Here is a 111,960-nt window from a genome sequence, read left to right as displayed (position 1 = left end):
GCTCAGCCACGCACCGCAGGCCACGCAGGCGACGACGCCGATGACGAGGCCCCAGTGCACGTCGCCCAACCACGACTCCATCGCCGCGTCGCCCATGATGGGACCGATGCGTAGCGCCTCGGCCAGCGGATGCGTGGACGGCTTGTTCAGGCTCGCTGGGTCGCGCATCGGGCCTTCGACGAAATGCTTGAACAGCGCGATGGCGATGTAGCTGAGCAGCAGGCTGGAGATCGTCTCGTTGACGCCGCGCCACTGCCGTAGCCAGCCGGCCAGCCACACCCACGCGCCGCCCATCAGTGCGCCCGCCCCCAGCACCATCGCGCTGCCCAGCGCGTTGCCTGGCGGTGCGAACAGATAGGGCAGCCCCGCACAGCCCAGCGCACCCAGCACCAGCGCCCCCTCGCCGCCGATCAGCGTCAGGCCCGCCTGCGCCGGCAGGGCCACGGCCAGCGCGGTCAGCATCAGCGGTGCGGCGCGCAGCAGCGTGTTCTGCCACGAGAACGCATCGCCGAAGGCGCCGAGGAACAGCAGCTTCCACGCCTCGACCGGGCTGGTGCCGCCCAGCCAGACGAAGACGCCGAACAGCAGCAGCGCTGCCGTCAGCGCGAAGACCGGCAGCAGCAGGGCTTCGGCGATTCCTTGAGCTCGTGACGCGGCCATGGCGGGCTCCCGGCGTGACGTTGAAGTGAAGTGGGGTCAGACCTTGCCGATGACGCCTTCGACGAGGTAGTTCATGCCTTCAAGCGCCATGTCGGTCTGCTTGAAGACCTGGCCCTTGGCGATGACGACCTTGCCGGTGTTGTCCTTCAGCTCGCCCTTGAAGATGTCGAAGCTGCCCTTGAGCATCTCGGCTCGCACCGCTTCAGCCTGCTTGCGCGCACCCTCGGGCACCGAGCTGCCATAGGGGCTGCTCTTGACGAAGCCGTCCTTCAGTCCGCCGCGCACGAAGTTCGGATGCGGCTTGCCGGTCTGCGCGGCCTCGACGATCTGCTTGTAAGCGGTGATCCAGTTCCACTCCGCGCCCGTCAGGTAGGCCTGCGGCGCCAGCTTGGCCTGGCTGGCGTGGTAGCCGCAGACGGACTTGCCGCGCTTGGCCGCCGTCTCGACGATGACCTTGGGGCCGTCCACGTGCATCGTGAACACGTCCACACCCTGGTCCGCCAGGCTGTTGGTGGCCTCGGCTTCCTTGACGGGCATGCTCCAGTCGCCGGTAAAGATGACCGTCGTCGTGATGGCCGGGTTCACGCTGCGCGCGCCCATCGTGAACGCGTTGATGTTGCGCAGCACCTGCGGGATGGGCTTGGCGGCGATGAAGCCGAGCTTCTTGCTCTTCGACACATGCGCCGCGACAACGCCGTTCAGGTACTGCGCCTCGTCGATGTAGCCGAAGAAGCTGCCGGCATTCTTCGGGTGCTTGGCCTCGTTCCACAGGCCGCCGCAGTGGGCAAAGCGCACGTTGGGGTACTTGGGCGCCAACGCCAGGATGTGCGGGTCGAAGTAGCCGAACGACGTCGGAAACAGCAGCGACGCGCCGTCCTGGGCAATCATGCCCTGCATCGTCTTCTGCACGGCGTTCGTCTCGGGGACGTTCTCCTCCTCGACGACCTTGATGCCGGGCATCTTCTTCAGCAGCGCGGCGGACTCCGCATGAGCCTGGTTGTAGCCGTAGTCGTCACGCGGGCCGACGTAGATGAAGCCCACGGTCAGCGGCTTCTGGGCCAGCGCCAGGCCGCTCCAGCCGGCGGTCATCAGCCCGGCGCCTGCGGCCCCCACATTGCCCAGCCAGTCCCGGCGGTTCCATTGCGATCGCGTCATCTCGGCACTCCTGAAGTAGTTCGACCCGACAAGATGCCCGGTTGCGTTCCGGGCGGTGTTCGAGCCTGTATACAAGCAGGCGCCATGCCAGCCCAGTCATCCCGGGAAGGGCGAGGGTGCGGCGCTCAGCCGCGCACGGCGGCGGTGCGCAATGGGCGCCGACGAGGCGCGAATTGGGGGCGTGCAGGCACGCAGATGGCGTGCGACAGGCGAGTCAGGCGCCGCGCGGCGTCAGGCCGTCAAAGGTCGTGGATGTGACCCAGTCGAGGATCTGCGCGTGCGTGTACTGGCCGGAGTCCTTCAGCAGCGCGACCACCGGGTCGCAGGCGCGCGCGAACAGCGTGTAGAGCACCAGTTCAGGCGGCAGCGCCGTGCTGAGCTGGCCGCTGGTCTGCGCCTCGGTGATCCAGATGCCCAGTCGGTTGCTGAGCGAGATCAGCCGGTCCATGTAGGCATCGTTGGACTGCAGGCAGGCGCTCAGGCTGGAGTTGTGCGCCGGCAGCGTCGGCATCTCGCCTTCCAGCTGTGTCTGCATGGCCCAGCGGGTGACAGCCTTCAGCTGGTCCAGCGCCCTCACGGGCTCGCTGCTGTCCACCCGCTGCTCCGCCTGGGTCCGCAGTTCGTCGACAAAGGCGAGCGCCCGATCCAGCACGCCCACCATCGCGGCGCCCGCCAGTTCTTCCTTGGACGTGAACAGCTTGTAGAGGCTGGCCTTGGCCAGGCCGGCCTCTGCGGCCACCTCGTCCACGGTCATCGCGTCGTAGCCCTTGGTGGCGAGCAGCCGGTTGACGGCGCCGACGATGGCGTCCTGACGAACACGCTGCAACTGATCCCGAATCGACGCACGAGCACCCATGCCGGAATTCTAGACCGTCCAGGCTGTCGTGAAAACGAGGTAGTGCAAAAGTTGAACTGATGGGTTATTGTGTGAACTCATTAGTTCACGAATTGCTCTTTGCAGTTCAAGCCGAGGAATTCCATGGGTCGCATCGCCGTCGTCGGGTCAGGAATCGCAGGTCTTGCGGCGGCGCACCGACTCGCCGCGGCGCCCGGCGACCATCACGTCACGCTGTTCGAGGCCGGCGCGCATTTCGGCGGCCATGCCAACACGGTCGACCTGACGCTGGAAGGTGTCATGCATGGCGTGGACACCGGCTTCCTTGTCTACAACGAGCGCACCTACCCGCGGCTGATCCAGCTGTTTTCGGAGCTGGACGTGGAGACAGTGGCATCGGACATGTCGTTCTCAGTGCAGGTGCCGCGGCCCGACGGGCGCGCGGGGCTCGAGTGGAGCGGCAGTTCGCTGAACACCGTGTTCGCGCAGCGCCGCAACCTGCTGCGGCCGGGCTTCTGGCGCATGCTGGCCGAGATCCTGCGCTTCAACCGCCTCACCACCGCACTGGCCGAACGGGGTGACGACGCCGCGCTGCAGGGCGCCATCGGCGACTTCCTCGACGCGCACCGCTTCACCCGGCGCTTCCGCGAGCACTACCTGCTGCCGATGATCGGCTGCATCTGGTCCTGCCCGACAGACCAGATGCTGCGCTTCCCGATCGGCACACTGATCCGCTTCTGCCACAACCACGGTCTCATCCAGGTGACGGACCGGCCGCAGTGGTACACGGTCAAGGGCGGCTCGCGCGAGTACGTGCGCCGCGTCGTCTCCGGTCTGCCGGACGCGCGGCTGAATGCGCCCGTGCTGGGGCTGCAGCGCGCCGAGCACCATGTGCGCGTGCTGACGGCGCGCGGCAGCGAATCCTTCGATGCCGTCGTGATGGCCTGCCACAGCGACCAGGCGCTGGCCCTGCTGGGCGGCGAGGCCAGCGCCGACGAGCGCGCCGTGTTGGGCGCCATTCGCTACCAGCCCAACACGGCGGTACTGCATGGCGACACCGCCGTGCTGCCGCAGCGCCGTGCCGCCTGGGCGGCATGGAACTACGAACGTGCCATCGACGCCGGCCGGGAGCAGGCGCAGGTCTGCCTGCACTACCTCATCAACCGGCTGCAGCCGCTGCCGTGGCAGCAGCCGGTCATTGTGTCGCTCAACCCCACCCGCGCCATCGATGAGCGCCACGTGCATCAGCGCATCGAGTACGCGCATCCGGTGTTCGACCTGGCCGCGCTGCAGGCGCAGCGCCGCGTGGATGAACTGCAGGGCCGGCAGCGCACCTGGTTCTGCGGTGCATGGTGCGGCTATGGCTTCCACGAGGACGGCCTGCGTGCCGGCCAGCAGGCGGCCGACGGCGTGCTGCAGGCACTGCGCGACGCGGCGGCACGGAGCGCGGCATGAGCGGTGCGAGCGAAGAAGGCGGGCCGCAGATCGCCGTCGGTACCGTGTGGCACCGCCGCCTGCGGCCGGTGGCACACGAGTTCCGCTACCCGACCTGCTTCCTGCAGTTGCCGCTGCGCCGGCTGCGCCGCGAGCCCTGCGCCGCGTTGAACCGCAACGGCCGCGGCTGGCTCAGCTTCCACGACCGCGACCATGGCGATGGCGGCCCTGACGCGCTGGCCTGGTTCGAGCGGCTGCTAGCGCAGGAGGGCATCACCGATGCTGACGGCGAGGTCTGGCTGCAGACCTTTCCCCGCATGCTGGGCTATGTCTTCAAGCCGGTGAGCTTCTGGTACGCACACCGCGCCGACGGCTCGCTGGCCGCGGTGCTGGCCGAAGTCAACAACACCTTCGGCGAACGTCACGGCTATCTGCTCGACGCGCCGGCCTGGGGCCAGGAGCGCAGCGCGCGCAAGGTCTTCCACGTGTCGCCGTTCTGCGCGGTCGACGGCGAGTACCGCTTCCGCTTCGAGCGAGCAGGCGACCGGGCGGTGGCCCGTGTGGACCTGCACGACGCCGAAGGCCCGCTGCTGCAGACCAGCGTGTCGGGCGCGCTGTCGGCGCTCACGCCGGCGCGGGTGCGCCGTGCCGTCCTTGCCATGCCCTTCCTGACCCTGGGCGTCGTCCTGCGCATCCACTGGCAGGCCGCGCGACTGTGGGTCAAGCGCGTCCCTTTCTTCACCAAGCCCCAGCCGCCTCAGCACTTCGTGAGCCGATAAGCATGAGCACGCCTTCCACTCTCACCGCCTCCGCCACTCCCGCCCGCGCGCCCTGGGCCGCCCGCCGCCTGCTGCGGCTGCTGGAGCGCCTGCCGCACGGCCAGCTGGAGCTGCGCCTGCCTGATGGCAGCGTGCAGCGCCTGCCATCGACCGCCAGCGCGGAGCCCCGCGCCACCGTGCTGCTGCGCGACTGGGCGATGGCCGAGCGCACGCTGCAGTCCGGCGACATAGGCTTTGCCGAGAGCTACATCGACGGCCAGTGGGACAGCCCCGACCTCACCGCGCTGCTGCGCCTGGCCCTCGTCAACCGCGAGCACATCGAGGGCCTCATTTACGGCCGCTGGTGGGGGCGCCTGGCCTACCGCCTGCGCCACTTGCTGCGGCGCAATTCCCGGGCCGGCAGCGCGCGCAACATCCATGCGCACTACGACCTCGGCAACGAGTTCTACCGCCTGTGGCTGGACCCGGGCATGAGCTACAGCGCCGCCTGGTTCGAGGGCCGCGACCCGCGAGGCGTGGACTTGCTCTCCGCGCAGCAGGCCAAGTCGCGCCGCGCGCTGCGCGAGGCGCGCGTGGAGGCCGGCTCGCGGGTGCTGGAGATCGGTTGCGGCTGGGGCGGCCTCGCGGAGCTGGCGGCAGCCGAGTTCGGTGCGCAGGTCACCGGCATCACGCTGTCGGCCGAGCAGTTGCGCTGGGGCCGGGAACGCATTCAGGATGCGGGCCTGGACGCGCAGGTGCAGCTGCTGCACATGGACTATCGCGATCTCGCCGCCCGCCATGCAGGCCACCCGTTCGACGCGGTCGTCTCCATAGAGATGTTCGAGGCCGTGGGCCACGAGTACTGGCGCAGCTACTTCCAGGCGCTCAACGCGTGCCTGAAGCCCGGCGGCCATGCCTGTATCCAGACCATCACGATTCGCGACGACTTGTTCCCCCGCTACCTGAAGTCCACCGACTTCATCCAGCAGTACATCTTCCCGGGCGGCCTGCTACCCAGCCCGTCGGCTTTCGAGGCCGAGGCGCGCCGCGCCGGCTTCGTCGTCGAGAACCGCCTGGCCTTCGGTGCCGACTACGCCGAGACGCTGCGGCGATGGCGCGCCGACTTCGAGGCCAAGCTCGATCGCGTGCAGCGTCAGGGCTTCGACCGCCGCTTCCAGCGCATCTGGGCGTTCTACCTCGCCTACTGCGAGGCCGCCTTCGACACCGGCAGCACCGATGTCGTCCAGTTCACGCTCCGCAAGCCCGCGCCATGAAGCGGCGCCAACTCCTTGCCGCCACGCCTGGCCTCTGCACCATGACCGTTGCCACCGCCCAAGCCACTCCGCCCGCAGAATTGCGCGCCGCGCTGCCGCAGGCCCGCCTGCAGGGCAGCGGCGTGCTGCGCTTCTTCGGCCTGCGCGTCTATGAGGCGCGGCTGTGGGTGGAGCCTGGCTTCGAGCCCGACACCTACGCCCGCCAGCCGTTCGCGCTCGAGCTGGTCTATGACCGGCGGCTGGAAGGCCAGGCCATCGCCGAGCGCTCCGTCGCCGAGATGCGCCGCGTCGGCCCCTTCGATGACACGCAGGCCAAGCGCTGGCTCGCGTTGATGAGGCAGGCCTTCCCCGACGTCGCGGCCGGTGACCGCCTGCTGGGCCTGCATGAGGGCGAGGGCCAGGTGCGCTTCTTCCACAACGGCCGGCAGACGGCCGAGGTGCTGGACGCCGACTACGCCCGGCTCTTCTTCGGCATCTGGCTGGCGCGCCAGACCTCGGCGCCCGCGCTGCGCGATTCGCTGCTGGGCGGCTCCCGCTGACACGCCACGCCATGTCCGCCGCGTCCGCCACCGTGCTCCCCGCACCGCCGCCCACGCTGGGCTGGCGGCCGGGGTGCGCGTATGCGGCGCTGGCACTGCCGCTGGCCTTCGTGTCGCTGCCGCTTTACGTGCAGTTGCCGTTTCACTACGCGTCGGTGCTGGGGTTGCCGCTGTCAGCCATCGGCGCCGTCATGCTGGGCGTGCGACTGCTGGACGCCGTCGTGGACCCGGCGTTGGGCCGGCTCGCCGACCGGTGTTTTGATGCCGGTGCCACCGTGGCTTGGCGGGCGGCGGGCCTGTGCGCCATCGTGCTGGCGCTGGCCTTCGCGGCGCTGTGGCAACCGCCGGCTGGGGCGCCTTCCCTCGTGATCGGCTGGCTGGCCGGCGCGCTGCTCCTGTGCACGCTGGCCTACAGCGCCGCGACCATCCTGCACCAGAGCTGGGGCACACGCTGGGGCGGCGGCCCGGCGCTGCGCGCCCGCGTCACTGGCTGGCGTGAGGGCGGCACGCTTGTGGGTGTGCTGCTGGCCAGCGCCTTGCCCGCCTGGCTGGGCTGGCCGGCCACCAGCCTCGCGCTGGCGGCGCTCCTCGGGCTGGGGCTGGCGGGCCTGCGGCGTGTGCCGCCGCCCGCGGCTGCGGCGCCGGCCGGTCCGGGCGTGGCAGCAGCGCCGGCGTCGCCGTGGCGTGTGCCAGCGTTCCGCCAGTTGCTGGCCGTCTTCGTGCTCAATGGCATCGCTGCCGCTATCCCGGCGACTCTGCTGCCCTTCTTCGTGGCCGACCGGCTCCAGTTGCCGCAGTGGCAGCCGGTGCTGCTGCTGGCCTACTTCGCCTCCGCCGTGGCCGGGCTGCCGTTGTGGGTGCGCGCAGCGGCGCGCTGGGGTGCGGCGCCCGTCTGGCGGGCGGGCATGGTGGCTACCGTGGTGGCCTTTGCGGCGACGCCGTGGATCGGCGCCGGCGACGGCCTGGCGTTTGCAGCCATCTGCGTGGCCAGTGGGCTGGCACTGGGCGCCGACCTGGCGCTGCCCGGCGCGCTGCTGACCGGCGTCATCCAACAGGGCGGCGGCGCCGGCCGCGACGAGGGCCGCTACCTCGGCTGGTGGGCTTTCGCCACCAAGCTCAACCTGGCTCTGGCCGCCGGGCTGGTGCTGCCGCTGCTGGGCTTTGCCGGCTACCGCACCGGCAGTGCCGACGCCGCCGGTCTGCAGGCCCTGGCCTGGGCCTATGGCGGGCTGCCCTGTGTGCTCAAGCTCGCCGCCGCCGCCGCACTGTGGCGGGCCGAGCGCCTCAACCCCCGCTGGAAGGAACGCGAATGAACCTATTGCGCCGCAGCCTCCTTGTCGCGGCTCTCGCACTCGCCGGCTGCGCCGGCCCCACCGTGCAGGACTACGCCCGCGAGCAACCGACCTTCGACCTGCGCCGCTTCTTCGACGGAGAGCTGACCGCCCAGGGCCTGTTCACTGACCGCGCCGGCCGCGTCGTCAAGCGCTTCAGTGTCCGCATGACCGGGCATTGGGAGGGCGACCGCGGTACGCTGGACGAGCACTTCACCTACAGCGACGGCAGCACGCAGCGCCGCATCTGGCGGCTGCAGGCACTGAGCGGAGGTCGCTTCACGGGCACGGCCGACGACATCGTCGGCACGGCCAGCGGCGAGAGCGCCGGCAATGCGCTGCGCTGGGCCTACACGCTGGCCCTGCCGGTGGACGGCCGCGTCTGGGATGTGGCACTGGACGACTGGATGTTCCTCATGGACGAGCGCACGGTGCTCAACCGCTCCGTGATGAGCAAGCTGGGCCTGCACCTGGGCGACGTGACGCTGGTCATCACCAAGCACTGAGATGGCACTTAACCCTCCCTTGCGCGATTGGACCGGCCGGTGGGCCTGGGTTATCGGCGCGTCTTCCGGTATCGGCCGCGCGACGGCGGCTGCGCTGCACCGGCAGGGCGCGCGCGTTGTCGTGTCGGCCCGGCAGTCGGCGCCACTGGCCGCGTTCGCCAGCGAGCATCCGGGCAGCATCGCGCTGCCGCTCGACGTCACGCAGCACGACGCCGTCCAGGCCGCCACGCAAGCCGTGCTGCAGCACGCCGGCGGCGTGCCAGCGATGGTGCTGTACTGCGCCGGCCACTACCGCGCGCAACGCGCGACGGCGTTCGACCATGCGGAAATGGCGCGTCACTTGGCCGTCAACTACGAGGGTGTTCTGCACCTGCTGGACGCGCTGCTGCCGTCGCTGACCACCGCCCGCGGCGGCCACCTGAGCCTGGTCGGCAGCGTGGCGGGCTACCGTGGCCTGCCGATGTCGCTGGCCTACGGCCCCACCAAGGCCGCGTTGAACAACCTCGCCGAGAACCTGTACCTGGACCTGCACCCGCTCGGCATCGGCGTGTCCATCGTGAACCCCGGCTTCGTCGAGACACCGCTGACAGCGCAGAACGATTTCGCGATGCCGGCGCTGATCTCGCCGGACGAGGCGGCCGGGCACATGCTGCGCGGCTGGGCGCAGGGGCGCTTCGAGATGAACTTCCCGCGCCGCTTCACCACCTGGATGCGGCTGCTGCGCTGCCTGCCCGACCCACTGTACTTTGCCGCCGTCCGCCGCACTACGGGAGCCTGAACGTGCCTGACGCCCGCACCCGACGCCTCGTCGATGCCTATACGCGGCTGACCCGCGACAGTCTGCCGGCGCTGCTGGCGCTGTATGATGAGACCGCCGCGTTCAAGGATCCGTTCAACGACGTGCGCGGCCGGCGGGCCATCGGGCGCATCTTCGAGCAGATGTTCGATGAGCTGGTCGACCCGCGCTTCGTCGTGCAGGTGGCGGCGAGCGAAGGCGACGAGGCCTTCCTGACGTGGGAGCTGCACTTCGTGCGCGCGTGCGGCGACGTCTTGAAGATCCGCGGCGCCACGCACCTGCGCCACGGGCCGGGCGGCGTCGTGCTGCACCGCGACTACTGGGATGCGGCCGAGGAGCTGTATGCGCAGCTGCCCTTGCTGGGCGTGCTGATGCGGGCGCTGCGGCGCCGGTTGGCCACGCCGCAGCCGGCTTGACCGGCCGCAGCCGCCGGGCGTCCCGCAAAAACAAAGGCCACCGGGAGACGGTGGCCAGAGTGGGGGGGGCAGGCAGTGCCTGCCGGTGCCGGTGCTTACTTGCCGGCGGCGCCGAGGCGGCGGCCGAGCGTGTCGCCGAATTGACCCACGATGGCGATGGCACAGAAGGCGAGAGTGACGATCAGCAGTTCCATTTCTTTCCCTTTCTTTTGTTTGACGCCTGCATTCTAAGGGTTTTTCCTAGGGTTGCAAGGGTTAACCCTTGATTCTGGTGGGGTGCCTCGGCACCGTCATTTGGCTGCTATATGAACCCGGCATAGGAAGAGCGCGAGATTCGATAAATCAAACCTAGCTGCTTCTCCTAAGCTGCTCGGGTTTTGAACAGACCGGTCTCCCGCCTCATGCGAATCACCAAGCTCACGACGTACCGCGTTCCGCCGCGGTGGATGTTCCTGAAGATCGAGACCGACGAAGGCGTCGTCGGCTGGGGCGAGCCCGTCATCGAGGGGCGGGCGCGCACCGTCGAGGCGGCGGTGCACGAGCTGTCCGAGTACGTCGTCGGCCAGGACCCGGCGCGCATCAACGACTTGTGGCAGGTCATGTACCGCGCCGGCTTCTACCGCGGCGGCCCGATCATGATGAGCGCCATCGCCGGCATCGACCAGGCGCTGTGGGACATCAAGGGCAAGGTCATGGGCCAGCCCGTCTACGAGCTGCTGGGCGGTCTCGTGCGCGACAAGATGAAGGTCTACTCGTGGGTCGGCGGCGACCGCCCGGCGGACGTCATCCGCGACATCAAGCGGCTGCGTGAAGGCGGTTTCGACACCTTTAAGATGAATGGCACCGAGGAGCTGGCCATCGTCGACAGCTCGCGCAAGATCGACGAGGCGGTGGCCCGCATCGCCGAGATCCGTGAGGCATTCGGCTCGGACATCGAGTTCGGGATCGACTTCCACGGCCGCGTCGCCGCGCCGATGGCCAAGCCGCTGTTGAAGGCGCTGGAGCCTTACCGTCCGCTGTTCGTCGAGGAGCCGGTGCTGGCCGAGCAGGCCGAGCAGTACGCGCGGCTGGCCGAGTACACGGCCATTCCGCTGGCCGCGGGCGAGCGGATGTTCTCGCGCTTCGACTTCAAGCGCGTGTTCCAGGCCGGCGGCATCTCCATCGTGCAGCCCGACCTGTCGCATGCCGGTGGCATCACCGAGTGCTTCAAGATCGCCGGCATGGCCGAGGCGCACGATGTGGCCTTCGCGCCGCACTGCCCGCTGGGCCCCGTCGCGTTGGCGGCCTGCCTGGCGGTGGACTTCGTCTCGCACAACGCCGTGCTGCAGGAACAGAGCATGGGCATCCACTACAACAAGGGGGCCGAGCTGCTGGACTTCGTCAAGAACAAGGACGACTTCCGCATCGAGGACGGCTTCATCAACCCGCTGCGCAAGCCGGGCCTGGGCGTCGAGATCGACGAGGAGCGCGTCGTCGAGGCCAGCAAGCAGGCGCCCGACTGGCGCAACCCCGTCTGGCGCCATGCCGACGGCTCGGTGGCCGAGTGGTGATGTCGCAAGCCCGCCTGATCGCGCTGGACTGGGGCAGCACCCGGCTGCGCGCCTTCCTGATGGGCGAGGGCGGCGACGTACTGCAGACGCGCCAGTCCGACGATGGCGCTTCCACGCTGCACGGCGCCGAGGCGTTCGCGCGAGCGCTGGCCGGCCTCGTGGGCGGCTGGCGCGAGCAGCAGCCGCAGCTCCGGCTGCTGGCCTGCGGCATGGTGGGCAGCCAGCACGGCTGGCGCGAGGCGCCCTATGTTCGCTGCCCGGCCGATGCCGCGGCACTGGCCGGCCAGGCGCTGGCGATCGACGATGGCCTGCGCATCATTCCTGGCCTCGTCGACGACGCGGCCCAGCCCGACGTGATGCGCGGTGAGGAGACGCAGATCGTCGGCGCACTCGCGCTGCGGCCCGAGCTGGCGGAGGACGCCTGCCTCGTGCTGCCCGGCACGCATTCCAAGTGGGCGCGCGTCAAGGCCGGTCGCGTGACGGGTTTTGCCACGCACATGACCGGCGAGCTGTTCGCGCTGTTGCGCCAGCACTCGGTGCTGGCTCGGCTGATGCCCGCCGACGGCAGCTCGCCTGCGTCGCCCGAAGCCTTCCTGCAAGGCGTGGACGCCGCGCGGCAGGACGGCGGCCTGGGCCACCAGCTGTTCGCCGTGCGCACGCTGGGGCTGTTCAAGCAACTGGCTCCGGAGCAACTGCCCGACTACCTGTCCGGCCTGCTGATAGGCCACGAGATCGCGCACGGGCTGCACGACCGCGGCACGCGGCTGGCGCTGGTGGGCGACCCCGCACTGTGTGGCCGCTACGTGCAGGCGCTCGCGCGCTTCGACGCACCCGCGCCGCTGCTGCTGGACAACACCGCGCCGGCCGGCCTGTGGCAGCTGGCGCTAACCATGAAGTTGATCTGATGTTGAACGCTGCCCTGCAAGACCTGCCCCTCGTCGCCATCCTGCGCGGCGTCAAGCCCGACGAGGTCGAGGCCATCGCCGACAGCCTGCATGCTGAAGGCTTCCGCGTCATCGAGGTGCCGTTGAACTCGCCCGACGCGCTGGACTCCATCGCCCGCTTGGCGCGTCGCATGCCGGCAGACACCGTCGTCGGCGCCGGCACCGTGCTGAGCGTGCAGGCCGTGGCCGACGTTCAGGCCGCAGGCGGGCGGCTCATCGTCATGCCGCATAGCGACGTGGCCGTCATCGGCGCGGCCAAGGCGCGCGGCCTGTTCTGCGTGCCCGGCGCGGCCACGCCGACCGAGGCCTTCGCCGCGGTCCATGCCGGTGCCGATGCCGTCAAGCTCTTCCCGGCCGAGCTCGTCACGCCCACCATCGTCAAGGCGATGCGCGCCGTGCTGCCGCGCGAGCTGAAGCTGCTGCCCGTCGGCGGCATCACGCCCGACACGATGGCCCCGTTCGTGAAGGCCGGCGCCGCCGGCTTCGGCCTGGGCTCGGCGCTCTACAGCCCGGGGCTGGATGCCACGACCGTGGGGCAGCGCGCCCGCGCCTTCGCCGCCGCCTGGCGCGCGCTCTGACAGCCCAACGAACAAGCCCCAGACCCGATGAACCGCAAGCTCTGGCTGAGCGCTGCGCTGGTGCTGGCTGCCGCGGGCGCCGGTGCCGAGACGCTGCTGCGCGTTGACGCGCGCGCGGCCGTGCCGGAGCCGCACTCCGGCCAGCTGCAGCTGGGCGCCTCGCGGTCGCCGCAGGGCCATGTGCTGGCGGCCAACAACCAGTACCTCATGCAGGACGGCCGCCCCTGGCTGCCGGTCATGGGCGAATACCACTTCAGCCGCGCGCCGGCCTCGCAGTGGGAGGCGCAGTTGCGGCTGATGAAGGCGGCGGGCGTCGACATCGTCGCGAGCTACGTGTTCTGGAACCACCACCAGGAGCAGCCCGGGGCGTTCAACTGGCACGGCAACCGCGACCTGCGCCGCTTTGTGCAGCTGGCCCAGGCGGCGGGTCTGAAGGTCGTCATGCGGCTGGGTCCGTGGGCGCATGGCGAGGCGCGCTACGGCGGCATCCCGGACTGGGTCGTCGACGCGATGCCTACGCGCCGCAACGACCCGGTCTACCTGGCCCAGGTGGACAAGCTCTATGCCGAGATCGGCGCGCAGCTCAAGGGCCTGTTGTGGAAGGACGGCGGGCCGGTCGTCGGCGTGCAGATCGAGAACGAATACAACCTGCGGGGGCCGGGCCGCGGCGAGGAGCACATCCGCACGCTGAAGGCGCTGGCCCTGAAGGCGGGGCTGGATGTGCCGTTCTACACCGTCACCGGCTGGGATGGCACGGTCTATCCGTCCGGCGAGGTGCTGCCTGTGTTCGGCGGCTATGCCGACGAGCCCTGGGCAGCCAGCATGTCCGAGTTGCCGCCGAAGGAGACGCATGCCTTCCGCTTCGACACCCGCGTCAGCGGCGACCTTGGCGCGCAGACGAAGTCGCGCGGCGCCGGCACGGCCGAGACCGACAAGGACCACGTGCCCTTCCTCGGTGCCGAGTACGGCGCCGGCCTGCCGGCCATGTATCGCCGCCGCACGCTGGTCTCGCCTGATGACATCGCCGCCATGCTGCCGGTGCAGCTGGGCTCGGGCGTCAACCTGCTGGGCTACTACATGTTCCACGGCGGCCGCAACCCGGTTGGCGCGAGCGGCGCAGGCCTGGAGGAAAGCACGCTCAGCGGCGGCTACAACGACACGCCGCGCATCAGCTACGACTTCCAGGCGCCGCTGGGCCCGGACGGGCAGCAGCGCCCGGTGCTGACGAAGCTGCGGCCCATCCACTACTTGCTGCGCGAGCATGGCGAGCGGCTGGCGCCGATGGCGGTGCGCCGGCCCGAGCGCACGCCCGCCGGCCCGGCCGACCTGCAGACGCCGCGCTGGGCCGTGCGCAGCCGCGGCGACAGCGGCTTCCTGTTCTTCAACAACCATGTGCGCCAGCACCCGCTGCCGGCGCACGAGGGCGTGCGGTTCGAGGTGCAGTTGCCGGGCGGCACGGTCACGCTGCCCAGCCATCCGGTCGACATCCCGAGCGGCGCCTATTTCATCTGGCCGCTGAACCTGGACCTCGACGGCGTGATGCTGCGCTACGCGACGGCGCAGCCGGTCACTCGGCTGGACGCCGGCGCGCTCGGCATCATCCACGTCTTCGCGCCCACGCCGGGCGTGGCGGCCGAGTTTGCGCTGGCCGACGGCGTCAAGACGCTGTCCGACGCCGGTGCGCAGATGCTGGCCATCGGCCAGTCCAGGGGGCGGCCGGTCCATGTGCTGCTGCTGTCGGCCGAGGAGCTGGAGCAGCTCAATGTGCTGGAGCTGGCCGGCCAGCGCCGGCTCGTCTTCAGCCCGCAGCAGGCCTGGGTGGCCGAGGGCCGGCTGCAGCTGCGCGGCCCGGCCACGCAGCCGCTGCGCGCAGCGGTGTTCCCGCCGCTGTCCAGGCCGCGCGCGCCCGGTCTCGTCGTGCAGCAGGATGGCGCGCTGCAGCGCCTCGCGTTCAAGGCCGGCGCGAGCGAGCCGGCGCTGCAGGTCACCGCCACCCGGCCCGCCGGCCCGGCGCCGCGCGTCCTCAAGGGCGGGCACGCCAACGCAGCGCTTCAACCCGTTCCCGAGGCGTTCGCCAACGCCGCGACCTGGTCGTTGAAGCTGCCTGCCCCACTGCCGGCCGACGCCGAGGACCTGCTGCTGGAGGTGGACTTCGTCGGCGACATCGGCCGCGTCTTCGCCGGCACGAGGATGCTGGACGACTGGTACTACAACGGCCAGCCCTGGCAGATCGGCCTGCGCCAGTTCGGCCTGAAGCCCGGCGCCGAGCTGCAGCTCAGCGTGCTGCCGTTGCGCAGCGACGCGCCGATCTACATCGACGCGGCCCACCGCCCCGACTTTCCGGACGGCCAGACGCAGGTGGCCCAGCTGCGCAGTGCGCGGCTGCTGCCGATCCGCCACGCCGCCATCACGCCATGACCGCCATGGCCGGCTGCCCTTCGGGCCGGCACCCGTCGCGGTCACCGGCCTTCAACGACAACCCTTTCGAGGATGGAGACCCCTCATGAAGATGCAACGACGCGCCGTCCTGTCGCGCAGCCTGCTTGCCGTGCTTGCCGCCACGCCGCTGGCCCTGCAGGCGGCCGAGCCGGTCAAGATCGGCTTCCTGGTCAAGCAGGCAGAGGAGCCTTGGTTCCAGGATGAATGGCGCTTTGCCGAGCAGGCCGCCAAGGAGAAGGGCTTCACGCTCGTGAAGATCGGCATCCCCAACGGCGAAAAGACGATGGCCGCCATCGACAACCTGGCCGCGCAGAAGGCCGTGGGCTTCGTCATCTGCGCGCCGGACGTGAAGCTGGGCGTGGCCATCAACCGTGCGGCCAAGCGGCACAGCCTGAAGGTCATGTCCGTCGACGACCAGCTCGTCGACGGTGCCGGTAAGCCCATCGCCGACATCCCGCACATGGGCATTTCCGGCTACGAGATCGGCAAGCAGGTCGGCCAGGCGCTACTGGCCGAGATGAAGGTGCGCGGTTGGAAGCCAGAGGAGGTCGGCGTGCTGCGCGTCGCCTTCGACCAGCTGCCCACGGCCCGCGACCGCACGGGCGGCGCGGTGGACGCGTTGAAGGCCGGCGGCGTGCCAGTGGCCAACGTCGTCGACGCACCGCAGGCCAAGACCGACACCGAGAGCGCCTTCAACGCGGCCAACATCGCTTTCACGAAGAACGCGAAGTTCAAGCGCTGGGTCGCCTTCGGCCTCAACGACGAGGCAGCGCTGGGCGCGGTGCGCGCCGCCGAGGGGCGTGGCATCAAGCATGACGCGATGCTGGCCATCGGCATCGGCGGCAGCCAGACGGCCATGAACGAGTTCACCAAGCCCATGCCCACGGCGCTGTTCGGCACCGTGCTCATCAGCCCCAAGCGCCACGGCTACGAGACCGCGCTGGCGGTGTACGACTGGGCCACGGCTGGCAAGGCGCCGGCCCCGCTGACGCTGACCAGCGGCGTGCTGATGACGCGCCAGAACCAGGTCCAGCTGCGCCGCCAGATGGGCCTCTGACATGGCCGCACTGCAGTTCGACAACATCACCAAGACCTTCCCCGGCGTGAAGGCGCTGAGCGGGGTCAGCTTCGATGCGCGGCCCGGGCAGGTCATGGGCCTGCTGGGCGAGAACGGCGCGGGCAAGAGCACGCTGCTGAAGATCCTCGGCGGCCAGTACCGGCCCGATGGCGGCCGGCTGCTCATCGACGGCCAGGAGCGGCACTTCGCGTCCGCGGGGGACGCCATCGCCGCCGGCGTGGCCATCATCCACCAGGAGCTGCAGTACGTGGCCGAGCTGACGGTGGCCGAGAACGTGCTGCTGGGCCGGCTGCCGACGCGCCTGGGTTTTGTCGACCACCAGGCCGCGCGCCGCAAGGTGGCCGAGCAACTGGCCAACATCGGCGTGGAGCTGGACCCGGCAGCTCGGCTGTCGGACCTGTCCATCGCGCAGCGCCAGATGGTGGAGATCTGCAAGGCCGTCATGCAGGACGCCAAGGTCATCGCCTTCGACGAGCCCACCAGCAGCCTGTCGCACCGCGAGACCGAGATCTTGTTCAAGCTCGTCAAGCGCCTGCGCGCCGAGGGTCGCACGCTGATCTACATCTCGCACCGGCTGGAGGAACTGTACGAGCTGTGCGATGCCTGCACGATCTTTCGCGACGGTCGCCGCATCGTGACGCATGACGTGATGGCCGATGTGCCGCGCGAGCGGCTGATCGCCGACATGGTGGGCCGCGAGCTGCAGGACATCTACGACTACCGCGGACGGCCCCAGGGCCCCGTGCGGCTGGAGGCCCGCGGTCTGCACAGTGGTCGCCTGCCTGAGCCGCTGAGCTTCTCGGTGCGCGGCGGCGAGGTGCTGGGCTTCTTCGGGCTGGTGGGCGCCGGGCGCAGCGAGCTGATGCGGCTGCTCTACGGCGCCGACGCCCGGCGCGGCGGCGACGTGCTGCTGGACGGCCAGCCCGTGCTGGCCAGCACGCCGGCCGATGCGATCGCCGCGGGCATCGTGCTGTGCCCGGAAGACCGAAAGGAGCAGGGCATCCTGGCCCATGCGTCGGTGGCCGAAAACATCAACATCAGCTGCCGCCGCCATGGCCTGGCCGCGGGCGTGTTCCTGCGTCACCGTCAGGAAGCGCACCGGGCCGACGAATTCATCGCCAAGCTGCGCATCAAGACGCCGCACCGCGAGCAGGAGATCCGCCTGCTGTCCGGCGGCAACCAGCAGAAGGTCATCCTGGCCCGCTGGCTGGCCGAGCCGGGCCTGAAGGTGCTCATCCTCGACGAGCCCACCCGAGGCATCGACGTGGGCGCCAAGAACGAGATCTACCGGATCATCCACGACGTGGCGGCGTCAGGCTGCTGCGTCATCGTCATCTCCAGCGAGCTGCCCGAGGTGCTGGGCATCGCCGACCGCCTCATCGTCATGCGTGACGGCCGCATCAGCGGCGAGCTCCCGCGTGAACAGGCCAGCGAGACCGCCGCGCTCGCACTGGCCCTGCCCGACGCCACCACTGGGGCGCCCGCCCTGCATTGAACATGAACACCACCACCGCTCCCCAAGCCGCCTCGCGCGCTGCCGCCCCGTCTCCCGCCCGTGCCTTGCTCAAGGAGCACAGCATGACACTGGGCTATGCGGTGTTGTTCGTCGTGCTGGCCTTCACCGTCGAGAACTTCTTCTCCGGCGCCAACATCGTCGGCCTGCTGCTGTCCGTCGCGCAGATCGGCATGGTGGCCTGCACGATGATGCTGTGCTTGGCCTCGCGCGACTTCGACCTCTCCGTCGGCTCGACGATCGCCTTCGCCGGCGTGCTGGGCGCCATGGTGCTGGAGCGCACCGGCAGCGTGGCGGCCGCCATCGGCAGCGGGCTGCTGGCCGGCGCCTTGATCGGCGCGGGCAATGGCGTGCTGATCGCCTACCTGCGCGTCAACGCGCTGATCGCCACGCTGGCGACGATGCTGATGGTGCGCGGCCTGGCGTTCATCGCGTCCCAGGGCCAGGCGGTGGGTATCGCCGACGAGGGCTTCATCAGCTTCGGCGACACGCCGGTGCTGGGCCTGCCGCTGCCGATCTGGACGACGGCGATCTGCTTCGTCGTCTTCGGCGTGCTGCTGAACCACACTGTCTTCGGCCGCAACACGTTGGCCATCGGCGGCAATCCGGAGGCCGCGCGGCTGGCCGGCGTGCGCGTGGAGCGGCTGCGCGTGTGGATCTTCCTGCTGCAGGGCGTCGTCACGGCGCTGGCCGGTCTCATCCTGTCGGCCCGCATCACCAGCGGCCAGCCCAACGCGGCCACCGGCTTCGAGCTGGACGTCATCTCCGCCTGCGTGCTGGGCGGCGTGTCGCTGCAGGGCGGCAAGGCGCGCATCTTCGGTGTTGTCATCGGCGTGCTCATCATGGGTACCGTCGAGAACGTCATGAACCTGCTCAACGTCGACGCGTTCTACCAGTACCTCGTGCGCGGCCTCATTCTGCTGGCCGCCGTGCTGCTGGACCAGCTGAAGACGCGCGGCGAGCGCCGCCACTGAGCGGCGCCCTTACGATGCCCGTCTCGCCCGCCCCGCCCGTCCGCTCCACCTCGCGCCCCGCCATGCCGTCCGCCCCCCGCCTTGAAGGCAAGGTCGCCCTCGTCACCGGCTCAACGCTGGGCATCGGCAAGGCGATCGCACGGCTGTTCGCGGAGGAGGGCGCCCGCGTCTTGCTGAACGGCCTGGGCGCCGATGCCGATGGTCGTGCACTCGTCGAGGAGCTGGGGTCCGAACGCGCGATGTTCATCGCCGCCGACATCGCCGATGAGGCAGCGGTGCGCGCGATGGTGGCGGCCGGTACGGAGAGATTCGGCACCATCGACGTGCTCGTCAACAACGCCGGTATGAACGTCTTCGCCGAACCGCTGGCGATGACGATGGACCAGTGGCAGCGCTGCTTCGCGGTGGACCTCGAAGGCGCGCTGCACTGCAGCCGCGCGGTGCTGCCCGGCATGATGGCGGCGGGTGGCGGCAGCATCGTCAACATCGCGTCGGTGCACGGCCACCGCATCATCCCGGGCACGTTCCCCTACCCGGTCGCGAAGCACGCGCTGATCGGCATGAGCAAGGCGCTGGCCATCCAGTACGCCGCGCAGAACGTGCGGGTCAATTCGATTTCACCGGGCTTGATCCTGTCCGAGCGCATCGTCGACTGGCTGGCCACGCTGACGCCTGAGCAACGCCAGCAGCAGATCGACTTGCTGCCCTGCAAGCGCATCGGCGAGCCCATCGAGGTGGCCTACACCGCGCTGTTCCTTGCCAGCGACGAGGCGCGCTTCATCAATGCCACGGACATCCTCATCGATGGCGGCCGGTCGCAGCTGTATCACGAGTAGCTTTCTGACCCCATGACCGACCCGCGCTCGGACCGTTTCGTCCGCTCCCACCTGAAGACCCGGCAGCTTGTGCTGCTGGTGGAGCTCGGGCGGCACGGTTCGATCCTGCATGCGGCGCAGGCGGCGCACCTGACGCAACCGGCGGCGTCCAAGCTGCTGGCCGACCTGGAGCATGCGCTGGGCGTGAAGCTCTTCGACCGGCTGCCGCGCGGCGTGGCGCCAACCTGGTACGGCGAGGTCATGATCCGGCGCGCCGGGGCGGCCCTCGCCGAACTGGACGCCGGCCATCAGGAGGTCATGGAGCTGCTGTCCGGACTGTCGGGCCGCGTGGCGGTCGGCGCCGTGCTGACGCCGTCCACGACGCTGCTGCCGGCCGCCGTCGTCACGCTGAAGGCCCGCCAGCCGCGGGTCAACGTCGCCATCACGGTGGACACGAGCAAACCGTTGATCGAGCAGCTGCGCAACGGCGCGCTGGACATCGTTGTCGGCCGCGTGCTGGACAGCGAAGCCGCCACTCAGCTGAGCTTCGAGCCGCTGACCGACGAGCCGCACAGCCTCATCGTGCGGGCGGGCCACCCGCTGGCCGGCCGCAGCGGGCTGACGCTGCAGGAGCTGGCCGGCCAGAGCTGGATCCTGCCTCCCGGTGGCAGCATCTTGCGCGATCGGCTGACGGCGCTATTCCTGACGGCTGGGCTGGAGCAGCCCCAGCAAGCCGTCGAGACGATGGCCCTGCCGGCGGTGACCAGCCTGCTGCGGCAGTCCGACATGGTCGTCGCGCTGCCGCAGGAACTCGTCAAGCCCGACCTGGACGCCGGCATCCTGAAGGTGCTGGACATTGACCTGGGCCTGCGCATGGACGCTTACGGAATCGTCACGCGCCGCGGCCACCAGCTCTCACCCGGCGCCGAGCTGATGCTTGCCTGTCTGCGCGAGGAGGCGGGCCGCCGGGCCGGCAGAGGAGCGGCCTGACGCCGCTCAGGCGGCCTGGGCCGTGTCCTTGCTGATGCGCCAGATCAGCACGCAGACGGCCAGTGTCGTGCCGATCAGCACGTTGCCCAGCCACGGGAAGTGCGCCAGCTTGCCGTCCGCGCCGACATGCACGATGTGGCCAGCCACCAGTGCGGCCAGGCCACCCGCCACCTGCTGCAGCGCTGAATTGATCGCGGTGAACGCACCGCGCTGCTCGGGCGGCGGGATGCTGGCCACCACCGTCTGCCACGGCACCATGCGCGCGAAGATGCCGGCGAACATGACGACGTTGATGACGACCAGCGTCAGCAGCGACGAAGGGCCGAGCCGCGTGTAGATCGACACCATGACGATGGTGATCGCCGCGCCGGCATAGAAGACCGGCAGCGGGCCGAAGCGGTCGGTCAACCGACCCAGCAGCGGCGCGACGAACATCGTGCTGATGCCGGTGACGAGGTAGACGACCGGCAGGTGCTGCAGGTCGATGCCGACGTTGTTGACCGAGAAGGCGCTGGCGAACGGCATCAGCATGAAGCCGCCGGTGGTCAGCAGCGCCGTCGTCAGGAAGGCCAGGCCGTGGCGCGGCACGGCCACGGTGTGCAGCAGGTGGGCGAAGGCGCTGCGGTCCGTCTGGCGCGCCAGGTGAGCCGTGACCGGCTGCATACGCCAGGCGATCAGCGCGCCGCCCACGACGCCGAAGATGACCAGCGCCAGGAAAGGCGCATGCCAGTCCCACCGCGTGGCGAGAAACAGGCCGAACGGCAGGCCCAGCACCTGGCTGGCCGCGAAGCCACCCTGCAGAAGCCCCATGACGCGGCCGCGCAGCGCCGGCTCGAACAGGTCAGCTGCGATGGCCATGACGATGGAGCCGATGACGCCGCCGAACAGGCCCGTCACGATGCGCGCCGCCAGCAGCGATTCGAAGCTGCCCGCCAGGCCGCACCACAGCGTGCCGAGCAGGAAGCCGCCGTAGAAGAACAGCAGCAGCTTCTTGCGGTCGAAGCGGTCGGCGAAGCCGGCCGTCAGGAGGCCGGAAGCGCCGGCGCTGAAGGCATAGGCCGAGACGACCAGGCCGAACTGCTCGGCCGTCATGCCCATGGACGGCATGATCAGCGCGCCCAGTGGCGACATGATCATGAAGTCCAGGATGACGGCGAACTGCAGCAGCGTCAGCAGCGCGGTCGCAAAACGTTGATAAGGCGTGAAGGCGGGTGGCGTCGGTGCGGCGTCGGGCATGGCCGCGAGTGTCGTCGAGACCCGCGGCAAAACATGGCAGCAGCCGGCGTCGTCCTACGAAATGCCAGGTTAGGGGCTCACAGGGTCGGGCCGCTGCCGCGCCCACAGTGGAGCCATCGCTTCCCGCGGAGATTCCCATGTCTGCCACCGATTGCCCGCCGCGGCCGGCCGTCGACTCCAGCGCAGCGGCAGGGCTGCTGATCTGCGTCGTCGGCACGGCCGAAGCGCTGACCCGTCACGAACACGACCTGTCGGCGCTCGTCAGCGATGACATCAGCCGCATGGACTGGCGGCTGGACGACGATTTCGGCGAGCCGCCGCCCGCGGCGGACTGGGCCGATGGTCTGGTCGTGCTGAACTCCGATGTCTGGGCCGCGCCTACCGGCTGTGCGCGCCTGCAGGCGCTGCTGAAGATGGCCTGGCGCTGCGGCCGCACCGTGGCGCTTTGCGGCGATGCGGTGAACTCGGTGAGTGCGCTGGGCTTCCCGAGCGACGTGCCCGCTGAGGCCGAAGGATTGTTCCTGTGCCCTCAAGGGCCCTGCCACGAGACGCTCACGGAGTTCCTGGACGCCATGCACGACCAACCGCACAAAGGCCGCTGATTCAGGGACGCTGATCAGCGCTTGCCGGCGGCCGGCGCGGCCGCCCGGGGGCTCAGGCTGCAGTCCACCGGCGGCAGGTCCTCGCCAGGGTCCACAAATGCCAGCAGCGCCGCGGGCGTGGCCAGCGCACCCAGCGCCACCGCGGCCAGTGCCCGTCCGCCCAGCTTCCTGCCCTCCAACGCCACGCGAGGATCGGCCAGCGTGCCCTGCAGCCGCACCGGCGCACGCAGCGTCAGCGGCGAGAAGTCCTTGGGCTTGGCGACGAGTCGTAGGTCCAGGCGCTCGTCCTTGAGGCTCACGCGGCCGTCGAGGTCGATGCGGCTGTCGCGGTTGTCGATGAGCGCCGTGCGGGGGCGCAGCACGCCGTCCTGGAAGCGGCCGTCCACGCGCGCGCAGTTCAGCGCGAGGTGGTCGTCGCCCTTGATCAGCATGCCCAGGCCCTGCGCCACGTCCAGCCCCATCGCCTCGGTCAGCAGGTGGGACACACTGCCGTTCTCCAGCCGCAGCTGCACCGGCCCGCTCATGCTGCCCAACAGCTCGGCCGTGCTGCGGCCATGGCCTTGCACGTCCAGCTGCGCCTTCAGCTTGCCGGTGATGGGGTTGTCGGTCAGCGGCTTGACGGTCGGGTGCAGCCAGCGCTCGATGGCCAGGCCCTGCGCGTCGAGGCTGGCCTGCCAAAGCGGCGGCGACGGGCGCGTGTCAAGCGTGGCGGCGCCGGTGATCTCGCCGCCGGCCACGCCCGCGTTCAGGTGCTGCAGCTTCAGCACGCCGTCCTCCAGGATGACGCTGACGTTGACCGGCGCAAAGGGCTCCAGCTTTGCGGTGCCGAGGTCCAGCTCGTTCAGCGCCACGGCCACGCGGGCGTCCATCGCCTGCAGCGAGGGCAGGTCCAGCGGCCGGTCGGGTAGCACCCGGCCGCTGCGGCTGGGCGGCGTGTCAGTGCCGACGGCCGGACCCAGGTCGGCCAGGCGCAGCGGCCCGCCGCGCAGCAGGCCGCTGAGTTGGGGCCGCGGTCCACGGGTGTCGAACGCGAAGTCGCCGCCCAGCCGGCTGCCGCCGATGCGCGCCTTCACGCCGTCCAGCTGCCAGACGCCGGAGGCATGCTGCAGCCGGCCGGCGAGGTCGAAGTCCGGCGTGTTGGGCAGCGTCACGCCGAACGGCCGACCCACGGCGGCCAGCGAGCTGCCGCGCACCTGCAGCTGCCCGTCCAGCGCGCGCGCATCGAGCAATGAGGCAGCCGTGCCGGTGAAGGTCAGCCGCTGCGGGCCCTGGCTCATGGCTACCCGCAGCTGCACCGGCGGCGCGTCGCTGTCCGCCGACGACAGCAGTGCGAGGCCGGCACTGGCCTGTGCCTGCAGCTGGAGCTGCTGCTGGCGCAGCCGGCCCTTCACGTCGGCCTGCCAGTGGCCATCGGCCTCGGTCGAGAAGCGGGCGTCGGCCAGCAGCTGCAGCGGGGCGTCGTCGACATGCGCGCTGCCGTTGTGGATGACGAGTCGGTCGATCTGCGGCATCGGCGTGGGCTGCGCGCCGGCATCGCCGGCGCCGGGGTTCAGCGGCCATGGCGTGCGACCCTGGGCATCGCGTGTCCAGCCGAGCTGGAGCTGCTGCGCCTGCACGGCGCGCAGCCGCAGCGGCGCGCCGTGGCGCCAATTCCAGACATCCCGCCACTGCCAGGCCACGAGCACGTCGCGGGCATCGCCCAGTACGTCCCCGTTCGTGCCGACGACACGCAGCTGCGGCGCCTCGAGCCGGGGGCTCCAGATCAGGTGAAGGCGTGTCGCCGGGTCCACCTGCAGGCCGTAGCCGGCGCGTTGGGCCAGCCGTGGCGCGAGGCCGGGCCAGCCGGCCTGATCCAGTGCAACGAGCGTGGCCGCGGCCGCCACGGTGAGCGCGACGGCGATGACGGGGCCGGTCTTCTTCTTCATTCCGCGATGCTCGGCAGCGGCCCATGCCGCCCGCGTGGGACGGTGGCTGCGGTGGCTGTAGGACGTGACCGGGCGGCCGACGCGATCAGCGCGGGCGGGCCCAGACCAGCAGCTGGTTGTTGGCCGGCATTGCCACGCGCTCGCGCAGCTTCAGCCCGGCGGCCTCGGCCTGTTCGACCACGGCCGCCAGGCGGCGCAGGCCCCAGGCGGGATGGCGGGTGCGCAGGTCGGCGTCGAAGGCGAGGTTGCTGGCGGCGACCGGCTCGCCATCGACGAGGTAGGCGCCGTAGGTGAGCAGCAGGCCGTCGGGGGCGAGATGGCGGGCGGCGCCTTGCATGAGCCCGGCCGTCGTTGGCCACGGCGAGGCGTGGATCATGTTGGCGCAATAGATCGCGTCGACTTGCGCCGGCACGCCGGGCCAGGCATCGTCCAGCACGTTCAGGTGCAATGGTGGTCGAACGTTGGGCAGACCGTCGCACCAGGCGACGATGGAGGGCAGGGCGTCGGCGTCGACATCGCTGGGCTGCCACTGCCAGCCCGGCAACCCGGCGCTGCAGAAGGCCGCATGCTGGCCGCTGCCGCTGGCGATCTCCAGCAGCACGCCCGTCGGCGGCAGCAGGCGCTGCAGGGCCGTCAGGATGTGCGGGCCATTGCGTTCGGCGGCGGGACTGTGGCGGCGGTCGTCAGGCATGGCGGCGGATTGTGCAGCGCCACTTCCGCTGCCCGTGGAAACAATGACTTGCGGCGCACGGCGTTTTTCTTCGCGCTCAGTCCCGGCACATTGGGTTCCGACTTCAAGGAGACCCCGTGACCCTCAAGCTTTACCGCCACGCGCTGTCCGGCCATGCCCATCGCGCCGAACTCGCGCTGTCGCTGATGGACGTGCCGCATGAACTGATCGACGTGGACCTGGCCGCCCGTGCCCACAAGACGCCCGAGTTCCTCGTACGCCACCCGTTCGGCCAGCTGCCGCTGCTGGAGGACGACGGTCACTTCGTCTGGGACAGCACGGCCATTCTCGTCTACCTGGCTGGCAAGTACGACCCGGCCGGCCGCTGGCTGCCCGGCGACACGGCGGGTCGCGCCGCGGTGCAGGCCTGGCTGTCGGTCGCATCCGGATTGATCGCCTTTGGCCCGGCCGCAGCCCGCCTGGTCACGGTGTTTGGCGCGCGCTTCGACGTCGATGACGTCGTGGCCCGCGCCCATGCCCTGTTCAAGGTGATGGAAGGCGAGCTTTCGCGTCGGCCCTTCCTGGTCGGCGATACGGCGACGTTGGCCGATGTGGCGGGCTACAGCTACATCGCCAGCGCGCCAGAGGGCAACGTGGATTTGTTGCCATACCCAGCGCTGCGGGATTGGCTGATGCGCATCGAGGCGTTGCCGGGCTTCGTGCCGTTCCAGGTCACGCCAGTCGGCCTGCGCAGCGCTGGTTGAGTCGGCCATGGCTGCGACCCCCTTCCACGACGGCGAGATCGCCGTGCAGGCGCAGCTCGGCGTTGCCGAGCGCATGGCCGAGATCGGCGCGCATGTCGTGCGCGATCACCTGCCCGAGCAGCACCGGCGCTTCTACGAGCAGTTGCCGATGCTGCTGGCCGGCGCCGTTGATCCCACCGGCCGCCCCTGGGCCACGATGCTGGTGGGCTGGCCCGGCTTCGTCAGCGCGCCGGATGCCCGGCATCTCGACATTGCGGCGATGCCCATTCCCGGCGACCCGGCCGCGGCCGGCATGACCGTGGATGCGCCGCTGGGCCTGCTCGGCATCGAGCTGCACACGCGGCGGCGCAACCGCGTCAACGGCGAGTTGCTGGCTGCCGGCCCCGAAGGCCTGCGGTTGCATGTGCGGCAGTCTGTGGGCAACTGTCCGCAGTACATCCAGGGCCGCGACTTCGGCTGGGCACGGGATGCGCTCGACACACGGCCGCGAGCTGTCGAGCCGGTGCAGCAACTGGTGGGTGAGGCCGCCGCGCTGGTGGACGCGGCCGACACGCTGTTCGTCGCCACGCACGCGGCAGGCGCCGGCGCCGATGTCTCGCATCGTGGCGGGCCGGCCGGGTTTGTGCGCCGCCTCGGTGCCCACGAGCTGCTGGTGCCGGACTATTCGGGCAACCGCATGTTCATGACGTTGGGCAACCTGCAGGTGGACGGTCGCGCGGGACTGCTGTTCATCGACTTCGAGCGCGGCGACCTGCTGACGCTGACGGGCCGTGCCGCGATCGTCTGGGACGGCCCCGAGCTTGCCGCGCTCCCCCATGCAGAGCGCGCGTGGCGCTTCCAGCTCGACGAGGGGTGGTGGCTGCGCGAGGCGCTGCCGCTGCGCTGGCGGTTTCGCGACTGGGCGCCGCAGAACCGGCCCTAACGCAGCGCTGCGTGTCCTCTCAGCGAGTCCACGGCGAGGTCGACGAAGGCGCGAACCTTGCGCGTCATGTGCCGGGCCTCGTGATGGACGACATGGACCGGTAGGGGCGGTGTTTCGAAGGATTCCAGCAGCGGCAGCAATGCGCCGCTGGCCAGTGCGTCGGCCACCTGGTAGCTCAGCAACCGTGCGATCCCCAGGTCCGCCAGTGCAAACGAGCGCGCGGCGTCATTCGTCGTCGTCCTCACCCGGGGCCGTATGCGTTGCACGAGTGGCCGGCCGCGGTCGGCAAAGCGCCATTCCGGATAGGGTGTGACCTGCGTCGGATGGATCAGCGCATGGTCGGCCAGGTCCTCGGGCCGCCGGGGCAGGCCGTGCTCGGCGAGGTAGGCCGGCGTGGCCACCAGCAGGCGGCGCACGCGCCCGACCGAAACGGCCTTCAGCGCGGAGTCCGGCAGTTCGCCGATGCGTACCGCCACGTCCAGCCCCTCGTCGACGAGGTTGACGATGCGGTCCGCGAACACGCAGTGGGCGTCGACTTCCGGATAGCGCCGCAGGAAGTCGGCCACGATGGGGGCGACGTGCAGGTGTCCGAACAGCACCGGGGCCGTCACGCCCAGCCTGCCCTGGATCTGCTCGCGGCTGCCGCTGGTGGCTGCCTCGGAATCGCCCACGTCGGCCAAGATGCGCCGGCAGTCCTCCGCGTAGCGGGCGCCCGCTTCGGTCACGCGCACCTGGCGCGTCGTGCGCGTCAGCAGTTGCACGCCCAGCCGCGCTTCCAGCTCGGCCACGGCGCGTGTGACGACGGGCGCCGACAGGTCCAGCCGGCGCGCTGCCGCGGCGAAGCCGCCGTGGTCCACCACGGCGACAAACACCTCCATCGCCTGCAAGCGATCCATCCCAGTGCCTCCCGATGAGGCATGGTATTCGGGCCGAGAGGCGTCAGTGCGTCAGGCCAGACGGCCTGCCTGGAAGTCGCGCACCGCCTGCACCAGTTCGGCCTCGGTGTTCATGACGAACGGGCCGTACTGAGCGATGGGTTCGCCCAGCGGCTTGCCGGCGATGAGCAGCGCCCGTGCCGGAGCGTCGCCCGCCTGCAGCCGCACGCCGTCGCTGCTCGCCGTGTTGGCCAGGATGGCCATGCGACCGCTCTGCTGCAGGCAGCCGCTGTCGTACTTCAGCGCCCCTTCGTACACGTAGACGAAGGCGTTGAAACCGGCCGGCAGCGGCTGCTCGAAGCGGGCGCCGGGGGGCAGGTGCACGTCCAGGTACAGCGGTTGCGTCGCGTCGCGCTGCACCGCGCCGGCCACGCCATGGCTGGCCCCGGCGATGACCCGCACGGTCACGCCGTCGCGCTTGTACTCGGGCACCTCGGCGCTGGCGACGTCGCGGTACCAGGGCTCGCGCATCTTGTCCCGGCTGGGCAGATTCAGCCAGAGCTGGAAGCCGGCCATGCGGCCTTCGTTCTGCTCGGGCGTCTCGCTGTGGATGACGCCGCGGCCGGCGGTCATCCATTGCACGCCACCGTCGCTGACCAGGCCCTCGTGCCCCGCCGAGTCACGGTGGCGCATGCGGCCGGCCAGCATGTAGGTGACGGTCTCGAAGCCGCGGTGCGGGTGGTCCGGGAAGCCGGCGATGTAGTCGTCGGGGTTGTCTGTGCCGAAGTGGTCCAGCATCAGGAAAGGGTCCAGCCGGCGCTGCAGGTCGTGCGTCAGCACGCGGTTGAGCTTGACGCCGGCACCGTCGCTGGTCGGCTGACCAGCGACCAGGCGCTCGACCTCGCGGGGCTGGTTCAGCATGGAAGTGGCGGCGGTGTTCACGGTGATCCTTTCTGTGTGTGCGGGCCGGGCGCCGGGCCGATCCCGAGCAGCCGGCCCGCGTCAGGCGATGTGCTTGCCGGTCCAGCCGGCCGGCATCGCCGTCCCCGCGGGGGATCGGCCGGGACCCCCGCGTTCAGCAGGGCAGTCCTGGTCGAGAGGCCCTTGCTCAGGCGGCGAGCAGCTCGGAGATCTGCGCGCGGGCCTCGCTCAGGCCACGGTCCGCAGCTTCCGGGCCCATGTTCAGGCCTTCGGCGTAGATGAACTCCACGTCCGTCATGCCGAGGAAGGCCAGCACGGTGCGCAGATAGGGCACGACTTGGTCCGAGGCCTGGCCCCGGTGGATGCCGCCACGGCTGGTGACGACGTAGACCTTCTTGCCGGTCACGAGGCCGACCGGGCCCGTCGGGCCGTACTGGAAGGTCACGCCGGCGCGGGCGACGGCGTCGATCCAGTTCTTCAGCTGGGCGCTGATGTTGAAGTTGATCATCGGCGCGCCGATGACGACGACGTCGGCGGCCAGCAGCTCGGCGATCACCTGATCGTTCAGCGCGACGCGGGCGGCCTGCTCGGCCGTGCGGGCTTCGGCGGGCGTGAACAGCGCGCCGAGGGCGGCTTCGTCCAGCACGGGCAGGGGGCTGACGGCGAAGTCGCGCACCGTGAGGCTGGCGCTGGGGTTGGCTGCGCGCAGGCCGGCGGTCAGTTCGTTGGCCAGGCGGGTCGAGACCGAGCCTTGGTCGTCTTGCAGGCGGCGGGCGCTGGAGTTGATTTGCAGGATGTTCATACGGGCTCCGAAGGGAATGCGGTTGCGATGGCTGAACTGTGAGGTTGCGCGCATCGATCGAGAAGCCGCTGAACTGCATAAGATCGTTCCACCCATGGATCAATCGAGGCCGGAATGGAATCAGACGCCGACGACCTGCTGCTCTTTGCCCGCGTCATCGAGGCGGGCAGTTTCAGCCGCGCCGCCGAGCGGGTGCACTGGCCCAAAAGCACGGTGTCGCGGCGCATCGCGGCGCTGGAGGCCCGGCTTGGCGAGAAGCTGCTGCAGCGCAGTACCCGCAAGCTGACGCTGACCGACTTCGGCACCGGCGTGCTGGAGCATGCTCGCGTCGTCGCGTCGGAGGTGGACGGGGCGCTGGCGCTGGCGTTGCACCGGCAGCAGAAGCCCAGCGGCCGGCTGCGCGTGAGCATGCCGTCGGACTTCGCCGAGCAGGTGGTGGCCGGCATGCTGGCCGAGTTCGCGCGGGCGTATCCGGACGTGCAGCTGGAACTGGACCTGACGCCGCGGCGAGTGGACCTCATTGGCGAGGGCTTCGATCTGGCCATCCGTATGGGCATGCTGGACGAAGACAGTCAGCTCAGCGCCCGCAAGCTCACCGAGTCTCACTGGGGGCTCTACGCGTCACCGGAGTACCTGGCACGCGCCGGCGAGGCGCTGCTGCCGCAGGCGCTCGACGGCATGCACGGGCTGATGCTGCTGGGGCGGCAGGGCGAGCCCGTGCCGTGGCGGCTCGAGCGGGAGGGCGCGGCGCCCTATGTGGCGCGGCCGGCGCAGCGCACGCTGGCCAACTCGCCCAGCCTGCTCGCAGGGCTGGCGCTGAGGGGCGTGGGCATCGCCGGAATCGACCGGCTGCTGGTGCGCCATGCCGTGGGGCTGGAGCGGCTGGAGCGCGTGCTGCCGGACTGGCGGCTGCCGGGCTTCAGCTGCTGGGCGGTCTTCCCGGAACGGCGGCTGATGCCGCTGAAGACGCGCGTCTTCCTGGAGGCGATCTCGGCGCTGCTCAACGCCTGTCCGGAGGCGCCGGCCTGAGCGGCCCGCCGCTCGGCGCCGTCACTCGTCGACGTTGCTGAACGCGAACTCGATGCCGGCCTCGCGCGCCTCCGGGATCGGGGCGAAGCGCCACTGCTTGACGGCTTCGATGGCGGCGGTGGCGAGCCGGCCGTTGGTGGCCTTGATGGACTCGACCTTGCTGACCGAGCCGTCGGGCGACACGGTGAACTTCACGCGGGCGAAGGCATTGCGAAAGGTCTGGCCCAGCAGCTGACGCGGGATCGTCGGATTGACCCGGTTCAGCAACTGCAGCGGCACCTCGGCCTCTTCTTCCTGCTGGGCCGGCGGCTCGGCAGCCTGGGCGGCGGCGGCCATCGGTGCGGCGGGGCTGGGCGTGGGCGCGGCGGCGGCCATCAGCACTGGCGCAGCCTGTGGCTCGGGTGTCGCGGCGGCGGTCGTCGGCGCCGGTGCGGGGGCCAACGCGGGAGCCGGCGCGGGCGCAGCGCTGGCGGTCACGGGCGCCGGCGCCGGTTCAGCGGCGACGACAGGTGTCGGAGCAGCCGCGGGCTTGGGGGCCGCGGCAACGGGTGCGGGCTTTCGGGGGGCCGGTGCCGGCGCTGGCGCGGGTGCCGCCGCCGGGGTCGGGCGGGCGGCCGCCTTCTCCGCGTTGATCTTGATCCACTGGAAGACGGCGTCTGCCTGCTTCTGCGCGCGGTCGAGGCCGGAACTGGCCTTCGGGGCCTCGGTCTGTGCGCCGGCCTGCGAGCTGATCAGCAGCAGCGCCGTGGCGAGGACAGTGAGATGAGGGACGAGTACTGCACGCGGTCGGGGGGTCATGACTACTCCAGAGAGGAAACCGGGATCACAGGGAAAACGGGTTGGTCACGAAGCGGCGACTCTAGTGAAGAGCACGAGTGACGGTGGAGTTACAGGGGCGGCGAAGCGTGCAATTTCGTACGCTACGCAACGAAACCGTCAATCAGTTGGTAACAAGGCGCGACAGCGCTTCTCGTGCTGCCGGATCTCGGCCAACGTGACCTCGATGTCGTCCCGCTGCTGCTCTAGCTGCTGGCGGTGCTGAGCGAGGATGGCTAGGAAGGCGCGCAGCTGCGGCGCGGCACTGGCCTGGCTGTCGTACATGTCGACGAGCTGCTTGATCTCCTGCAACGCCAGGCCGAGGCGCTTGCCGCGCAACGTCAGCTTCAGCCGCGTGCGGTCCCTCGGGCTGTAGACGCGGTTGCGGCCCTTGCGGCCCGGTTCCAACAGGCCGGCTTCCTCGTAGAAGCGGATGGCGCGGGGTGTGATGTCGAACTCGGTGGCGAGCTCGGTGATGGTGTAGGTCGGTTCGGCCGCGGGCGAGACAGACTTGCGAGGGGGCATGGCTACACTCGATTGACGTGAACGTCAGTCTACTGGCCTGGCGCCCTCAGCCACCGTCCCGTCCCGCCCATGGCCAACGCCCGCGAATCCGAACTCCACTACCCCCTGGGCGACACGCTGCCCGCCTCTGGCGACGCGCTGGACGTCGCGCCCGGCGTGCGCTGGGTCCGCATGGGCCTGCCGTTCGCACTGGACCACATCAATCTGTGGCTGCTGCGCGACCGGCTCGATGGTCGTGATGGCTGGACGATCGTCGACTGTGGCATCGCCAGCGACGACACGCGCGCCGCCTGGGAACGCGTGTTCGCCGAACGGCTGGACGGCCTGCCTGTGCTGCGCATCATCGCGACGCATTTCCACCCGGACCACCTGGGCCTGGCGCACTGGTTGACCGAGCGGTGGAGCGGGCGCGCCGCTGGGCCGCCGGCAGGCGCTCCTCTCGGGGGGGCGCGCAGCGGCAACGCCGCAAGCGCGGCGGCCAACCCGGAGTGCCGGCTGTGGATGAGCGCGACGGATTACCACCTGGCCCGGCTGGCGAGCGGATCGACCATCGGCATGGGTGGCATGGCCGCGGCGGCGTTCTTCGGCAGCCATGGCCTGACCGACCCGGAGGCCCTCGACAAGATCCGCGCACGGGCCGACTACTACCCGACCATGGTGCCCGCCGTGCCGGCGAGCTACCGGCGGCTGATGGAGGGCATCGAGCTGGACATCGGTGGCCGCACGTGGCGCTGCTTCGCCGGCCACGGACATTCGCCGGAACACATCAGCCTGTTCTGTGACGACGCCCGGCTGCTGATCTCGGGCGACATGGTGCTCCCACGCATCTCGACGAATGTGTCCGTCGTCGACGTGGAGCCCGAGGCCGACCCGCTGCGGCTCTACCTCGCGTCGCTGGAGCGGCTGCGGAGCCTGCCGGACGACACGCTGGTGCTGCCCTCGCATGGCAAGCCCTTCCGCGGGCTGCACGGGCGCATCGATCAGCTGATCGAGCACCACGGCGAGCGGCTGGCCGACGTGATGGCGGCCTGCGCCGCCGCGCCCAGCCATGCGGCGGGCCTGCTGCCGGTGCTGTTCAAGCGCAAGCTGGACCTGCACCAGACGACGTTCGCCATGGGGGAGGCGATTGCGCACCTGAACACACTGTGGCTGGGCGGCCGGCTGCAACGGCAGCTCGACGCGGACGGTATCTACCGCTTCTCGGCACGCTGAAAAGGAAAAGCCGCCACCGTTTTCGGTGGCGGCTTCCTGCGGGATACCTCGTTGGTGTTCTCGGCCAGCCTGCGCCGGCTTGCGATACCCGTGATGACAGCGTCGTCATGCAGTGTTGCCGAATGTGAAGACGCAGCCATGACCTGGATCAGGGAATATTCACTGCAAACCATTGCACCTTGCGGCGCTGTTCACTGCACGATGATGGATTCGTCGCGCAGAGCCTCGCGGGAGCGCTCGAAGTCGGGCAGCACCGAGCGCACCGTGTCCCAGAACGCTGGGCTGTGGTTCATCTCGCGCAGATGGGCCAGTTCATGGGCGACCACGTAGTCGATGATGGCCGGCGCGAAGTGGATGAGCCGCCAGTTCAACCGGATGGAGCCGTCGGCGCTGGCGCTGCCCCAGCGCGTCTGCGCGGACGACAGCCGCAGCGACTTCATCGCCACGCCGAGCTTGTCGGCAAAGTGCCGGCAGCGCGGCAGGAAGTCCTCCCGTGCTCGCGCCTGCAGCCAGGCCTGTGTCAGATCGCGGATCTGCTCCGCAGATGCGCCGACGGGCAAGGGCAGTCGCAACTGGCGTGCCGCGGCGTCCCATACGACCTCGCGCTCGGCTGGCGTCAACGCCAGCATCAGCGGTTCGCCCAGGTAGGGCAGCGTGCCGCCGTCGATCCAGTCGATACGCGCCGCCTGCACGCGCTGCTGGCGCTCGCGCTGCTCGACGAGCTTGCGCAGGATCCACTCGCCCTTGTGATGCAGCGCGCGTTCGATCTCGCCGATGGGCACCCAGCGCGGCGCGCTGACGCGCAGGCCCTGCGGCCCGACGACGAAGCCGATGGACCGGCGCCGGGCGCGCTTCAATTCGTAGCCGATTCTGTGCGGCCCCAGCCACAGTTCGCGCGTGGAGCGCGCTGCGCCGGGCTCGGCCGGCGTGACCTCCGGCGCCACGTCGAACAGCGACAGCTGACTGTCCTGCAGGAGCGGGGCCGGGCGCTTGGCGGGCATGGGCGTCAGTGCGGGTTGGCGGCGGTGCCGGCGAGGCCGGCGGGCGGAGGGTCGGCGTAGGCCTCCGCGTCGAGGCGGCGCATTTCGGATTCGATCCAGTCCTTGACCTCGCGCATCATTTCCTGCGGCTCGCGGCCCTCGGGACGCATCGGCTTGCCGATGGAGATGTCCACGATGCCCGGCCGCAGCAGGAAGCTCTTGCGCGGCCAGCAGCGTGCGGACGTCGCGGCGATTGGCACGACCGGAAGGCCGGCCTCGATGGCCAGCCGCGTGCCGCCGGTCTTGTAGTCGCCAACTTCGCCGCGTGCGATGCGAGTGCCCTCGGGGAACATGATGACCCAATTGCCCTGCGCGCCCAGGCGCTTGCCCTGTGTCAGCACCTTGTTCCAGGCCTCGGTGCGGCGGCCGCGGTCGATGTGGATCATGTCCATGCGCGCCATGGCCCAGCCGAAGAACGGCACATAGAGCAGCTCGCGCTTGAACACATAGGCCAGCGGGTGGCTCAGCAGTGCCGGGTAGGCGAAGGTCTCCCAGGTGCTCTGGTGCTTGGACAGCAGCACGACGCCAGCGCGCCGGTCGGCCGCGGTCGGCAGGTTTTCCATGCCGTGGATGCGCCAGCGCACGCCACAGATGTAGCGGGCGCTCCAGATGGCGACCTTGAGCCAGCCGGCGCAGGCCCAGTAGACCGGGTCGCCGCGGCGGAACAGCGACAGAAGCAGCACGGCAAGCGCCCACGGGATGACCGTGACGACGAGCACGAGGACGAAGATCAGCGAGCGGATGGCGCTCAGCAGCATGGACATCAGAGAAGGTCTCCGGCCTGGGTGTCGGGGGCGAGGGCCTGGCCGCGCTGTTCGGCCACGCGGCGGCGCTCGTCCTGGATGAGCGCCTCGGCAAAGGCGGCCAGGTCGTCGTGCACGCGGGCCTTCGGCACCTGCGCGAGCAGGTTGGCCAGTTCCTCCGTGCCGAGGTGGCCGAAGGGGCCGGTCAGCACGAGGTGGGGCACGCAGCCGGCGTTCTGAGCCGTCAGCAGGTCGGTCAGCGATGCGCCGACCATGTGAACGTCGGCCAGCTCCACGTCGAAGCGCTCGCCGATCTGCTGGATCAGCCCCGGCAGCGGCTTGCGGCAGTCGCAGCCTTCCTCAGGCGTGTGCGGACAGAAAAAGGCCGCGTCCAGCCGCCCGCCCTTCTCGGCCAGCAGTTGGTTCAGCCGGATGTGCACGGCGTTCAACGACGCCATGTCCAGCAGGCCGCGGCCGATGCCGGCCTGGTTGGTGGCCAGCACCGTGTGCCAGCCGGCGTGGTTCAGCCGCGCGACAGCCTCCATCGCGCCGGGCAGCGGGTCCAGTTCCTCCGGCGCCTTGACGTGGTCGTCGCGGTAGCGGTTGAGCGTGCCATCGCGGCCGAGGATGACCAGCTTCATGCCGTGGGCGTGGTCGGTGGCGCGCGGCATGATCAGCGGCCCTCAGCGGCTACCGGCCACGAAGGGGCCGCTGTGCGACCCGTGCGCTGACGCCCCCCCTCGGGGGAAAGAGAGCAAGGCGAACGTGAGAGCTGGTTCATCTCAGGCCAGGCGCGAGAGGTCGGCCACGCGGTTCATCGCGGCATGCAGCCGTCCCAGCAGCGCCAGGCGGTTGGCCCGCAGCGCCGGGTCTTCTGCGTTCACCATCACGTCGTCGAAGAAGGCATCGACAGGCGCCTTCAGTGCGGCCAGCGCCTTCAGCGAGCCGGTGTAGTCGTGCTGGTCGAACAGCGTGTCGGCCTGCGGCTGCACCTGCGCGATGGCGGCAGCCAGTGCTTGCTCGGCAGCTTCCTGCAGCAGCTCAGGCCTCACCTCGGTTGGCAGTTCGCCTTCGACCTTCTTCAGGATGTTGCCGACGCGCTTGTTAGCCGCGGCCAGCGACGCGGCCTCGGCCAGCGCGGCGAAGGCACGCACGGCCTCAAGGCGCTTGGGCACGTCGCCCAGGCGCGCGGGCTGCAGCGCCAGCACGGCGTCGACCTCCTGGGCGCTGTAGCCCTGGTCGCGCAAGGAGACGGCTAGGCGGTCGGCGAAGAAGCCCAGCAGCGCCTGGCGCGGGTCGGTGATCAGCTCTCCGAACGATGGCACGGCGGCGTCGATCAGCGCCGGCAGGTCCAGCGGCAGGTTCTTCTCGACCAGGATGCGGATGACGCCCAGCGCGTGGCGACGCAGCGCGAACGGGTCCTTGTCGCCGGTGGGCAACTGGCCGATGCCGAACAGGCCCACCAGCGTCTCCAGCTTGTCGGCCAGCGCGACGACGGTACCCGTGTGATTGCGCGGCAGCGCATCGCCGGCGAAGCGGGGCTTGTAGTGGTCCTCGATGGCAATCGCGACGCCGTCACGCAGACCCTCGTGGCGGGCGTAGTAGCCGCCCATGATGCCCTGCAGCTCGGGGAACTCGCCCACCATGTCGGTCAGCAGGTCGCACTTGGCCAGCGTGGCGGCCTGCTTGACCTTGCTGTCGAGCACCTTGAACTCGTCGTCGGCGTCGACCGTGTAGGGCAGCGTCGCCATGCTGAGCTGCTGCACGATGGCATGAGCGATCGCCGTGACGCGCCCGGCGCGTTCGCCCTGAGAGCCCAGCTTGCCGTGGTAGACGACCTTGTCCAGGCCGGGCAGACGGTCTTCCAGCTTCTTCTTGCGGTCCTGATCGAAGAAGAACTTGGCGTCGGCCAGGCGCGGGCGCACGACACGCTCGTTCCCGCCGGTCACGGCGCCGGCATCGGCCGGCGCGATGTTGCTGACGACGAGGAAGTGGCGGGTCAGCTTGCCGCCCTTGTCCAACAGCGGGAAGTACTTCTGGTTGGCCTTCATCGTCAGGATGAGGCACTCCTGCGGCACGGCGAGGAACTCCTGCTCGAAGGCACAGGTCAGCACGTTGGGGCGCTCGACGAGGGCCGTCACTTCGTCGAGCAGCGCGTCGTCGTCGACGGGCGTCAGGTCGAGGGCGTCCGCGGCGGACTTCAGCTGGCGGGCGATCTCGGCGCGGCGCTCGGCGAAGCCAGCGATGACGGCGCCCTGATCCCGCAGTTGGGCGGCATAGCTGTCGGCGGCGTCGATGCCGACGGTTGCCTGCGTCGCCTCGAAGCGGTGACCCTGCGTTGTGCGGCCGGAGGTCAGGCCCAGCGCCTGCACCGGCACGATGTCGGCGCCGTGCAGCGCGATGAGACCATGCGCCGGACGCACGAATTTCACGTCCGACCACCCGTCGGCCAGCTGGTAGGTCATGACCTTGGGGATGGGAAGCTTGGCCAGCGCCTCGTCCAGCGCCTTCTGCAGGCCTTGGGCGAGCGTCGCGCCGGGTTGCAGGTTGTCCCAGAACAGCGCCTCGGCCTTGCCGTCAGGCTGACGCTTCAACTGTGGCACGACCTCGGGGCCGGCGCCGACGGACGCAAGCTTCTTCAGCAGCGCGGGCGTGGGCTGGCCGTCTGCGGTCAGCGCGACGGTGACCGGCATCAGCTTCTGCTGTACCGCCTTGTCGGCGGCCTTGGTAGCGACATTCGTGACATGCACGCCCAGGCGGCGCGGTGACGCGAAGGACGTGACGGCGGCGTCGGCCGCGGCGAGGCCCTGGGCCTTCAGGCTGTCGGCCAGCACGGTGGCGAACGACTCGCCCAGCTTCTTCAGCGCCTTTGGCGGCAGCTCTTCGACAAACAGTTCAACGAGCAGGTTTGCAGACATCGCTCAGGCCGCCTTCTTGCTGTTCTTCAGTTCGATCTGCGCGATCACTTCGTCGGCCCAGGCCTTGGGCGCCATCGGGAACCCGAGGCGCGCGCGGCTGTCGACATAGCTCTGCGCCACGGCACGGGCCAGGTTACGGATGCGGCCGATGTAGGCGGCGCGCTCGGTCACTGAGATCGCGCCGCGGGCGTCCAGCAGGTTGAACGTGTGGCCGGCCTTCAGCAGTTGCTCGTAGGCGGGCAGCGCCAGCTGGTGGTCCATCAGGTTCTTGGACTGCTTCTCGTGTGCCGCGAAGGCCGACAGCAGGAAGTCCACGTCGCTGTGCTCGAAGTTGTAGGTGCTCTGTTCCACCTCGTTCTGGTGGAACACGTCGCCGTAGGTCAGGCCGTCGGTGTAGACCAGGTCGTACACCGATTCCTTGCCCTGCAGATACATGGCCAGGCGCTCCAGCCCGTAGGTGATCTCGCCGGTGATGGGCTTGCAGTCGATGCCGCCGACCTGCTGGAAGTAGGTGAACTGCGTCACCTCCATGCCGTTGAGCCACACCTCCCAGCCCAGGCCCCAGCAGCCGAGCGTCGGGTTCTCCCAGTCGTCCTCGACAAAGCGCACGTCGTTCTTCTTCAGGTCGAAGCCCAGCGCCTCCAGTGAGCCGAGGTACAGCTCCAGGATGTTGGCCGGCGCGGGCTTGAGCACGACCTGGAACTGGTAGTAGTGCTGCAGGCGGTTGGGGTTGTCGCCATAGCGGCCGTCCTTGGGACGGCGGCTGGGCTGTACGTAGGCTGCCTTCCAGGGCTCGGGGCCTAGGGCGCGCAGGAAGGTGGCGGTGTGGCTGGTGCCGGCGCCGACTTCCATGTCGTAGGGTTGGAGCAGCGCGCAGCCTTGCTTGGACCAGTAGTCCTGCAGGGTCAGGATGATTTGCTGGAAGGTCAGCATGAGAGGCCAGGAAACGGGGGTGGCCGATTCTATTGGGCGGCTCTGCGGATCCCGATCAAGGCGAGCACTGCCATCGCCCACAGCGGCCACAGGCCCAGCGCCGCCAGCCAGCGGGCGTAGGGTGTCGAACCGGTGCGGCCGTCGACCTGCGCCTCCAGTACCGCCCGCACCAGCGGCGGCAGGCGGGCGGTGACGTGGCCGCGGTGATCGACGACGGCGGTCGCGCCGGTGTTGGTCGAGCGCACGACGGGGCGCTGGAACTCCAGCGCCCGCATCTGTGAGAACTGCAGATGCTGGTCCTGGATCATGACCGTGCCGAACCAGGCGAGGTTGCTGACGTTGACGAACATCGTCGCGGCTTCGGGTCCAACGGCGCTCTGCACAACGTCCTCGCCGAACAAGTCCTCGTAGCAGATCAGCGGTCGCAGGCGCTGGCCGGCCACGGCCCAGGGGCGTTGGTGCTGGCCGCGGGCCTGGTCGTCCAGCGGTATGTCCATCGCCTTCACGAACCAGCCGAAGCCCGGCGGGATGAACTCGCCGAACGGCAGCAGGTGGCGCTTGCCGTAGGCATAGCCGGTGCCGAGGCCGACGACGGAGTTGACGAAGCCGTCGTCCGAATTGCCGAGGAAGGTGCCCAGCAGCGCCGGTCGGTCTGGCCGTGACAGGCGCTCCAGCGTGACTTGGTCCAGTTCGCCGAGCGGCAGCGGCACGACGGACTCCGGCGTGATAATGACCCGGCCGCGGGCGGACTCGATGAGCTGGGCCAGCGTCTCCAGGTTGGCGCTGAAGCGTGCCGGGTCGAACTTTTGATCCTGCGGGATGCTGGGCTGTACGAGTGACACGGCGAGCGTTCCGGCCGACGCGGTGAAGTTCTGCGGCAGCAGCCCACCGGCCAGCGGGATCAGCAGTGCCGGGGAGGCCCAGGCGATGGCACCGCGCCGGAGCCACACGAGGCCGGCAGCGGCAAGCGCACCCAGCGCGCAGATGCCGTAGACGCCCACCCAGGGTGCCCACCCGGCCAGCGGGCCGGTGGTGTGCGCGTAGCCGGAGGCGATCCACGGGAACCCGCTGAACCAGCTGGCCCGGGCCAGTTCGGCCAGCAGCCAGGCCGGCACGAAGGCCAGCACACGCCAGCGGCCGGGGGCGATGAAGCGCGCGGCCAAGCCCAGGGCTAGCGCGTAGTAGCTGCTGAGGAAGGCCGCCAGCAGCGCCACGGCCAGCGCCGCGGCCAGCCAGGGGATGCCGCCGAACTGGTGCATGCTGATATGCAGCCACCACAGCCCCGACGCCAGCCAGCCGAAGCCGAACAGCGCGCCGTACAGCGACGCGTTCCGCGGGCGCGCGGACTGGGCCGTGGCGAACAGCAGCGCCAGCGCGACGATCTGCAGCAGTGGCCATGGCGACGGCGCGAACGCGCCGGTGTGCAGCACGCCCGCGACCAGCGCGAGTGCCGCCGCGCGGAGGCCCTTCACGCCTCGGACTCGTCGTCCGGTGCGCGCGTGACCTTGAACCAGCGCACCGCGCCGCCGCGCGTCAGCATGACGGCGAAGTTCAGGCCCGCCACGCTCACGGTCTCGCCACGGCGCGGCACGCGGCCGTGCTCCTGGGCGACGAGGCCGCCGATGGTGTCGAAGTCGTCGTCCGGCAGCGCCACGCCGAAGGCGCCGTTGACGGCGGCAATGGTGGCGTCACCGGCCACGCGCTGGCTGCCGTCGGCCAGCGTGTAGATGCTGGTCTCGCCGTCCTTGTCGTCGAACTCGTCCTCGATCTCGCCGACGATCTCCTCCAGCACATCCTCAATGGTGATGAGGCCGGCCGTGTTGCCGAACTCGTCGATGACGATGGCCAGGTGGTTGCGGTTGGAGCGGAAGTCGCGCAACAGCTCGTTCAGGCCTTTGCTCTCGGGCACGAAGACCGTCGGCCGCAGCAGCGCGCGCAGGTTCAGCTCGGGGGCGCGCTGCATCTTCAGCAGGTCCTTGGCCAGCAGGATGCCGATGATGTTGTCGCGCCGGCCCTCGTAGACCGGAAAGCGTGAGTGGCCCGTGTCGATGACGACGGCCAGCAGCTCGTCGTAGGGTGCGTCGATGTCCAGCAGGTCCATGCGCGGGGCGGCCACCATCGCGTCGCCGGCCGACAGCTCGGCCATGCGCAGCACGCCCTCCAGCATCTGGCGCGACTCGGGCTCGATCAGCTCGCGCTGCTCGGCGTCCGCCAGGGTCTCGATCAGTTCGGTCTTGGAGTCCGGCCCGGGGTGCAGGAACTCCAGCATGCGCTCCAGCAGGCCGCGGGCCTCGGGCGGGTGTTTGGCGGCCCCGCGAGAGGGCCTGCCTGAATGAGGTTCGCTCAAGGGAGCTGTCAGGGTATTGCGGAAGGGACAGAATAGCCGATCGGTTTGACAAGCCCTTGTCTCCCCGCCGCGAGCCCCTACCTTGGGTGCCTTCTTTTGATCACGGTTCCTGCCATGTCCACTGCTGCCAACGGTCTCATCCCCGCCACCATCCTCACGGGCTTTCTCGGCTCGGGCAAGACGACGCTGCTCAAGCGCGTGCTGACGGAGGCACACGGTCAGAAGATTGCCGTCATCGAGAACGAGTTCGGCGAGGAGAACATCGACACCGACATCCTCGTGTCCGACACCAACGAGCAGATCATCCAGATGAGCAACGGCTGCGTCTGCTGCACGATCCGCGAGGACCTGCGCACCACGCTGAGCGATCTGGCCGCCAAGCGCCGAAAGGGCGAGCTGAATTTCGAGCGCGTCGTCATCGAGACCACTGGCCTGGCTGATCCCGGCCCGGTCGCGCAGACCTTCTTCATGGACGACGAGATCGCCGAGGCGTACCTGCTGGACTCCGTACTGACGCTGGTGGACGCCAAGCATGCCGACGAGCAGCTCAACACGCGCCAGGAGGCGCGTATGCAGGTCGGTTTCGCCGACCAGATCTTCATCAGCAAGACCGACCTCGTGGAGCCGGCGGCCGTGGAGGCGCTGATCCACCGCATCAAGCACATGAATCCGCGCGCGCCCATCCAGACGGCGCATTTCGGTGAGGTGGCGCTGAGCAAGGTGTTCGACCTGCGCGGCTTCAACCTGAATGCCAAGCTGGAGATCGACCCGGACTTCCTGAAAGCCGACGACCACGGGCACGACCACCATCACCATCACCATGATCACGACCATGAGCATGGCGAGCACTGCGACCACCCCCACCACCATCACCACGACGATGACGTCAAGAGCTTCGTGTTCCGTTCGGAGAAGCCCTTCAACCCGGCCAAACTGGAAGATTTCCTTGGCGCTATCGTGCAGGTCTACGGCCCCAAGATGCTGAGATACAAGGGTGTCCTACACATGAAAGGCACGGACAAGAAGGTCATCTTCCAGGGCGTGCACCAGATGATGGGCTCCGATCTCGGCCCGAAGTGGATGCCGGGAGAGAAAAAGCAGAGCAAGATGGTGTTCATCGGCATCGACCTGCCCAAGGACGTGCTGATGCAAGGCCTCGAGGGCTGTTTGGCGTGATTTTTTGGGCGCCGGCGGCCATGTTTGATGGGTGCTCAGACAGTGGGTTCCACATGGCTACAATCCGCCGCGCTCAAAAATCGGGCTGCCGGCTCAAAAGCAGTGGGATCAAGGTCTGACACCGCGCCGATGCGCCCGAGAGCGAGGAGAAGACAGTGAGCAAGACCCCGGCCCCCAAAACCGCCGCCGCGACGCCCAAAGGCGCTAAGACGGCAGCCAAGACCGACGCCGGCAACGACGTCGCGATGCTCGACGTGCCGGCCCCGACCAACCGCTTTGCCGACCGCTTCGCGCCGCCGAAGCCGCCAGTTCGAGGCGCCATGCATGCCGACGAAGCACCCCGGATCGCCGCTAAGGGCGACCCGAAGCTAGCCAACGCCTGGAAGACCAAGTCCGGCGCCGAGCTGACCGACGCCGAAGTGTTGGCCATGCCGGACTCGGAATACATGAACGCCAAGCAGCTGGAGTTCTTCCGCGCAAAGCTGGAAGGCCTCAAGAGCGAAGTGCTGTCCAACGCCGGCGAGACCACCGAGCACCTGCGCGAGGACACCACCATCGTTCCCGATCCGGCGGACCGCGCCACGATCGAGGAAGAACATGCGCTGGAGCTGCGCACCCGTGACCGCGAGCGCAAGCTGCTGAAGAAGATCGTCCAGTCCATCGCGCGGCTGGACAGCGGCGACTATGGTTACTGCGATGAAACCGGCGAGCCGATCGGCCTGGGTCGTTTGATCGCCCGGCCGACCGCCACGCTGTCGCTGGAAGCGCAGCAGCGTCGGGAGCTCAAGCAAAAGATGTTCGGCGACTGAAAAGCCATGCATGAAGCTGCTGCGCGAACGCAGGGCGTGCCTGCGCTGCTCGCCGTACGGGCGTATGGCTGCGCTGCTCGGCACCCCCTGCGTCCGCTCGCGACGCTTCCTGCACGGCTTTTCCGGTTTTGCCGGGTAAGCTGACGCCATGTCCGACTCCAAGCCCGCAGATCCCAAGGAAGGCGACAGCTTCTTCCGCAAGGTGGCGCGCTTCGTGGCCAACCCGACCACCGACTGGGCCGAAATCAACTCCCGCCAGGACGACCCCGAGGGCGATCTCGCCAAGGCCGAGTTGCGTGCCATGGTGGAGCGCAAGCGCCGCAACGACTTCGTGCGCAAGCGTGAGCTGGACATGCTGCGGCGCATCCGCCGTGAAGGGCTGACGCCCGAGCAACTGGCCGCGATGGCGTCGTCGCCGTCCAAGCTGGGCGACGACGACCGCCTCAGCGAGCCCAGCTCCAAGATCGATCTGGGCGTGAAGGCCAAGATCGACGAGATCGAGCAGCAGATGGTGGGCGAGAGCTTCGCCACGACGCAGGCCGTGCCCAAGCAGCACCCGGGCTTTTTCGAGACCAGCACGCGACCGGTGGCCTTCGCGTCCACCGCCACTGCGCCACTGGCCGCGGAGGCGGCCGGAGGCCGTGTCAGCGAGTTCTCGACGCCGCAGGAGGCCAAGCGGCTGTCGTCGCCGACGCCGCCGGCTGCCGTCACGATGGGCGCGGCCATTCCGCCGCTGTCCGACTCGCCGCCCAGCCTGCTGCCGGAGCTGCCGCCGCTGGACATGCCGCTGTCGTTCACGCTGGCGGAGTCGTCCGCGCCGGTGGAGGTGCAGGAGGTCGTCCACGACCCCGACCTGGATGAAGCCGTCATCGCTTTCGCGAATGCCGACTACGAGACCAGCGAACACTCGCTGACCGAGCTGGTGCGCCCCGGCGGCAGCCGCAACCTGCATGGCGAAACCTGGCTGGTGCTGTTCGACCACTACCGCGCCACCGGCGCGCAGGGCAAGTTCGAGGTGCTGGCCGTCGAGTACGCCCAGCAGTTCGGCCTGTCGGCTCCTCAGTGGTTCTCGATGCCGAAGCTCGTGGCGGAGTCCACGCGGCAGGCCAACCGTACGCCGATGGGCAGGTCCAGCCAGGTCAGCTGGACGGCGCCCAGTTCGTTGACGGCCGAGGACGTGGCGGTCCTTCAGAAACGTTGCGAGACGCTGCCCATGCCCTGGGTCTTCGACTGGGGCGCGGTGGACGACATCGAGATCGAGGCCGCCATCCAGCTGCGTGAGCTGTTCCGCAAGTGGGCGACGCAACAGATCGACCAGCGCTGGGTCGGTGGCGATTATTTCCTGAACCAGCTCAGGGAAGTCGCACCTGTCGGCGAGCGTGACACCGACCCGGTGCTGTGGATGCTGCGGCTGGAGGCGCTGCGCCTGGCCAATCGCCCCGACCAGTTCGACGAGGCGGCCATCGATTACTGCGTGACCTACGAGGTCTCGCCGCCGTCCTGGGAGCGGTCGAAGTGCCGCGTGCGTATCGGCAACGATGGCGCGTCGACGAACAGCCCGGCGTCGAGCACGCTCCACGGGGAAGGGCACTCGACGACCTTCCTCGACACCAGCGTCTCCGAGCCCGCCATCGCTCAGCTTGAACTGATGGGCCAGCTCAGCGGCGACATTTCGGAGCACCTGCGCGCGCTGTCGGCCGACGTGGGCGAAGCCACGCTGATCAACATCTCCTGCACCAAGCTCATCCGGCTGGACTTCATGGCCGCCGGTGACCTGCTGAACTGGGTGCTGCAGCGGCGGGCGGAGAACCGCTCGGTCATCTTCCTGGACGCGCACCGGCTGGTGGCACTGTTCTTTGGCGCCATGGGCATCAATGAGCATGCGAAGGTCAAAGTCCGGGTCAATTAGCCCTCCCCCTACGCGCTGACGCGCGCGCCCCCAACGATGCATTGCGCTGGACCGGCGGAGCCGGATCCATGGCAGTCGCTGGGGCGTCCGAAGGGTGTGCCGGTTCGTGGCGTTTCCAGTCTTGCGAAACTCCGGCTGAACCCAACCTGGAACAGCCTATGTCTTCTGTTTCCTCTTCCGCCGTATATCACGGCACCACCATCGTGTCGGTGCGGCGCCAGACGGCTGCCGGCTGGCAGGTGGCCATCGGCGGTGATGGCCAGGTCACGCTGGGCAACACCGTCGTCAAGGCCAGCGCGCGCAAGGTGCGCAAGCTGTACCGCGACCAGGTGCTGGCCGGCTTTGCCGGCGCGACGGCCGACGCGTTCACGCTGTTCGAGCGTTTCGAGGCCAAGCTGGAGAAGCACCAGGGCCACCTGGTACGCGCGGCCGTCGAGCTGACGCGCGACTGGCGCACGGACCGCGTGCTGCGCCGGCTGGAGGCCATGCTGGCCGTGGCCGACAAGACGGCGTCGCTGATCATCACCGGCAACGGCGACGTGCTGGAGCCCGAGCAGGGCATCGTCGCCATCGGCTCCGGCGGTGCTTACGCGCAGGCCGCGGCCAAGGCGCTGCTGGCCAACACCGAGCTGAGCGCGGCCGACATCGTCAAGAAGTCGCTCGAGATCGCAGGCGAGATCTGCATCTACACGAACCAGAATCACACGCTGGAGGTGCTATGACCCCCCACGTTCACTGCCCCCAGAGGGCGCGCGATGCCCTTCGGGCGGCCGGACGGGCAGCGCAATGAGTTCCATGACGCCTCAAGAGATCGTCTCCGAGCTGGACCGCCACATCGTCGGCCAGAACGCCGCCAAGCGCGCCGTCGCCATCGCGATGCGCAACAGGTGGCGCCGCCAGCAGGTCGACGACAAGCTGCGCGGCGAGATCACGCCCAAGAACATCCTGATGATCGGCCCGACCGGCGTCGGCAAGACCGAGATCGCCCGGCGCCTCGCGAAGCTGGCCGGCGCGCCCTTCATCAAGGTTGAGGCGACCAAGTTCACCGAGGTGGGCTATGTCGGCAAGGACGTCGATTCCATCATCCGCGACCTCGTGGAAGTGGCCGTGAAGCAGGAGCGTGAGCGGGCGATGCGCCGCGGCCAGACACGGGCCGAGGACGCTGCGGAGGATCGCATCCTCGACGTGCTGCTGCCTGGCAGCGCGGCCGACAACGCCACTCGCCAGACCATGCGCAAGCGCCTGCGCGAGGGGCAGCTCGACGACAAGGACATCGAGCTGGACCTGGCCGCGCCGAAGCCCACGCTGGAGGTGCTGACGCCCTTCGGCAACCAGCCCGGCATGGAGGACATGGCCGAGCAGTTGAAGGGCATGTTCGGCCAGATGGGAGGTGCGCAGAAGAAGACGCGCAAGCTCAAGATCGCCGAGGCGATGAAGCTGCTCGTCGACGAGGAAGCGGCCAAGCTCGTCAATGAGGAAGAGACCCGCGCGACCGCGCTGTCCCATGCGCAGGAGATGGGCATCGTCTTCATCGACGAGATCGACAAGGTCGCGTCACGCCAGGAGCATGGCGGCGCCGAGGTCTCGCGCCAGGGCGTGCAGCGCGACCTGCTGCCGCTGGTGGAGGGCACGACGGTGTCCACGAAGTACGGCCTCGTGAAGACGGATCACATCCTCTTCATCGCCAGCGGTGCCTTCCACCTCAGCAAGCCCAGCGACCTCATCCCCGAACTGCAGGGCCGGCTGCCGATCCGCGTCGAGCTGGATTCGCTGTCCGTGGCGGATTTCGAGGACATCCTGACCAGCACGCACGCCAGCCTCGTCAAGCAGTACCAGGCGCTGCTGTCGACCGAGGGCGTCACGCTGGACCTGCAGCCCGACGCCATCCGGCGCATTGCGCAGATCGCCTTCGAGGTCAACGAGCGCACCGAGAATATCGGCGCGCGCCGCCTGGCCACGGTGATGGAGCGGCTGCTGGACGAGATCAGCTTCGATGCGCCCAACCGCAGTGGCGAAGCCATCGCGCTGACCGCGGCCGACGTGGACGGGAAGCTCGCCGCGCTCGCGGCCAACGAGGACTTGAGCCGCTTCATCCTCTGATTGCGAGCCGCCGTCGGGCGGGCGTTTGAGCGAACGCAAGCCTGCAAGGTGGTCGTGACGCTAGGCTGGCGGCATGTCCCACTCGTCCCGTCACCGCCCCACATCGCGACTGTGGGGACTGGCGCGCCCGCCGGCGCTCAGCGTCGCCGCTACGCGCGAAATGCAGCGCTGGCGCTGGCCGGTGCTGGCGGCGCTGCTGTGCACCATCCCGGCCTTCTACATCGAGTTGCTGGAGCAGCTGCCCACGCCGCTGGCCACGGCCATCTACTTGTCCGCGGCGGGGCTCATCGCGCTGTCGCAATGGCGCGTTTCTCGCCATCTGGACCATCCGCTGCAGCACCTGCGCCGCAACGCGCTGGACCTGCTGCTGGCGGTTGGCTTCATGCTGTCCGCGTTGCTGCCCGCCAGCGTCGACTCGCCGCTGAGCCTGGCCATCCGCCTGGCCGTGGCGCTGCTGAGCCTCGTGCACATGGTCTGGACACTGCGGCCCTGGTTGACGCGCGGTGGGTTGGGCTACCTGCTGCTGCTGGCGTTCGCCGTGCTGTGCTTCTGCGGCGTCGGCTTCTGGGCGCTGGAGCCGCGCGTGAGGACGCTGGGTGATGGCCTGTGGCTGGCGTTCACGACGGCGGCCACGGTGGGCTATGGCGACATCGTGCCCAGCACGCCGGCTGCCAAGATCTTCGCCGTCTTCGTCGTGCTGCTGGGCTATGCCGTGCTGTCGCTCGTGACGGCCGCCATCGCCGCGATGTGGGTGGAGACCAGCGAGCGCCGCATCGAGCACGACATCCTGCGCCAGCTGCATGCCGAGGTCAGCGCGCTGCGCGGCGAGATCGCGGCACTCAAGCGGCCCGACGACACGGCTCAGTGAGGGCGCTGGGCGGCGCTGCCGGTCCAGCGCAGCAGCTGCATCAGCGTGGGGGCCTGCGTCTTGCCGAGCAGGTTGCGCACGTGGCTGCGCACGGTGCTCACCTGCAACCCCAGGTGGCGGGATGTTGCCTCTACCGGTTCGCCGTCGGCCAGCAGCAGCAGCACCTGGCGCTCGGCCTGGCTCAGGCGGCACTGGCGCGTCAGCGCGTCGATGCGGGCGGCCTGCGTCAGCGCCGGCTGGTCCAGGTGAACGGCGCACAGCACGCTGGAGATCGGCCAGCCCGATGGCAGCGCGATGGCGGGTGCCAGCGGGGCGACGTGCAACCAGCCGGTCGCCAGGCTGGGCGTGAACCACAACCCCGTGCGGGAGGACGTGCCGGCCGCGGCCAGCGCCAGCAGTTCACCCAGGCGCAGCGCATCCATCGGCCCGAGTTGCACCAGTCGGCCGCCCTGCAGCCGGCCCTGGCCGTCGTCCAGCAGCTTCTGCATGCTCGCATTGGCAAAGAGCAGCTGCCGGTCGGGCTGCAACACGAGCAGCGGCTGGGGCAGGGCGGCCAGCACATGCTGCGTCGGTGTCGGCGGCATGGACGCCGGCCTGACGGGCAGTTCTGACGGCGTGGGCAGCATCGGTGAGCTGGGGATGGCGAGGTGCATGACGATCTCCCTGAGCCTGGGCGGCGCGACGGCGCCGTCTGTCTCCACAAGTCTGGTGAGTGAACGGCGTCCACGCCATTGGCCCGAGGGCTTGTCCATGCGGCTTGACCCAATGGCCAACCCGGCGGCCACCGCCGCGCCGATACCATCGTTTGCCGCGGGGAGACTGCCGATGAAAGTACTGTTGATCGATGACCACCCCTTGTTCCGCGAGGGCGTGGCGCTGCTGCTGCAACCCCTCGTCGAGGGGCTGCAGACTTGGGAGGCCGGCAGCTGCGAGGAAGCCTTCGACCTGTTGGCGCGCCGCGGGAGTGCCGACCTGGTGCTCATCGACCTCGGACTGCCCGGCATCACGGGCCTGGAGGGGCTGACGCGGCTGCGCCAGCAGCATCCCGAGCTGCCGGTCGTCGTTATGTCGTCGTCGGACGACAAGGACACCGTGCTGGCCGCGCTCGACGCCGGCGCGATGGGCTTCATCCCCAAGAGTTCCACGTCGCAAGTCATGCTCGGTGCGCTGCGGCTCATCCTGGCCAAGGGCATCTACCTGCCGCCGTCGGTCTTCCTGGCAGCGCGCTCGGCGCCGACCGTGAGCCCGCCACCTGCCGCATCGCCAGGAGTGTCGGCGCCACCTCCGGCGCGCACGCCGGCCGACCTGGGGCTCACGCCGCGCCAGGCCGAGGTGCTGCACCTGCTGCTGCAGGGCAAGCCGGCCAAGCTGATCGGCCGCCAGCTCAACCTGTCGCTCAGCACCGTCAAGGCGCACACCTCCGCCGTGCTGCGCGCGCTGAACGTGACGACGCGGACGCAGGCGGTCGTGGCCGCCGGCCGGATGGGGCTGCGATTCGACGAACCGGCGTCGCCGTGATGCCGCCGCCTGTCAGGGTGTGATCGACACCTGCATCGCTTCCAGCAGCCGCTGCAGCCCGATGGGCTTGTGCAGCAGCCGCGCACCGTGCTGGGCCGCGCGGCTCGGCAGCGCCGCGTCGGTGTTCGCGGTGACGACGAGCGCGGGGATGTCGTCGTCGTAGTGTTGGCGCAGCCGCGAGATGACCTCGAAGCCGTCGCGACCCTGGCCGAGCTGGTAGTCCGTGACGATGAGGTCCGGCACGCGCAGGTGCGCCTGCAGCTCGGTCAGCACGCTGTCGCAGCTTGCCGCGGCGACGACATGGCAATGGCAGGCCTGCAAGGCATCCACCAGCGCCTGGGCATTCGTCGCGTCGTCGTCCACGACGACGATGAAGCGCCCGGCCAGCGCCTGTGCGCTGGGCGCGAGGCGCGGCAAGGCGCGACGTGACGGCGCTGATCCCGCCGCCAGCGGCATCGTCAGCCGGAACACCGTGCCATGGCCGACCCGGCTGTCCACGCGCAGCCCATAACCCAGCATGTGGGCGCAGCGCTGCACGATGGACAGGCCCAGACCCAGGCCCTTCTCGGCGCCGGTGCCGGGCGCCTCGATGCGGAAGAACTCCTCAAAGATCGCCTCGCGGTAGCGCGGCTCGATACCCGGCCCGGTGTCCCAGACCTCAAGCGTCAGCTGGCCGTCGCCGTCTCGCCGGCAGCCCACCAGCACGCCACCGCGGTGCGTGTAGCGGATGGCGTTGGCGACGAGGTTGCCGGCGATGCGTTCCAGCAGCGCCGCATCACCCTTCACGACCACGTCGCAGGCGCGCACGCGCAGCCGCAGCCCCTTCTCGGCCGCCTGCGGCGCCCACGTCTGCTCCAGCCGATGCAGCAGCCAGCCGAGGTCGACGTCCTCGATGTGCGCCTGCACCGCGCCGGCGTCGAGCTTCGAGATGTCCAGCAGGTTGCCGAACAGGCTTTCCATCGTCGCCACCGACGACTGGATCTTGTCCGCCAGCGCCAGATGGTCCGGCTGTTCCAGCCGGCTCTGCAGCACGCCCAGCAGCAGGCTGATCGAGTGCATGGGCTGCCGCAAGTCGTGGCTGGCCGCTGCGAGGAAGCGCGTCTTGGCGGCATTGGCGCGCTCGGCTTCGTCCTTCAGGCGCGCCAGTTCGTCGGCGCGGGCCGCGAGCACGTCGCGCGCGTCGGAGAGCTGGGCGGTGCGTTCAGCGACCTTGGCTTCGAGGCTGGCGTAGAGGTCGCGCAGGCGGGAGGCCATCTGGTTGAAGTCCTGGGCGAGGTCTTCGATCTCGTCGTGGCGGTGCACGGTCAGCATCGTGTTCAGGTCACCGCCGGCAATCCGGCCGGTGGCGCTGCGCAACTCGACGATGGGAGCCGCCATGCGTCTCGCGAAGGCGATGCCTGCGACGAGCGCGATGCTGCCGCCCACGAGCATCAGAAGAAGAGTGCGTGCCACGGTGGCCCATACGGGCTGCAGGGCGGCACTGCGCGGCTGCTCCATCAGCACGATCCATCCTGTGGGCCGGACGCGTGCAGCCGTCACGATGACCGGCCGGCCTTCGATGTCGGTGCTGGCGATTCCGCGCACGGGCACGGCATCGCGGCGGTCGACGGCCAGGGCCTGACGCACTGCCGGCGAGCCGGACAAGTCCATGCGATGGAGCACGTGAGTGGGCGTGGGGTGTGCAATCAGCAGGCCGCTCGCATCGACGATGCTCGCCTGGCCACCGACACCGGCCGCCAGCCGGGAGACGACGTCGCCGAGCAGCCGGAGGTCGACGGTGGCAACTACTGCGCCGGTGCCGTCGAAGGCCGACAGGCGCACGCTGGGCAGATAGTCATCGCGGAAGAACGTGCTGCCATAACGTACGCCCTCCGACTCGGAGACCTGGGCCAGGGCCGTCTCCGCGATCGGCTCTGCGCTGTCGAACCGGTCTGCCGCGTGTTTGGAGATGGCCAGCTGTTCGCGGCCCTGCCGGTCCACGACTTGCAGGTCCGTGATCGCAGGGGTCAGTTGCATCAGCCGGTAGAACTCCTCGCGCCGCTGGGGCGCGCCGAATCCGGGACGACCCCAGGGCAGCTTGGCCACGTCGCGCAGCCCGGACTCGATGACGGAGATGTAGGTCTCGATCTCCCGCGCGGCCCCTTCGGCCTGCGCTTGCTGGACAGTCTCGATGCGGTCGAGCGCCTCGCGATAGCCGAAGAAGGTCTCGAGGGCGCCGGAGATTAGCAGCAGTGCCAGCGTCAGCCCGCACATCCAGCTGGCATAGCGGCGCGACAGCGGCCGGTAGCGGCGCGGTTGGGCAGTGCCAGGTGGCGGCGCCGTGATGGTCATCGGATGACGATGTCGGCGCGGCGCACGACCTCGATGCGGGGCGTGGGTAGGCCCGTATCCACGCCCGTCCGCACCGCCAGCACGAAACGCTGCGGCCGCTGGATCGGGATGCCGCCAGCGGGCTCCCCGGCCAGCACGCGTGCACTCAGATCCGCCAGCCCCGGCCAGATGAAGGATGTATCTACCGCATAGGACAGTGGTGCGCCAGCCCGTACGTCGGCCGTGTTGCCGAGGATGACGGGCTTATTCCAGGCTCGCAGACGCTTCAGGATCATCGGTGTGGCCAGGAACGCGACGTAGCTGCGCGGGACCACCCACGCATCGAACTCGCGGGCTTCAGGGGCGTCCAGCAGCGCCTGAGCCTCCTCCGAGGTGTCGGCCAGCAGCAGCTTTACCGACAGCCCGAGCCGGCGGGCCGTATCCTCGACGGGCGCCAGTGCATTGACGGACGTGTTCCACGACCGGTCGGTCAAAACCGCAACGCTGCGGATCCAGGGATAGGCGTCGCGCAACGTCTCAAGCCGCTTGCCGTCGAGCTGTTCTGCAACCCAGATGCCGGTGACGGGTTCCTGGCGCCGCGACAAAGACGTGACAAGGCCCTCGTGTACCGGATGCACGTAGCTTGAGAACACGAGGGGAATGCCGGGTGCGTGCTGGGTCGCCTGCAGGGCCACGTCGGCGTTCGGGGCCAGCAGCAGATCCGGTCTGGTGTCACGTAAACGGGCCAGCGTGGCCGCAACGTCAATGCCGGGGTTTTCCTCAACGTTGACGAAGGCAAAGGTGACTCGCCGGGACAGTTCGGCATGGCCGCTTCGAAACGACTGCACGAACTTGCCGTAACCCGTGTCTACATCGGGCGACTCCCGCCCCAGGTAGACCACCTGCAGGCGCGGCCATTGCGGCCCGTCGGCGGTCAGCAACGTGCAAAGCAGCCACCCGATGGCAGCAGCCCGTACCCATGGCCAAGGCGTTCGTACGCTGTTCAAGGGAGCCCTCGTTCGATAGGCTGGATCGCGTCAAGCGCATGGGGCGGTTGACGACTGTCAGTTTAGAGAGGGAGTGAGCATGACCGAAGCGAATTCCGAATCCTTCTGCTGGATGAAGGCCGTGCTGTGTGATCCACCGCCGGTCCCAGACGTGGCGATGCCAGCCGGGCAGGCTGTCGTGGCGCTTCCGACGCTGGAGCCGCCGCCTGCGCCGGCGCTGGTGCTCGACGGCGGCATGAGCACGATGGGAAAAAAGGTGCCGCCGCCAAGCCCGGCCGAGATGCCTCGCGTCCCGCCGCCGCCGCCTGGGGGCGGCGGGGTCGTGGCTCAGCAGGCTGCGTTGGAGCCCAGCAAGGGCGGCAGCTGGCAGGTCGTGTCATGTGCGCCTGGCCGGGAACGAGCGCCGGGCGAGCCCGTCGTGTTGCTGGTGTTCCAGCCCGTGCCTGGCGGGCGCGAGGAGGCCGTGCTCTGGCGCGAGGCCAATCCGATCTGGTTTGCCGATGCCGCCGCAGCCAGCCTCGTGAACTGCATCGTTTGACGGAGGTCTGTCATGACGCACTACAAGAGATTCCAGATCGGCGATTGGGACCCGGACTACCTGGACCTGGCGAGCCAGGAAACCTACTTCGTCCCCCAGGTCTGGGGGCAGCTCGTCGCGTTGAAGCCACCGCCCGGAGACGAGGAGGGGGAATGCGTTGCCGTCGCTCGCAAGAACACCCCGGCCATCAGGACGCCAGAGCGCATCCGCGACATCCTCGATCAGGAGAAGGACTGGACCGGCCTCGTCGCCCCAGTCATGGCCGTTCTGCCCGGCGCGGTCCCGGACGCGCAGCTGTCGCAGTCAAAGAAGCCTGAAACCTGGCGGATGATCAAGCTGGCGCTCTACGACTTGCAGCCAGGCCTGTTCTTCCAGAAGGCGCTGATCAACCGCGCTCGGCCTGACCGGACGTGCGATCAACTGCCACGGCCGGTCATCGAAACGCCGGGGCATCCCGCGTATCCGGCGGGGCACGCGGCGCAGGCCTTCTCCGTGGCCTTGCTGCTCGGCGGCCTGTTCACACAGGCGCCGAAAACGCAGCAGGCGCTGCTTCAGGCCGCGGCGGTCGTCGCGGACAACCGCGTCATCGCAGGCGTGCATTTCCCTAGCGATTGCGAGGCTGGCCGGCAGCTCGCGCTCCATTTCGTGCCCCTGTTGCGGCGGAACCCGTTGTTCGAGCGGCACGTGGACGCAGCACGCGCCGAGTGGAATGCGGCTCCACCAGCCTAGGCAACGCTTTGGAGGCCGCCCTAGCGAGCCATCTCGGCTGAGCGTCCCGCCTCGATCGCCAGTAACCCATCGAAGATCAACCCCTCGATGAGTTCATGCGGCGCGTCGAGCGCGGGCGCCACCTTCCACCCCGCGCCGCCGGTCATCAGCAGAAGGGGCTCGCGTCCCTCGCGCTGGCGCAGCAGGCGGTGCATGCGTTCGATGGCGCCGGTGATGGCGAAGGTGCCGCCGGTCGTCAGCGCATCGCTGGTGTTGGTCGGGAAGTCGCGCACCTCGCCGGTCGGCACGCGCAGGCCCGCGGTGCCGCCTTCGAGCGCGCGCAGCATGATGCCGTGGCCGGGGAGGATGAGGCCGCCGAGGAACTGGCCGTCGGTGGACAGGGCGTCCACCGTCACGGCGGTGCCCACCATCACGGTCAGCACCGGGCCGTCGAAGCCGCGCTGGAGTGCATGGGCGTGGGCGCCGATGACGGCCACCCAGCGGTCGGCGCCGAGTCGGGCTGGGTGGTCGTAGCCATTGCGTACGCCGGCGGCCTCGGCTGCCGGCACGACCCAGCGCGGTGCCAGATCCCAGTGCTCCATCTGGTCTTCCACGCGGCGGCGTACGGCGTCGCCGGCGACGTTGCTGCCCAGTACGCGCGTGGGCGTCGCAAGGCCCTGCCAATCTTCCTCGGCCAAACGGTCGATGTTTTCCAGGAAAACAGCGCCGTGCTGCAGCGGCGCGCTGCCGGGCCGGGCGCCCACTGGGTAGACGGCCCACTTGAGCCGGGTGTTGCCGATGTCGATGGCCAGGAGGGTCATGGAAGGCCGCTGCGTGGAGTTGGCGCGCAGCCTACCAGCAGGGCCGCGTGGCCCCGCTCCGGGTTTGCGTGCCGTGCGCGGGTCAGGCGGAGCGCGCCAGCGCGCCCAGCTCGGCGGCCGACGCGTGCGCGGCCACCTCGCCGATGACGAGCAGCGCCGGGCTCGGCAGCCGCTCCCGCGCGATGCAGTCGGCCAGGTCGGCGAGCGTCGTGACCGCGTGGCGCTGTTGTGCCGTGTGCGCTGCGCTGATGACGGCGGCCGGCAGGTCGGCGCGCAGGCCGGCTGCGAGCAGTTGCGCGCCGATATGGCTGGCGCGAGCCACACCCATGTAGATGACGAGGGTTAGGCCGGTGCGGGCAAGGGCCGGCCAGTCGGGCTCCGCGCGGCCGTCGCCGGGGTGGCCGGTCACGAGGATGACGCCAGGGCTGGCGCGCCGGTCCGTCACCGGGATGCCGACGGCCGCTGGGCCAGCGATGCCGCTGGTGAGACCGCTGACCACCTCCACGTCGATGCCGGCTTCGCGCAGCGCGTCGACCTCCTCGCCGCCACGGCCGAAGACGAACGGATCGCCGCCCTTCAGCCGCACGACGCGATGGCCGGCGCGGGCCTCGCGGATCATCAGCGCGTGGATGAAGTGCTGGTCGGTGGAGATGCAGCTGCCGGGCCGCTCCCAAGGCGGCTGCGCGTCCCCTTGGGGGATCGTCAACTCTTGCTGGCGAGGGAGCTTGGGCCAGCCGCCCCGCTTGCCGACGCGCAGCAGCCGGCCCTTCACCAGCGCCAGCACGCGTGGGTCGACGAGGTCGTCGGCCAGCACGACGTCGGCGGCCTCGATACGTTTGACGGCGCGCATGGTCAGCAGCTCTGGGTCGCCGGGCCCGGCGCCGACCAGGGAGACGATGGGAAGCGTCATGCAGGTACCTCCTCGGGGGTCGTGGCCACCAGTCGCCGCAGTGCCGGCAGGCAGGAGCCGCATTGCGTGCCGCAGCGCTTCTCGCTCTGCAGCTGCGTCAGGCGTTCGGCCGGCGTGCCGCTGCAGCGGGCGAGCGTCAGCCGGATGACGTCCTCGCGCACGTCAAAGCAATTGCAGACCTGCGGGCTGGCCAGGGCCGCGCCGTTGGTGGACGGCGCATCGGGCGACAGCAGCCCGCGGCCCAGCGTGGCGGCCGCAGTACGCTCGCGCCACAGATCCACCAGCCAGGCGCCTTCGTCGTGTGGGCCCACGCGAAGCAGCGCCCGCAGCGGGGCGGTTTGCGGGTTGCCACTGTCCAGCGCCAGCAGGCGCAGACGGCCGCGCTGCACGTCGGCGTAGCGCAGCACGGCGGGGGTATTGAGCCCGAGCGAGGCGACCAGTTCGTCCACCAGCGCCGGGGCGGGCGCCGCCGCGCAGGCGGCCTCGAACACCCAGCCGACCTTCTCTCCGTGGTTCGGCCTGCCGGGCTCCGGCAAGCAGTGCGCGTAGCCGAAGCGCGGCATCAGTGCGCGCAGCCGTTCGCGCAGCGCCGGTCCTTCGCCTGCAGCCACCCAGGCGCAGGCACTCAGCCGCCAGGGGAGGTCTACCGGTTCGATGGCGACGGCGCTGAACTTCAGCTCCGGTTGCTTGGAGTCGGCACAGAACGCGCCCTGCGTGACTGCGTTGATGCCCAGCTGCGCACCGATGAATTCGTCGCCCCAGTGCATCGCAATGTCGGCGCCCGTGGGGGCGACGTTGCCGTCGAGCTTCAGCGGCAGCACGACATCGCCGCGGCGTGAGCGCACGCGGACGAGCTGGCCGTCGGCCAGGTGCAGGTGGGTGGCATCGTCGGGGTGGAGGCGCACGACGGGCCGGCCCTCATGCGCAAAGAGACGCGGCACGCTGCCGCTGCGGCTCATTCCGTGCCACTGGTCGCGCAGGCGGCCGGTGGTCAGCGCGAACGGCAGTTCGGGCGATGTGGCTTCGGCCGTCGGCTGGAACGGCCGCGTGATGAAGCGCGCGCGGCCGTCGGCCGTGGCGAAGCGGCCATCGGTGTAGAGCCGCGCCGTTGGGCCAGCGACGTAGGGCCACTGCTGCGGGCCCTCGGTGTCCAGTGTGATCCATGACAGGCCGGTGATGTCCAGATCGCGGCCGCGCGTGGCCTCGCGGTGTTCCAGCCACAACGCCTCGGCGCTGTCGGCCGCCAGGCGCGGGGCGCGCGACAGGCCGGCGTCGATGAGCGCCGCGATGTCGCGCACGATGCGCCAGTCCGCGCGGGCCTCGCCGGTGGGTGGTATGGCGGCACGCACACGGCTGATGCGCCGCTCGCTGTTCGTCACGGTGCCGTCCTTCTCGCCCCAGGTGGCCGCGGGCAGCAGGTAGTCGGCGTAGCGCGCGGTGGCCGTGTGGGCGAAGGCCTCTTGCAGGATTACCAGCTCGCAGCGCTCCAGCGCGGCACGCACGGTGGCCTGGTCGGGCATCGACTGGGCCGGGTTCGTACAGGCAATCCACAGCGCCTTGATCTCGCCGCGGGCGGCCGCCTCGAACATCTCCACGGCCGTGTGGCCGCGCCGGTTGGGCAGGTCGCTCACGCCCCAAAGCGCCGCCATCTCGGCCCAGTCCTGCGCGTCACCCGGGTCGCGGTGGCCGGGCAGCAGGGTGGCCATGCCGCCGCTTTCTCGACCGCCCATCGCGTTCGGCTGGCCTGTCAGCGAGAACGGGGCCGCGCCGGCGCGGCCGATCTGACCGGTGGCCAGGTGCAGGTTGATCAGCGCCGTGTTCTTGGCCGTGCCGCTGCTGCTCTGGTTCAGGCCCTGGCAATACAGGCTGAGCGAGGCGGGCGATGTGGCGAACCACTCGGCGGCGAGCCAGAGGTCGGCTTCCTTCACGCCGCACACCTCGGCGGCGCGCGCGGGCGTCCAGTCGCGCACGAGGACCTTCAGCGCCGCGAAGCCGTCGGTCGAGCGGGCGATGAAGGCGTCGTTCGTCCAGCCCTGCCAGATGATCGCGTGCAGCAGGCCGTGGCACAGCGCCACGTCGGTGCCAGGGCGGATCTGCAGGTGCAGGTCGGCCAGCTCGGCGGTCTCGGTGCGGCGCGGGTCGATGACGATGAGTTTGTGTCCGGGCTTGGCTGCACGCGCGGCCTCCAGCCGGCGGAACAGGATGGGATGCGCCCAGGCCGGGTTGGCGCCGCTGACGAGCACGCAGTCGGCGGCCTCGATGTCCTCGTAGCTGCACGGCGGTGCGTCTGCGCCCAGCGCCTGCTTGTAGCCGACGACGGCGGAGCTCATGCACAGCCGCGAGTTGGAGTCGATGTGCGGCGTACCGATGACGGCGCGGGCCAGCTTGTTGAACGCGTGGTAATCCTCGGTCAACAGCTGGCCGGAGATGTAGATGCCGATGGCGTCGGGGCCGTGCGCGGCGCGGATGGCCAGCAGCTTGTCGGCGATCTCGCGGTTGGCCTCGTCCCACGTGAGGGCCGAGGGCGTCATTCCCCGGGCTTCACGCTTCTGCGGTTCGCGCAGGCGCTGGTGCTGCAGCACGACCGGCGTGGCCGTCAGGTGCAGGTTGGTGCCCTTGGTGCACAGCCGGCCGAAGTTGGCCGGGTGGTCGGGGTCGCCGCGCACGCCGGTGATCTGCGCGCCATCGTGCTCGATGACGACGCCGCAGCCGACACCGCAGTAGGGGCAGGTGGACTTTGTCTCGCGCATGCTCATGCGGCCTGCTCGCCGAACATCAGCGTGTCGCGGATGTCGGCGATGTTGCGGCCCTCGCGCAGCAGCTTGAAGTACCAGCCGCCGTCCACCGTGTCGCCATACAGGCAGGCGCCGACGAGCCGGTCGTCCTGGATGACGAGCTTCTTGTAGACGCCGGCGATAGGGTCGCTCATGACGATCACCTCGGTGCCGGGGCCACCGGTGAAGTTGCCGGCCGAGAACAGGTCGATGCCGGTCACCTTGAGCTTGGTGCTGACCGACGAGCCGAGGTAGCGGCCGATGCCGGACTGGGCCAAGTGCGTCGCGCACACTTGGCCCTGCTCGAACAGCGGCGCCACGAGCCCGTAGGCAATGCCGCGGTGGGCTGCACATTCGCCGACGGCGTACACGCGCGGGTCGGTGACGGTCTGCAGCGTGTCGGTCACCACGATGCCGCGGTTGCACAGCAGGCCTGCGCTTTCCGCGAGCGCCGTGTTCGGGCGGATGCCGGCGGCCATGACGACGAGGTCCGCGGGCACTTCGACGATGTCGCCAGCCGAGGTCTTGAGCTGCACGGCGCGCACGCGCCCGGTGTCGCCGGGCAGCAGCGCCTGGGTCTGCGCGCCGAGCATGAAGCGTAAGCCGCGGTCTGCGAGCGATTGGCGCAGCAGGTCGCCGGCCACTGTGTCGAGCTGGCGCTCCATCAGCGTGCCGGTCAGGTGCACCACCGTCACCTGCATGCCGCGCAGCATCAGGCCGTTGGCCGCTTCCAGCCCCAGCAGGCCGCCGCCGATGACGACGGCGTGCCTGAATCTCGCCGCGGCTTCGATCATCGCGTTCGTGTCGGCGATGTCGCGGTAGGCGATGACGCCCTCCAGCGTCTTGCCGGGCACCGGCGGGATGAACGGCGTGGAGCCGGTGGCGATCAACAGGCGGTCGTAGTCGGCCGTTGTGCCGTCCTCGGCCATGACGCGCCGGCGCATGCGGTCGACCTGCGTGACGGTCTTGCCCAAGTGCAGCGTGATGCCGTGCTGCTCGTACCAGCTCAGCGGGTGGAGGACGATCTCGTCGAGCGTCTGCTCGCCCGCCAGCACCGGTGACAACAGGATGCGGTTGTAGTTCGGGTGCGGCTCGGCCCCGAAGACGGTGATGTCATAGAGGCCGGGCGCGGTCTTCAGCAGCTCCTCGAGCGTGCGCACGCCGGCCATGCCGTTGCCCACCATCACGAGCTTCATCTTTTTCATGCCTGCACCTCAAAAACAGCGAGCTGGTCTGCCACTTGCTCCGCAAGCGATGTGCCAGCGATGAGGCTGGCCTTTTTCTCTGGCCGCAGCGTGCAAAACGCCTGGCGGCGCCCCACGCCGAAGCGGTTTTGCGCTCGGTGCGGGTGCACTCACCCCTGAAATCGCACCAACATCGGGACCTCACGTCACCGCGGGTCGCCCGCTCGCTCATGCGCTTCGAACTCGACACCGGCTTGTCCAGCCTGCAAGGCAGGCGCCCGCGCAATGAAGACTTCGCGGGCGTGCAGGCCCCTGCGCCCCACGAAGCCGAGCGCGGCTGGGTGGCGGCGCTGGCCGATGGCGTCAGCGGCAGCGAGACCGGCGACGGGCTTATGGCGGCGCAGACGTCGGTGATGAGCCTGCTGCGCGACTTCCATGCGGTGCCAGCCGACTGGGACGCCAGCGTCGTGCTGGACCGGTTGCTGGGCCACCAGAACGCCTGGCTCGCCGCGCACAACCGGCGCCCCGGCCCCGACGGCCAGCCGCGCGAAGCGCTGACGACGCTGACCGCCGTCGCACTGCGCGGGCGTCGCTATGCGCTGGCCCACGTGGGCGACAGCCGGGCCTGGCTGCTGCGCGACGGGGAGTGCCTGCTGCTGACGCAGGACCACCGGCTGGAGCGTCGTGATTTCGCCGGTCTCACGCGTGCGCTGGGCCTGGATGACGCGCTGCGGTTGGACCACAGCGCCGGCGAGCTGAAGGTGGGCGACCGGCTGCTGCTGACCAGCGATGGCGTGCATGGCGTGCTGCGCAGCCGGCAGATTGCCGACCTGCTGCGCGGCAGCACCAGTGCGCAGGCGGCCGCCGATGCGCTCACCGCCGCCGCACTCGCCGCTGGCAGCCACGACAACGCGACGGCCCTGGTGCTGGATGTGAAAGACCTGGCCGATCCGGGGCTGGACGATCTGGCGGACCTGGGCCGCCGTTTGCCGAGCCCCGGGCCGTTGCGCGTGGGCGCGGTGCTGGACGGCTACAGCGTCACCGCGCTGGTTGCGGACAACGGCGTGCACCGGCTGCTGCAGGCGCGCGAGCTCGCCACCGGCCGGCTCGTTGCGCTGAAGATGTTGCGCCCCGGCCGCGCCGACGATCCCGAGGAGCGCGCCTTGCTGGCCCACGAGATCTGGCTGGGCCTGCGGCTGGCCGAGGCGCCGCGCAGCCGCCGCGGTGCGGGTTCGTCAGCGGACAGCGGTTTCGTTCGCGTGCACGCGCCAGCCGACGGCGCGACGCATTTCTATGCGGTGTTCGACTGGCACCAGGGCCGCACGCTGGAGCAGCTGCTCGCCAATGGCCCGCTGGACGCGACCCAGGCGCTGGCGCTGGGGCAGGCGGTGGCGCGGTCGCTGAGCCTGCTGCACGCTGCGGACGTCGTCCACCGCGACCTCAAGCCCGCCAACCTGCACCTCGGCGACGACGGCCAGTGGCGCGTGCTGGACCTTGGCGTCGCGCTGAGCCGGCGCTCGTCCGCCGTCGCGCGTGAGCTGCACGCCGGCACGCCCAGCTACATCAACCCCGAGCAGTGGCAGGACCCGCCGCAGCCGCCGGATGCCGGCTCCGACCTGTTCGCGCTGGGCGTCACGCTCTACCAGGCGCTGACCGGCCGGCTGCCCTATGGCGAGATCGAGCCCTACCAGTTGGCCCGCTACCGACGCGACCCGGTCAGCGTCAGCCGGCTGCAGCCCAGCGTGCCGATGCCGCTGGACCGCGTCGTCATGCGCGCCATCGCCCGCGACGCCAAGGCACGTTTCGAGACGGCGGAGGAACTGCTGCTTGCGCTGGACCGCAGCGCAGCGCGCGACCATGCGGCAGCTGCGCGGGTGCCGCGCCATGGCGGCAGCGGCCACGACCCGGCGACGACGTGGAAGATCGCTTTCGGCGTGTCGGTGCTGTTCAATCTGTTGCTGATTGCCTGGCTGCTGTTCCTGCCGAGGTGAGTCAGTGCGGCAGGCTGTCGCGATCGACTGCCTGCACGTCGACGTCGAACGCGCAGCTGCCTTCGGTGGAGGCTGTCTTGAAGACCAGCGTGCCGGCCGCGTGGCCGCGTGAGCCGCTGACCTCGAAGCGCGTGAACGAGAACTTGCCGCCGGTCACTCGCTGCATCTTGCCGTGCAGACGGATGACGGACGTCCAGCCTGCTTCCTTCGCCAGGTCGAAGTCGCCGGGCTTCATGACGTCCACGGTCTTCAGCTCGATGCTGCTCGACGGGGTGCTGCCATCGTGGGCCATGAGGCGGAAGAACGAGACCTTGCCGGACTTGCCGCGTTCTCCGCTGGCCGAGTACTGGAACAGGGTCTGCACGTCGGCCGAAGCGAAGGCGACGTCGCCGAACTTGCAGTTCACGTCGGCACGTGCGGTGGCTGCCAGTACCAGTACGGAGGAGGCGAGGAGGAGCTGTCTCATGCCCCTTAGTGTGCCGAGCCGCGCGCGGCCGGCATGTCCCTGGCTCGGGGGTCAGACGCGCTGGTAGTGCACCGGCTCGTCCGCCGCCGCCGCGGTGCGCCGCGCTCGGCCACCCTTTTCGGCCCATGTTCGCGTCCAGCGGATCTGCATGAGGCGCATGACGAACAGCATCAGCAGCGCAAGCACGGCAAAGACGACGAAGCCCCACAGGTAGGTGCCGGTGTGCTGCCTGGACAGGCCCATCAGGTTGGGCACCAGACCACCGCCGAGTGCGCCGACCTCGCCGATCATGGAGCCGGCCACGGCCGTGGCCGTCGGCCAGCGCAGCGGCACGAGCTGGAACAGCGCGCCGTTGCCGGCGCCCAAGGCGGCGAAGCAGACGATGAGCAGCAGCGTCGTCAGCACCAGCGACGCGCTGGCCAGGCCCACCGACGCCAGCGCGACGGCCACGACGACGAGCACGCCGGTCAGCATGTTCACGCCGCCCCAGCGGTCGGACAGCCAGCCGCCGACGACGCGCACCGCCGCGCCCATGAAGGCCGCCAGCATCGTCAGCTGCCCGGCCTGCACCTTGGAGACGCCGAACTGGTCGTAGTAGTAGGTCGGCAGGAAGGTGGTGAGGCCGATGAAGCCGCCGAAGGTCACGCCGTAGATCAGACTGAAGGCCCAGCCGTCCTTCTCGAACAGGCAGGCGATGTGCTCGCGGATGGACGCATGCGCGTCGACGTCCGGCGGCTCCTTGGCGAAGACGACCATGACGAACATCGGCACGAGGATGGCCGCTGCGGCGAAGCCGTACACCGTCTGCCAGCCGAAGGCCTGAGCCAGCGGCGGCGCGACCAGCACGGACACGGCGGTGCCGACGTTGCCTGCGCCCACCAGGCCCATGGCCAGACCCTTGTACTGCGGCGGGAACCAACCCGATCCCAGCGACAGCGCCACGCCGAAGCTCGCGCCGGCGATGCCCAGCAACACGCCCATGGCCAGCAGGTCGTCGTAGCCCTTGACCATGAACACGCCGTACAGCATAGCCACCGCGATCATGCCCATCTCGACCAGCGTCGCGTTCTTGCGGCCGATGTACTGCGACAGCAGTCCGAGCGGAAAGCGCATCATCGCGCCGGCCATGATGGGGATCGAGAGCATCAGCCCCTTTTGCGCGGGCGTCAGGCCGTAGGCCTCGCTGATGAAGGGGGCCAGCGCGCCGTTCAGCACCCAGATGCAGCAGGAGAACGCGAAATACAGGAAGGCGGCGAACAGCGTGGGGCTGTGGCCGGCGCGGCGGAAGTGGTGCAGGGCTGACATCAGGGGCTCTATCGTCGGTCAACGGACGACCCGGCCCCCACCGGTCACGTGCCAGGGCGGCAGGGACGTCTCGGTGGGCGTGCCCGCACCATTGCGAGCACCACGCCACGTCTGTCGCAAACTCCATGCCCGCGCATCGAGCCCCGGCTGGCCTGCTTCTTGCGCCGTTTTGGGGCGTGAGCCCTTCTGCCATGTCCGAACCCGCCCCCGTTTCCCCTTCGTTCCCGTTGATCTGCTGTCCCAATCCACCGCCACAGGCCGCGGCCCTGGGAGGCATGGGCTGGGTCTGGCGCACCGTTGCGGAGCCGAGTTCGGCCGACGCGGGCGCTACGGTGGTTCTGCTGTGGTGCGCCGATCGCACCGCCTTGGCGCAGTGGCTGGGCGGCGATCGCCCCTTTGGCGCCCCCGTGCTGCTGCTGTCGCCACCACCGACGGCCGATGAGCGCCGCCTACTGCTCTCCCGCGGCGTACTGCAGTGGCTGCCGTCGCAAACCGACGCCACCGCGCTGCACGAGGCCTTGCTGTGGGTGCAGGACCTGGCGACGCAGTTGCAGGCCCGGGACAGCGCCGCGCTGGCCAGGCTGGAGGAACGGAAGTGGACCGAGCGCGCCAAGGGCCTGCTCATGCAGGCGCGGGGCATCGACGAGGCGGCCGCCTTTGCGCTGCTGCGCAGCACGGCGATGCAGACGCAGGCCAAGCTGCCCGAGGTGGCGCGCGGGGTTGTGCACACGTCCGAGCTGGCCGAGGCGCTGGAGCGTGCCGGCGCGCAGCGAATGCTGAGCCAGCGCCTCGTCAAGCTGCAGGCGCTGCGGCAGTGGCCCAGACTGTCGCCGCCCGAACGGCGCGAGTGCCAGCTTTTGCTGGACACGTCGGCCGAACGTGTGGCCGGCAATCTCACGCGCCTCGCAGAGCTGCTGCGGCACGACCTTGTCGACGAACTGGCCGCGGTGTCCGCCGCCTGGACGCAGCTGCACGTCGCGTTGACGGCCCGCCCGCCGGACCTGACGCGCAGCGACCGGGCGGCCCAGCGGCTGCTGGAGGCCAGCGAGGTGCTGGTGGCCAAGCTGAGCGAGCGCGCCGGCCAGCGCCCCGTGGGCCTGCTGGCGCAGGTGACGCGGCTGCGGCTGCTGAGCCAGCGGCTGGCCAAGGAGGGCCTGCTGTCGCAGGTGCTGCCTGGGCATGACGCCAGCGGCCTGACGGCGGGGCTGGACGAGTTCCTGAAGGCCTACGAGCAGGTCCGCGCCGCGCCGCTCGCCGGCCCTGCGCTGCAACCGGCGTTCGCAGCGGTGGACGAAGCCTGGCTGGTGCTGCTGCGCGGGCTGCGGGTGGAGCAGGGGGATGCGGTGCAGCGCATGCACCAGGGCAGCGAGCGCTTGCTGCAGGCGCTGGAGGCGTTGATCCGCGCGTTGCAGGGGTCGTTGCAGTTGATCCTGGGGTGATGGCCTTGGCCGGAGATGGGGCGTGTGCGCCGCACAGGCCGCACAGAGCCACCGCGCGCGCCGCTATGTCGGCCTCGACACAATCTGCCCATCCACCCGATACATCCGGGCGATGCAATGCCGCCATCCCACACAGGAGCTGGCATGCATCACCACGACGCCCCCCACGACCATGGCCTGGCCCATGACCTCGCCCGCCTGCAGTGGCAGGCCTTGCAGCGCCGCGCGGCGCTACGCTGGCTGATCGGCGCGGGCGCCGTCTCGCTGCCCAGCGCGGGCGCTCTGGTGCTGTCCGGCTGCGGCGGAGGCGGCTCCAGCGACTCGGTCTCCATGAGCAGTGGCAGCGGCAGCTCGTCGGGCTCGTCGAGCGCCTCCGGGAGCAGCTCGTCGTCCAGTGGCAGCAGCACCACCGCGACGGGCTGTAGCGTGATCCCGTCAGAGACCGAAGGCCCCTACCCGGGAGACGGGTCCAACACCGGCGCCAGCGGCAGCATCGCCAATGCCCTGGGCCTGTCGGGCATCGTGCGTAGCGACATCCGCAGCAGCATCGCGGGCGCCACCGGCGTGGCCACGGGCGTGCCACTTCAGGTCATCATCGAGCTCGTGAACACGAACGCCTCCTGTGCCGACCTGTCCGGCTACGCGATCTACCTGTGGCACTGCGACGCCCAGGGCCGCTATTCCATGTATTCCAGCGGCGTGACGGCCGAGAACTACCTGCGCGGCGTGCAGCCCACGGGCAGCGACGGCGCGGCCGCCTTCCAGACCATCTACCCTGGCTGCTACGCCGGCCGCGTGCCGCATATCCACTTCGAGATCTACCGTAGCGCCAACACGGCGACCCACTGGAGTAACAAGCTGCGCACGTCGCAGCTGTGCTTTCCCGCCGACGTCAGCACGGCCGTGTACGCCGGCAGCGGCTATGGCAACAGCGCCGCCAACCATGCCGCTATCAGCCTGTCCAATGACGGCATCTTCAGCGATGGCTACAGCACGCAGATCGTCACCATCACCGGCTCGACGACCGACGGCTACGTGGCACGTCTGAAAGTGGGCATCGCTGCATGACAGGGCGCTGCCTGGTCGTCGACGACGACGCCGAGATCCGAACAAGCCTGACGGCCTACTTGGCCGGCTTCGGGTGGGAGGTCATCGCGGCGGCGGACGGCCGGGCGTTGCGCCAGGCGCTGGCGTCCACGCCGGTGGATGTCGTCGTGCTGGACCTCATGCTGCCCGGCGAAGACGGGCTCACGCTGCTGCGCTGGCTGTCCACGCAGGCGCAGACGCCGCCGGTGCTGATGCTGACCGCGCGCGGTGACACGATGAGCCGCGTCGTCGGGCTGGAGCTGGGCGCGGATGACTACTTGGCCAAGCCCTTCGAGCCGCGCGAACTGGTGGCGCGCCTGCAGGCGCTGGTGCGGCGCGCCAGCAAGGGCGGCGCGCCGGCAGACGACACGCGGCTGCTGCGCTTCGGGCGCTGGCGCTTCGACCGGCTGGCGCGGCAGCTCGTCAGTGAGCAGGACGTCAGCGTGGCGCTGTCGAGCGCCGAGTTCCGGCTGCTGGCCGCCTTCATGCAGCGGCCCGGCCGCGTGCTGACGCGCGAGCAGCTCATCGAGCTCACGCGTGCACCCGGCGTGGAGGTCAACGACCGCAGCATCGACTTGGCGGTGTCGCGACTGCGCGCCAAGCTCGGCGATACGGCTCGCGAACCCATGCTGATTCGCACAGTGCGTGGCGAGGGCTATCTGTTCGATGCGGAGGTGACTCCGTGCTGAAGTCGTGGAAGCGCTGGGACCATCTCGGCCTCCGGCTGTTCCTGCTGATGTGGGCGGCGCTGACGCTGAGCCATCTGGCGGCCTGGAGCCTGGTCGGACAGGCGCTGCACGGCGGCACGGCGCCGCCTCCGATGCACCACGGCCAGCTCGCCGATCCGCCCGATGGTTTGCGGCCGGGCCCACCACACTCGCCGAGGGAAGGCAGTGATGGGGACGGCCCGCGCCCGCCGCGAGCGCCGGGCGAGCCACGGGTGCCGATGCCCACCTTCCCATCGCTTCCGCCGAGCCTGCCGCTGTCGGCGAGCCTTGTCGACTATGGCGTGCGCCTGGTGGTCATCGCGCTGGCCGCCTGGTGGGGCTCGCGCTGGCTGGCCGGCCCGGTGCGGCGGCTGGTCAGCGCCGCGCAGCAGCTGACGCCGGCGCTGGCGCAGGGCCGTTGCGCGCCCCTGCTCAGTGAGGATGAGGGGACGCGCGAGGTGCGCGACGCCGCGGAGGTCTTCAACCGCATGGCCGCAGAGCTAAGCGGCCAGTTCGAGGAGCGCGGCCTGATGATGGCCGCCATCTCGCACGACCTGCGCACGCCGCTGACACGCATGCGGCTGCGGCTGGAGACGGGAGGAGTCGACGCCCAGCTTCGCGAGCGTTGCGTGGACGACTTGCGCGAGATGAACCAACTTGTCGAGAGCGTCATCGAAGTCTTCCGCCCGGCAGAGGCCGCGCCGCTGCAGCGCGTGGACCTGGCGGCGCTGGCCCAGTCGGCCGTGGACGACCTGGCGGAGACCGGCGCACGCGTGGACTTTGCCGGGCCGTCCGCGATCGTGCAGGCCGAGCCGCTGGCGCTGCGCCGCGTCGTCGACAACCTGGTGGGCAACGCGCTGCGCTACGCCGGCAGCGCCCGCGTGCGCGTGGACCTGTCCGCCGGCGTGACCCGCCTTGTCGTGGAGGACGACGGACCCGGCATCCCTGAGGCGGAACTGGCCCGCGTGCGCCAGCCGTTCCGGCGTGTCGAGGGTTCGCGCAACCGCGGGACCGGCGGTACGGGCCTGGGCCTGTACATCGCGCAGCAGCTGGTGCGCCGCCAGGGCGCGGCGCTGGTGCTCAGCAACCGGCCCGAGGGTGGGTTGCGGGTCGAGGTGGTGTTTTAGCTTCTGTTCGACCTACGGCGAAGGTGAGCCTGGTCACGCCAGACCTTCACGGGTGTCGCCGCCGGGGCGACGCCGAGGCCCTGATGGCTGCCGCGTGATCAGGCCAACTGCGGCTTCAGGCCGCGCACCGCGCAGAACGCGCGGTAGCTGGCCAGCCGATCGGGCGTGGTGATCCGGCGCAAGACGGCGCCGTTGGCGGCCATGTAGTCCACATCGCCGCGCACGACGACGTGCAGCACCAGCGGCTCGTTGCCGGTCGCCTGCCAGCTGTCCACGTTGCCGGCCGGCTCGAAGACATATTCGCCGGGGCCGATGACCCTGCCGTCGTCCAGCCGGCGTTGCCCCTGCAGGTTCAGGCCGTGCGCCTCGCCGTGATGGCGGTGCAGCGGCAACACCGTGCCTGGCGCCAGACGCATCAGTTCCACCCAACCGCCACCCGGGATGAACTGCAGCGGCAGCGACCACTTGCCATCGCCCTCGGGCATCCAGGCGTCGAGGCCAGTGCGCTCGAGCGCAGCGCGCACATGCGACTCAACATGCGGCCGGAGGCCATCGAAGGGGTAGGGCGGTGTCATCGTGTGCTCCTCAAAAGCGCTAGGGCCGATAGGCGTCGGGTGAACAGGCCGTAGAGTGCGCCCCGCGATGGCTCCCTTCAAGAGCCAAGAAGATTGGAATCCATGGAGCCAAGCCTGGAACTGGATCTGGCCCTCGGCGCCCGGGGGGCGCGGCTGGCCAGCCTGCATGCGGCGTTGCGAGACGCCATCGCCAGCGGGCGGCTGGCCGCCGGGCTGCGGCTGCCCTCCACGCGGCAGCTGGCCGCGCAGGCGGGCGTCTCGCGCAACACGGCCGTGGCGGCCTACGAGCTGCTGGCGGCCGAGGGCTGGCTGGAGTCACGCGGCGCGGCCGGCAGCTTCGTGGCTGAACTGCCGCGCGCGGCGGTGGCCGTGTCGGACCGCGCCAGCGTCGCGCCCTGGGCCGACAGCCGCTGGCTGCGGGGCGCCGTTGGCGGCTGGCCGGCGCCGGTCGTCAGCGGGGCCTCGCCGGCCTACCCGTTCAGGACCGGCGTGCCGGAGGTCGCCGGCTTCCCGTTTGACGTGCTGCGTCGGCTACACACCCGCGCATTGCAGGCCGCCGCCCAGATGCCTGCGGGCTACCCCGTCGCGCAAGGTGTGCCAGCGCTGCGGGAGGCCATTGCCGGGCATGTGTCGTCGTCACGCGCCGTGGCGTGCACTGCGGCGGATATCGTCATCACGGCCGGAGCGCAGCAGGCGTTCGACCTGATCGCGCGGGTACTCGTCACGCCGGGCCACACGCTCGCGGCGGTGGAGAACCCCGGCTACCCGCCGCTGCGAGCGGCGCTGCTGGGGGCGGGCGCCTGTCTGGCGCCGGTGCCGCTGGACGCGCAAGGGCTGGTGGTGGACGCGTTGCCGGACGAGGCCCGCATCGTCTGCGTCACGCCGTCGCACCAGGCGCCGCTGGGCATGGCGATGTCGCTGCCGCGGCGGCGCGCGTTGCTGCAGTGGGCTGCGGCCCGCCAGGCCATCGTCATCGAGGACGACTACGACGGCGAATTCCGCTTCACCGCGCGGCCGCTGGACGCGCTGAAGACGCTGGACCGCGACGGCCGCGTGTTCTATGTCGGCACGTTGTCCAAGAGCATGCTGCCGGCGCTGAGGCTGGGCTATGTCGTCGCGCCGCCGTGGGCACGGGATGCGCTGGTGGCCGCACAGCAGACGGCGGGCTTCGGGCCGCCGGCGCCTATGCAGGCGGCCGTGGCGGACTTCATCGCCGAAGGCCACCTGCTGCGACATGTCCGGCGGCTGCGCGCGGAGTACGGCACGCGGCGCCGCGTGCTGGAGCAGATGCTCAGGCGCCACCTGGGCGATCGCGCAGCCATCTACCCGTCCATCGCCGGCCTGCATCTGGCGGTGGCGCTGCCGGGCGTGGACGCCGACGAGTTGACCCGCCGCGCCTGGGCCGCCGGCGTGGCCGTCGAGCCGTTGAGCCGCTATGCCTTCGGCGACGAGGTGCTGCCAGGCCTGGTGCTGGGCTACGGCAGCATCAGTGCCGCACGCATCCCGGAGGCGGTGCGGCGGCTGGCGCGGGCGCTTGGCACCCTGTGATTGCCGGCGCTTGGCCCTCGGCGTCAGCGGGCGCATGGCCTAGGCTGGCGGCTCTCGCTTCATGGAGGTCGCCATGCCCCATTTCATGTGCCGCACTTGCGGCACCGAACACGACGACAGCCCGCAGCCGCCGGCGCTGTGCCGCATCTGCAGCGATGACCGCCAGTACGTCGGTTGGCAGGGCCAGGCCTGGACGACGCATGGCGAGCTGGCCGCAAGCCGCGACACGCGGGTGGAGATGGACCATGCGCTGCTGGGCATCGGCATTGCGCCGGCTTTCGCCATCCCGCAGCGGTCGCTGCACCTGCCCGAAGCCGGGCTGCTGTGGGAGGCCACCGCGCTGGTGACGGACGCGGCGGTCGCGGTGCTGCAGGCGCGCGGCGGCGTGACGCGCATGGCCATCTCGCACCCGCACTTCTATTCGGCCATGGTGCGCTGGAGCGAGGCGCTGGGTGGCGTGCCGGTCTACCTGCACGAGAACGACCGCGAGTGGGTCAGCCGGCGCTCGCCGCACCTGGAGTTCTGGCGTGGCGACACGCTGGACCTGGGCGGCGGCGCGACGCTGCTGCGCTGCCCGGGGCATTTCCCTGGCAGCACGGTGCTGCACTGGCAGGGGCCTGGCCGGGCGCTGCTGCTGGCGGGCGACGCGCTGCACGTCGCGCAGGACCGCCGGCACGTGAGTTTCATGTACAGCGTACCCAACCACGTGCCCGCGCGGCCGTCGCTGGTGCGCGAGACGCAGGCGCGACTGCGCGGCGTGCCGTTCGACGATGTCTACGGCTTCACGTGGGGGCTGAACATCATCGGCGGCGCGCGGGACGCGGTGGACGCGTCGTTCGAGCGATTCTTCCGCCAGGTCGCTGCCTGAGGGGGCCGCTCAGCGCGTGCGCAGCACGTCGGCCGGAGGGAACAGGTCGGCCAGGCTGGCATCGCGCGACGCGCCGGCCACCGGGCGGCCGGCGTCCTTGCCGGTGGCCGCACCCATCGGCGCGTCCAGCGGCTGGCCGCGTTCGTCCGTCAGCAGCGCGACCATGGGGCGCAGCGGGTCCTGCGTGCGGGCGGTCACGATGGCCTGCTCGCCGGTGTTCAGCGACACCAGCGCGCCGGGCGGGAACACGCCGATTGTGCTGACGACCGAGGCGCCGAACTTGTTGGCGCTGCGCTGGTGGAAGATGGACATCGCCGCCGTCGGGCTCAGCATCGCCGGGCGGCCGGTGCGCGGGCTCATTTTGGCGCAGAAGACGTCGCAGGTGCGAAGCACGTCGGCCAGGTCGGTCATGCGCGTGACCCCGGCAGGGTAGCCCTGACCATCGGGTTGTTCATGGTGCTGCGCGACGGCGGACAGCCAGTCCTCGTCGGTCACGCCCAGGCTGCGCAGCAGGCGTTCGCCGGCCAGCGGGTGGTCGCGCATCGACTGGCGCTGCGTGTCGTCCAGCGGGCCGGTCTGCAGCGCCAGCGTCGTCTGCAGGTCCGTCACGGCGATGTTCATCGTCAGCGCCGCCTTCATCGCGGACAGGCGCTTGCCGTCGGTCCATTCCTTGCGCCGCGCCACGAGCCACACGACGCAGGCGGTGTGCAGCGAGTGAAGCGAGCCGTAGCGGGAGAGCTTGTCGGGGCTGATGCGCACGACCTCGAACACGCCGAGGTCGACGTCGTCCGTCATCAGTTGGTCCAGCTCCAGCGTCAACGCGCCGAGCGCGGCCGGGAAGTCGTCCACGGCCCGTGGCGTGAGAAGCAGGCCTTCCAGGCGTTCGCTGAGGGCCTGCAGGCCTTGCCAGCGGCCCAGTGTGGGGTGCTCGGGAGGTGTCGCTTCTGCCATGGAGGGGCTCCGGCCGCGGGTAGAGCCTCGATGCTAGGACGAAGCGGTGAGAAATGATCGGCGCGGGCGCGCCGGGCGAGCGCTACCTTGTGAGCAATCCCACGGCGGGCACCGGAGCTTTGGTCAGGCCGCCTTCTCCACGTGGGCGTGGCGTGTGTACAGGAAGTCGATGACGGCCTTGCGCGCCGCGATGTAGCGCGCGTCCTCGGCCAGCTCGACGCGCACGCGCGGCCGGGGGATGCCGACGTCCAGGATCTCGCCGATGGTGGCCGCCGGGCCGTTCGTCATCATGACGATGCGGTCGGACAGCAGCACGGCCTCGTCGACATCGTGCGTGACCATGATGACGGTGCTCTGCGTGCGGGAGACGATCTTCAGCAGCTCGTCCTGCAGCCGGGCGCGCGTCAAGGCGTCGAGCGCGCCGAAGGGCTCGTCCATCAGCAGCACCTTGGGCTCCATGGCCAGCGCACGGGCGATGCCCACGCGCTGCTTCATGCCGCCGGAGATCTCATGAGGGCGTTTGTGCAGCGCATGGCTCATGCCCACCAGCTCCAGCGCGGCGCGGGCGCGCACCTTCAGCTGCGCAGCGCGTTCCTTGGCGCCAAAGACCGATTCCACAGCCAGCAGCACGTTGTCCAGGCAGGACAGCCATGGCAGCAGCGAGTGGTTCTGGAAGACGACGGCGCGCTCCGGGCCGGGGGCGGCGATTTCGCGGCCGTCGCAGATCAGCCCGCCAGATGTCGGCCGCAGCAAGCCGGCGATGAGGTTGAGCAGCGTGGACTTGCCGCAGCCGGAGTGGCCGATCAGCGTGATGAACTCGCCCTGGTGTACGTCGAGGCTGACGTTCTGCAGCGCGTGGAAGCGGCCTTTGCGCGTGGTGAACACCATCTCGGCGTCCTGGACCTGGATGAAGGGCTTCATGGTTCAGTGCTCCTCGAAGGTGAAGCGCTTGGCGAGCGCCATGAGTGCCCACTCCAGCAGCAGGCCGACGATGCCGATGACGAAGATGGCGATCAGGATGTGGGCGACGTTGAGGTTGTTCCACTCGTCCCAGACCCAGAAGCCGATGCCGACGCCGCCGGTCAGCATCTCGGCGGCGACGATGACCAGCCAGGCGGTGCCCACCGACAGGCGCACGCCGGTCAGCACGTAGGGCAGCACGGCGGGCAGCAGCACGCGGGTGATGACCTTCCACTCGCTGAGCTTGAGCACACGGGCGACGTTCAGGTAGTCCTGTGGCACGCGCTGCACGCCGACGGCCGTGTTGACGACCATCGGCCAGATCGAGCAGATGAAGATCGTCCAGATGGCCGCCGGGTTGGCACTCTTGAAGGCCAGCAGGCCGATGGGCAGCCAGGCCAGTGGCGACACCGGCTTCAGCAGCGCGATCAGCGGCGACACCATTCGGTTGGCGAACTCGAAGCGGCCGATGATGAAACCCAGCGGAATGCCGACGATCGCGGCCAGACCGAAGCCCATGCCCACGCGCGTCAGCGAGTTCAGGATGTTCCAGCCGATGCCCTGGTCGTTGGGGCCGTTGCGGTAGAACGGGTCGCTGAACAGCTGCACTGCGGCGTCCCAGGTCTGCGCGGGCGTCGGAAAGGCACCGCCCTTCATCGTCGCCAGCGCCCACAGGCCGATGAGGATCGAGATGCTCAGCACGGGCGGCAGCACGCGAAGCGCGAGGCCGCGCCAGTCCACCGCCGCGCGGGGCGGGCGAGCACTGGGCGTGTTGTCGGTGGGCGCGGCGGCTGGTGCCGGGGGCGCTGCCGGCGTGGCCGGTACGGTGGCAGCGACGGCGTCGCCGGGGGAGTGGAAGACTGCAGAAACCATGTCAGGCCGCCTTGATCTTGAAGCTGTCGGCATATTTCGCCGGGTCCTTGCCGTCCCACACCACGCCGTCCATCAGCTTGCTGGTGCGGAAGTCACTCTTGGGAACGCTGATGCCCATCGCGCTGGCAACCTGCTTGTAGAGCGCCGTCTGGTTGACCTGCCGGGCCGCGGCCAGGTAGTCGGGGTGGCTCTTAACCAGGCCCCAGCGCTTGTGCTGCGTGAGGAACCACATGCCGTCGGACAGGTAGGGGTAGTTCACCGCCCCGTCGTTGAAGAACTTCATGTGGTCGGGGTCGTCCCATGTCTTACCCAGGCCGTTCTGGTAGCGGCCCAGGATGCGCTGGTTGATGGCGTCGACGCCGGTGTTGATATAGCTCTTCTGCGCGACCGTCTCGGCCATCTTGAGCTTGTTGGACAGGCTCGCGTCGATCCAGCGGCTGGCCTCCAGCACGGCCATCATGACGGCGCGCGTCGTGTTGGGGTACTTCTGGACGAACTCGGCCGTCGTGCCCAGAACCTTCTCGGGATGGTCCTTCCAGATGTCCTGCGTCGTGTTGGCCGTGATGCCGATGCCATCCATAATGGCGCGGTGGTTCCACGGCTCGCCGACGCAGAAGCCGTCCATGTTGCCCACGCGCATGTTGGCCACCATCTGCGGCGGCGGCACAGTGATGAGCTTGGCGCCGGACAGCGGGTTGATGCCCGCCGCCGCCAGCCAGTAGTGCATCCACATCGCGTGCGTGCCGGTCGGGAAGGTGCCGGCGAACGAGTACTCGCGCGGGTTGGCCGCCATCACCTTGGCGAGCGACGGGCCGTCCACCGCGCCCTTGTCGGCAAGTGCCTTGGACAGCGTGATGGCCTGGCCGTTGTTGTTCAGCGCCATCAGCACAGCCATGTCCTTCTTGGGGCCGCCGATCCCCAGATGAACGCCGTAGATCAGGCCGTACAGCACGTGCGACATGTCGAGCTCCCCGTTGACGAGCTTGTCGCGCACGCCGGCCCATGAGGCCTCCTTGCTCGGGATGATCTTGACGCCGTACTTCTTGTCGAAGCCGAGCACCGAGGCCATGACGACGCTGGCGCAGTCGGTCAGCGGGATGAAGCCGATCTTGACTTCCTCCTTCTCGGGCTTGTCTGACCCGGCGGCCCAGGCGCCGCCCCCGGCGAGGCCGCCGAAAGGCAGGGCCACGGCGGCGGCAAGCAGGCTGCGGCGCTGCGGATGGGGCGTGGTCGTCGAGTTGTCGCTGGCGGTCATCACGGGCTCCTGAGTCATGGGGGCGCAACGACGGCGCGGCCACGCTCCGCCCGCGCTGCGCTTTGCAGCGGACACGGAAAGGGGGAGGTTGGACGCCGTTGTCCCGAAGTGCCAGCCGATGCAAAGATGGCTGGCCCGAGAGGCCAGCGCCATTGCAGGCCTCGCTGGAGATTGAGCAGGTTGTGTGCCAGCTTTTGCAGGCTGCCAAACGTGCAGGTTTGCACGCCGCTGGCGCAGCCGGCGGCCTGGAGCGTCGAATTGCGCCGCTGCGGTGCGCGGCGAGGGCGCGCGAGTTGGTGCGTCGCGCCCTCAGCGGGGGCGCAGCAGCTGGTGGGCGTCGATCAGGCGCGCGGCCACGCTGGCCAGCGTCTGGCCGCCGTCCATGGCCAGTTGCCGCAGGCGCTGGAAGGCGGCCTCCTCATCCAGGCCTTGTTCGCGCATCAGGATGCCGCGGGCGCGCTCCACCAGCTTGCGCTCGGCGAGCTGCGTCTGGGCCTGGCGCAGGTCGCGCAGCAGCGCCTGGTCATGGTCGAAGCGCGCCTGCGCCAACTGCAGCAGCGCACCCAGGCGCTGCGGTGGCAGGCCGGCCAGCTGCAGCGCGCTGACGCCCACCTGCAGCGCGGCACGCATTTCGGCCGGCGTCATGTGTTCGGCCACCATCAGCACGGCGCGCGGCTGTTCCGCCTGGGCCTGACCGAGCTGGGCGAGCAGTCCAGGCGTAGGGTGTTCGCAGTCGATCAGCAGCAGTTCGGGTGCCAGGCGCTGCAGCGCCTGCTCCAGCGCAGCCGGCTCGGCGACGAGGTCGATGACGCCCACGAGTTGACAGCGCAGCCGGATGAGCTCCAGGCGGATGACCGGGCTGCGGCGCTGCCCGGCGTCGGCCAGCAGCACGCGCAGTCCCGGCAGGGAAAACGAAGGCGTGTCCATATGCCCCGGAGCAGTGCAAGTCCCGTGCCGTCAGCGCTTGACGGGCAGCTGCAGTTGCACCGTGCAGCGCTGTCCCGCCACGGGGTCGCCGACATGGCGCGCGCTGGGCGGCCGCTGCGGGTCGGGCTGCAGCTGCTCGACCCGCAGGCGCTGCATGGCCTGGTACCACGCGAGTTCAAGTGACTCGGGCGGGCCGTCGTAGCGCAGCACGAGGGCCGCGTGGGCGGGCTGCTCGTGCAGGGTCATGCCGTCTGGCAGCTCGGCGCCGGCGGGCAGCTCGATTCCCAGGCGGCCCTCCACCGTGCGCAGCTTCAGGTGCGTCTTGAGGTAGTGCACGACAGCGTGGCCGTCCGCCGGCAGGCCGGCCGCAGTCAGCTGCTGGCGCAGCGCCGCGATGCGCGGCGGCAGCTCGGTGGCCAGGCCGTCCAGCGGGCCGCGGAAGGGCTGCTGCGCGATGTGGCGGGCCGGCAGTTCTTGAACGCCCGTGTAGTTGAGTTCGTACGCCGTCGGACCGCCTTCCAGCGTCGCGGCCAGGCGGTCCAGACCGAAGCGCAGGTCCAGCGCGGTCGCGCCCTGCACCGTGGTGGCGAAGGCTCGCAGCGTGAAGGCGACGCGGCCCTTGAAGGCCCAGGTCACCCGCGTGCCGTCGCGCTCCGGCACCAGCCGCCAGTCCGAGCGGCCGCGGTACTTGAACGGCAGCGCGAAGGCGATCTGCTGGCGCAGCGGCTGGACGGCCGTCACGCGCGCGCGGCCCACGTGCGGGACGTCCCAGGCCAGCGTGTGGCCTTCCACCGTGGGCAAGGCGTCGCGCGCATGTTCGAGCCACGGGTTCCAGGCTTGCCACTGCGACAGGTCGGCGATGCGCGCCTGGACAGCGTCGGGCGGCGCCGCGATGAAGCGCGTGGCCTCGGCCCGCACCCGGGCGCTGTAGCGGCCCAGGTAGACGAGCAGCGCCACGATGAACAGCGCGAGGGCGAACAGAAGGGGGCTCATCGGTGAAGGCGTTCCAGATGGAAGAAAGCCCGGCCGAGGCCGGGCTGGATGGCGTCAGGGCTCGATCAGAGCATGCCCATCATCTGCGGCAGCACCAGCGTCAGCCACGGCCAGTAGGTCACGATGACGAGGAAGACGATCATGGTGATCAGCCAGGGCATGACGGCCTTGGTCAGCTCCGTGATGCCGAGCTTGGAAATGCCCGAGGCCACGTAAAGGTTCAGGCCCACCGGTGGGTGGCAAAGACCCACTTCCATGTTCACGTCGATCAGGATGCCGAAGTGCACCGGGTTCACGCCCAGCTGCATGGCCGCCGGGAAGAAGATCGGCGCCATGATCAGGATGATGGACGACGGGTCCATGAAGTTGCCGGCGCCCAGCAGCACGAGGTTCACGACGAAAAGGAAGCCGTGCTGGCCCAGGTTCATCGACAGCAGCCAGTCAGCCAGTTGGTGCGGCAGGTTCTCGTTGGTCAGCACGAACGAGAACAGCACCGCGTTCGTGATGATGTAGAGCAGCATCGCGGACATGTTGGCCGAGTCGCGCAGCACTTTGGGCACGTCCTTCAGGCGCAGGTCCTTGTAGACGAAGATGGCCACGAAGAACGAGTACACCGCCGCCATGGCCGCAGCTTCCGTCGCCGTGAACGCGCCAGACCAGATGCCGCCGACAATGATGACGACGAGCAGCAGGCCCCAGAAGCTCTTGCGGAACGCCTGGAAGCGCTCGCCCCAGCCTGCCCGCGCCAGGCGCGGGTAGTTGTTCTTGCGGGCGATGTACCACGTCACGGCCGCCAGCATCAGCGCCAGCGTGATGCCGGGCAGCAGGCCGGCGACGAACAGCGCGCCGATCGAGGTGTTCGTCGAGATCGCGTAGATGACCTTCGGGATCGACGGCAGCATCAGGATGCCCAGCGAGCCGGCCGTGATGATGACGCCGGCACCGAAGCGCATCGGGTAGCCGTGGGCCACCATGGCCGGCAGCACGATGGAGCCGATGGCCACGACGGTGGCGACCGACGAACCGCAGACCAGCGCGAACATCGAACAGGCCAGGATGGACGCCAGCGCCAGACCGCCGTGGAAGTGACCCACCATCGACGTCGCGAAGTTGATCATTCGCCGCGCGACACCGCCGTGCGTGAGGAAGTTGCCGGCCAGGATGAAGAACGGCACGGCCATGATTTCCCACTTTTCGATGCCCGTGAACAGCTTCAGGGCGACCGATTCGATGGGCACCTGCGTCATCGTGACGATGAAGGCCATCACGGTGAGGCCCAGCGAGATGCTGATCGGCATGCCGGTCAGCATCAGCGCCAGCAGCAGGCTGAAGATGATGAGTGCGTTCATTGTTTGGCCTCCTTCACGTCCAGGGGCGTCTGTTCATCGATGCCCTCGACATGGGACTCGTCATGCTTGGGCAGCTCGCCGGTCTTCCAGAACGCCACGCAGACCTGCAGGAAGCGGTAGCACATCAGCGCCGAGCCGAGCGGAATGGCGGAGTAGACGATCCACGTCGGCCACTCCAGATCGGGCGTCGTCGGGCCTTCGAACACGTCGTCGCGCGTCTGGCCGATCAGCTGCAGGAAGGCGTAGTGCGCGCCGTTGTCCCACACGAAGGTGCCGCCCATGACGGCGATGGTGCCGGTGAAGAAGGCACCGGCCAGCAGGCCGAAGATGACGAACCTGCCGCGGTTCTTCGGCGACATGCGGTTGATGACGACGTCCACGCCCACGTGGATGCCGGTGCGCACGCCATAGGCCGCACCGAACTTGCACATCCAGACGAACAGGATGATGCACAGCTCCTGCGCCCAGCTCATGTGCAGCATCAGTGCGTAGTCCTGGATGAAGGGCACACCGGCCAGATAGCGGTGCACGACGGCGACGAAGATCACCAGCGTCGCGGCGGCCATCAGGAAGGAGATCAGCCACTCTTCCAGATGGTTCAGAAACTTATTGAACATGTGAGTTCCTCCGACCCGCGCCGGCCCGGCCGGCGGGGAGTCATCAAGCAAAGCCGCGGATCTGGCGATGCCAGTCCGCTGGCTTGCCCCCTTGGGGTGCCGGCGTCAGCCGGTACGTGGGCTTATTTCGGCGCCACGAAGCCGGCCGCCTTGTAGGCAGCCTCGACGGTCGCCTTGCCGACGCGCGATTCCATCTCCTTGTGGACGGGCATCAGCGCCTTCTTCCATTCGTTGATCTCGGCCGGCGTCGGCGTGTAGACCGTCACGCGGCCGCTGGACTTGATCTTGTCGAGGGCTGCCGCGTTCTCGGTCGCGGCGATCGCGTTGGCGTAGAGCGTGGCGTCCTTGATGGCGCCTTCCAGCGCGGTGCGGATGTCCGCCGGCAGGCCGTCCCAGAACTTCTTGTTGACGATGACCGCGTAGGCCAGGTGCCCGTGGTTGGACAGCGTCATGTGCTTCTGCACTTCGTAGATCTTCTGCGTGTAGAAGTTGCTCGGCACGCCCTCCGTGCCGTCCACGACGCCGGTCTGCAGCGCCTGGTAGAGCTCGCTGAAGGCCATGACCTGCGGGATCGCGCCGAGCGCGCGCATCTGCGCGTCCAGCACCTTGCTGGACTGGATGCGCATCTTCATGCCCTTGAAGTCCGCCACGTTGTGCAGTGGCTTGTTGGCGCTCATGATGTGGAAGCCGTTGTCCCAGTAGGCAAGGCCCTTGATGCCCTTGGGCTCCAGCTTCTTGAACAGCTCGGCGCCCAGCGGTCCTTCGGTGATGGCGCGGAATGCGGCGGTGTCCTTGAACAGGAAGGGCAGGTCGAAGACCTCGAATTCCTTGGCGCCCAGCGGGCCGAACTTGGCGAGCGACGGGGCCAGCATCTGGACCGAGCCCAGCTGCAGCGCCTCCATCTCTTCCTTGTCCTTGTAGAGCTGGCTGTTCGGGTAGACCTCGACCTTCACGCGGCCGTTGGTGCGCTGCTCGGCCAGCTCCTTGAAGCGCTGGGCGCCCTTGCCCTTGGGCGTGTCGGGCGCCACGACGTGGCTGAACTTGATGACGATGGGCGCCTGGGCCTGGGCGGGTGTCGTCAGTGCGGGCAGGGTCAGCAGGGCTGCCAGTGCGAGGCTGGCGCGTCGGGTCAGGAACTTCATGGTCTGTCTCCTTGTTGTTGGAACACGGTGGATGGCTGTCGTGTCGCGGCTGTCACTTCGCAGCGCCGGCGGCCTGGTAGACGCGGCTGAGCAGCCCGCCGCCGATGCGCGCTTCCATCTCCTTGTGCACGGGCAGCAGCGTCGTGCGCCACAGGTCGCGCTCGGCGTCCGTCAGGTCGTGCACCTGCACGCGCTGGTTCTTGCGCAGCGCGGCCAGGGCGTCCTGGTTCTCCTGCGTCACCTGCTGCAGCTCGTAGTCGGACGCCTGCTTCATCGCCTCGGTCAGTGCCGCGCGGATGTCGGCCGGCAGGCCGTCCCAGAACTTCTTGTTGACGATGGCGGCGTAGCCGGTGTGCGTGTGGTTGGTCAGCGTGATGTGCTTCTGCACCTCAAAGTACTTCTGCGAGGTATAGCTCGACAGGATGTTTTCGGTGCCGTCCACTACGCCGGTCTGCAGCGCCTGGTAGACCTCGGAGAACGGCAGCGTCTGCGGCAGCGCGCCCATCAGGCGCAGGCTGGCCTCCAGCACCTTGGAGCTGGGGATGCGCATCTTCAGCCCGCGCAGGTCGGCGGGTTTGAGCACCGGCTTGTTGGCCGAGAACACGTGGAAGCCGCCGCTCCAGAACGCCAGGCCGTGGATGCCCTTGTTCTCCAGCGTGGCCATTAGCTCCTGGCCGATGGGGCCGCCGGTGACGCGCAGGAACTGCTGCTCGCTCGTGAACAGGTAGGGCAGGTCGAACATCTCGAACTGCTTGGCGCCGAGCGGCCCGAACTTGGACAGTGATGGCGCCAGCATCTGCACCGAGCCGAGCTGCAGCGCCTCCAGCTCTTCCTTGTCCTTGTAGAGCTGGCTGTTGGGGTAGACCTCCACCTTCACGCGGCCGGCGGTGCGCTTCTCGGCTTCTTCCTTGAAGCGCTGCACGGCCCGGCCCTTGGGCGTGTCGGCCGCCACGACGTGGCTGAACTTGATGATGATGGGCGACTCGGCCTGCACGGCCAGGGGTAGCGCGAACGCGGCAGCCAGCAGCAGGCGGCGGGGCCAGGAGGCCAAGGGATGGGCCAAGAGATGTCTCCGAATGTTTGGCCGCGATTCTTCCGGTGGCCTCACCCGGCCGGTAGTTGTGGAGTTCCACATTTCGAACCGTGCGCCGCGTTCTTAGACTGCGGTTATGCGCAATTTGCTGACCCGCAGCCTGTGGCTGGCGCCGCTGGGCCTGTCGCTCGTCTTTGTGGGCGGCGTGCTGGCCTGGGTGCGGTCCAACGAGAGTGACGAGCAGGAGCAGCAGCGCCAGACGCTGATTTCCGACGCCCTCAGCACCGAGGCCCAGCTGCGTGACCGCATCGACGACGAGCAGCTGCATCTGCGCCAGCTCGCCACCGCGCTGGCCGGCCAAGTGCCCAGCGACGCGGTGCTGGCTGCGCATCCGGAGGTCAACGCGGGCCTGAGGCGGCTGTGGCAGTCCGTCACCTGGCTCGACGCCCGCAATCGCGTGCTCGCGGAAGTGCCCGAGGAGGCCGAAGCCGCGCATCCGGACGACGGGCTGTCGCTTCACTTGACCGCGCGCGTCGCGCCGGATGGCGTGCTGGTGGTGCGCTACGCGCCGTCCCTGCTGCTCAAGCGCGGCGTGCCGTGGTGGCTGGCGCGCAAGTACGACGTTCAGCTCGTCGACAGTGCCGACCAGGTCATCGCCTCCAACACCGATTCGCCGATGCGTGCCGCCCAGGGGCAGCGGCCCAGCTACCGCGTGGCGCTGACCGGCCCGCTGCGCGCCAGCCCGCTGACGCAGGTGACGCTGACCGACGCGGCGCTGGAGCTGACGCTGCGGGACCCTGCCACCAACGGCGTGCGGCCGCTGGCCTGGGTGCTGGTGGCCGGCTTCCTGCCTCTGATCGCCGTGGCGAGCTGGCTGATCCGCCGGCAGATGCGGCAGGTGGAGCGCGCCGAGGTGTCCGGCCGCACCGAGGCCGCCTGGCGCCGGGCGATGGAGGACTCAGCGCTGGTAGCGCTGCGCGCGCGCGACTTCGACGGCCGACTGCTGTATGTGAACCGCACCTTCTGCGACATGGTGGGACTGGCCGCCGACCAACTGGTGGGCCTGCTGCCGCCAATGCCCTACTGGCCGCCGGATGCGCTGGCCGAGGTGGCCGAGCGCAACCGCCGCAACCTTGCCGGGCAGGCGCCGCGCGAAGGCTACGAGGCGCGCTGGCGTCACAGCTCCGGCCGCATGCTGGACGTGATGGTGTTCGAGTCGCCGCTGGTGGACGCCGGCGGCCGGCAGATTGGCTGGATGGGCAGCATCATCGACATCACGGAGCGCAAGCGGCTGGAAGAGCGCGAGCGCCGCCAAGTGGAGACGCTGGCCCACAACGCGCGGCTGACGATGCTGGGCGAGGTGGCCTCCACGCTGGCCCATGAGCTGAACCAGCCGCTGACGGCCATCGCCAGCTACAACGCCGGCATCGCCAATTCACTGGCCAAGCTGGGCGTTCAGGACGACCTCGTGCTCGGCGCGCTGAAGCGACTGGGCCAGCAGGCCGAGCACGCCGGCCGCATCGTCGCGCGCATCCGCGAGTTCCTGACCCGCCGCGAGCCGCGCCATGAGCCTTGCGACCTGCACGACGTCATCACCGCCGCCATCGACCTGCTCAAGCGCGATTGCCGGCGCCGCGGCGTCACGCTGGACGTGATATTGGCGCCTGGCGTGCCGCCGGTGCTGGCCGATGCGGTGCTCATCGAGCAGGTTGTCATCAACTTGGTGCGCAACGCGGCCGATGCACTGCAGGCGCGCGACGGCGGCCGGCGCATCGTCGTCAGCAGCCGTGTGGCCGGCGACTTCGTGCGCGTAGACGTGCAGGACAACGGCCCCGGCCTCGCCGGCCGGCGCGTGGACCAGCTCTGCGCGCCGTTCTATTCCACCAAGGCCGACGGCATGGGCATGGGCCTGGCCATCTGCCGCTCCATCGTCGAGGCCCACCAGGGAGTGCTGGACGCTGGCGAGGCGCCCGGCGGCGGTGCGCTGTTCTCGTTCAGCCTGCCACTGGAGCGGGAGACCGTCCATGCCTGACGTGGATTTCACCGTTGTCCGCCCCGCCTCGCGCCTTCATCGCACGAACCCATGAGCACCGTCCATCTTGTCGACGACGACCCCGGCGTGCGCGACGCGCTGGCCTTCCTGCTGCGCTCCCGTGGCCTCTCGGTGCGGGCCTTCGACAGCGGCCCGGCGCTGCTTGATGCGCTGGACCGCGAGATGCCGCAAGGAGGGCCGCCGAAGGGTGTCTTCCTGCTCGACGTGCGCATGGAGCCGATGAGCGGCACGCGGCTGCATGACGAGCTGCTCGTGCGCCGGCTGCGCAACCCGGTGCTGTTCCTGACCGGGCATGGCGACATCCCGATGGTTGTCGAGGCGCTGAAGAAGGGCGCCTTCGACTTCCTCGAAAAGCCATACAGCGACAACGCACTGGCCGATCGCCTGGAACAGGCGCTGGCCGTGGACGCCGCGATGCAGGCCGAGGGTGCCCAGGCGGCCGAGCGCAGCGCGCGGCTGGCCAGCCTGACCGAGCGCGAGCACGAAGTCATGACCCGCGTGGCCGCCGGCAAGCTCAACAAAGTCATCGCCGACGAGCTGCACGTGTCGGTGCGCACCGTCGAGGTCCATCGCGCGCGCGTGTTTGCCAAGCTGGGCGTGCGCTCGGCCGCCGAGGTGGCCACGCTGCTCGCCGGGCGTTGAAGGCCGGGGCGCTCACGCGCTGGATGTGCGATCAGGCGACAGCCGCCGCGAGCCCGGGCAGGCGCCAGGACGAGGCATGAAGCCCAAATGAGGCGCGTGACAACGGTAAATCAGCCCAAACCTGGGGCAAACCCTGGTTGAAATTCGGCGTTTAGGGCTGGCATGGGGTTTGCACTAATAGAAACGCCGAGGCGACTGGCTTCGGTGCATTACAGGAGTACCCCCACCATGACCACCCCCACCACCCTGCGCCTGCTGACCCTGCCGGCCATCGCTCTCGCGCTGACGGCGCTTACCGCGCCCGCCCGTGCCCAGGAGTCCACCACCGCCGTCGACCAGGCCATGCTGCGTGAAGCCCAGGGCGACTACCAGCTCGCCGATGGCCGCACGCTGAGCGTGCAGGTCGGTCTTCGCCGCGTTTCGGTCGGCGTCGATGCTCCGCCGCTGCAAAGCTGGCGCGCCGAAAGCAGCGACCTGATCGTCAGCCCCGACGGCATGCGCCGCGTGCGTCTGTTCCGCAACGCGGACGGCACGGTCGACCGCATCGCTTTCGAGACCGATCGCGTCACTCGTTGAGTCTGATGCCGGGTGTCCGCCGGTGCGGGGTGTCGCACCCGGCCGGACCTCCCGGCTCAATGCGCCATCGCGAAGCGCATCACCGCATCCATCACATCCAGCGCTGACGCCGTGCCCATCTGGGCATCCAGCGAAGCCACGCCGTGGTCCGCGCCGCGCACGCGCCGGAGCACCATCCTGCCGCTGCAGCTCGTCCACGTGTCGACGTTGCCTGCGGTCGTGAAGCCGCTTGCATCCAGCGACTCGCCGCAGGCCTGGTTGACGCGCGCCTGCTGCTGATGAAACTCGCCGAGGACGACGGGGTTCACCCACGCCTCAATGGATGACCGTACCAGCGTCGGACTCACGTTCCACGTCATCGACTCCCAGGCGCCGGCGGTCTGCATGACGCTGTCGCTGTCGCCGATGATGCCCATGTAGGGCGGCGCTGCCACGCCGGGCGCGCAAGGCGTGCCGGGCTGGCCGAAGGTGGCCGACGCGGGACCGGCCAGCGACACGTAGCGGTTGAACGTGGCGGGCGACTCGCACCACATGCGGTTTGTCATCGCGCCGCCCATCGAGTGGCCCATCAGCGTCACGTCGGCCAGCCCGTACTCGTTGCGGATCTTGGCGGCCAGCGCCTGCAGGAAGCCTTTGTCATCCTGGCCGGAGGTCATCGCATAGTTGCTCCAGGTCGTGGCGCCCGGGTTCGTCACGATGTGCTGCCCCTGCGGCACGACCAGCACGACCTTGTTCGCATCCAGCCAGGCCCAGTTGATCGTGGCCGGCGTGGTGCCAGTGGCGCTGGCATTGAGCCCGACCTGGTAGGCCACGGCGTTCAGGTCGCCGCCGCCGCCGTGCAGCAGCACGATGGCACGCTGCGCGCCGGCCGTGCGGTACACGTTGACCGCATGCGGATAGCCCGCCACGGTGGTGGATAGCAGCTGGTCCGTCGCGGTCGGGGGTGGAGCGGGCGTCACCGTGTCACCACTGCTGCCGCCACCGCCACCTCCGCACGCCGCCATCAGCAGGCTGGTGGCCAGAGCGAGGCCGATGGAGGTGCTCGAAATCGTCTCGGATGAGGTCATGCGGCATGCTGCCACCGCATCCAGCGCCAAAGGTTGCATCGCGGGTTGCGGTGCTTGCGGTGTCTGACGAGCGACGGCCGCTGCAACGGTTTGTCATCGTTTCGCCTGCGGGCGGTGACCGTGCCGGTCCCTAACATCGCGCCATGACCCGCATCCTGATCGCCGACGACGAGGCCGAACTGCGCGGCCTGCTGCAGCGCTACCTGACCGAGCAGGGCCTGGCCGTGCGCGCCGTGCCCGACGCTGCCAGCGCCGCCCAACTGTTGTCGCGCGAGCGCTTCGACGTGCTGGTGCTGGACCTGATGATGCCCGGCGAGGACGGCCTGAGCCTGTGCCGCCGGCTGCGCGGTCAGGGCGAGACCATCCCCATCCTGATGCTCACCGCCCGCGGCGACCTCGTCGACCGCGTGCTGGGCCTGGAGATGGGCGCCGACGACTACTTGGCCAAGCCCTTTGCGCCGCGCGAGCTGCTCGCGCGCATTCAGGCCATGGTGCGGCGCCAGCATCAGCTCGGTGCCCACCTGGGGCCGGCGGGCGAAGAGCCGCTCAGCTTCGGTCTGTTCACGCTGTACCCCACGCAGCGCCGCCTGGAGCGCGACGGCGAGGCCGTGGAGATCAGCACCGTCGAATTCCAGCTGCTGCGTGCGCTGGCCAGCCAGCCCAACCGGCCGCTGGGCCGCGAGAAGCTGCTGGTGATGGCGCATGGCGAGGACCACGGCGTCAGCGACCGCAGCCTGGACGTGCAGGTCATGCGGCTGCGCCGGCTCATCGAGGTGGACCCAAGTGCACCGCGCCACATCCAGACCGTCTGGGGCCTGGGCTACGTGTTCATCCCCGAGCCGGACCGCCGATGAAACTGGGCCTGTCCACGCTGTTCGGCCGCAACCTGTGGCTCATCGTGGCCCTCATCGTCATGGGCCAGATCGTCAATGCGCTGGCCTACGGCCAGTTCATCGCCAAGCCGCGACTGCGCCAGTCGGCGGAGGCGACGGCGCGCAGCCTGCAGGCCGTCGCCGAAGGCCTGAGCCTGCTGCCGGACGATCAGCGCGCCGGCTTCGTTGCCCGCTTCAACGCGCGCGCCGGCTCTGGCATGGACGGGCCGCGCCGCGCGCGCGCCTCGCTACTGGAGCGCAGCTACCTCTCTGAGCTAGCGACGCAACTGGGCCTGCCGCCCGAGGCGCTGGCCTGGCGCCGCGAGCCCGGCGGCCTTATCGCCGTGCGGCTGCCCGACGTGCCGTTCTGGCTGGTCGTGCCGTCCGTGCAGCCGGCACATCGCTTCGCGCGAACCTGGATCATCGCCAGCGCCGTCAGCGGTGCGCTGGCGCTGCTGGGCGCCTGGCTCATCCAGCGCCGCATCAACCGACCGCTGGCCCGTCTCGTCGAGGCGACGAAGGCCGTGGGCGACGGTCAGCGGCGCCTCGTGCTGCCCACTGACGGCCCGGCCGAGACGGCGGCGCTGGCGCGCGGCTTCAACGACATGGCCGCCGCACTGGCGCGCGACGAGGAGGAGCGGCTGCTGATGCTGGCCGGGCTATCGCACGACCTGCGCACGCCGTTGGCCAAGATCCGCCTGGCCAGCGAGATGCTGCGCGACGCTGGCCAGGGCGACCCTGCGCTGCTCGACACGCTGGACCGCAGCCTGCACGGCCTGGACGGGCTGTTGACCCAGTTCCTCGACTACGCGCGTGCGGCTCATCCAGCCGAGCAAGATCTGCCGCCGGTGGACATCGGGCTGCGCGAGTTCCTCGCCGAGTGCATCGCGCTGGCGCCGGGGCTGCCGCATCCGAGCCTCGCCGACGGCGCCGAGGTGCGGGTGCGAGCGCGGCCCCAGGCGTTGCGGCGGCTGGTGCTCAACCTCGTCGTCAATGCGCAGCACCACGGCGCGCCGCCCATCGAACTGGCCTGCGGGGACACGCAGGGCGCCGCGTGGATCGAGGTGCGCGACCGCGGCCCCGGCATCGCGCTGGACCGTGTCGACGAGCTGAAGCGACCCTTCCAGCGCGGCGACTCGGCGCGCGGCGGCAAGCCCGGCTCCGGGCTGGGCCTGGCCATCGTCGAACGCATCGCGCGCTCGGAAGGGGCCGCATTGCAGCTGCTGCCGCGCGATGGCGGCGGGCTGGTGGCGCGCGTCAGTTGGGCTTGAGGGCCACGAAGCGGTACTCGTGCTGCGCGTCGCGCAGCACGAGCGTGGGCGCGCCGGCCTTGTCGTCGCGCAGGAACTCGATGCCTTCGACGCCCGGATCGATAGTGATGTAGCTCTGCGTGCCGTCTTCGTTGCGGCGCAAGGCGACTTCACTGCTCCAGTGGTCGAACTGGAAGCGCAGCTTGCCGGCCCGTCGCGCGATCTTGATGTGGCCCAACTCGGGGCTGGCATAGGCGGCCGCCATAGGCTTGATCGCATCGGCCGGCACGGGCAGCGTCAGCCGTCCGCGCGTCTGGGCGGCTTCGGCCTTGCGGTTTGCCACGGCCACCTTGAGGCGTTCATCCGCCTCGGGCAGGCCGTCGAACACGACTTCCAGCAACTTGCGCAGCAGCGGTCCGCGCAGCAGCACGCCGGCATCCGAATTGGTCAGGATGGTGGCGCCGATGCCGTACTCAGGCAGCCAGATCATGTTGGAGTGGAAGCCCAGCAGGTCGCCGCCATGCGAAGCGACGGTGATGCCGTATTGCGTGTCGATGAAAAGGCCCATGCCGTAGTTGACGTCCTCGCTGACCATCACCTGAGGTTTGTAGCGCTCGGCCCAGTTGGCCTCGCCGATCAGCGGGCGACCCTCGGGCGTCCTGCCCTTGTTCAACTCCATCAGCACGAAGCGGCTGAAGTCCCTGGGCGACGTCCAGACCCCGCCGGCCGGGCGGGCCGGGATGACGGTGTCGTTCAGGTCCATGCTGGCCCGGCGCGTGTGGCCGTCGATGTCGTCGCCGTGCGGCATCGCATGGTTGCCGCGCAGTGCCTTCGCACGGTCGAAGGTCGTGTCCTTCATGCCCAGCGGCCCGAACAGCAGCTCCTGCATGGCCTCGTCGTAGGCAGCGCCGATGTCCTTGCCCGGCTTGAGCGCGGCGGCGGCGATGTAGCCGCCAGCACTCACCATGAGGTTGCTGTATTGGAAGACCTCGCCGAACTTGCTGGTCGGCTTCATCGTGGCGAGCTGGTCGAACGTGGTGCTGGCCGGCGCGCGGCCATCGGAGAAGATCCAGTCCATGTCCTGACGCGGCATGCCGGTGCAGGCGCAGACGAGGTGCCGGATCTGCACGCTCTTGGTGACGTCAGCGTCGGCGAGGCGGAAGCCCGGATAGGCCTCGGCAGCGGGCTGGTCCCAGCGCAGCTTGCCAGCGTCGACGGCGCGGGCCAGCAGCGCGGTGGTCATGGCCTTGGTGTTGCTGGCGGCCATGAAGAGCGTGTCGGCGTCGACCTTGGCCGGCTTGCCCAGTTCGCGCACGCCCAGCCCACCGGCCCAGACGACCTGCCCGCCGCTGATGAAGCTCAGGCCCACGCCCGGCACGTCGAGCTGCTTCATGCCGTCTGCGATGAAGGCCTTGAGCTGCTCGACGCGCTCCGGCGTCAGCGGCCGGGCGGTGCGGCCGGCAAAGCTCTCGCGCTGGTAGCCCTGAGGCCGCAGGCTGGCGAAGAACTTGCCGATGGGCGCGCCGCGCTTTTCCAGCGTGCCTTCACCGGCCTGCAGCAGCAGCACGACCCAGGCCTTGCCGTCGCCGGTGCTGGCGCGCCGCGCGATGGCCTGGATGGTGAGCTTCTCGTTGGGCGACGTTTCGTAGTCGAAGACCTGCTGGTCTACCCAGCCGTTGCGGCTGGGTCGCGGTGTGGCCAGGCGCAGCGTGCGCCGGAAGTCGGGCTGTACCCGTGCCCAGGCCTGCGCGACGGCGTCGGCCGCATCCTTGGCGGCCGGCAGATCAACGACCGTCACGGTCGCGTCGCCCTCCGGGGCGGTGAACGTCAGCAGGTTGCCGGCAACGCTGGCCGCGAAGGCTTCTGGCGGCGAATAGCTGTGGCCGGAGGATGTGGTGTCGGCGCTCGCGCCGAGTGCGGCGGCGAGCAGGGTTGCGATGAGTAGACGACGCATGGTGGCTCCCTTGAATTGGGAGCCATGCTATGGCCGCCGATCAGGAAGCGCTGATAGTCACAGTCACCGTGCCGGTCGACGTCTGGCCCAGGTTGTCCTTCAGTGTGATGGTCAGCGTCGTCTTGCCTGCCACCGGCTTGGCCCAGCCGATGGCAATGCCACCGTTGGTGCCGGCGAAGCTCATGCCGCTGGCGGCACCGCTGATGCTGATGGACAGCGAGCTGGCGCCCGGCGCGCTGTAGCCGATGGTGCCGCTGAAGGCCTTGCCCGCCACGCCGGTCAGCGATGCAGTCGTCAGCTTGGGGGCGGTGGTCACGGTCGTCGACGAGGTCGTTGTCGTCGTGCCACTGGTCGTGGTGGCGGAGGTCGCCGCACTGAGCGTGGTTAGCAGCGAGGTCGCGTTGGGCGTGCCCCATCCGGTCGGCGTGTCGTAGCCAGTCTTGGCGGTGCAGGTCGTGCAGCTGCCGTTGGCGCCGGTGGCCACGTCCTTGAAGGCGGCCGCGTACTGGGTGGGCACGGCGCCGATCTGCTGATAGAGCGCTGCATGCGGCTGTCCGAGCGCCGCCTTGCCGCCGGCCGCGCGCATCGAATTGGCGACGGCCAGCAGGCCGGCCCATTGCGGCGTGGACAGGCTCGTGCCGCCGGCGCTGACCCAGCGCGCCGCCGTCGTGCCGGGCGAGATGACCGCCACGTACTGGCCCGAGTTGGGATTCGCGTTGAACGCCACGTCGGCCACGGCGCGGCGGGCATAGCCGCTGATCGTGCTGCTCTGGTAGCTGGGCAACGCGGTGTAGGCGCTGGTGCCGCCGCCGGTGCCGCTCCACGTCGTCTCGGTGCGCGTGCCGCTGCCGCTCCAGGTCAGCGTTGTGCCGCCTACGGCCACCACCTTGGTGGAAACCGACGGCCAGGACACCGCTGCGCCGTTGTCGCCGGTAGCAGCCACATAGCTCATGCCGCTGGCGCCGAAGACGCCGTCGTAGCTGGCCGTCCAGCTGCCCTCGCCCGCGCCGAAGCTCATCGACACGACGCCCGCGCCCATCTTGTTGGCGAGCGCCACGGCATTGGACAGGCTGGCCACGCCGGCGTCCGGCGCCTCTATCAGCACGAGGCGGGCCAGCGGCGCGGTGGCATGCGCCCATTGCACGTCCAGCGCGATCTCGGTGGCCCAGCCGCTATCGTAGGCCGGGGCGGTGCTGGTCAGGTTGGCGCCCGAGCTGTAGGCGACGACCAGCTCACAGCCCGATGTGGATGCCACGGCCAGGGGCAGCGTCGTGCTTGCGGCCAGCGTGCGCGTCGTGCACGTGGGCAGGCCGAACTTGGCGTTGAAGGCGGCCAGTTCGGCGGCGACGTTGGGGTCGTGCTTGGCGTTGACGATATAAATCGTCTGCCCGGCGCCCAACTGGGCTGGCGTGGCGTTCGCCAGCGCCGGCAGCGCGTAGGCGGCGCGGATCTGGGCCGGCGTGTAGGTCGTGACGGCCGTCGTCGTGGCCATCGGCAAGGCCTCACCGGTGGCGGCGGCCAGCGCGCGCGGGCGCAGCGCATCGTCAAGCGCGGCCAGCGTCAGCCCCTTGGTCGCGACGCCCGCGTCGGCCAGCGCTTGGTGCGGCGCCTCGCCGTCCTGCGGCTCACCCAGCTCGACGGCGGCGAGGTGGAAACCGGGCAGGGCCTCGACGCCGGCGGCCTCGTCAGGCGTGTCCAGCTGCACGCTCAGCGCGACAGGGAGCGTCACGTCGCTGGCCTGCAGTGTGGCCGTGTCGGAGCCGGCAGCACCACCGCCCCCGCCGCAGGCCGTCAGGGCCGCGGTGGCGAGGAGGCTGAGGGTCCAGGTGAGGCGGGTGTTGCGCATGGCCGTCGTCTTGCGGTGAAGAGGGCCACGCCGGACGAGGCCTCGCGGCCCCGGCGGCCCCGCTGCCCTGGCACCTGCGTGCTGCAAGTGCGGTAGGCCGGAAGCTTTGCGTCCCCGCCTTTCGACGGGTTTGCCCTCTGGGTTGGTAATGCGGCGCAGTCTAGGCGGGCCGCCCTTCAACCGGCTGCCGGCACCGGGCGCCGGTTGTGACTTCTGCCGCGGGGCTGCGCTAGCCCGCGCGGCGACCGAGCGCTTCCAGCTGGCGCAGCCAGCGTTTCACGCCCGTCTCGCCGAGGCCATCCACGCCACCCACCAGCGTTTCGTGGATGGGACCGATGCCGACGAAGCCGAGGATGTTGCGTTCCAGCGACCTGACGCTGTGCGCGCGGAAGACCCAGCGATACACCAGCGCCGGCATGCCCATCGTCACGACGACGCGGGCCGAGCGGCCGCCTAGCAGCTTGCGGCCGAGCGGGTTGCCCTCGACATAGTCGAACGCGAAGCCCGGCCGGGCGATCTGTTCGAGGAAGGCCTTCAGCAGCGCCGGCATGTCGCCCAGCCACAGCGGAAAGACGAGCACCAGATGCTCCGCCCAGCGGATGCCGTCCTGCGCCGGGTGCAGTGCTGCCGGCACCTCGCCGTGCTGCCAGTCCCGAGGCGAGCGCAGCAACGGGAAGTCGAGCTGGGCGACATCGACGGTGCGCACTTCATGCCCGGCGCGCCGGGCGCCGGCGACATATGCGTCGGCCAGCGCATGGCACAGGTGGCCGCCCGCGGCATCGGGGTGGGCCTGGATGAGGAGGACACGGCGTGGCATGGCGCCATGTTGGCGACCGTGCGGCTCCGCGTGTTGATGTTGGTCAAGCGGCCCTCAAGCCGTGTTGCCACATGCATGCCATGTCGAGCCGAGACAATCCTTCGCCTCTGCCCGTTGCGCGCCGCCATGCCCGGTTCCTTTGTCGTGTTCGACTCCCTCTCCCGACAGCTCGTCCAGTGGATGGCGCCGCGTCATGCCATCGACTTCGGCGCCGGAGCTGGCAAGTTCGGCCGCCTGCTGCGCGACGTAGCGCCCGGCTGCCGGACGGTGGCAGTGGAGCCCGAGGCGGCCTACGTGGAGCGTTTCAGTCTGGCATCGCTCTACGACGAGGTGCAGGTGCGCACGGCGGCGCAGTGGCTGGCCGACGGCACCGAGGCCTGCACCGACCTGGCCATCCTGGGCGACTGCATCGAGCACATGCCCAAGAGCACGGGCCTGGACCTTCTCAATGCGCTGGCCTACAGGGCGGCCTACACGCTCGTCATCGCGCCGGAGTTTCTCGTGCAGGGCAGTGTCGATGGCATCGCAGGCGAGGCGCATGTGTCGGTGTGGAGCGAGCGCGACCTGCACTGGCACGACCTCTGGGCGTTCGACAACTGCCGTGCGATGTCGATCTTCCTGCTGCGCGGCTACCTGCCGGCCACCGTGCCGTTGCGTGAGCTGGTGGCGCGCGTGAACGACGCCCAGCTGCCGGTGCATGAGTTCCACGATACCGCGAGCCTGGTGCGGCCGGCGCGGCTGCGGCTGGTGGAGCACCCGCGCGAAGTGGCGTACCGCCTGCCATGAGACCGCCGCCCAGGCCGGCCGCGGCCGACCGCGTCTTCATCAGCATCGCGTCGTACTGCGACCCGATGCTGGCGTTCACGATCACCAGCGCGATGACGCAGGCCAGCCGGCCGGAACGGCTCGTGTTCGGCCTCGTCGAGCAGCAGTTGCCGGAAGCCTGCGTGCAACTGCCCGACGCCTGGCAGCGCCAGGTGCGGCGCGTGAACATCCACCCGCTGGAGGCGCGCGGACCATGCTGGGCGCGGGCCATCGCGATGTCGCTGTACCAGGGGGAGCGCTGGTTTCTGCAGATCGACTCGCACATGTGGTTCGAGCCCGGCTGGGACGAGCGGCTCATCGCCTGGGGCGAGCGCTGCGCCGCGCTGAACTCGCGCAGCCTCGTCACGACTTACCCAAACGCCTTCACACTGCGTGACGGCCAGCCCGTAGCCGAGATCGCGGGGCCGGAGCTGCTGGCCTTCGTCGTGCGCGGCGACCAGCAGTTCGGCGTCGATCACCCGGTGCTGATGTTCGAGGCCGTGCCAGTGGCCGGCCGTGCGCCGCTGCCCACGTTCCACATCGGCGGCGGCTGCCTGTTCGGTCCGGGGCGCATCGTCGCCGAGGTGCCGTACGACCCGTTCCTGTATTTCCATGGCGAGGAGCAGGCGTTCGCATTGCGGGCGTGGACGCGCGGCTGGGACCTGTTCCACGTCCCCGGCCTGCCGATCTATCACCAGTACGTGACGACCGGCAGCACGCGGCCGATGCACTGGTCGCCCGAGCTGGACGCGCAGCGCCGCGTGCGCTCGGCCGAGCTGTCGGAGGCTGCCAACCGCCGCATGGCGGCGCTGCTATGGACCGGCGCCGACCTCGGCGTCTACGGCCTTGGCACCGTGCGCAGTCTTGCGGACTACGCGGCCTTTAGCGGCATCGACTATGCGGCCCGCACGATCGCGCCGCAGGCCTACAAGGCGCGCTACGGGTACTGAGGCACCGCCCGACAGCGCGCCGCCTGCGCCTGCCTACATCTGCCGGAACAGGTGCGCGCAACTCTCGGCAACGAGCAACGTCTCCGTGCCGTGCTTGAGCTTGATCTGCATGCGGCCGCGGAAGTCGCGGCTGACGCTGGCGATGGCGTTCACGTTGACGAGCGTGGAGCGGTGGATCTGCCAGAACTGCTGCGGGTCGAGCTCGTCGATGAGCTCCTTCAGCGGCTTGCGGATCAGCGCCTCGCCGTCCTTCAGCGCGAGCCGCGTGTACTTGTTGTCGCTCTGGAAGAACATGACCTCGTCGACGGTGATGAGGCGCAGCGTCTGGCCGACGGACGCATTGATCCAGCGCAGCGGCGCGCGTGCGGCGGACGGCGCCGGGCGCGCGCCGAGCTGGTCCAGCACGCCGCCGAGCGGCGCCGGTGCCTGGCCCAGGCGGGCTTTAAGCCGCGTGACCGCCGTGAACAGCCGCGCGCCGTTCAGCGGCTTGAGCAGGTAGTCCACCGCTCCCTGGTCGAAGGCATCGATGGCGTACTGGTCGTACGCGGTGACGAAGACGACATGGGCCCGACCGCCCACCTGCCGCGCCACGTCGATGCCGGTGGCGCCGGGCATCTCGATGTCCAGGAACAGGATGTCGGGCTGCTGCTGGTCCAGCAGCCGCAGCGCCTGCAGCCCGTCGGCGGCCTCGCCGACGATGCTCAGCTCGGGCCAGAGCTTGTCGAGCTGCTCGACGAGCTCGCCGCGCAATGCGGCTTCGTCTTCGGCGACGACGGCGGTGGGCGATGTGAGGCTCATGGCAGGTCCAGCGCGAATTCGGAGCGGCCGTTGCCGCTGTGGCAGGTCAGCCGCGCGTCCAGCACGTCCAGTCGCTCGCGCAGCGAGGCGAGTTCGGCGTCGTCCTCGCACATGCCGTCGATGTCGAAGCCGAGCGTCAGCGGCGGGCCGGCCACCAGCCAGCAGCGCGTCGGCCGGCCCAGCCGCAGTGCGCGCTGCACGAGTGGTAGCAGCAGCATCGGCGGCAGCGTGATCGGGTGAGTGCCCAGTGTGGCCTCGAAGGTGGGCGGCTGGCCGTTCAGGTCGCACAGCAGGTCGAGATAGCTGGCGATCAGCTCGACCTCGCCGGCCAGCGTCACGCCCGTCTCGCGCAGCCGCGGCAGCGCCACGCGCAGGTGGCGGATGAGCCGCTCCAGCCGCGCGCTGGCGTCCGGGTCGTGCCGGTCATAGGCCTGCTCGATGGCGACCAGCGCGTCGAACAGCAGCGTTGGGTCGACCTGCGCCTGCAGCGCGGCCAGGCGGGCGGCCAGCGCGTGGCGGCGCAGCTGGCTGTGCTCGCGCAGCAGGTCCTGCGCGGCGCGGGCCTGGCGGCGGCGCAGCGTGCCGAACTCCAGCACGCCCACGATCATCAGCGCCGGCATGAACACCCACAGCGTGTCGCCGATGAGGCCGGACAGGCGGAAATCCATGCACTTGAACTTGCCCTCCGTGCGCGCGTAGATCTCGCACAGCGACGGCCAGGGCAGGGCCTGCGTCAGCGGGTAGACGACGACGATCGTCAGCATCGAGCCCAGCAGCGTGGCCGCGACGAGCCGCCAGCGCCGCGCCGGGTGGATGGGGCTGCTGCGCGCGGCCGGCAGCCAGCACAGCAGCAGCATGGAGCAGCTCATCAGCGGCACGAGCAGGTGGCGGCCGAGCACCTGGGGTAGTTCGTCGCCGACGTTCAGCTCCAGCAGCGAGCCCAGGTCGATGGCACCGAACAGCAGTGCCGCGATGACGAAGACCAGCGCCTCCTGCGGGCGCAGCGAGCGCCAGGAGCGCAGCACGTGGGCGATCACGCCAGCGCCTCGGCAGGCAGATTCACGCGGGCTACAACGCCACGCGGCTGGGCCGCCTCCAGCTCCAGCGAGGCGGAGTCGCCGAAGCGGGCGGCCAGCCGCGCGCGCGTGTTGGCCAGCCCCACGCCCGCGCCGCCGCTGGCCGCGCCGAAGCCCTGGCCGTTGTCGGCCACCTCGATGCGCAGGCTGCCGTCGTCGGCCCGTCCTGCGCGGATTTCGATGCGCCCGCCCTCCGGCAGCGGCGACAGGCCGTGCTTGATGGCGTTCTCCACCAGCGTGGGCAGCACCAGCGTGGGCAGGTGCGCCGACAGCAGCTCGGCTGGCGCGTCGATGTCGAACGACAGCCGCTCGCCCATACGCATCTGCAGGATGGCCAGATAGTGGCGCACCAGCGCGAGTTCGTCGGCCAGCGTGGACTCGTGGCGGCGCATGCCCGGCAGGGCGGCCCTCAGGTAGGCGATGAGCGCCACCAGCATGTGGCGGCCGCGCTCGGGCTGCGTCTCGTACAGGCGCTTCACGTTGGCGAGCGTGTTGAACAGGAAGTGCGGCTCAATCTGCGCGTTCAGCGCCATCAGCTGCGCTTCGGTCTGCTGGGTCTTCAGCGCTTCTCGCTCCCGAAACAGCTCGGTCAGCTGTTCGCGGCCCTGGCGCTGCGCCAGTCCGACGCGCAGCAGCGCGTAGGCGGTGCCGCCCAGCAGCATCCACAGCGCGACCGTGGAGGCGGTCCAGCCCGCATCGATCACCATGCCCGGGTTCTCCAGCCGGGCCACCTTGAAGCGCAGCCAGGTCCCCAGCGCGGCCCCCAGGCCCACGGCCGTGGCCTGCACGGCCAGCGCACCCGGCAGCGGCCAGCGCCGCCGCGCCAGCACGGCCTCGGCCAGCGCCACGGCCAGCATCAGCGACAGGCCCGTCAGCAGCGATTGGCGGTTCATCCGCACCAGATGGAACAGCCCCTCGAACGCATCGTCGCCATCGCGATACCAGGCCAGCGTGCGCGACAGCGCGTGCAGCAGACAGAAGTAGTAGACGCCCGCGAGCATCCGCAGATTGCAGATGCGGCGAAAGGCTTGCAGCGGCGTCGGCTCTTCCATGCGGCCATTGTCGGCCGCTGCTGCGCAGCGCCGGGCGGCGTGCGACGAACCCGGCTCAGCCGCCCCTGGCCGCGGCAATCAGCGCCTTGAGTTCCCGTTCGGAGGCCTCAGGGTCGCCCAGGTTGACCTCCAGCAGCCGGCGCAGGTGCGTGATGGATTCGAGGTCGATGGTGCGGCATTGCACGCCCGCATGGGGGCCTTCCACGTGTGCCAGCTCGCCGCCCATCTCGATGACGATGCCGTCGGCATCGCTGCCCAGCGGCAGCCGGACGAGGCAGGGTCTGCCCACCGGCACGGCCGCGCCGGCGGGCAGCTGCAGCAGTGCGCCGTTGAGTGAGATGTCGATGACCTTCACCGGCAGGCGGGCGTCGGTGGTAATCAGCTCGGCGCCGGCGGCAAAGGCGACGCGGGCGAAGTGGCGGCGTTCGGTGTTGATGTTGCTCTCCCGGTGACAGAGCCGACGAGCTTAGACGAAACGCGCCCTTGCGCCACTCGGGACCGGCGCGTGTCAAGGCGCAACGGCGGCCACAACGTCACGCCGGCTGTTTATGCTGGTCGCCCACCCGACCCCCAAAGGAGCCTCCATGTCCGACCGCCGCCAGCACCTGCAACACCTCGCCGCCCTCGCCGCTGCAGCGGCCGTGCCCGCCTGGGCCGCTGACGACAAGGACGCCACTTACGACGAGGACTCCATCCTCAAGGCCGCCACCGACTTCTTCGGCCAGACGACCGAGGGCCTGGCCAAGGTCATCGAGAAGGCGTTCAAAGAGCAGGGCCGGCCCAATGCCTATGTGAAGGGCGAGGAGGCGGGCGCGGCGATCACCGTGGGCCTGCGCTACGGCGAAGGCGAGCTGCTGATGAAGGGCGGGGGCGGCGGCAAGGTCTTCTGGGCGGGCCCGTCCATCGGCTTCGACCTGGGCGCCAATGCGTCCAAGGTGTTCACGCTGGTCTACCACCTGCCCAAGGCGGCCGACATCTACCAGCGCTTCCCCGGCGTGGACGGCAGCCTCTATTACATCGGCGGCGCGGGCATTAACTATCAGCGGCTTAAAGGCATCACGCTGGCGCCCATCCGCCTGGGCGTGGGGCTGCGCGCAGGGGCCAGCGTGGGCTACATCCACTACCGTCGCGAGAAAAGCATCAACCCCTTCTGAATTGGGGCCTTTGGCGCGTTCGCCGAAGAAACCCGCCACGCTCTGAGGCCGGTCAAGGACAACACGAGCGCCGCCGGGCAGGCTCTGTGCCTTCGGTGGGATGCCCATCGAAAAAATCAAAGTCGGGCTGCGTCGTGGCGGCGTAGACTGTTTTTTCATCCAGTAGTCGAGGCCCCCGTGAGCAGCATCACCGACCTGCCGGTGCAGGACATTTCCAGCGAAGTCCTCATCGAGAAATACGCCAAGGGCGGCGAGCAGACGCCCGACGAACTTCGTGAACGCGTGGCCCGCGCGCTGGCCCAGGCTGAGAAGCCCGCCGAGCGCGCGCAGTGGGCGGCCGCCTTCCTGGATGCCCAGCAGCGCGGCTTCGTGCCGGCGGGCCGCATCATGTCCGCCGCGGGCACCGAGCTGTCGGCGACGCTCATTAACTGCTTCGTGCAGCCGGTCGGCGACGCCATCGCCAGCGCCGAGGATGGCGTGCCCGGCATCTACACGGCGCTGACCGAGGCCGCCGAGACGATGCGCCGCGGCGGCGGCGTCGGTTACGACTTCAGCCGCATCCGCCCGGCCGGCGCCTGGGTAGGCTCCACGCGCAGCCATGCGTCGGGCCCGATCAGCTACATGCGCGTGTTCGACCGTTCGTGCGAGACCGTCGAGAGCGCGGGCAGCCGCCGCGGTGCGCAAATGGGCGTGCTGCGCTGCGATCACCCCGACATCGAGGCCTTCATCCACGCCAAGGACCAGGGCGACCTGCGCAACTTCAACATCTCGGTCGGCGTGACCGATGCCTTCATGGAGGCTGTGCAGGCCGACGGCATGGTTGAGCTGGCCCACAAGGCCCAGCCCAGCGCCGAGCAGATCGAGGCCGGCGCGTACCAGCGTGGCGACGGCCTGTGGGTCTACCGCAAGGTGCGCGCCCGCGCGTTGTGGGACCAGGTCATGCGTTCCACCTACGACCACGCCGAGCCCGGCGTGCTGTTCCTAGACCGCATCAACGCCGACAACAACCTGCATTACTGCGAGACGATCGCGGCGACCAATCCCTGCGTGACGGCCGACACCTGGACGATGACGAGCGAAGGCCCGCGCCAGGTGGCCGACCTGATCGGCCGGCCCTTCCACGCCATCGTCGACGGCAAGGCATACGCGACCGAGTCCCAGGGCTTCTTCGCCACGGGCGTGAAGCCGGTGCTGCGGCTGCGCACCCGCGAAGGCCATGAGTTGCGCCTGACCGGCGACCACCCGGTACGCCGCGTGACGCGCAAGACGCGCTATCTGGTCGAGGCCGAGTGGGCCGCTGCAGCCGACGTGAAACCCGGCGACGAGCTGATGCTGCACGACCACCGTGCCCTGCAAGGCTGGGACGGCCCGCGCAGCGAGGCCGAGGGCTACCTGCTGGGCCTGCTGATCGGCGACGGTACGTTGCAGGCCGACAAGGCCGTGCTGTCCGTCTGGGCTCCCGAGCTGAAGGCGGTCGGCAGCGACGTGAGCCACCGGCCCGCCAGCGTCGACGGCGTCATGCGGGCCGCCGAGACGGCCATGCAGGCAGCCATCACGAGCCATGCCGATTTCCGCGGCTGGCAGCGCCCGGTGGCCGGCCGCGGTGAATGCCGCCTAGCCTCCGCCGGCCTGCGCGACCTGGCGGCAGCACTGGGCGCCACGCCTGGGCACAAGCGCATCACGCCGGCGATGGAAGCGACGTCGTCGGAATTCCATCGCGGGCTGCTGCGCGGCCTGTTCGACGCCGATGGATCGGTGCAAGGCGCCCAGGACAAGGGCGTCAGCGTGCGGCTGACGCAGGCGGACGTCGAGCAGTTGCAGGCTGTGCAGCGCATGCTGGCGCGGCTGGGCATCGCGTCGACGATCTACCGTGACCGCCATCCGGCAGGCCTGCAGCGCCTGCCCGACGGCCGCGGCGGCGAGCGGGACTACGAGCGCCGTGCCGTGCACGAACTGGTCGTCAGTGGCGACAACCTGCGGCTCTATGCCGAGCGCGTCGGTTTCGAGGACGGCGCCAAGCAGTCGCGCCTGGACGAATTGCTGGGTGGATACCGCAGTGAGCTGAACCGCGAGCGCTTTACCGCCACCGTGGACGCTATCGAGCCGGCCGGCGTTGAGGCGGTCTACGACGTGACGGTCGAGCATGTCCACGCGTTCGACGCCAACGGGCTCTACGTGCACAACTGCGCGGAGCAACCCCTCCCCCCCTACGGCTGCTGCTGCCTCGGCTCCATCGACCTGACGCGCTTCGTGCGCGACCCGTTTAGCGCCAGGCCCAGTTTCGACGAAGCCGGCTTCACCGACGTCGTTGCCGTTGCCACGCGCATGCTGGACAACGTGCTGGACGTGACCCCCTGGCCGCTGCCCGCGCAGGCACAGGAGGCCGCCAACAAGCGCCGCGTGGGTCTGGGCTTCACCGGGCTGGGCGACGCGCTCGTCATGCTGAACCTGCGCTACGACACGCCCGAGGCGCGCGACATGGCGAGCCGCATTTCCGAGCTGATGCGTGATGCTGCCTATGCTGCCAGCAGCGACCTGGCCGCCGAGCGAGGCAGCTTCCCGCTCTTCAACGCGGACCTGTACCTGTCCGGCGGCAGTTTTGCGTCTCGCCTGCCGCAGCCGCTGAAGGACAAGATCCGCACGCAGGGGCTTCGCAACTCGCACCTGCTGTCCATCGCACCCACCGGCACCATCAGCCTCGCGTTTGCCGACAACGCCAGCAACGGCATCGAGCCTGCGTTCTCGTGGGCCTACACGCGCAAGAAGCGGCTGTCGCAGGCCGAGGGCGGTGGCTTCAAGGAGTACCAGGTCGAGGACCATGCCTGGCGGCTGTATCGGCACCTGTTCGGTGCCGACGCACCGCTCAGCGAGGCCTTCGTGACGGCCCTCGAACTGAGCGCGGCCGACCACGCGGCCATGGTCGCCGCGGTGGCGCCCTACATCGACACGTCGATCAGCAAGACCGTCAACGTGCCGGCCGACTACCCCTACGAGGACTTCCAGGATCTGTACCTCCAGGCGTGGCGAGCCAAGCTCAAGGGCCTGGCCACCTACCGGCCCAACAGCGTGTTGGGCTCGGTGCTGTCGGTCACGCCCGAGGTCAAGCAGCCCGAGCCTCTGAAGGCCGACATCGACGGCACCAACCAGCGCCTGAAGGTCGAGCGCCTGCCGAACGCCGTCGTCGCATCGCTGCGCTGGCCCAGCCGGCCCGAGATGCCCGGCGGCAACCCGGCCTGGAGCTACCTGATCCAGCATCCGCATGGCGACTTCGCGCTCTTCATCGGTGAGCTGCCGCTGGACGGGCCGGATGGCGGCCTGTTCGGCCGCAACCTGCCATTCGAGGTGTGGGTCAACGGCGCCGAGCAGCCGCGCGGCCTCGCGGCGCTGGCCAAGACTCTGTCCACCGACCTGCGCACCAACGACGCGGCCTGGCTGCGCCTGAAGCTTGACGCGCTCGCCACGGTGGCCGAGGAGCGCGCCTTCGAGATGCCGATGCCGCCGGCCGGCGAGAAGCGGCTGTTCCCCGGCGTCGTGGCGGCCACGGCGGCGGTCATCCGCTGGCGCTGCGAGCAGCTCGGTGCGCTGGCCGAAGGCGGCCCCACGCCGGTGGTGGACGCGATGTTCAGCCGCAACGAGCCGCGCACCGGCACGTCCGGCACCCTGGCCTGGGCGGTGGACGTGGACAACCCGGCCACGAACGAGCAGTTCACGCTGACGCTGAAGGAAGTGTTGCTGCCGACGCCCGAAGGGGGATCGGTCACGCGGCCTTGCGCAATGGGTTTCTCAGGCAACTACCCCAAGGCGCTGGACGGCCTGGCCCGCCTGCTGAGCCTGGACATGCGCGTCATGGACCCCGGCTGGATCGCGATGAAGCTGCGCAAGCTGCTCAACGTCGGCGAGCCGCTGGGCCACTTCATGGCGCCGGTGCCGTCACTGACGGGTGAACGCCGCCAGCAGGTGTGGCCATCGACGGTGGCCTATGTGGCGCGGCTGATCATCCATCGCTATGCGATGCTGGGCATCCTCGACGAGGCCGGCCAGCCGCTGACGGACATGGGCCTGCTGCAGACGCCGGCCCCCAAGCTCGCCGCGGCGGCCGGCGCGCTGCAGGTCCAGGCCGGCAAGCCCTGCCCGGAGTGCGGCAACGCGACGATGATTCACAAGGATGGGTGCGATTTCTGCACCGCTTGTGGGTACGTGGGCCAATGCGGGTGAATTGGAACGGCGCTGGGCGCCTCACGTTGTCCGGGACCCCATAAGCTGCAAGTTGGACCCCATAAGCTGCAAGTCTGGACCCCATAAGCTGCAAGCTTTTCGGGGTGGCCGAGGGGCCCAGCGTCAGAAGTAACAGCCCGCCGCGGCTTTTCAAAACCAGGCCGTCAGCATTAGCTTGCTGACGGCCTTATTTTTTGGCCGGGAAATGGAAGTCACGAATCATCTGCAGGAAAGGCGCCTGAATAAATCCGAACACAGGCTCTGCCCGAGCTGCATGTGGCGTAAGGTATTCCAGAAGCGAGAAATGAAGAGCTTTTCCGGACTTTGCGCGAATGCCTGCGAAATTGGCGGCCCTGAGCAGTGCGCATAGATATATATAGCCGTCGAAGTCAAAGAATTTCAGAGCGTTTTCTAGCTGGCTGGCCTCTGCTCCGTCTGTAGGGATCTCGTCATCAAGCCAATACTGCCCAACGATCGGGTCTAACGTCTCTTCGTCAAGAAATGGTGCTAGTTCTCTGCTGCTGATGTTTGCATCGAATATCGTCCAAATCGGGTGATCGAGCCAGCGCGTCGCATTGCGGCCGGTGTGATGGGAATCAACCGCCGCCACCAAATCAAATCCATACCTCCCTCGTGGTCCTCGAGTTGGAGCCCGGTCGCCCCGAAGATATTGATACATCAACTTTGAATTGTTGATTTCGACGTCACCTGCCGGGGTGGCAGAGAAGCGCTTGGATGCGCCAGAGGCCGAATATCCCGTGTGCAGCAAAACGGCATACGCCCAAGCCATGCCTCGGAGCCCGTCAATGCGCCCAGCGAGAGTGGGCTGCTTTAGCTGATCCGCACCAGCTGGCTGTAGACCGTTCCCATCGCTCTCACTTATTTCATCCGCCACAGTCGGTCAACTCTCATCGGTGTTTTGGCTGGCATTGTGCATAACACCGCGCTCGGGTGCAACCAAGCGTGACTGTGCGTAATCTGCGAAGCGTTGACGCAATTGCTTTGTGGGGTCGACCTGGTTTCCAGTCGAGATATGGATCTTGTGGCGTATGGAAGGCTATATGAACCAAGATGATCGTGATGATTTGAGGTGCTCGCTAAATGAGCAGTACGGGCCATTGATCAACGGAAAGCAGCTGGCGTCGCTGTTGAAGTTTTCTTCAATGGCAGCTTTCAGGCAGGCATTGAGAAGGGGAATGTTGCCGGTGCGGGTTTTTGAAATTCCAGGGCGGAAAGGGAAGTTTGCTCTGACTGGCGACGTTGTGCAATGGTTGATCGATATTAAACCTAAATAGTTGAAGGAGTTGTGGTTTGGATCTGTGTGTGAAAGATGCGAACGCTGCATTCGGTGGCGCCGAAGACGCAATCCTTGCGATTGAATACCCAGAAGGTGATCGAATTAGATCGCGAAAGGTTATCTCCAGATCGAAGGCGCGCGGTTCTGGCAAATATCCAAGCTGGAAAATGGGGCGAATGATCCATTGGGAGTCTCCTCATGAATTGAACGCCTTCAGACTTCTGGATGCAAATTCCGCGGTTTTGGAATTCGCCGAGCAACCACTGGTAATCAAGTACCGCCTCGACGGTGTGGAGCATGAGCACTACCCGGACATCCGGGTCACCACGCGACAGGGTAAGGAGTTGTGGGAGGTGAAGACAGCCGAAGACGCCGCAACGCCAGAGGTGGCCCGGCGTACCGCGCTCATGTCAGCGGCACTGCCAACCCTCGGCTACGTTTATCGAGTTGTTCACGCAGAGGATCTTGGGCGTCGGCCCCGGCTCAAGACCGTGCTTGAGGTACTGCGATTGGGCCGCGCAGACATCCCGGCGGTCGAACGCGAACGGCTGCGAGTCACGTTTGAGCGGGCCCCCAACTTGACCTGGGGAGATGTCAAACGCGGCGCACTCGGCGCAAAGGGTCAGTACTTCGCTTGCCGCCTGATTCTGGAAGGTGCCATCGCGCTTGACCTGACGACTCCCATCTTGGACAGCCGGCCGCTGACATGGCGCGGTCAGCAAGCGGACTTTTCCAATCCGGCGGAGTCGAATCAATGAAGATCAACGTCGAGAAGTTTTCTCGTGCGGCCTTCGACGAATGGAGTGTCTCCACTGCGCTGTTTGAGTTCCTCAACGGTCAGCGGTGCCGCGCGTTCGCCCTGATGGGCGGTGTGCCGGCCACGGTGTTGGCGGTCAATGTCGATTCAAGATTTTCTGCGGCGCGGCTCTATGAGCTTTGTGACCAAGCGGCTGCCCGTTATGGCCTCCCGCAGCAAATTTGGACGGACTGCAGACTCGAAGGAATGAGTCTGCACCTCGAAGACTGGGGTTTTGCCAACTGCGTCGCGATCAGCCACCAAGCCAGGCATGGCAGGAGCAAGTCCGGATTGCAGCTCGAACGTTGGCTGGGCAAAACAATCTTGAGGTTTGGGGCATTTGAAAGCATCGAGCAGTGCAAGCGCGTTATCGAGCAATCGCTCCATGGTCCCAACGGCTTGCTCGTACGTGCCGGTCGACGATGCCATGCGGACTCAAAGCCGTCACCGCGCGCGCCGCTGACGGCTAGCAGTTCCCGCGCGGAGCGGTCTTGGCGATGCCTCGCGTCGAATGAACGTACTGAGATCGACTCGACGCTGATCGAAGTCGTGCATGTGCTGCGACATGCAGCCCGGCCGGAGAGGTTGCCGGCCATGCCGAGTCCCCGATCCGACCAACACCCTTTTGACGAGGAGCCTGGTCGTGGCGACAAGGAGGTTTGAAAAGGACGCAAGCTTTCGCATCGACGGCATCGAGTTCGTCATGCGCAGGAAGCTTGACGCTGAAATGTGGCAAATCGAAGAAACGAAGACCGGTCGACTTCACCAAAAGTCCGAAAGCGAACTCAGGCATCTCTATGTCGATGGCCGACTGAGCTTTACCCAGGAGGATGCTTCTTACAAGGGCGCAAAGATCGGAAAGGTGCATCGCGAAGTCGCGCAGCCGCTCATGGAGCGCGCCAAGGTGCGACGCTCCTACGCGGTGGAAGCGGCCAAGGGACCGTCGTCAGAGACAGCATTGCGAGATGTCGCCGCGCGGGTATGGGCCAAGATCGGAAAGCCCGCGACGCCACCTCACTGGACGACGGTCTCTCGCTGGAAAGCCAAGCTTTTGTCCGCCGGGATGGATATCAATGCCGTCGTTGCGCAGAATGAGAAAAAGGGAAACAGAACAGAGCGCTATGAAGATCGTTTGATCGAATTCGTCGAAAACGCCATCGAGAAGGTCTATCTCACGAAAGAACGAAAGACGATTCAGGACACCATCGATGCGGCCGTGACTGCGGTGCGGCGGGAAAACAAGCTGCGCCCAGAAGAGGATCAGCTTCCCCTCCCACAGCGGAGATTGGTCAAGCGATTGATCAACGAAATCTCTGCCTTTGACCGATGCCAGGCCAGATACGGGCGCGAAGCAGCCGTGCGGCGCTACCGATCCGTCCAACGGCACCGGACTACGGATGGGCCGCTGGTGCGCGCAGAGATCGACCACACGGTGCTCGACATCATGGTGGTCGACGACACCACCGGTCTGCCGCTCGGCCGACCGTTGTTGACCGCGTGCATCGACGACTTCACCCGCTGCGTGCTCGGTATTTCGATCGGATTCGAGCCGGCGAGTTACCTGACCGTTGCACGGTGTCTCAAGCACGCGTTTCTTCCGAAGTTGAACACGCGGGCTGACTACCCCGAGGTCGTCCAGGACTGGGATGCGCATGGCGTCATGCAGGAGCTTTGCATGGACAACGGGGCCGAGTTCCACAGCGATAGCTTGGAAACGGCCTGCCTCACGCTGGGCATCGAGATCCACTACGCGCCCCGGAAGACCCCTTGGTTCAAAGGAAAGATCGAACGATTTCTAGGTACGTTGAATTCATCGCTCCTCCACGGGGCTCCCGGGACCACGTTCTCGAACATCTTCGAAAAGGATGACTATGACCCGTCGAAGCACGCGGTCGTGCGCCTGAGCACGCTGCGCCACATTGTCATGAAATGGATTGTTGACGTGTACCACGAGCGTCCTCACCGAAGTTTGAAGGTGCCCCCCGCCCAACTCTGGAGGTCGTCGGTGGCCCTGGAAGACATCCAGTTGCCGGACGACCCTGCCCAACTGGATGCGATCCTGGGACGACGAGTGCAGCGATCTCTATCGCACAAGGGCATTGAACTGGACGGCTTGTTTTACAACTCGCCGGAACTGACGACGCTTCGCCGTGAGTTGGGCGAGCGTCTGGAGGTCGAGATCTGCATCAACGACGGCGATATCGGCTCCATCACGGTGCTCTCTCCGGACAAGAAGCGCATGTTTGTTGCACCAGCGTTAGCGCTGTCCTACGCGAAGGGCATGACGGCGTGGCAGCACAAGGTCTGCAAGCGGCATGCAGCGCTGCAACTCGGCAAACACGACTCGGCAGGATGGCAAGAGGCCAAGACGGCCATCGCCGAGATGATCCACCAGGAATTCAACTGGAAGAAGAAAACCAAGCCTCGCGGCACAAAAGCCCCGGCGAAGTCGGCCAAGCGGGTCGGCCGATACATCACGGGCTCGAGTTCGTCGCCTGCGGTGCAAAGCGCGCCTGCCGACGCGGGAGCGGCTCTTCCGACCACCAGCGTGGCGACCTGCCCATCGACAGGTCCGAACGAGCCCGTCGAATCGCCGCCAACGGCTCCGGCCATGCCGCCGATTCCGATGCCGACGAAGACCCTCAAGTTCGCGCCGGTGAAGCGGCAGCGTCAAGAAAGCACATGGAAGGACGAACTCTGATCAATGAAAATTCGAACGAACGACGACATTCGGCGTGTTGTTGAGAGCACGCTCATTCCCCACACCGCCTTTCAATCTGCGGTCCAGCGCCTTCAGCAAGGGCTCGACTACAGCCTTGGCTCGTCAGAGCCGATCTGCCTGGCCGTCGTGGGGGAGTCCAGAACGGGAAAATCGCGTGTGCTCGAGGAGGTCGAAAGCACCCGGCCGCGCTCGCGCACTGCGAACGGTGCGGTGGTTCCCATCCTGCGAATCCGTGTCCCCTCGTCACCAACGGTCAAGGGTTTGGCGGAACTAATGCTGCGGGCGCTGGGCGATCCGAACTGGGAGAAGGGAACTCAGAACAACAAGACGGCTCGGCTGCAAACCCAGATGAAGAAAGCCGGGACCATCATGCTGATGCTGGACGAATTCCAGCACTTCTTCGATAAGGGGACCCAGAAGATCTTTCATGACGCCGCCGATTGGCTCAAGATCCTTGTCGATGAAACCCGCGTGACCCTGGTGGTTTGCGGCCTGGAGAGTTGCCTGCCGGTGCTGTTGCGCAACGAGCAGTTGTCGGGCCGCTTTCTCGCACCCATCTTCATGCGGCGCTTCAACTGGCTCGACGACGGCGATCGAGAAGCCTTCGTCGGCATACTGGACTCATTCACCGTGGCGGTGTCGGAGCATTTCGACATGCCGGATCTGAGCGGTGAGGGCATGGCCTATCGCTGTTGGCTTGCGACCGGGGGGCTTATGGGCTACCTCACCAAGTTTCTGCGTCAGGTCGTCTGGACAGCCTGCGACGAAGGGGCGCGCAAGATCACCCTGGAAGACCTTCGCAAAGCGCACCAACTGTCGGTCTGCAGTGCGACAGAGATGGCACAGGAGAAGTCGCCTTTCAGCCGATCGTTCTCGGCGGAGCCGACGCAGGAGGCCATCTCCATCGCGTTGTCGCTGGGCGAGCATGTCCAGAGCGTTCAGCCTGAGCGCCCGTCCCGCCGTCAAAAGGCACCGGCCAAGCCGTCTCTGGCGCAGACGCTGGCGGCGACCTGAGGCTCGCTCGGCTGACGCCGAGCGAGCGCATCGTTTCACCGTACCCGATTCATGCCCCTTCTTCTGCGAACTCCCTCACCGCGTCCGACGGAGAGCCTGCTGGGCTATGTGCTGCGCCTCTCCGAGGAGAACGGCTACGACTCGCCCTGGCATGTTCTCGTGCAGGCCGGCATTCATCAAGGTGAGATGGCCTCGCCAGGCTTTCCTCACCACAAGCTTTCCTCCCTGACGGGGCGGCCCCTCACGGCCTACGAGGCGATTGCCTATCGAGACTCCGGCAAAACGATCGGGTATCAGTTGTTGGGCCACCACCTTGGCGACTCGTCAGCGTGTCGGCCACTGCGGCTGCGGCACCCGGCATTTTGTCCCTGCTGCGCCGATGAGATGGGCTTCATCGACGCGTTCTGGGATCTGGGGATCGTGATTGCGTGCCCCAGGCACCGAACGGTTTTGACGAAGGCCTGCCCGGTCTGCGGCCTGGGGCTGTCCTGGTTCCGTCCTGGGCTTTTGCAGTGCAAATGCGGCGCGGACCTGCGCGAAGCTGTCCGTCCCGGCGCAAGTGACGCGGTCGTCGGGTTAATGGAAGCGCTGCGATCCAAGTTGCACGGGGAACTGCCATCGCCATCGGCGCCGGGATTGCTGCCATCTGGCGTGTTGGCGATGCTCTCGCTGAAAGAGCTTGTCGCGCTCGTTCGGCAACTCGGCAGCTTCGCGCTGCTGGCGGCATCAGGAAGCTCGGAGGGCAGCGACGAGGCCATCGTTGAAGCGGCCGCCGAATCGCTCGCCGAGTGGCCCATGCAGTTCCATCAACTGCTCCGCAAGCTGGGCGAACTGCCGGGTGCGAAGACGCACTCTCCCAGCCTCGTTGCGAGGCTGGGCGTGTTTTACTCAACCATGCTGAAGGGCAGGCCTGAGCATGCATTCTTGCGCGGCGAGTTTATCCAGTTTGGCGCGCAACAGTGGGGAGAGGGCCTCGTCGATGCGCGGATGCTGTCTGTGGGTACAGATCCGCGATTCACGTCTCGGGCGGCGCTGGCGCGTCGCACAGGCATCGATCCTCGGACCTTGTCCAAATGGGCTGAAGAAGGAAAACTGTCGATCAAGGCCGTGGAAAGCGGGAGCCGAACGCGATACGTAGCCGACGCTTCGGAACTGCCCGCGAAATCCGACGCGCCAGGCCAAATCATCGAGGAGAGGCTCGCAGCCCGACTGCTCGGGATCCCTGTCGCGGTGTTGGCCGCATTGAAGGGATCGCACTATGTGGCCGCAAACAGCCCCGCCATGAAGCGGGGGTACCACAGCGCAGATGTGGAAGTCTTTCGGTTGAAGCTTCTGGGCCGTGCTGCGACGGCTGGCCCGCTGGCTGTGGACGTACCGGCTCGCGACACCATCACGCTGGACGCTGTCATGAGGCAGACGCGTTTCGGCGGCGCCGGCCACAAGGCGGCCTTCCTCGGGAGTTATCTTGACGGCGACGTCGAGGGATTCCGCGTGCCTGGCAGTGGTCAAGCCGAGCTTGTGTTCCTGCGGTCGACGGTAGACGCCTATGCTCGAGCGAGCCGGGCCTCGGGAGCGTCCATCTCGCGGACGGATGCCGGCAAGATGCTTGCGTGCAGCACTGCGGTTGTCGTTGCACTGGTGGCTGGAGGCCACCTTCACGCCAAGTCGGTGCCACACGGGCGGGTGCTGAAGGCATCGGTCGACTCCTTTCTTGAACGGTATGTGCCGCTGCCGCTGATAGCCGTGGACTTGCGGACCAAGGCCGCGACGTTGTTGCACCTTTCTGAGCAAGCGGGGCTGACCCTTCTGCGAATCCCGGCTGGGCGAGGGGGATGCGCGGCCTTCGTTCCGCGAGAACAAGCATCCCGACTTCGGGAATTGCGGCCAGCACATCGCGGGCGTCTGCGACCATCGCCTGGCGAGGCGCTCAGGCGGTATCTGGAAGATCTCGCGCGCTCCGGCGTGAGGCTTCCTCGCAAAGGCAACGTTCCCAATAAAGCCGAGATCGCGCGTGCGTGTGGTTTCGATCGTGGCTTGTTCTCGAAGGATGCGGAGATCGGCAGGCTGCTGCAGCGCGCCAATCATGATGATGGGCTTAGGTTCCAGTTGTCGATCACCGAATCTCCGGAGTTACGCATAGAGCAGTACCTTCAGCGGCTGACGGCGAGTGGGCTGCCCTTGCCGCGGCGAGGCGCGAAGCTGAACAAGTTGCAGATTGCGCAGGCGTGTGGCGTCAACAGGAACGTCCTGCACGCTAATCCCGAACTTCTTCAAATGCTCGACGCGCACATCGACGCACGCCCTGGTCCCGCAGCATGATGGCCAGCGCTGGACCGCTCGAAATCCCGCCGCCGCTCTCAACAATGGATTGGATCCGTCCATGCATGTCGACCACGCCAAGAATGAATTGCTGGGGAAGTTGCGCCAACTTCTTGGGCAGAGCGGTGAGCCCGACAGCACGATAGATCTCGCGGCCTGGCTTGGGGCATAGCTCAAGGACCCCTTGATTGAGCTCGGCGGGGCAACGCCGGCGCAGGTGATGCGCACGGCGTCGGGGCGGCACCAACCGGCGGCGCTGTTGGGACGGATGCGCCGAGGCTTGTCTGGCTGAGCCGTATTTCATTGGCGGCGTTAGCGGCGGTCGTGGATCAGTTAGTCAAATACCTCGGCCAGCTCAGGGTGCTGCTTCAGCAGCGCATCGCGCCCTTGCTCAGCGCTCTTGCGCCAGTTCGACCCGCGTGCCAGCGCGTCCTGCCAAGCCTCGCGCAATGGTGCGCTGCGGTTCCGATCCGTGTGCCACTCAATCAGCGCAGCGGCTTGTGCCAGACCCATGGACTGCGCGTGGCCCTTGGATGACTTGGTGCGCACGGTGACCTGTCGCTCGCCGTGGATGATGAGGCGATGGACCGCTAGACGCTCTGGGGCCGGCAGATTTACCGCGCAAGCGCCAGACTTGGAAAAGGCCACCCCTGGACATGTGTCTTCGAGCAAGAACTCCGTGAAACTCCTTGGCTGCAATGCAATGTTCAGCTCGGGGACCTGTATTACCTGATGACCATTACCGGCGGGCGTCATGAACTCGATCCTTAGTGCGGGCGCCTCTTGGTTGCGACGTTGAGCGGAGGTAAGGCCAGAGAACTCCCGGACCGGCAGTAGCCCTATCTCGAGCGATGAGATCGTGTCGTGGGTGGGTATCTCAGGATCGGCAGGGAGCGCGATCAAGATTTGGCCATCAGCATCGGCGAACTCGAGACCCATCGTCGTCTCGCTGTCCTTCCACCGCACGCCCAGCATGTTGCCTATGGCGACGAATGCGTGCGTTCCAACCAGAACCCCGCGCCAGCGGAAGACGCCATAGTTGGCCAACTTGTGGATGATCCTGAAATGCTTGTCCGGCAGTGGGCAGCATCCCAATGCCATGCTGGCCTGGGCGCGCTGGGCCAGAGCCTCAATGCGACTGGCAGTCTTGGCATGCTCGAACTCGTCGACGAGTTCCTTTACGCGGCCACCGGCCGGTCCCACATAGGTTGAGCGGACATGGCCGTCGGCGTCTCGGAAATTGAAGTAGACGTAGCTCCTGTTCTTGATCTGCCGACGGTGGAACGAGCCCCGCAAGGTCGCGAATCTATCGCTGGTAACACTTCGGGCCATGTCATAGAGCTCGGCGTACGAGGTCTGTGCACCGAGGGAAAGTTCAACAGAGAGTAGGTTCATGGTTACCATACAAAACTCAAGTTGTATGGTAAATGCGGTCTCGCTTGACTTGGTATTTCAAGTCCCTCGACAAGTCGAGCGAGAGAAGTTCGGTGCTCGGTGAGGCCGGCAGGGTGCGCCCGCGACTTCGCCAAGCACTCGGCAGCGCCCTTGGATGTATTCGTTGCTGAGATGGCGCCTCTGGCCGTGCCTGGCGACGGGCCGCGGCGAGGAAGTCCCTTAGCAGCTTCAGCTCCGCGGCCCCCCAGGGGAACAGGAAATGGTGCAACATTGCATTGCGCGAAGGCATGCAAAGGCAGTACATTTGCGTGACACCATTGACGAGACGCTGCCATGTCACGCCTGAAGGACGAAACCCTTTCCATCCGCACCTCCGCCGAGATCAAGCAGCTTTTGCGTTTGGCGGCTGATCGCGAGCGTCGCTCGGTGGCATCGATGATCGAGATCCTGGTGCTGGAGTACGCGCGCAGTCATGACTTGAAACTGGACCGCCCGAACGGAGAGCCGGCAAAGGCGGGGGCTTGACATGGCTGCTCGAGCCACAGGGTGCTACCTGCCCGCCACATCAACGAATCCATGACG

At 68.9% G+C, this 111,960-nt stretch carries 102 protein-coding genes, 1 pseudogene and 1 riboswitch (1 of these 104 only partly in view); of the genes and pseudogenes, 55 read left to right on the top strand and 48 right to left on the bottom strand.

What is annotated here, in order from left to right; translation table 11 throughout:
* The 3 genes from LXT13_RS19090 to LXT13_RS19080 all read right to left on the bottom strand — a co-directional run.
* A protein-coding gene (locus tag LXT13_RS19090) for an ABC transporter permease (RefSeq protein ID WP_233373541.1) crosses the window boundary here: on the bottom strand, positions 1-660 show its 5' portion. 462 nt of this gene lie to the left of the window's left edge; only the first 660 of its 1,122 coding nucleotides appear in the window; the start codon lies at positions 658-660; its stop codon lies off the left edge, out of view.
* Positions 661-696: 36 nt separating this feature from the next.
* A complete protein-coding gene (locus LXT13_RS19085) occupies positions 697-1,815 on the bottom strand; it encodes a BMP family ABC transporter substrate-binding protein (RefSeq protein ID WP_233373540.1) in 1,119 nt (372 codons plus the stop codon).
* Positions 1,816-2,029: 214 nt separating this feature from the next.
* Positions 2,030-2,671, bottom strand: a complete 642-nt coding sequence (locus LXT13_RS19080) for a TetR/AcrR family transcriptional regulator (RefSeq protein WP_233373539.1) — start codon at positions 2,669-2,671, stop codon at positions 2,030-2,032.
* Between the two features lie 123 nt (positions 2,672-2,794).
* On the opposite strand from LXT13_RS19080, the gene LXT13_RS19075 reads away from it, so the two are divergent.
* The 17 genes from LXT13_RS19075 (at position 2,795) to LXT13_RS18995 (ending at position 20,585) form a co-directional block, all read left to right on the top strand.
* Positions 2,795-4,105 (top strand): NAD(P)/FAD-dependent oxidoreductase, encoded by a 1,311-nt coding sequence (locus LXT13_RS19075; RefSeq protein WP_233373538.1) that lies wholly within the window; start codon positions 2,795-2,797, stop codon positions 4,103-4,105.
* The gene (locus tag LXT13_RS19070; RefSeq protein ID WP_233373537.1) at positions 4,102-4,863 is read left to right on the top strand and encodes a DUF1365 domain-containing protein; all 762 of its coding nucleotides are present in this window, start codon (positions 4,102-4,104) and stop codon (positions 4,861-4,863) included. Before LXT13_RS19075 ends, LXT13_RS19070 begins: the two co-directional genes overlap by 4 nt.
* A gap of 2 nt (positions 4,864-4,865) precedes the next feature.
* Positions 4,866-6,116: an SAM-dependent methyltransferase gene (locus LXT13_RS19065; RefSeq protein WP_233373536.1), complete on the top strand. Its 1,251-nt coding sequence runs from the start codon at positions 4,866-4,868 to the stop codon at positions 6,114-6,116.
* Complete coding sequence (locus LXT13_RS19060; protein ID WP_419964687.1) at positions 6,113-6,655, top strand: chalcone isomerase family protein; 543 nt, start codon at positions 6,113-6,115, stop codon at positions 6,653-6,655. The genes LXT13_RS19065 and LXT13_RS19060 overlap by 4 nt, the downstream gene beginning before the upstream one ends.
* 11 nt (positions 6,656-6,666) lie before the next feature.
* Positions 6,667-7,968 carry an MFS transporter gene (locus LXT13_RS19055; RefSeq protein WP_233373534.1) on the top strand — a complete coding sequence of 434 codons (1,302 nt, stop codon included), beginning with the start codon at positions 6,667-6,669 and terminating at the stop codon, positions 7,966-7,968.
* Positions 7,965-8,492, top strand: coding sequence for a DUF3833 domain-containing protein (locus LXT13_RS19050; RefSeq protein WP_233373533.1), 528 nt, complete (start codon positions 7,965-7,967; stop codon positions 8,490-8,492). The genes LXT13_RS19055 and LXT13_RS19050 overlap by 4 nt, the downstream gene beginning before the upstream one ends.
* A 1-nt stretch (position 8,493) precedes the next feature.
* Positions 8,494-9,270 (top strand): SDR family NAD(P)-dependent oxidoreductase, encoded by a 777-nt coding sequence (locus tag LXT13_RS19045; RefSeq protein ID WP_233373532.1) that lies wholly within the window; start codon positions 8,494-8,496, stop codon positions 9,268-9,270.
* Between the two features lie 2 nt (positions 9,271-9,272).
* Positions 9,273-9,704 (top strand): nuclear transport factor 2 family protein, encoded by a 432-nt coding sequence (locus LXT13_RS19040; protein WP_233373531.1) that lies wholly within the window; start codon positions 9,273-9,275, stop codon positions 9,702-9,704.
* Positions 9,705-10,105: 401 nt separating this feature from the next.
* Positions 10,106-11,254, top strand: coding sequence for a galactonate dehydratase (dgoD, locus tag LXT13_RS19035; protein ID WP_233373530.1), 1,149 nt, complete (start codon positions 10,106-10,108; stop codon positions 11,252-11,254).
* Positions 11,254-12,159 (top strand): 2-dehydro-3-deoxygalactonokinase, encoded by a 906-nt coding sequence (locus tag LXT13_RS19030; RefSeq protein ID WP_233373529.1) that lies wholly within the window; start codon positions 11,254-11,256, stop codon positions 12,157-12,159. Before dgoD ends, LXT13_RS19030 begins: the two co-directional genes overlap by 1 nt.
* A complete protein-coding gene (locus LXT13_RS19025) occupies positions 12,159-12,776 on the top strand; it encodes a 2-dehydro-3-deoxy-6-phosphogalactonate aldolase (protein ID WP_233373528.1) in 618 nt (205 codons plus the stop codon). Before LXT13_RS19030 ends, LXT13_RS19025 begins: the two co-directional genes overlap by 1 nt.
* 27 nt (positions 12,777-12,803) lie before the next feature.
* Positions 12,804-15,194 carry a beta-galactosidase gene (locus tag LXT13_RS19020; RefSeq protein ID WP_233373527.1) on the top strand — a complete coding sequence of 797 codons (2,391 nt, stop codon included), beginning with the start codon at positions 12,804-12,806 and terminating at the stop codon, positions 15,192-15,194.
* A gap of 91 nt (positions 15,195-15,285) precedes the next feature.
* A complete protein-coding gene (locus LXT13_RS19015; RefSeq protein WP_233373587.1) occupies positions 15,286-16,272 on the top strand; it encodes an arabinose ABC transporter substrate-binding protein in 987 nt (328 codons plus the stop codon).
* A gap of 1 nt (position 16,273) precedes the next feature.
* A complete protein-coding gene (gene araG / locus LXT13_RS19010; RefSeq protein WP_233373526.1) occupies positions 16,274-17,788 on the top strand; it encodes an L-arabinose ABC transporter ATP-binding protein AraG in 1,515 nt (504 codons plus the stop codon).
* Positions 17,789-17,790: 2 nt separating this feature from the next.
* Complete coding sequence (araH, locus tag LXT13_RS19005; protein WP_233373525.1) at positions 17,791-18,780, top strand: L-arabinose ABC transporter permease AraH; 990 nt, start codon at positions 17,791-17,793, stop codon at positions 18,778-18,780.
* A gap of 62 nt (positions 18,781-18,842) precedes the next feature.
* Complete coding sequence (locus LXT13_RS19000) at positions 18,843-19,616, top strand: SDR family oxidoreductase (RefSeq protein WP_233373524.1); 774 nt, start codon at positions 18,843-18,845, stop codon at positions 19,614-19,616.
* 12 nt (positions 19,617-19,628) lie between these two features.
* A complete protein-coding gene (locus LXT13_RS18995; protein WP_233373523.1) occupies positions 19,629-20,585 on the top strand; it encodes a LysR substrate-binding domain-containing protein in 957 nt (318 codons plus the stop codon).
* Between the two features lie 6 nt (positions 20,586-20,591).
* On the opposite strand, the gene LXT13_RS18990 is transcribed toward LXT13_RS18995, so the two are convergent.
* Positions 20,592-21,821 (bottom strand): MFS transporter, encoded by a 1,230-nt coding sequence (locus tag LXT13_RS18990; protein ID WP_233373522.1) that lies wholly within the window; start codon positions 21,819-21,821, stop codon positions 20,592-20,594.
* Between the two features lie 137 nt (positions 21,822-21,958).
* Between LXT13_RS18990 and LXT13_RS18985 the strand changes: the two genes are divergently transcribed.
* On the top strand, positions 21,959-22,423 hold the full coding sequence (locus tag LXT13_RS18985; protein ID WP_233373521.1) for a hypothetical protein: 465 nt from the start codon (positions 21,959-21,961) through the stop codon (positions 22,421-22,423).
* A 14-nt stretch (positions 22,424-22,437) separates the two neighbouring features.
* Here the strand turns inward: LXT13_RS18985 and LXT13_RS18980 are convergent, their stop codons facing one another.
* Positions 22,438-24,348: an AsmA family protein gene (locus LXT13_RS18980; protein WP_233373520.1), complete on the bottom strand. Its 1,911-nt coding sequence runs from the start codon at positions 24,346-24,348 to the stop codon at positions 22,438-22,440.
* Between the two features lie 85 nt (positions 24,349-24,433).
* Entirely contained in the window at positions 24,434-25,039 is a 606-nt protein-coding gene (locus LXT13_RS18975) for a DUF938 domain-containing protein (protein WP_233373519.1), read from the bottom strand.
* 116 nt (positions 25,040-25,155) lie between these two features.
* On the opposite strand from LXT13_RS18975, the gene LXT13_RS18970 reads away from it, so the two are divergent.
* Complete coding sequence (locus LXT13_RS18970) at positions 25,156-25,782, top strand: glutathione S-transferase family protein (protein WP_233373518.1); 627 nt, start codon at positions 25,156-25,158, stop codon at positions 25,780-25,782.
* Positions 25,783-25,789: 7 nt separating this feature from the next.
* On the top strand, positions 25,790-26,704 hold the full coding sequence (locus LXT13_RS18965) for a pyridoxamine 5'-phosphate oxidase family protein (protein WP_233373517.1): 915 nt from the start codon (positions 25,790-25,792) through the stop codon (positions 26,702-26,704).
* Here the strand turns inward: LXT13_RS18965 and LXT13_RS18960 are convergent.
* The 3 genes from LXT13_RS18960 to LXT13_RS18950 all read right to left on the bottom strand — a co-directional run bounded on the left by LXT13_RS18960 (position 26,701) and on the right by LXT13_RS18950 (position 29,302).
* A complete protein-coding gene (locus LXT13_RS18960) occupies positions 26,701-27,600 on the bottom strand; it encodes a LysR family transcriptional regulator (RefSeq protein ID WP_233373516.1) in 900 nt (299 codons plus the stop codon). The genes LXT13_RS18965 and LXT13_RS18960 overlap by 4 nt on opposite strands.
* A gap of 51 nt (positions 27,601-27,651) precedes the next feature.
* Entirely contained in the window at positions 27,652-28,500 is an 849-nt protein-coding gene (locus LXT13_RS18955) for a pirin family protein (RefSeq protein WP_233373586.1), read from the bottom strand.
* A 187-nt stretch (positions 28,501-28,687) separates the two neighbouring features.
* The gene (locus LXT13_RS18950; RefSeq protein ID WP_233373515.1) at positions 28,688-29,302 is read right to left on the bottom strand and encodes an FMN-dependent NADH-azoreductase; all 615 of its coding nucleotides are present in this window, start codon (positions 29,300-29,302) and stop codon (positions 28,688-28,690) included.
* 114 nt (positions 29,303-29,416) lie between these two features.
* Between LXT13_RS18950 and LXT13_RS18945 the strand changes: the two genes are divergently transcribed.
* Positions 29,417-30,331 carry a LysR family transcriptional regulator gene (locus LXT13_RS18945; protein ID WP_233373514.1) on the top strand — a complete coding sequence of 305 codons (915 nt, stop codon included), beginning with the start codon at positions 29,417-29,419 and terminating at the stop codon, positions 30,329-30,331.
* A gap of 21 nt (positions 30,332-30,352) precedes the next feature.
* Here LXT13_RS18945 and LXT13_RS18940 read toward each other — a convergent pair whose 3' ends face one another.
* Positions 30,353-31,129, bottom strand: a complete 777-nt coding sequence (locus LXT13_RS18940; RefSeq protein WP_233373513.1) for an energy transducer TonB — start codon at positions 31,127-31,129, stop codon at positions 30,353-30,355.
* Positions 31,130-31,267: 138 nt separating this feature from the next.
* Positions 31,268-31,672: a MerR family transcriptional regulator gene (locus LXT13_RS18935; protein WP_233373512.1), complete on the bottom strand. Its 405-nt coding sequence runs from the start codon at positions 31,670-31,672 to the stop codon at positions 31,268-31,270.
* 69 nt (positions 31,673-31,741) lie between these two features.
* Between LXT13_RS18935 and LXT13_RS18930 the strand changes: the two genes are divergently transcribed.
* Entirely contained in the window at positions 31,742-32,884 is a 1,143-nt protein-coding gene (locus LXT13_RS18930; protein WP_233373511.1) for an MBL fold metallo-hydrolase, read from the top strand.
* Between the two features lie 191 nt (positions 32,885-33,075).
* Here LXT13_RS18930 and LXT13_RS18925 read toward each other — a convergent pair whose 3' ends face one another.
* From LXT13_RS18925 to LXT13_RS18895, 7 genes are all read right to left on the bottom strand, one after another.
* Positions 33,076-33,885, bottom strand: coding sequence for a M48 family metallopeptidase (locus LXT13_RS18925; protein WP_233373510.1), 810 nt, complete (start codon positions 33,883-33,885; stop codon positions 33,076-33,078).
* A gap of 5 nt (positions 33,886-33,890) precedes the next feature.
* Positions 33,891-34,688: a lysophospholipid acyltransferase family protein gene (locus tag LXT13_RS18920; RefSeq protein WP_233373509.1), complete on the bottom strand. Its 798-nt coding sequence runs from the start codon at positions 34,686-34,688 to the stop codon at positions 33,891-33,893.
* Positions 34,688-35,338 (bottom strand): D-glycero-beta-D-manno-heptose 1,7-bisphosphate 7-phosphatase, encoded by a 651-nt coding sequence (gene gmhB, locus LXT13_RS18915; RefSeq protein WP_233373508.1) that lies wholly within the window; start codon positions 35,336-35,338, stop codon positions 34,688-34,690. Before gmhB ends, LXT13_RS18920 begins: the two co-directional genes overlap by 1 nt.
* A 111-nt stretch (positions 35,339-35,449) precedes the next feature.
* Positions 35,450-37,585: a glycine--tRNA ligase subunit beta gene (gene glyS / locus LXT13_RS18910; protein ID WP_233373507.1), complete on the bottom strand. Its 2,136-nt coding sequence runs from the start codon at positions 37,583-37,585 to the stop codon at positions 35,450-35,452.
* Positions 37,586-37,588: 3 nt separating this feature from the next.
* Complete coding sequence (gene glyQ, locus LXT13_RS18905) at positions 37,589-38,518, bottom strand: glycine--tRNA ligase subunit alpha (protein WP_233373506.1); 930 nt, start codon at positions 38,516-38,518, stop codon at positions 37,589-37,591.
* A gap of 29 nt (positions 38,519-38,547) precedes the next feature.
* Positions 38,548-39,990: an apolipoprotein N-acyltransferase gene (lnt, locus tag LXT13_RS18900; RefSeq protein WP_233373505.1), complete on the bottom strand. Its 1,443-nt coding sequence runs from the start codon at positions 39,988-39,990 to the stop codon at positions 38,548-38,550.
* A complete protein-coding gene (locus LXT13_RS18895; RefSeq protein ID WP_233373504.1) occupies positions 39,987-40,865 on the bottom strand; it encodes an HlyC/CorC family transporter in 879 nt (292 codons plus the stop codon). Before LXT13_RS18895 ends, lnt begins: the two co-directional genes overlap by 4 nt.
* A gap of 114 nt (positions 40,866-40,979) precedes the next feature.
* On the opposite strand from LXT13_RS18895, the gene LXT13_RS18890 reads away from it, so the two are divergent.
* From LXT13_RS18890 to LXT13_RS18865, 7 genes are all read left to right on the top strand, one after another.
* Complete coding sequence (locus LXT13_RS18890) at positions 40,980-42,041, top strand: CobW family GTP-binding protein (protein WP_233373503.1); 1,062 nt, start codon at positions 40,980-40,982, stop codon at positions 42,039-42,041.
* A gap of 155 nt (positions 42,042-42,196) precedes the next feature.
* Positions 42,197-42,850: an RNA polymerase-binding protein DksA gene (dksA, locus tag LXT13_RS18885; protein ID WP_233373502.1), complete on the top strand. Its 654-nt coding sequence runs from the start codon at positions 42,197-42,199 to the stop codon at positions 42,848-42,850.
* A gap of 10 nt (positions 42,851-42,860) precedes the next feature.
* Complete coding sequence (locus tag LXT13_RS28520; RefSeq protein WP_255719570.1) at positions 42,861-42,989, top strand: hypothetical protein; 129 nt, start codon at positions 42,861-42,863, stop codon at positions 42,987-42,989.
* Positions 42,990-42,998: 9 nt separating this feature from the next.
* Positions 42,999-44,759 (top strand): hypothetical protein, encoded by a 1,761-nt coding sequence (locus LXT13_RS18880; RefSeq protein ID WP_233373501.1) that lies wholly within the window; start codon positions 42,999-43,001, stop codon positions 44,757-44,759.
* Positions 44,760-44,917: 158 nt separating this feature from the next.
* Positions 44,918-45,481, top strand: a complete 564-nt coding sequence (gene hslV, locus LXT13_RS18875; protein ID WP_233373500.1) for an ATP-dependent protease subunit HslV — start codon at positions 44,918-44,920, stop codon at positions 45,479-45,481.
* A gap of 64 nt (positions 45,482-45,545) precedes the next feature.
* A complete protein-coding gene (gene hslU, locus LXT13_RS18870) occupies positions 45,546-46,859 on the top strand; it encodes an ATP-dependent protease ATPase subunit HslU (RefSeq protein ID WP_233373499.1) in 1,314 nt (437 codons plus the stop codon).
* Positions 46,860-46,932: 73 nt separating this feature from the next.
* Complete coding sequence (locus LXT13_RS18865; RefSeq protein ID WP_233373498.1) at positions 46,933-47,727, top strand: potassium channel family protein; 795 nt, start codon at positions 46,933-46,935, stop codon at positions 47,725-47,727.
* On the opposite strand, the gene LXT13_RS18860 is transcribed toward LXT13_RS18865, so the two are convergent.
* A complete protein-coding gene (locus tag LXT13_RS18860) occupies positions 47,721-48,380 on the bottom strand; it encodes a LuxR C-terminal-related transcriptional regulator (protein ID WP_233373497.1) in 660 nt (219 codons plus the stop codon). The two genes, LXT13_RS18865 and LXT13_RS18860, sit on opposite strands and share 7 nt — an antisense overlap.
* Before the next feature lie 172 nt (positions 48,381-48,552).
* Between LXT13_RS18860 and LXT13_RS18855 the strand changes: the two genes are divergently transcribed.
* Positions 48,553-49,245, top strand: a complete 693-nt coding sequence (locus LXT13_RS18855) for a response regulator (RefSeq protein WP_233373496.1) — start codon at positions 48,553-48,555, stop codon at positions 49,243-49,245.
* A 12-nt stretch (positions 49,246-49,257) separates the two neighbouring features.
* Here the strand turns inward: LXT13_RS18855 and LXT13_RS18850 are convergent, their stop codons facing one another.
* Both LXT13_RS18850 and LXT13_RS18845 read right to left on the bottom strand, forming a co-directional pair.
* Positions 49,258-51,576 (bottom strand): hybrid sensor histidine kinase/response regulator, encoded by a 2,319-nt coding sequence (locus LXT13_RS18850; protein ID WP_233373495.1) that lies wholly within the window; start codon positions 51,574-51,576, stop codon positions 49,258-49,260.
* Positions 51,573-52,496 carry an ABC transporter substrate binding protein gene (locus LXT13_RS18845; protein ID WP_233373494.1) on the bottom strand — a complete coding sequence of 308 codons (924 nt, stop codon included), beginning with the start codon at positions 52,494-52,496 and terminating at the stop codon, positions 51,573-51,575. Before LXT13_RS18845 ends, LXT13_RS18850 begins: the two co-directional genes overlap by 4 nt.
* A 145-nt stretch (positions 52,497-52,641) precedes the next feature.
* Between LXT13_RS18845 and LXT13_RS18840 the strand changes: the two genes are divergently transcribed.
* Positions 52,642-53,100 carry a hypothetical protein gene (locus LXT13_RS18840; protein ID WP_233373493.1) on the top strand — a complete coding sequence of 153 codons (459 nt, stop codon included), beginning with the start codon at positions 52,642-52,644 and terminating at the stop codon, positions 53,098-53,100.
* A 12-nt stretch (positions 53,101-53,112) separates the two neighbouring features.
* Complete coding sequence (locus tag LXT13_RS18835) at positions 53,113-53,829, top strand: phosphatase PAP2 family protein (protein ID WP_233373492.1); 717 nt, start codon at positions 53,113-53,115, stop codon at positions 53,827-53,829.
* A gap of 20 nt (positions 53,830-53,849) precedes the next feature.
* Here LXT13_RS18835 and LXT13_RS18830 read toward each other — a convergent pair whose 3' ends face one another.
* The 4 genes and pseudogenes from LXT13_RS18830 to LXT13_RS18815 all read right to left on the bottom strand — a co-directional run.
* Positions 53,850-54,629 (bottom strand): type III pantothenate kinase, encoded by a 780-nt coding sequence (locus LXT13_RS18830; protein ID WP_233373491.1) that lies wholly within the window; start codon positions 54,627-54,629, stop codon positions 53,850-53,852.
* An 82-nt stretch (positions 54,630-54,711) separates the two neighbouring features.
* Entirely contained in the window at positions 54,712-55,539 is an 828-nt protein-coding gene (gene cobA / locus LXT13_RS18825; RefSeq protein ID WP_233373490.1) for a uroporphyrinogen-III C-methyltransferase, read from the bottom strand.
* A complete protein-coding gene (locus tag LXT13_RS18820) occupies positions 55,536-58,289 on the bottom strand; it encodes a nitrate reductase (RefSeq protein WP_233373489.1) in 2,754 nt (917 codons plus the stop codon). The genes cobA and LXT13_RS18820 overlap by 4 nt, the downstream gene beginning before the upstream one ends.
* 14 nt (positions 58,290-58,303) lie before the next feature.
* Positions 58,304-59,518 (bottom strand): annotated as a pseudogene (locus LXT13_RS18815) (NAD(P)/FAD-dependent oxidoreductase); the annotation flags it as partial.
* Between the two features lie 209 nt (positions 59,519-59,727).
* Between LXT13_RS18815 and LXT13_RS18810 the strand changes: the two are divergent.
* A complete protein-coding gene (locus LXT13_RS18810) occupies positions 59,728-61,488 on the top strand; it encodes a bifunctional protein-serine/threonine kinase/phosphatase (protein ID WP_233373488.1) in 1,761 nt (586 codons plus the stop codon).
* A gap of 1 nt (position 61,489) precedes the next feature.
* Here the strand turns inward: LXT13_RS18810 and LXT13_RS18805 are convergent, their stop codons facing one another.
* Together LXT13_RS18805 and LXT13_RS18800 are read right to left on the bottom strand one after the other, a co-directional pair.
* On the bottom strand, positions 61,490-61,954 hold the full coding sequence (locus LXT13_RS18805; RefSeq protein ID WP_233373487.1) for a hypothetical protein: 465 nt from the start codon (positions 61,952-61,954) through the stop codon (positions 61,490-61,492).
* A gap of 51 nt (positions 61,955-62,005) precedes the next feature.
* A complete protein-coding gene (locus LXT13_RS18800; RefSeq protein WP_233373486.1) occupies positions 62,006-63,259 on the bottom strand; it encodes an MFS transporter in 1,254 nt (417 codons plus the stop codon).
* Between the two features lie 191 nt (positions 63,260-63,450).
* Here LXT13_RS18800 and LXT13_RS18795 point away from each other — a divergent pair, with 191 nt between their 5' ends.
* From LXT13_RS18795 to LXT13_RS18780, 4 genes are all read left to right on the top strand, one after another.
* Positions 63,451-64,698, top strand: a complete 1,248-nt coding sequence (locus LXT13_RS18795; protein WP_233373485.1) for an ANTAR domain-containing response regulator — start codon at positions 63,451-63,453, stop codon at positions 64,696-64,698.
* 144 nt (positions 64,699-64,842) lie between these two features.
* Complete coding sequence (locus tag LXT13_RS18790) at positions 64,843-65,766, top strand: dioxygenase family protein (protein ID WP_233373484.1); 924 nt, start codon at positions 64,843-64,845, stop codon at positions 65,764-65,766.
* Positions 65,763-66,473: a response regulator gene (locus LXT13_RS18785; RefSeq protein WP_233373483.1), complete on the top strand. Its 711-nt coding sequence runs from the start codon at positions 65,763-65,765 to the stop codon at positions 66,471-66,473. Before LXT13_RS18790 ends, LXT13_RS18785 begins: the two co-directional genes overlap by 4 nt.
* Positions 66,467-67,618 (top strand): ATP-binding protein, encoded by a 1,152-nt coding sequence (locus tag LXT13_RS18780; RefSeq protein ID WP_233373482.1) that lies wholly within the window; start codon positions 66,467-66,469, stop codon positions 67,616-67,618. The genes LXT13_RS18785 and LXT13_RS18780 overlap by 7 nt, the downstream gene beginning before the upstream one ends.
* 98 nt (positions 67,619-67,716) lie before the next feature.
* Here the strand turns inward: LXT13_RS18780 and LXT13_RS18775 are convergent, their stop codons facing one another.
* Positions 67,717-68,193 (bottom strand): cupin domain-containing protein, encoded by a 477-nt coding sequence (locus LXT13_RS18775; RefSeq protein WP_233373481.1) that lies wholly within the window; start codon positions 68,191-68,193, stop codon positions 67,717-67,719.
* A 102-nt stretch (positions 68,194-68,295) separates the two neighbouring features.
* Here LXT13_RS18775 and pdxR point away from each other — a divergent pair, with 102 nt between their 5' ends.
* Positions 68,296-69,741, top strand: a complete 1,446-nt coding sequence (gene pdxR, locus LXT13_RS18770; protein ID WP_233373480.1) for a MocR-like pyridoxine biosynthesis transcription factor PdxR — start codon at positions 68,296-68,298, stop codon at positions 69,739-69,741.
* Between the two features lie 73 nt (positions 69,742-69,814).
* Entirely contained in the window at positions 69,815-70,609 is a 795-nt protein-coding gene (locus LXT13_RS18765; RefSeq protein WP_233373479.1) for a hypothetical protein, read from the top strand.
* A 9-nt stretch (positions 70,610-70,618) separates the two neighbouring features.
* Here LXT13_RS18765 and LXT13_RS18760 read toward each other — a convergent pair whose 3' ends face one another.
* The 10 genes from LXT13_RS18760 to LXT13_RS18715 all read right to left on the bottom strand — a co-directional run bounded on the left by LXT13_RS18760 (position 70,619) and on the right by LXT13_RS18715 (position 80,739).
* On the bottom strand, positions 70,619-71,560 hold the full coding sequence (locus tag LXT13_RS18760; RefSeq protein ID WP_233373478.1) for an HD-GYP domain-containing protein: 942 nt from the start codon (positions 71,558-71,560) through the stop codon (positions 70,619-70,621).
* Positions 71,561-71,683: 123 nt separating this feature from the next.
* Positions 71,684-72,481 carry an ABC transporter ATP-binding protein gene (locus tag LXT13_RS18755; RefSeq protein ID WP_233373477.1) on the bottom strand — a complete coding sequence of 266 codons (798 nt, stop codon included), beginning with the start codon at positions 72,479-72,481 and terminating at the stop codon, positions 71,684-71,686.
* 3 nt (positions 72,482-72,484) lie between these two features.
* The gene (gene ntrB / locus LXT13_RS18750) at positions 72,485-73,393 is read right to left on the bottom strand and encodes a nitrate ABC transporter permease (RefSeq protein WP_233373476.1); all 909 of its coding nucleotides are present in this window, start codon (positions 73,391-73,393) and stop codon (positions 72,485-72,487) included.
* 1 nt (position 73,394) lies between these two features.
* The gene (locus LXT13_RS18745) at positions 73,395-74,648 is read right to left on the bottom strand and encodes a CmpA/NrtA family ABC transporter substrate-binding protein (protein ID WP_233373475.1); all 1,254 of its coding nucleotides are present in this window, start codon (positions 74,646-74,648) and stop codon (positions 73,395-73,397) included.
* Positions 74,649-74,957: 309 nt separating this feature from the next.
* Positions 74,958-75,575 (bottom strand): ANTAR domain-containing response regulator, encoded by a 618-nt coding sequence (locus LXT13_RS18740; protein WP_233373474.1) that lies wholly within the window; start codon positions 75,573-75,575, stop codon positions 74,958-74,960.
* Between the two features lie 30 nt (positions 75,576-75,605).
* Positions 75,606-76,568: an SRPBCC family protein gene (locus LXT13_RS18735; RefSeq protein WP_233373473.1), complete on the bottom strand. Its 963-nt coding sequence runs from the start codon at positions 76,566-76,568 to the stop codon at positions 75,606-75,608.
* Positions 76,569-76,633: 65 nt separating this feature from the next.
* A complete protein-coding gene (locus LXT13_RS18730) occupies positions 76,634-77,917 on the bottom strand; it encodes a TRAP transporter large permease (protein ID WP_233373472.1) in 1,284 nt (427 codons plus the stop codon).
* Positions 77,914-78,534, bottom strand: coding sequence for a TRAP transporter small permease (locus LXT13_RS18725; protein WP_233373471.1), 621 nt, complete (start codon positions 78,532-78,534; stop codon positions 77,914-77,916). The genes LXT13_RS18730 and LXT13_RS18725 overlap by 4 nt, the downstream gene beginning before the upstream one ends.
* Positions 78,535-78,656: 122 nt before the next feature.
* Positions 78,657-79,676: a TRAP transporter substrate-binding protein gene (locus LXT13_RS18720; RefSeq protein ID WP_233373470.1), complete on the bottom strand. Its 1,020-nt coding sequence runs from the start codon at positions 79,674-79,676 to the stop codon at positions 78,657-78,659.
* A 52-nt stretch (positions 79,677-79,728) separates the two neighbouring features.
* Positions 79,729-80,739: a TRAP transporter substrate-binding protein gene (locus tag LXT13_RS18715; RefSeq protein WP_419964686.1), complete on the bottom strand. Its 1,011-nt coding sequence runs from the start codon at positions 80,737-80,739 to the stop codon at positions 79,729-79,731.
* Positions 80,740-80,845: 106 nt separating this feature from the next.
* On the opposite strand from LXT13_RS18715, the gene LXT13_RS18710 reads away from it, so the two are divergent.
* The 3 genes from LXT13_RS18710 to LXT13_RS18700 all read left to right on the top strand — a co-directional run bounded on the left by LXT13_RS18710 (position 80,846) and on the right by LXT13_RS18700 (position 83,980).
* Positions 80,846-82,741 (top strand): sensor histidine kinase, encoded by a 1,896-nt coding sequence (locus LXT13_RS18710; RefSeq protein WP_233373469.1) that lies wholly within the window; start codon positions 80,846-80,848, stop codon positions 82,739-82,741.
* 51 nt (positions 82,742-82,792) lie between these two features.
* Positions 82,793-83,404 (top strand): response regulator transcription factor, encoded by a 612-nt coding sequence (locus tag LXT13_RS18705; RefSeq protein WP_233373468.1) that lies wholly within the window; start codon positions 82,793-82,795, stop codon positions 83,402-83,404.
* A gap of 228 nt (positions 83,405-83,632) precedes the next feature.
* Positions 83,633-83,980 carry a hypothetical protein gene (locus LXT13_RS18700; RefSeq protein WP_233373467.1) on the top strand — a complete coding sequence of 116 codons (348 nt, stop codon included), beginning with the start codon at positions 83,633-83,635 and terminating at the stop codon, positions 83,978-83,980.
* A gap of 56 nt (positions 83,981-84,036) precedes the next feature.
* Here the strand turns inward: LXT13_RS18700 and LXT13_RS18695 are convergent, their stop codons facing one another.
* Complete coding sequence (locus LXT13_RS18695; protein ID WP_233373466.1) at positions 84,037-85,047, bottom strand: alpha/beta fold hydrolase; 1,011 nt, start codon at positions 85,045-85,047, stop codon at positions 84,037-84,039.
* A 143-nt stretch (positions 85,048-85,190) separates the two neighbouring features.
* Here LXT13_RS18695 and LXT13_RS18690 point away from each other — a divergent pair, with 143 nt between their 5' ends.
* Positions 85,191-85,901, top strand: a complete 711-nt coding sequence (locus LXT13_RS18690; protein ID WP_233373465.1) for a response regulator — start codon at positions 85,191-85,193, stop codon at positions 85,899-85,901.
* On the top strand, positions 85,898-87,190 hold the full coding sequence (locus LXT13_RS18685) for an ATP-binding protein (protein WP_233373464.1): 1,293 nt from the start codon (positions 85,898-85,900) through the stop codon (positions 87,188-87,190). The genes LXT13_RS18690 and LXT13_RS18685 overlap by 4 nt, the downstream gene beginning before the upstream one ends.
* On the opposite strand, the gene LXT13_RS18680 is transcribed toward LXT13_RS18685, so the two are convergent.
* From LXT13_RS18680 to LXT13_RS18670, 3 genes are all read right to left on the bottom strand, one after another.
* Entirely contained in the window at positions 87,177-89,123 is a 1,947-nt protein-coding gene (locus tag LXT13_RS18680; RefSeq protein ID WP_233373463.1) for a serine hydrolase domain-containing protein, read from the bottom strand. The genes LXT13_RS18685 and LXT13_RS18680 overlap by 14 nt on opposite strands.
* Positions 89,124-89,163: 40 nt before the next feature.
* The gene (locus LXT13_RS18675; RefSeq protein WP_233373462.1) at positions 89,164-90,969 is read right to left on the bottom strand and encodes a S53 family peptidase; all 1,806 of its coding nucleotides are present in this window, start codon (positions 90,967-90,969) and stop codon (positions 89,164-89,166) included.
* Positions 90,970-91,018: 49 nt separating this feature from the next.
* Positions 91,019-91,114: riboswitch (cyclic di-GMP riboswitch) on the bottom strand.
* 84 nt (positions 91,115-91,198) lie between these two features.
* The gene (locus tag LXT13_RS18670; RefSeq protein WP_233373461.1) at positions 91,199-91,786 is read right to left on the bottom strand and encodes an NAD(P)H-dependent oxidoreductase; all 588 of its coding nucleotides are present in this window, start codon (positions 91,784-91,786) and stop codon (positions 91,199-91,201) included.
* Between the two features lie 126 nt (positions 91,787-91,912).
* Between LXT13_RS18670 and LXT13_RS18665 the strand changes: the two genes are divergently transcribed.
* Together LXT13_RS18665 and LXT13_RS18660 are read left to right on the top strand one after the other, a co-directional pair.
* Positions 91,913-92,572 carry a class I SAM-dependent methyltransferase gene (locus LXT13_RS18665; protein WP_233373460.1) on the top strand — a complete coding sequence of 220 codons (660 nt, stop codon included), beginning with the start codon at positions 91,913-91,915 and terminating at the stop codon, positions 92,570-92,572.
* Positions 92,569-93,540, top strand: a complete 972-nt coding sequence (locus LXT13_RS18660) for a UDP-N-acetylglucosamine-transferase (protein WP_233373459.1) — start codon at positions 92,569-92,571, stop codon at positions 93,538-93,540. Before LXT13_RS18665 ends, LXT13_RS18660 begins: the two co-directional genes overlap by 4 nt.
* A gap of 33 nt (positions 93,541-93,573) precedes the next feature.
* Here the strand turns inward: LXT13_RS18660 and LXT13_RS18655 are convergent, their stop codons facing one another.
* From LXT13_RS18655 to LXT13_RS18640, 4 genes are read right to left on the bottom strand one after another with little or no spacing between them, the layout of a single operon-like run.
* A complete protein-coding gene (locus LXT13_RS18655; RefSeq protein ID WP_233373458.1) occupies positions 93,574-94,338 on the bottom strand; it encodes a LytR/AlgR family response regulator transcription factor in 765 nt (254 codons plus the stop codon).
* On the bottom strand, positions 94,335-95,375 hold the full coding sequence (locus tag LXT13_RS28830; RefSeq protein ID WP_233373457.1) for a histidine kinase: 1,041 nt from the start codon (positions 95,373-95,375) through the stop codon (positions 94,335-94,337). Before LXT13_RS28830 ends, LXT13_RS18655 begins: the two co-directional genes overlap by 4 nt.
* A complete protein-coding gene (locus LXT13_RS18645; RefSeq protein ID WP_233373456.1) occupies positions 95,372-96,466 on the bottom strand; it encodes a sensor histidine kinase in 1,095 nt (364 codons plus the stop codon). The genes LXT13_RS28830 and LXT13_RS18645 overlap by 4 nt, the downstream gene beginning before the upstream one ends.
* Positions 96,467-96,521: 55 nt before the next feature.
* Positions 96,522-96,902, bottom strand: a complete 381-nt coding sequence (locus LXT13_RS18640) for a PilZ domain-containing protein (RefSeq protein WP_349254847.1) — start codon at positions 96,900-96,902, stop codon at positions 96,522-96,524.
* A gap of 148 nt (positions 96,903-97,050) precedes the next feature.
* Between LXT13_RS18640 and LXT13_RS18635 the strand changes: the two genes are divergently transcribed.
* Both LXT13_RS18635 and LXT13_RS18630 read left to right on the top strand, forming a co-directional pair.
* Positions 97,051-97,620: a DUF1134 domain-containing protein gene (locus LXT13_RS18635; protein WP_233373455.1), complete on the top strand. Its 570-nt coding sequence runs from the start codon at positions 97,051-97,053 to the stop codon at positions 97,618-97,620.
* 177 nt (positions 97,621-97,797) lie between these two features.
* Entirely contained in the window at positions 97,798-101,835 is a 4,038-nt protein-coding gene (locus LXT13_RS18630) for an LAGLIDADG family homing endonuclease (protein ID WP_233373454.1), read from the top strand.
* A gap of 187 nt (positions 101,836-102,022) precedes the next feature.
* Here LXT13_RS18630 and LXT13_RS18625 read toward each other — a convergent pair whose 3' ends face one another.
* A complete protein-coding gene (locus LXT13_RS18625) occupies positions 102,023-102,625 on the bottom strand; it encodes a hypothetical protein (protein ID WP_233373453.1) in 603 nt (200 codons plus the stop codon).
* Between the two features lie 271 nt (positions 102,626-102,896).
* Here LXT13_RS18625 and LXT13_RS18620 point away from each other — a divergent pair, with 271 nt between their 5' ends.
* Genes LXT13_RS18620 through LXT13_RS18595 form a run of 6 tightly spaced genes read left to right on the top strand, consistent with a single transcriptional unit; the run spans position 102,897 to position 109,983 of the window.
* Complete coding sequence (locus LXT13_RS18620) at positions 102,897-103,130, top strand: hypothetical protein (RefSeq protein WP_233373452.1); 234 nt, start codon at positions 102,897-102,899, stop codon at positions 103,128-103,130.
* Between the two features lie 16 nt (positions 103,131-103,146).
* On the top strand, positions 103,147-103,890 hold the full coding sequence (locus LXT13_RS18615) for a TnsA endonuclease N-terminal domain-containing protein (RefSeq protein ID WP_233373451.1): 744 nt from the start codon (positions 103,147-103,149) through the stop codon (positions 103,888-103,890).
* Positions 103,887-104,591, top strand: coding sequence for a hypothetical protein (locus tag LXT13_RS18610; protein ID WP_233373450.1), 705 nt, complete (start codon positions 103,887-103,889; stop codon positions 104,589-104,591). Before LXT13_RS18615 ends, LXT13_RS18610 begins: the two co-directional genes overlap by 4 nt.
* Entirely contained in the window at positions 104,572-106,629 is a 2,058-nt protein-coding gene (locus LXT13_RS18605) for a Mu transposase C-terminal domain-containing protein (RefSeq protein WP_233373449.1), read from the top strand. Before LXT13_RS18610 ends, LXT13_RS18605 begins: the two co-directional genes overlap by 20 nt.
* Positions 106,630-106,632: 3 nt before the next feature.
* Positions 106,633-107,664 carry a TniB family NTP-binding protein gene (locus LXT13_RS18600; protein ID WP_233373448.1) on the top strand — a complete coding sequence of 344 codons (1,032 nt, stop codon included), beginning with the start codon at positions 106,633-106,635 and terminating at the stop codon, positions 107,662-107,664.
* Between the two features lie 51 nt (positions 107,665-107,715).
* The gene (locus LXT13_RS18595) at positions 107,716-109,983 is read left to right on the top strand and encodes a TniQ family protein (RefSeq protein ID WP_233373447.1); all 2,268 of its coding nucleotides are present in this window, start codon (positions 107,716-107,718) and stop codon (positions 109,981-109,983) included.
* A 333-nt stretch (positions 109,984-110,316) separates the two neighbouring features.
* Here the strand turns inward: LXT13_RS18595 and LXT13_RS18590 are convergent, their stop codons facing one another.
* Positions 110,317-111,378: a GSU2403 family nucleotidyltransferase fold protein gene (locus tag LXT13_RS18590; RefSeq protein ID WP_233373446.1), complete on the bottom strand. Its 1,062-nt coding sequence runs from the start codon at positions 111,376-111,378 to the stop codon at positions 110,317-110,319.
* 333 nt (positions 111,379-111,711) lie between these two features.
* On the opposite strand from LXT13_RS18590, the gene LXT13_RS18585 reads away from it, so the two are divergent.
* Positions 111,712-111,903 carry a hypothetical protein gene (locus tag LXT13_RS18585; protein WP_233373445.1) on the top strand — a complete coding sequence of 64 codons (192 nt, stop codon included), beginning with the start codon at positions 111,712-111,714 and terminating at the stop codon, positions 111,901-111,903.
* Positions 111,904-111,960: the final 57 nt, after the last annotated feature.

This window comes from Pelomonas cellulosilytica, assembly GCF_021353265.1.
GTDB classification, from domain to species: Bacteria; Pseudomonadota; Gammaproteobacteria; order Burkholderiales; family Burkholderiaceae_C; genus Pelomonas; species Pelomonas cellulosilytica.
The sequence above is the reverse complement of the archived record's forward strand: the minus strand, read 5'-3'. Positions and strand labels throughout refer to the sequence as shown.

Coding starts and splice junctions, on each gene's coding strand:
- LXT13_RS19085 (WP_233373540.1), bottom strand. CDS start 1,815: ATGACGCGATCGCAATGGAACCGCCGGGACTGGCTGGGCAATGTGGGG.
- LXT13_RS19080 (WP_233373539.1), bottom strand. CDS start 2,671: ATGGGTGCTCGTGCGTCGATTCGGGATCAGTTGCAGCGTGTTCGTCAG.
- LXT13_RS19075 (WP_233373538.1), top strand. CDS start 2,795: ATGGGTCGCATCGCCGTCGTCGGGTCAGGAATCGCAGGTCTTGCGGCG.
- LXT13_RS19070 (WP_233373537.1), top strand. CDS start 4,102: ATGAGCGGTGCGAGCGAAGAAGGCGGGCCGCAGATCGCCGTCGGTACC.
- LXT13_RS19065 (WP_233373536.1), top strand. CDS start 4,866: ATGAGCACGCCTTCCACTCTCACCGCCTCCGCCACTCCCGCCCGCGCG.
- LXT13_RS19060 (WP_419964687.1), top strand. CDS start 6,113: ATGAAGCGGCGCCAACTCCTTGCCGCCACGCCTGGCCTCTGCACCATG.
- LXT13_RS19055 (WP_233373534.1), top strand. CDS start 6,667: ATGTCCGCCGCGTCCGCCACCGTGCTCCCCGCACCGCCGCCCACGCTG.
- LXT13_RS19050 (WP_233373533.1), top strand. CDS start 7,965: ATGAACCTATTGCGCCGCAGCCTCCTTGTCGCGGCTCTCGCACTCGCC.
- LXT13_RS19045 (WP_233373532.1), top strand. CDS start 8,494: ATGGCACTTAACCCTCCCTTGCGCGATTGGACCGGCCGGTGGGCCTGG.
- dgoD (WP_233373530.1), top strand. CDS start 10,106: ATGCGAATCACCAAGCTCACGACGTACCGCGTTCCGCCGCGGTGGATG.
- LXT13_RS19030 (WP_233373529.1), top strand. CDS start 11,254: ATGTCGCAAGCCCGCCTGATCGCGCTGGACTGGGGCAGCACCCGGCTG.
- LXT13_RS19025 (WP_233373528.1), top strand. CDS start 12,159: ATGTTGAACGCTGCCCTGCAAGACCTGCCCCTCGTCGCCATCCTGCGC.
- LXT13_RS19020 (WP_233373527.1), top strand. CDS start 12,804: ATGAACCGCAAGCTCTGGCTGAGCGCTGCGCTGGTGCTGGCTGCCGCG.
- LXT13_RS19015 (WP_233373587.1), top strand. CDS start 15,286: ATGCAACGACGCGCCGTCCTGTCGCGCAGCCTGCTTGCCGTGCTTGCC.
- araG (WP_233373526.1), top strand. CDS start 16,274: ATGGCCGCACTGCAGTTCGACAACATCACCAAGACCTTCCCCGGCGTG.
- araH (WP_233373525.1), top strand. CDS start 17,791: ATGAACACCACCACCGCTCCCCAAGCCGCCTCGCGCGCTGCCGCCCCG.
- LXT13_RS19000 (WP_233373524.1), top strand. CDS start 18,843: ATGCCGTCCGCCCCCCGCCTTGAAGGCAAGGTCGCCCTCGTCACCGGC.
- LXT13_RS18995 (WP_233373523.1), top strand. CDS start 19,629: ATGACCGACCCGCGCTCGGACCGTTTCGTCCGCTCCCACCTGAAGACC.
- LXT13_RS18990 (WP_233373522.1), bottom strand. CDS start 21,821: ATGCCCGACGCCGCACCGACGCCACCCGCCTTCACGCCTTATCAACGT.
- LXT13_RS18985 (WP_233373521.1), top strand. CDS start 21,959: ATGTCTGCCACCGATTGCCCGCCGCGGCCGGCCGTCGACTCCAGCGCA.
- LXT13_RS18980 (WP_233373520.1), bottom strand. CDS start 24,348: ATGAAGAAGAAGACCGGCCCCGTCATCGCCGTCGCGCTCACCGTGGCG.
- LXT13_RS18975 (WP_233373519.1), bottom strand. CDS start 25,039: ATGCCTGACGACCGCCGCCACAGTCCCGCCGCCGAACGCAATGGCCCG.
- LXT13_RS18965 (WP_233373517.1), top strand. CDS start 25,790: ATGGCTGCGACCCCCTTCCACGACGGCGAGATCGCCGTGCAGGCGCAG.
- LXT13_RS18960 (WP_233373516.1), bottom strand. CDS start 27,600: ATGGATCGCTTGCAGGCGATGGAGGTGTTTGTCGCCGTGGTGGACCAC.
- LXT13_RS18955 (WP_233373586.1), bottom strand. CDS start 28,500: ATGCTGAACCAGCCCCGCGAGGTCGAGCGCCTGGTCGCTGGTCAGCCG.
- LXT13_RS18950 (WP_233373515.1), bottom strand. CDS start 29,302: ATGAACATCCTGCAAATCAACTCCAGCGCCCGCCGCCTGCAAGACGAC.
- LXT13_RS18945 (WP_233373514.1), top strand. CDS start 29,417: ATGGAATCAGACGCCGACGACCTGCTGCTCTTTGCCCGCGTCATCGAG.
- LXT13_RS18940 (WP_233373513.1), bottom strand. CDS start 31,129: ATGACCCCCCGACCGCGTGCAGTACTCGTCCCTCATCTCACTGTCCTC.
- LXT13_RS18935 (WP_233373512.1), bottom strand. CDS start 31,672: ATGCCCCCTCGCAAGTCTGTCTCGCCCGCGGCCGAACCGACCTACACC.
- LXT13_RS18930 (WP_233373511.1), top strand. CDS start 31,742: ATGGCCAACGCCCGCGAATCCGAACTCCACTACCCCCTGGGCGACACG.
- LXT13_RS18925 (WP_233373510.1), bottom strand. CDS start 33,885: ATGCCCGCCAAGCGCCCGGCCCCGCTCCTGCAGGACAGTCAGCTGTCG.
- LXT13_RS18920 (WP_233373509.1), bottom strand. CDS start 34,688: ATGTCCATGCTGCTGAGCGCCATCCGCTCGCTGATCTTCGTCCTCGTG.
- gmhB (WP_233373508.1), bottom strand. CDS start 35,338: ATGCCGCGCGCCACCGACCACGCCCACGGCATGAAGCTGGTCATCCTC.
- glyS (WP_233373507.1), bottom strand. CDS start 37,585: ATGTCTGCAAACCTGCTCGTTGAACTGTTTGTCGAAGAGCTGCCGCCA.
- glyQ (WP_233373506.1), bottom strand. CDS start 38,518: ATGCTGACCTTCCAGCAAATCATCCTGACCCTGCAGGACTACTGGTCC.
- LXT13_RS18890 (WP_233373503.1), top strand. CDS start 40,980: ATGTCCACTGCTGCCAACGGTCTCATCCCCGCCACCATCCTCACGGGC.
- LXT13_RS28520 (WP_255719570.1), top strand. CDS start 42,861: ATGAAGCTGCTGCGCGAACGCAGGGCGTGCCTGCGCTGCTCGCCGTAC.
- LXT13_RS18880 (WP_233373501.1), top strand. CDS start 42,999: ATGTCCGACTCCAAGCCCGCAGATCCCAAGGAAGGCGACAGCTTCTTC.
- hslV (WP_233373500.1), top strand. CDS start 44,918: ATGTCTTCTGTTTCCTCTTCCGCCGTATATCACGGCACCACCATCGTG.
- hslU (WP_233373499.1), top strand. CDS start 45,546: ATGAGTTCCATGACGCCTCAAGAGATCGTCTCCGAGCTGGACCGCCAC.
- LXT13_RS18865 (WP_233373498.1), top strand. CDS start 46,933: ATGTCCCACTCGTCCCGTCACCGCCCCACATCGCGACTGTGGGGACTG.
- LXT13_RS18860 (WP_233373497.1), bottom strand. CDS start 48,380: ATGCACCTCGCCATCCCCAGCTCACCGATGCTGCCCACGCCGTCAGAA.
- LXT13_RS18855 (WP_233373496.1), top strand. CDS start 48,553: ATGAAAGTACTGTTGATCGATGACCACCCCTTGTTCCGCGAGGGCGTG.
- LXT13_RS18850 (WP_233373495.1), bottom strand. CDS start 51,576: ATGACCATCACGGCGCCGCCACCTGGCACTGCCCAACCGCGCCGCTAC.
- LXT13_RS18840 (WP_233373493.1), top strand. CDS start 52,642: ATGACCGAAGCGAATTCCGAATCCTTCTGCTGGATGAAGGCCGTGCTG.
- LXT13_RS18835 (WP_233373492.1), top strand. CDS start 53,113: ATGACGCACTACAAGAGATTCCAGATCGGCGATTGGGACCCGGACTAC.
- LXT13_RS18830 (WP_233373491.1), bottom strand. CDS start 54,629: ATGACCCTCCTGGCCATCGACATCGGCAACACCCGGCTCAAGTGGGCC.
- cobA (WP_233373490.1), bottom strand. CDS start 55,539: ATGACGCTTCCCATCGTCTCCCTGGTCGGCGCCGGGCCCGGCGACCCA.
- LXT13_RS18820 (WP_233373489.1), bottom strand. CDS start 58,289: ATGCGCGAGACAAAGTCCACCTGCCCCTACTGCGGTGTCGGCTGCGGC.
- LXT13_RS18810 (WP_233373488.1), top strand. CDS start 59,728: ATGCGCTTCGAACTCGACACCGGCTTGTCCAGCCTGCAAGGCAGGCGC.
- LXT13_RS18805 (WP_233373487.1), bottom strand. CDS start 61,954: ATGAGACAGCTCCTCCTCGCCTCCTCCGTACTGGTACTGGCAGCCACC.
- LXT13_RS18800 (WP_233373486.1), bottom strand. CDS start 63,259: ATGTCAGCCCTGCACCACTTCCGCCGCGCCGGCCACAGCCCCACGCTG.
- LXT13_RS18795 (WP_233373485.1), top strand. CDS start 63,451: ATGTCCGAACCCGCCCCCGTTTCCCCTTCGTTCCCGTTGATCTGCTGT.
- LXT13_RS18790 (WP_233373484.1), top strand. CDS start 64,843: ATGCATCACCACGACGCCCCCCACGACCATGGCCTGGCCCATGACCTC.
- LXT13_RS18785 (WP_233373483.1), top strand. CDS start 65,763: ATGACAGGGCGCTGCCTGGTCGTCGACGACGACGCCGAGATCCGAACA.
- LXT13_RS18775 (WP_233373481.1), bottom strand. CDS start 68,193: ATGACACCGCCCTACCCCTTCGATGGCCTCCGGCCGCATGTTGAGTCG.
- pdxR (WP_233373480.1), top strand. CDS start 68,296: ATGGAGCCAAGCCTGGAACTGGATCTGGCCCTCGGCGCCCGGGGGGCG.
- LXT13_RS18765 (WP_233373479.1), top strand. CDS start 69,815: ATGCCCCATTTCATGTGCCGCACTTGCGGCACCGAACACGACGACAGC.
- LXT13_RS18760 (WP_233373478.1), bottom strand. CDS start 71,560: ATGGCAGAAGCGACACCTCCCGAGCACCCCACACTGGGCCGCTGGCAA.
- LXT13_RS18755 (WP_233373477.1), bottom strand. CDS start 72,481: ATGAAGCCCTTCATCCAGGTCCAGGACGCCGAGATGGTGTTCACCACG.
- ntrB (WP_233373476.1), bottom strand. CDS start 73,393: ATGGTTTCTGCAGTCTTCCACTCCCCCGGCGACGCCGTCGCTGCCACC.
- LXT13_RS18745 (WP_233373475.1), bottom strand. CDS start 74,648: ATGACCGCCAGCGACAACTCGACGACCACGCCCCATCCGCAGCGCCGC.
- LXT13_RS18740 (WP_233373474.1), bottom strand. CDS start 75,575: ATGGACACGCCTTCGTTTTCCCTGCCGGGACTGCGCGTGCTGCTGGCC.
- LXT13_RS18735 (WP_233373473.1), bottom strand. CDS start 76,568: ATGAGCCCCCTTCTGTTCGCCCTCGCGCTGTTCATCGTGGCGCTGCTC.
- LXT13_RS18730 (WP_233373472.1), bottom strand. CDS start 77,917: ATGAACGCACTCATCATCTTCAGCCTGCTGCTGGCGCTGATGCTGACC.
- LXT13_RS18725 (WP_233373471.1), bottom strand. CDS start 78,534: ATGTTCAATAAGTTTCTGAACCATCTGGAAGAGTGGCTGATCTCCTTC.
- LXT13_RS18720 (WP_233373470.1), bottom strand. CDS start 79,676: ATGAAGTTCCTGACCCGACGCGCCAGCCTCGCACTGGCAGCCCTGCTG.
- LXT13_RS18710 (WP_233373469.1), top strand. CDS start 80,846: ATGCGCAATTTGCTGACCCGCAGCCTGTGGCTGGCGCCGCTGGGCCTG.
- LXT13_RS18705 (WP_233373468.1), top strand. CDS start 82,793: ATGAGCACCGTCCATCTTGTCGACGACGACCCCGGCGTGCGCGACGCG.
- LXT13_RS18700 (WP_233373467.1), top strand. CDS start 83,633: ATGACCACCCCCACCACCCTGCGCCTGCTGACCCTGCCGGCCATCGCT.
- LXT13_RS18695 (WP_233373466.1), bottom strand. CDS start 85,047: ATGACCTCATCCGAGACGATTTCGAGCACCTCCATCGGCCTCGCTCTG.
- LXT13_RS18690 (WP_233373465.1), top strand. CDS start 85,191: ATGACCCGCATCCTGATCGCCGACGACGAGGCCGAACTGCGCGGCCTG.
- LXT13_RS18685 (WP_233373464.1), top strand. CDS start 85,898: ATGAAACTGGGCCTGTCCACGCTGTTCGGCCGCAACCTGTGGCTCATC.
- LXT13_RS18680 (WP_233373463.1), bottom strand. CDS start 89,123: ATGCGTCGTCTACTCATCGCAACCCTGCTCGCCGCCGCACTCGGCGCG.
- LXT13_RS18675 (WP_233373462.1), bottom strand. CDS start 90,969: ATGCGCAACACCCGCCTCACCTGGACCCTCAGCCTCCTCGCCACCGCG.
- LXT13_RS18670 (WP_233373461.1), bottom strand. CDS start 91,786: ATGCCACGCCGTGTCCTCCTCATCCAGGCCCACCCCGATGCCGCGGGC.
- LXT13_RS18665 (WP_233373460.1), top strand. CDS start 91,913: ATGCCCGGTTCCTTTGTCGTGTTCGACTCCCTCTCCCGACAGCTCGTC.
- LXT13_RS18660 (WP_233373459.1), top strand. CDS start 92,569: ATGAGACCGCCGCCCAGGCCGGCCGCGGCCGACCGCGTCTTCATCAGC.
- LXT13_RS18655 (WP_233373458.1), bottom strand. CDS start 94,338: ATGAGCCTCACATCGCCCACCGCCGTCGTCGCCGAAGACGAAGCCGCA.
- LXT13_RS18645 (WP_233373456.1), bottom strand. CDS start 96,466: ATGGAAGAGCCGACGCCGCTGCAAGCCTTTCGCCGCATCTGCAATCTG.
- LXT13_RS18635 (WP_233373455.1), top strand. CDS start 97,051: ATGTCCGACCGCCGCCAGCACCTGCAACACCTCGCCGCCCTCGCCGCT.
- LXT13_RS18625 (WP_233373453.1), bottom strand. CDS start 102,625: ATGGCTTGGGCGTATGCCGTTTTGCTGCACACGGGATATTCGGCCTCT.
- LXT13_RS18620 (WP_233373452.1), top strand. CDS start 102,897: ATGAACCAAGATGATCGTGATGATTTGAGGTGCTCGCTAAATGAGCAG.
- LXT13_RS18610 (WP_233373450.1), top strand. CDS start 103,887: ATGAAGATCAACGTCGAGAAGTTTTCTCGTGCGGCCTTCGACGAATGG.
- LXT13_RS18600 (WP_233373448.1), top strand. CDS start 106,633: ATGAAAATTCGAACGAACGACGACATTCGGCGTGTTGTTGAGAGCACG.
- LXT13_RS18595 (WP_233373447.1), top strand. CDS start 107,716: ATGCCCCTTCTTCTGCGAACTCCCTCACCGCGTCCGACGGAGAGCCTG.
- LXT13_RS18590 (WP_233373446.1), bottom strand. CDS start 111,378: ATGAACCTACTCTCTGTTGAACTTTCCCTCGGTGCACAGACCTCGTAC.
- LXT13_RS18585 (WP_233373445.1), top strand. CDS start 111,712: ATGTCACGCCTGAAGGACGAAACCCTTTCCATCCGCACCTCCGCCGAG.